Origin of the sequence: Mesorhizobium ciceri biovar biserrulae WSM1271 (assembly GCF_000185905.1) — a bacterium.
Lineage (GTDB): Bacteria > Pseudomonadota > Alphaproteobacteria > Rhizobiales > Rhizobiaceae > Mesorhizobium > Mesorhizobium ciceri.
This window is the reverse complement of the sequence record NC_014923.1, coordinates 1016667-1128595: the sequence shown is the minus strand read 5'-3', so window position 1 is coordinate 1128595 and position 111929 is coordinate 1016667. Positions and strand designations below refer to the sequence as shown.

Genomic DNA, 111929 nt, shown 5'->3' with positions numbered 1-111929 from the left:
ACGGCTTCGGCATGCCGCGCTACGACTGGACCGATGCCGAGCTGGTTGCCAGGATCGAGACCTGCCTGACCGACCCGGCGATGAAAGCCAAGCTGGCGAAGACATCGGCGCAGATGCACGCGCAGAATGGCCCGGAGAAGGCGGCAGGATTGCTGGAGGGGTTGCTGTGACCTCCTCCGCCCCACACCTCCACCAGGCCTCCACCCGAACCGACCTCGTCGACTGGGGCGTCCAACCTGACGCCCTGGACGGCGCTTCGCGCTCCACCGGCAGGCTCGTGCACAAAGGGCCAAACAACCAGCCGGAATCCGGCATTTGGGTCTGCACGCCAGGCCGCTGGCGCCTCAGTATCCCGCACGACGAATTGTGCCATTTCGTCGCCGGCCGCGCGACCTACCGGTCGGATGTCGGTGAGATGATAGAAGTCTCCACCGGCACCGTGGTCATGTTCCCTGCCGGCTGGAGAGGCGAATGCACCGTGCATGAGACGATGCGCAACGTCTACATGCTGGCGTGACCACGGAGCTTGATGACATGTCGACACCGCACTGGCCGAAGGCTTCGGCCGTGGAATTGGAAGACTGGGGCGCGGGCAGCAACACGCTCGCCGGTTCGCCGCGCGCTTCGGGCAAGGTCCTGGCGCAGAACCCGGACGGATCGAGCGAATGCGGCCTGTGGGCGTGCACGCCGGGCACGCGCAAGGTCACCTTTGGCGCCGACGAATTCTGCCACTTCCTGTCGGGACGCGGCAGCTATGTCCATGACGACGGCGAGGAGATCGCGGTCGAGGCCGACACGCTGGTATTCTTCCCCGCCGGCTGGACCGGCATCTCCATCATCACGCAAACGCTGACCAAGGCCTTCATGTGCCGCTGAGCACTCATTTCCAAGGAATCGATATGACAACCCCCATCATGAAATCCCCGCTTACCATTACCGACCTCGTCGACTGGGGCGTCATCCCGACCATGATCGAGGGCCAATCCCATACCTCGGGCAAGCTGCTGTACAAGGGGCCGGAAGGCCGCTCCGAATGCGGGCTTTGGGTCTGCACTCCGGGCAAATGGCACTGCCATGTCACCCGCGACGAGTTCTGCCACTTCCTCGAAGGGCGCTGCACCTATGTGCATGAATCCGGCGAGGTCATCGAGATCGAGCCGGATACGGCAGCGTTCTTCCCGCAGGACTGGAAGGGCGTCTGCACCGTCCATGAGACAATCAAGAAGGTCTACATGATCCGCTGAGCCTTCTCGATAATTCTGCCCTGCCGGACACCTGACGCGGCTTTCTGGGCTTCCGGTGCTCACGGACTAAATGTCCGCTGCGCTCCGGTTCTCGAAAGCCACGCCATCTGCCTCGGCAGGACGAATTCTCAAAAAGGCTCCATAAATGGAGAAGGACAAAATGGATTTCTCTCCTGACCGGCCAACCTTCTTCGTCAATCCGGACTACCGGTCGATGGCCGGCGCGGCAAAACCGGTGATCGATCCGGCGACGCTGGAAACCGTCGGCGCCATTGCCGCCGCCAGCGACGGCGAGATCGACGCTGTGCTCACGGCGGCAACCAGGGCGCAGGCCGCCTGGAAGAAGCTCGATGCCAAGAGCCGGGCCAAGCATCTGCATGCCGTCGCCAACGCCATCGAGGCGGCGGACTTCACGCGTTGCGCCGAGCTGATGGTGCGCGAGATGGGCAAACCCTACCCCGAAGCGATCGGCGAGATCGCCAATTGCGCGCCGATCTTCCGCTACTATGCCGAGATGGCGCGCGACGATGCCGGCAAGATCGCCGGCACGACGCAGGCCGGTTCGTTCCAGTATGCGCGCTACGAACCTTACGGCGTCTCCGTACACATCATGCCCTACAATTTCCCGATCCTGCTGATGTGCTGGACGGTCGCCGCATCGCTCGCCGCCGGCAATGCCTGCATCATCAAGCCGGCCGAGGCGACGACGCTCTCGACGCTGGACTATATGACCGTGTTCCGCTCGCTGCCAGAGGGGCTGGTCTCCTGCCTGCCCGGCGGAGCGGCCACAGCGCAGGCGCTGATCGCCTCCGACCGCACCCATGCCGTTGCCTTCACCGGCTCGGTCGCCGCAGGCAAGGCGGTGGCGGTGGCCTGCGCCGAACGCATGAAGCCGTGCGTCATCGAGGCCGGCGGCAGCGACCCGCTGATCATAAGCGAGCACGCGCCGCTCGAGATCGCGGCGGCCGGCAGCGTCACCGCCGCCTTCCACCTCACCGGCCAGGTCTGCACTTCGGCCGAGCGCTTCTTCGTCGTCGATTCCGTGCACGACCGCTTCGTCGCGCTGTTCGCCGAAAGGACGCGGGCGCTGCGCATCGGCAACGGCATGGACAAGACCGAGATCGGCCCGCTGGTCAGCGAAAGCGCGCGGACCAAAGTCATGCGCCTTGTCGACGATGCGATCGCTCATGGCGCCGTCGCAGTCACCGGCGGGCGTATCCCGCCTGCGTACAATGTCGGCTGGTTCTACGAACCGACGATCCTGACCGGCGTCACCCCTGATATGGCGATCGTGCGCGAAGAGTGTTTTGGACCCGTCGCCGCCATCTCCCGGGTCAGGGATTTCGACGAGGCGATCCGGCTTGCCAATGACAGCCCGTTCGGGCTCGGCGCTTCGGTGTTCACATCGGATCTGGCCGAAGCCCACGAGGCGGCGGAACGGCTCGAAGCCGGCATGGTCTGGGTCAACAACCCGCTGATCGACAATGACGCCCTGCCGTTCGGCGGCTGGAAGGCCTCCGGCCTCGGCCGCGAACTCGGACGCCAGGGCCTCGACGCTTTCCGCCGCTCCAAGATGGTGATCATTGACCACAAGCCTGCGATCCAGGACTGGTGGTACCCCTACCCCGACAGCTGGTTTCGCGAGACCGGCGGCCGCAAGCATGTCTGAGTGTTTCGAGCCTGGCTATCCCTGGACGCCAGCTCGGTGGCTATCCCTGGATAGCCAGCCCGACCATGAGCGGGAAAAGGCAATGCCGCCGAGTGAAACCCGGCGGCATTGCCTTTGACTGACCACTACCGTTTCGGCGGCGGTTCGTTACGGCGTCGTTTCCGTCTGCATCGCGGCAGCCGTCTGGTCGATCTTGCCGGCAAGGACGTCTTGAGCCCAGGACGTGACCGCAGCGTCGACGGGCTTGTTGGCCATATCCGCCAATGCCGCGTCGAGCGATGCATCATCGGTGCCGACCGCGGCCGCAGCAGCAGCAGCGTTGTCGGCAGCGACCTCGGCCTGCAGAGCAGCTATCTTCCCAGGCAGGGCCGCCTGATCTTCGGGCGACATCGCGGCAATCTGATCGGGTGTCAGGGACGTCAGCGCATCCAGCTTAGCCTGTGCTGCGTCGGCGGCGGCCTGAGCGACCTTGGCTTTGGCGGACTGCGTCACGAATGCCTGAAGGGCGGCGAATTTCTTGCTCTTCGAGTTCATATAGGCATTGATGTTGCGCTTCAGCGAGCTCACCCGGCCAAGCTTGGCGTGGATGTTCTTGCCTTTGGGCACGGACGAGACCTTGGTGGTCTTGTCGACCGTGGTGTCGTCCGCTTTGGCCACCTGGCCGGGGGCCGACGACGACTTGCCGTGCGAAGCGCCGCTCTTGCCATTGCCGCCGTTGCCATTGCTACCGCCGTTGCCGTGCCCGTTGCCTCCGGCATTGCCACCGCCACCGCCGTGCCCATTGCCGGCGAGCGCCGGAGATGCCAGGAGCGCCAATGCAGCAAGCGCCGCCAGCAGAGTTTTCCGGTTTGTCATGGTAATCTCCTCGGGAATCGTCGCCCTGGCCCGACCGCTAAGCGACCGTCCTATGAGGAATTGCTAATAGTGCAGAGTAAACTTTAGACAAATGCTGTCTCAATACGCGATCTGGCACCCGGCCAGAAACTTAACCGACTGATATCAAACACAAATTCACGCTCTTGGACGGCCATGGCACTGAAGTCCCATGCCGGCAGGACTATAGTCCTGCCGGCAAGCAGCGGCATGGGTGAAAGTCTTTGCGTGGTATATCGGACAAGCTTTGAAAACAGGGGAGTTGATAGCGAAAGCAAAAGGCTCAGCCGATACTTTCACCGCCGTCGATTACCAGCGCCTGGCCGGTCATGAAGGATGAACGGTCGGAGACAAGGAACAGGATCGCTTCGGCGATCTCATCGGCGCTGGCCCAGCGGCCCATCGGGATCTTGGTGCGGACATAGGTTTCGATCGCCCCGCGTCCGCCCATCTGGGCGATGAACGGTTCGTTGAACGGCGTGTCGACCCAGCCCGGACAGAGCGCGTTGATGCGGACATTATGACGGGCATAGTCGAGCGACATCTGCCGTGTCATCGCCACCACCGCATGTTTGGAGGTTGCGTAGGCGATCATCTCGCGGTCGTAGAACACGCCCGAATTGGAGGCGGTGTTGAGGATGACGCCGCCGCCTCGTGCGATCATCGATGGCATGACGATCCTGGCCGCCAGGAACTGCGCCCGCACATTGACCCGCCACGAGGCATCCATGCCGCCGACCTCCACTTCGGTCAGCGTGCCGCCGACCTGGATGCCGGCGTGATTGTGCAGGATGTCGATGCGCCCATGCCTGTCGAGCGTGCCGGCAATGAGCTGTTCGACCGCCGCATCATCAGCGACATCGGTCTTGATCGCCTCGGCCCGTCCACCCGCTGCCCGAATGTCCGAAGCCGTTGCTTCGCCGGCGGCCTGGTCCCTGTCGGCGATGACGACCACCGCGCCTTCCCTGCCCATGATCATGGCGCCGGCGCGCCCGATGCCGGAGCCGGCGCCTGTCACCACGGCGATGCGGTCTTTGAGGATCATGATGCGGCTTTCAGTTCGACGGCTTGCGCTGGCGCAACTGCCATTGGGCAAGCACCACGAGCAGCACGGAAGCGACGAGCACGATTGTCGCGATGGCGTTGATCTCCGGCGTCACGCCGCGCCGGATCGACGCGAAGACATAGATCGGCAGCGTCGTCTGCGCGCCGGCGACGAAGAAGGCGATGACGAAATCGTCGAAGGAGAAGGTGAAGGCGAGCAGGAAGCCGGCAACGACCGCCGGCATGATCTGCGGCAGCACGATCGAGCGGAACGTCGTCAACGGCGTCGCGTAGAGATCGCTCGACGCCTCGACCAGATTGCGGTCGAGGCTGCCGAGCCGCGTGCCGACGATCATCGTCACCAGCGCCATCGAGAACAGCCCGTGCGCCGCGATAATCGAACCGTAGCCGAGCGCCAGCCGCGGCGGCTGATCGTCCGGCCAGATCGAGGCGAGGAACGGATTGACGACGGTGAACAATTGGACGAGCGCGACCAGAGTCGAAATGCCGATGACGACGCCCGGAACGACGATCGCGGCGCCCAGAAGTGCGTCGAAGACCGCGCGGGTCCGCACGCCGACGCGCGCCAGGCCGAGTGCCGCCGCGGTGCCGCACAGCGCCGCCAGCAAGGCGCTGGTGGTGGCGATGAACAGGCTGTTCTTCAGCGCTTCGACCAGGAACGGGTTCGCCAGTGCCTTGCCGTACCATTGCACCGAAAAGCCGGTGAACTCGCTGGCATGGTGGCCGGCGTTGAAGGAGAACAGCACCACCAGCGCGATCGGCAGATAGAGGAAAGCGAACACGGCAATGACGAAAGCCCGCATCAGATCAGATCCACCCGGCGCGCGCCCGAAACCCGGGTCGAGATGCGGTTGGCGGCAATCAGCACCACCACCGAGACCAGCACCAGCGTGATGGCGATGGCCGATCCGAACGGCCAGTTGCGCGATTGCAGGAACAGGTCGACCAGCGCATTGCCGATGAAGAACACCTTGCCGCCGCCAAGCAGCGTCGGGATCAGATATTCGCCGAGCAGCAGGATCATGACCAGCGAGAAGCCGGTCATGACGCCCGGCAACGACAGTTTCAGGGTCACGCCCAGGAAAGTCGATAATGGCGTGGCGCCGAGATCGGCGGAGGCTTCCAGCAGCCTGCGGTCAAGCCGTTCGAGGCTGACATAGATCGGCAGGATCATCAGCGGCAGGTAGCCATAGACGATGCCGAGCAGCACCGCGCCCGGCGTGTTGATCAGCCTGACATCCTCGATGCCGACAAAGGCGAGCAGCGCCGGAATGCCGCGCCCGCCCAGAATGTACATCCAGGCATAGGTCCGCATCAGCAGGCTGGTCCAGAACGGAATGACGACCAGCGCCAGCAGGATCAGCCGCCAGCGCTGCGGCGCGCGCAAGGCGAGATAGTAGGCAACGGGATAAGCGACGAGCAGGCAGGCGAGCGCTCCCACCGGCGCCAGCACCATGGTGTTCCAGAAGGCGGTCGCCCGCGCCGGAAGATTGGCATATTGCGCCAGCGTAAAGGCGGCCTGATAGCCGCCTTCCGGTGCGCGTTCGCCGACGCTGAACACGGCGATGGCGATGAACGGCAGCACCAGGAACACCACCAGCCACGCGGTCGCCGGACCGAGCAGCATGGCGGTCAGAAAATTCCTGCGAAGACGGCTGCCGTGCATGGAAAGATTGCCCCGGTGCCGGCGGGCATAAACCCGCCGGTCAAATTATCTGAGTCGAATTTGAGGCCGCCTGGCTCAGGCCGACTTGAAGCGCGCCATCAGTTCGGCACGGCCGGGGTCGGTCAACGTTGCCGCCGCGCCGAATTCCAGCGGCGTCAACAGGTCGGCTGCCGGATAGAGGATCGGGTTGTCGAGCACCTCCTTGGGCAGCAGCTTGTTGACGCGCGCATCGGTCGACGGCGCACCATTGGCCAAATGCTCCTTCACCGCCACCTGCGGATTCATCAGGTAGTTGAGCAGCGCGCAACCGGCGGGCTTGTTCGGCGCGTCTTTCGGAATGGCATAGAAATCGGTCCAGATCTCGCCGCCTTCCTTGCCCAGCACATAGGCGATCTCGGGAATGTCGCGATGCAGCTGCGCGCCGTCATTCGTCCAGCACATGGTCATCCACGCGTCGCCGGCGCGCATCCCCGGCTGGTAGTCGGAGGAGACCGCGAACAGATGCGGCTTGACCTTCAGCAGCAGTTCCTCCGCCTTGGCCAGTTCGTCCTGCTTGAGCGAATTGAACGAGTAGCCGTAATATTTCAGCGCATTGCCGATCGTGGTCAGCTGGTAGTCATGCACCATGGTGCGGCTGTCGCCTTCGGCCATGGCGGTGTCCCAGAACTCCTTCCAGCTCGTCATCGGCTTGGTCAGCTTCTTGGTGTTGACGGCAAAGCCGGTGGTGCCCCAGTTCTTCGGCACGGCGTAGATCGTCCCATCGATCGTACCTTCCCCAGTGAAGCGCGGATCCTCTTGCGAGCCGTCGAAATTCGGCAGCTTCGCCATTTCCAGCGGCTCGATGATGCCGAGCTTCTTGTAGGTCGAGATCGTGTAATTGGTCGGCACGAACAGGCTCCAGCCCGAGGCGCCGGCCTGCAGCTTGGCCAGCATCTCCTCATTGGAGCCGAACACGTTGACCTCGACGGCGACGCCGGTGTCCTTCTTGAAGTTCTCGAAGGTCGCCGGGTCATGATAGTTCGGCCAGGTGGCGATCGACATGCGATCGCCAAGGCTTTCCGCGGCAAAGGCCGGTGTCGGCATGATGCCGATCTCGCGCGCCATCACCGCCGTGGCAATGCCAAGGCCAGTGAGGCCGAGGAAGTCGCGGCGGCCGATCGAGCCGCGCTTCAAACGCATCAGCTGGTCGACGAAATTCTCGGGGCTTATCGGCAGTCCGTCACGATATGATTTCGACATGTTTATCTACCCTCTGGTTGGCCCCGTTGTTCTTGGTCTCCGCAAACGCCAGCGGCGTTCCGGAGGCAAAGCCGATGGCGACGGGTTCACCCGGCTTGAAGAGATTGCCGTGACCGATCAGGTGATCGGCTTTGGCCAGCAGCGTTCCGATGCCCTTGACCTCGATCGCGTATTCCGCCGTCGAGCCCAGGAATATCCGGTTGCGGACGATGCCCTTGAATGGGCCGCTTGCCTGGGCGCCGAGACTGAGCGATTCAGGACGCAGGCTGACCGAAACGACCTCGCCCTGCTGCAAAGCGGTCCGTTTGCGCGCCGCAATGACGGTGCCGTCGGCAAGCGCCACCTCCACCAGATCGCCCGAATGCCCGGCGACAGTACCGCTCAAGAGATTGGTCTTGCCGACGAAATCGGCAACAAACAGGTCGGCCGGTTCGTCATAGATCTCGCTCGGCTGCCCGAGCTGGACGATGCGACCGCCATTCATGACGCAGACGAAATCGCTCATCGACAGCGCTTCCTCCTGGTCGTGCGTGACCAGCACGAAGGTGATGCCGATCTCGCGCTGCAGGTTCTGCAGCTCGATCTGCATGTCGGTGCGCAGCTTCTTGTCGAGCGCCGCCAGCGGCTCATCGAGCAAGAGCACCGCCGGCTTGTTGACCAGGGCGCGGGCAAGCGCCACACGCTGCTGCTGGCCGCCCGACAGTTCGTGGATCTTGCGGCGGCCATAGCCGGCGAGCCGCACCATTTCGAGCGCCTCGCCCGCCCTCGAGGCGATCTCGCGCGAAGACAGCCTTGGCCGCGCCTGGCGCAGCCCATAGGCGACATTGTCCTCGACATCGAGATGCGGAAACAGCGCGTATTGCTGGAACACCATGTTGACCGGCCGCCGGTAGGGCGGCGTGCCGGCCATGTCCTGGCCGCGAATGAACACCTGGCCTTCGCTCGGCTGTTCGAAGCCACCGATCATGCGCAGGCAGGTGGTCTTGCCGCAGCCGGAGGGACCGAGCAGCGCGACAAAGGCGGAGGGCGGGACAGCGAGATCGATGCCGCTGACCGCGGTCACCGCGCCATAGCGCTTGGTGACGCCGCGAAACTCGATGTCGGGCACTGCGGTCAAGGCTGATGGCTCCAGCAACAGGGCAATATCGGAACGCTACCAGAGCCAATGGCGGCTAGTATATACCTCTCAGGTGGTATATCTGGTCTATTTTCTCGTTTAAGGGGGTAGCATTGTCCCGCAGCGACGAATACGGCCGGCTCGCCACGCTCCTCGCGACGACGCGGGAGACCAGCGGCGATCTCTTTGGCCAGGCGCTGGTCGAGTGGCTGCGGCAGCACGTTAGATTCGACCACTGCGTGATCTTCGGCTATCGCGGCGCCTCGCGCCCGCCGCTGCTGTTCGAGACCTTCTCGCCCACCGAGAGCCATGTGTTCGTCGCGCTCTATCAGGAAGGGCCGTATCTGCTCGATCCGTTCCATCACGCTGCGGTCGAGCGCAAGGAAGGGTTCTGGCGCATGCGCGAGCTGGCGCCGGACCGTTTCTATGCCAGCGAGTATTTCCGCTCCTATTACAGCCAGACCAGGCTGGCCGAGGAAGTCGGCTTCTTCGTGCCGCTGCCGGGCAAGGATGCGCTGGTGTTGTCGCTGATGCGGCTGCGCGCTTCAGGCCCTTTCGGCACCGCCGATGCCAGATTGCTGCGCGACATGGCTCCCGCGGTGATCAGCTTCATCAGGTTGCGCTGGCCTGCTCTTCCGGCCGACGAAACGGCGGAAGCGAAGCAGGACGAGACGGCCGCTATGGTCAACGAGTTCGACCGCGCCCATATCTGGCAGAGCCTGTCGCTGACGCCGCGCGAAAAGCATGTCGTCGACCTGGTGTTGCAGGGGCATTCGACGGAGTCGATCGCCCGCGCCATGCGCATCGTGCCGGGAACCGTGAAGGTCCATCGCCGCAACATCTACCGCAAGCTCAAGATCAAGTCGCAGGCCGGCCTGTTCGCGCGCTTCGTCGAGATCATCGATGCACGGATCCGGTAGGCTCTCTAACCGCCGGCTTCCCAGGACCCGGTCTCGGCCATCCGCTTCAGCAACGGCGCCGGCTTGAACACATCCTTGCCCGTCCGTTGATGCCAGTATTCGAGCCGCTCGATGATCCTGGCCGGACCTTCAAGGCCAACCCAGAACATCGGTCCGCCCTTGCCGATGGGAAAGCCGTAGCCATTGACCCAGACGACATCGATGTCGGACGCACGGGCCGCTATGCCTTCCTCCAGGATCTTGGCGCCCTCGTTGATCAGGGGGTAAAGCGTGCGCTCTACGATTTCCTCCGCACTGATCGCACGCGGTGCGATACCGTTCTCGGCGGCCTTGTCGCGGATCAGCGCTTCAACCTCGGGATCCGGCACTGGCGTGCGCGCGCCAGCCTCATAGAGGTAAAAACCCCGGCCGGTCTTCTGGCCGAAACGTCCTTGTTCGCACAGCGTGTCGGCGATCACGGCTTTCTGGCCGCGTGCCTTGCGGTTGCGCCAGCCAATGTCGAGGCCGGCGAGATCGCCCATCTGGAACGGCCCCATCGGCCAGCCGAAATCGGTGAACACCTGGTCGATCTGGCTGGGCGTTGCGCCTTCCAGAAGAAGCGCTTCCGATTCCGAGCCCCGCGCGGCAAGCATGCGGTTGCCGACGAAGCCGTGGCAGACGCCGACCACGACGGCCACCTTGCCGATCCGCCTCGCCAGGTCGACTGATGTCGCCAGCGCATCGGGCGCGGTCTTCTCGGCGCGCACGATCTCCAAGAGCTTCATGACATTGGCCGGCGAAAAGAAATGCAGGCCGAGCACATCCTGCGGCCGCGAGGTCGAGCCGGCGATTTCGTTGATGTCGAGATAGGAGGTGTTGGTGGCGAGGATCGCGCCGGGCTTGGCCACGGCTTCGAGCTTGCCGAACACTTCCTTCTTGACCGCCATGTCCTCGAACACCGCCTCGACGATCAGGTCGCAATCGGCGAGATCGACATAGTCGGTGGAGCCCTTGAACTGGGCGAGCCGTTGCCGCTTGGCGTCCTCGCTGAGCGAACCGCGCGTGACGGACACCGAGTAGTTCCTGTCGATGGTCGCCAAGCCGCGTTGCAGGGCCTCGTGGCTGGTTTCCAGCAAAATCACGGAATAGCCGCCATTGGCGAAGGCCATGGCGATGCCGCCGCCCATCGTGCCGGCGCCGATGACGCCGACGCGAGCGATCCTGCGCTTGACGATGTCTTTTCCTGGAAGCTTTGCCGCCTCACGTTCGGCGAAGAACAGATGGCGCTGCGCCCGCGACTGGTCGCTGGCGACCAGCTTGACGAACAGCGCACGCTCCGCCGCCAGCGCCGCATCGAAGGGCAGCGTGACGGCATTGCGCACCGACTGCGCACAAGCGATCGGTGCCTCGAGCCCGCGCGCTTTCCTGGCAAGATCCGCAGCCTCGACGTCGAACGCCGCGAGGTCGGCCTGCTTGAGTCCTTCATTGCGATCACGCACCGGCGTGAAGGGACCACCCTTGCGGGCGATTTCCCCAGCGAAGTTCACGGCATGCGTGGTCAGATCGCCTTCGAAGACGGCATCGACGAGACCGGCGGCGTGCGCCTCGGTCGCGCCGATCGGCGCACCTGAGACGATCATCTTCAACGCCTTCACCGCGCCGACAAGGCGCGGCAGCCGTACCGTGCCACCGCCACCCGGCAGCAGGCCGAGTTTGACTTCCGGCAGGCCGAGCTTGGCGCCGGCATCGGCAACACGGAAATGGCAGCCCAGCGCCAGCTCCAGCCCGCCACCGAGCGCGGTGCCGTGGATGGCTGCGACCGTCGGCTTGGCGATGGTTTCCAGCGTCGCCACGATGGCGCGCAGTTCGGGCTGCTGCATCGGCTTGCCGAACTCGGTGATGTCGGCGCCGGCGACAAAGGTCCGGCCGGCGCATGCAATGACGATGGCGGCAACCGACGCATCGTCGCGCAATTCGACCAGCGCCTGCATCAGCGGTTCGCGGACATGGAAGCTCAGCGCGTTGACCGGCGGATTGTCGATGGTGACGACGGCAACGTCGCCGTCGCGGCTGACCTTCACAAAATCGGACACGCAAACCTCCCAGCATTATTCAGCGGCCGTGGCCACGCGAACGGGATTTACAGCGCCATAACGTCGAAGGGAACCGGATGTCGGCCTGGCACAATGATTACAGGCCTTGAAGGTGTCTGGGACGACGAAGGCGGAGGCTACCGCAGCGCCTTCTGCCCGCCCGCCGCCGTGATCACCCCGACAATGATCAGCCCCGTCAGCAGCAACCGCACCCCGGCGCTCACCCCAAACGTGTTGAGCATGGTCAAAAGCAGCACCAGGAACAAAGCCGCGCCCCAGACGCCGGGGACATTGGCCTTGCCGCCGGCGACCGACGTGCCGCCGATGACGACGACGGCGATCGAGGCCAGCAGGTATTCGTTGCCAATGTCGACATTGGCGCCGCGGAAATAGCCGGCGAGCAGCGCGCCGTCGATGCCGCCGAGCGCGCCCGACAGCGTGTAGGTGAGGAAGCGGATGCGGCCGACATTGACACCGGCCAGCCACGCCGCGCGAATGTTCTGGCCGATCGCCAGCACCGAGCGGCCATAGATCATACGCTGCAGCGCGATGGCCGCGCCGACGGTGAACAATACCGTGAGGATCGCCAGCACCGGAATGCCCAGCACCTGCCAGTTGGCGAAATCGGCGAAGCCCGGCGGCGGCTTGATCTGCAGCCCGCGGCCATAGCTGATGTCGATCGACTGGATGATGAAGCTGGCCGATAGCGTGGCGATGATCGGCGGGATGCGCAGCGCCCAGATCAGCAGGTAGTTGGCGGCGCCGATCGCCGCCCCGCAGGCAAGTGCCGCCAAAAGCCCGACCGCGATCATGGAATCGTTGCCGTCCATCACCTTCATCGCGACGGCGCTGGCAAGGCCGATATTGGCCGGCAGCGACAGGTCGACATTGCCTGGTCCCAGCGTGATGACGAACATCTGGCCGACGCCGACAATGACGGTGAATACCGCCAGCGAAAGGGCTGCCGTCACCATGCCACCCCCGCCATAACCGCCGGTGAAGGCGATCGTCGCCAGCCACACAAGCAAGGCGCCAATGAACGACCAGATCCAGGGTTTGGTAAGCAGCGATCTCACCGATGTCATCGCTCACCTCTCCTTGCGGCTGATCAGCACGCGCGCCGCCAGCACGATGATCAGGATGGCGCCGTTGGCGGCCACCTGCCAGTCCGGCGGGATGTGCATGAAGGTGAGCAGCGGCGAGGCGGCCAGCGCCAGCGTCAGCGCGCCGATCACCGCACCGATCGGCGACACCCGGCCGCCGACGAATTCGCCGCCGCCGAGGATGACGCCGGCGATCGCCAGCAACGTGTAGCCATTGCCGATATTGGCGTCGGCCGAGGTGGTGATACCGATCAGCGCCATGCCGGACAGCACGCCGAACAGGCCGGCGAGCGCAAACAGCACAATCTTGGTTCGGAGCAGCGACCAGCCGGCGCGACCGAGCGCCGCCGGATTGCCGCCCGAGCCGCGCAGGATCACGCCGTAGGAGGTGCGCATAAGGCCGAAATGGACGATGAGGCCGATCAGCAGCGCCGCAATGATCGGGAACGGCACAAAAGGCGGCTTGAACGCCATCAGCCCGAGCAGCCAGTCCGGCGCCTTGCCGCCCGGCTTGGGCAGCACGAGAATGGCCAGCCCCTGCCAGACGAAGCTCATGCCGAGCGTCACCACGATCGACGGCAAATTGCGCAGATGGATCAGCGCCCCGAGCAGCGCATAGATGCCGATCGAGCCGAGCAGGATGGCGACGCCGATCAGCGGAGCGTCCTTCAGCCAGGTCGCGGTGACGCAGCCGACGAAGCCGACGAAAGTGCCGATCGACAGGTCGAGCTCGTTTCCGGCAATGACGAACATCTGCGCGATCGTCGCCAGCGCGATCGGGATCGCCAGGTTGAGCATCAGGCTGAAGCCGAAATAGCTGATGGCGCGCGGGTTGAGCCAGGCGATGGCGAGCAGCACCAGCGCCAGCGACAGCGCCGGCAGCAGCCCGCGCAGCAGGCGCGCGCGGGCCAGCGCGCCACGCTCGGCGGAAGTCCTGGCAGCGGTGTCGAGGCTGGCGGCCGTCATCTCAGGCCGCATCGCCGAAGGAGGACTGGATGATCTTCTCTTCGGTCAACTCGTCGCGACGCAGATTGGCGACGATGCGGCCGTTCTTGAAGACATAGATGTGGTCGCAATTGTCGAGCTCTTCGGTTTCCGTGGTGTACCAGAGGAAGGTACGGCCTCGGGCAGCCTCCTCGCGCACGAGGTCGTAGACCTCCAGCTTGGTGCCGATGTCGACGCCGCGCATCGGGTCGTCCATCAGCACGATCTGTGCATCCGAGCCGAGCGCACGCGCAAACAGCGCCTTCTGCTGGTTGCCGCCCGATAGCGAGAAAATGTTGTTGTTCATGTCAGGCGTACGGATGCCGATCTTCTTCTGCCAAAATGCAGCAAGCTCGGCCTCGCGCTGCGGCGAGATCAGCAGCCCGCTGCGCAGCCGCGCCAGCGAGCGGATGCCGATGTTCTCAGCAATCGACCATTGCGGAAAGATGCCGTCCGACTGGCGGTCGCCGGCGACCAGCGCCACCGGTGCGGTCACCTCGATGCCGGCCCGGGCGCGCGATGCCCCGCTAAAGATCGCCAGCAGCAGGTCTGTCTGGCCATGTCCGGCCAGGCCGGCAAGGCCGATGATCTCGCCGGCGCAGGCGACGAGGTCGGTGCCGTCCTTCTGCGCGGCGGGCCGCGCCCGGACCCTCAGCGGACTGGCGGCGGGCTTGGCGGCAGCGATTTGCGCCGCGATCTTCTGGCGCGCTTCCGCGCCGCCCATCGCCGTCACCAGCCGGTTACGGTCGAAGGCGGTGGCGGCGTCGGCGACAACCACCTTGCCGTCGCGCATCACCACGATGCGGTCGGCGTTGCGCAGCACCTCGCCCAGCACATGCGAGATCAGGATGCAGCTTTTGCCGCCGGCGACGAAGCGGCGCACGAAGGCCAGCAACTGGCCCGCCGTATGCGCGTCGAGCGACGATGTCGGCTCGTCGAGGATGACGAGGTCGAGACGATCCTGCGTGACGGTGAAGGCGCGCGCCACTTCGACCATCTGGCGACGGCCGATCGACAGGTCGCCGACAATGTCCGACGCCGAGATGCTGTGGCCCGGAAAGATCTCGTCGAGCTTGGCGGCGATCAGCTCGGCCGCCTTGCGCCGCCAGCCGAAGCCACGCAGCGAAGCGTGGTTGATGCGTGTGTTCTCGGCGACATTGAGATTGGGGCACAGCGACAGCTCCTGGAAGACGCAGCGTATGCCGAGCTGCTGCGCGCGCGACACCGAGTAGTTGTCCTCGATGTCGCCATGCACGCCGATCTGCCCGCTGTCGGGCACCAGCGTGCCCGCCACCATGTGCATCAGCGTCGATTTGCCGGCGCCATTGTGGCCGACGAGCCCGACGCATTCGCCGGGTCCGACGTGAAAATCCACGCCACCCAGCGCGCGAACGGCGCCGAAATGCTTTTCGGCGCCGTTCAGTCTGATGATGTCAGCGTTACCCCTGGGCATGCTCAACGATACTCGCTTGGCGATACGGACGGCAACGCTTGGCCGACATTCACTTGATGTTGGCTTTGATGGCCGCGATCGCGTCTTCCTGCGTGTATTCGTGGCTGGCGACGCCGCCCTTGGGGATCTTTGGCAGCTCGGCCTCGAAATCGTCCTGCGTGAAGGCCAGATACGGCACCAGCAGGTCGTGCGGAATATCGGTGCGGCCGTCGAGCACCTGCTGCGCCACCCAGAAGGCGAGCGATGACACGCCGGGCGCGATCGACGCCGACCAGGTCTGGTAGCCGTCCTTGTCCTTCTGCTCCTTCCACCACTGCAACTCGTCCTGGCGGTTGCCCATGATGATGGTCGGGCGCGGCTTGCCAGCGGCGGCGAAGGCCTGTGCGGCGCCGTAACCGTCGCCGCCCTGATCGACGACGCCGACGATGTCGGGCAGCGACGGCAGGATGGTCGCCACCGCCTTCTGCGCCGTCGTCTGGTCCCAGTCGCCGGTCACCGAACCGACGATCTTGAACTCGGGATGGGCGGCGACGCCTTCGAGGATGCCGGCATGGATGGCATCATCGATCGAGGTGCCGGCAAGGCCGCGGATTTCAAGCAGATTGCCGCCCTTGGGCTGGAACTTGGCCATCTGCTCGACTTCCTGCTTGCCCATGTCCTTGAAGTCGACGACGACGCGGTAGGCGCAAGGTTCGGTCACGGTGCCGTCGAAGGAGACGACGGTGATGCCGGCATCGCAGGCCTGCTTGATGGCGCCGTTGAGCGCATCCGGCGAGGCAGCGTTGATGACGATCGCGTCATAGCCCTGCAGGATCAAGTTCTGCACCTGCGCCGCTTGCGTCGGCACCTCCTTGTCGGCGGTGGTGAAGATGTCGGCCGCGCCGACCACCTTGTCGGCGACCGCCTTCTTGGTGACGATGCCATAGCTGTCGAGCATCGCCTGTCGCCAGGAATTGCCGGCATAATTGTTGGAAAAAGCAATCTTCTTGCCACTGGTGTCGGCCAGCGCCGTGCCCGAAGCGAGCATTGCCGCCAGAGCGCCCAGAACGAACAGTTTCTTCATGTCGTTATCCTCCCAGATGTGTTGACTGCTGCATTCCCACCGGCTTTGACCCCGGCCTCACTCCCAACTCTGATTTGAGCACGGATTGTCGCGAGCTCAAAACAGTCTCAATCCCGGCACGCGCACCCTGAGCCGGTACAGCGACGTCGACGCGGTAATGTAGAGGCTTTGCAAATCGTCGTCGCCGAAGGTGAAATTCGCGCAATCTTCAGGCGTCCGGATGACGCCAAGAATGGTGCCCGACGCGTCGAAAATGTGGATGCCGCCGGGTCCGGTGCAGTAAAGATTGCCGCGGCTGTCGATCTTCATGCCGTCGGGCGCTCCCGGCCCCTCGCCCTCGGTTACTGCCCACACCGCGCCGCCATTGAGGTCGCCATTGGCTTCGACGCCGAACACCCTGATGTGCCCGCGTTCGGTGTCGTTGATGAACAGCCGCGACTCGTCCAGCGAAAAGCACAGCCCGTTCGGCTGCCCGAAATCGTCGGCCAGCAATGTCAGCCGGGCGCCGTCGCCATCGATGCGGTAGACGCCCTGGAACGGCAGCTCCTGCGGGCGTGGCACGCCATAGAACTCCCTCCGGCCATAGCCCGGATCGGTGAAGTAGATCGATCCGCCGGTGGCAACGACGATATCGTTCGGGCTGTTGAGCTGCTTGCCCTCATGATGCGTGGCAAGCACTGTTGCGCTGCCGTTGGGCTCGGCGCGGGTCACGCGGCTCGTTGCGTGCTCGCAGGTGACCAGCCGCCCCTGGCGGTCCAGCGTGTTGCCATTGGCCTTGTGGCTCGGCTCGCGGAACAGCTCGATCTCGCCCTCGGCACTGCGGCGATACATCCGGCTTTCCGGAATGTCGGAGAAGACCAGCCATTTCTCATAGGGATGCCAGACCGGCCCTTCGAGGAAGCCGAAGCCGCTCGCCAGCGTTTCGATCGGCGCATCGCCGACGACATCGTCGAAACCGGAATGGCGCGCACGCGCCGGCACCGACATCATCGGCTCCCGGCGCGAACAGCCGTGCTACTCCGCATGGTGACGAATGGCATGAGCGCTTCCCGATACAGTCTTCTTGTTGGGGCAGAGCGTAGGCGCGGTCCCGACGAGCCGATACGGGTCAAAGCGCACGGGCGACTGTGCATTTGCACAGTCGCCCGTGCCTATCGAGCGTAGAATACCGGCGACGTCAGATCAGGGCCGGCGAACACTTCGCAAAAGCGCGGTCAAGGTTGCGCTCGCGCACGCCACCGCCACGAGCACGACAACGCCGGCAGAGTTGGACTCCTGTTGTGTTCGAGCTGAGCCGTGCTGCGCGGGCAGAGGGCTGTGAACCAACCTCTTCAGATCGGACCGGCTGCCGTGCCGAACGGAATAGGCGCGCGTGAACTCGGCGCCGAGGAGGAAAATCTCCGACGAGTAGTAAACCCAGAGCAAAATCACGAGCAGTCCGCCGGCGGCGCCATACGACGACGCAATCGCGCTGGTGCCGATATACCAGCCTATAAGCGATTTTCCCAATGTGAACAGGGCCGCGGTTCCGACAGCGCCGATTGCCACATCGCGCCATTCCAGGGTTCGATCGGGCAAAACCTTGTAAATGGCGGCAAACATCACGGCGATAAGCGCAAACGAAACGACGCCGTTGATCCCGCTGAGTATGATCGTTCCAAACGGCAGATGGGCGTTGATGAAAGCGCCCAGTGCCGAAATCGCAGCGCTTGCGATGAGAGAGACCAGCAACAGGAACCCGAGTGCGGCCACCAACCCCAGACTGGCGGCCCGCGCCCTCACCAGACGCGACAGGGAATTGCCTTGCGGTTCGATCTTCCAGATTGTGTTCAACGACTGCTGCATTTCGCCGAAGACGCCAGACGCGGCCACCAGCAAAGTAACCAGCCCTATGATCGCGGCCCAGGTGCCGTACAGCCTGCCGGATGCACTTTCCAGCGCAGTCTTGAGGAGATCGGCGCTTTCCGGTCCCATCAGCCCTGATATCTGCGCGGACAAGGCCAATTGTGCGGCATCGTGGCCGAAGACGAGACCAGCAATCGCAACCACGATCAGCAAGATCGGCGCCAGCGAGGTGGCGGCATAAAAGGCCATCGCCGCACCATGGCTGAGCGCATTGTCGTCGATGAAACCGACGACGCTTTCGCGCACCAGGTGCCATGAATCTGCAAATGAGGGTCGCACTTCGGATCCGCAGGCGTTGAGTTGGCGTTCACTAGCAATGCGCCGGACCTTCCGATGTTCCGGCTTGTGGCCGCCGCTGTTTCAGTGCTCCGTCAGCCAGGCGTCGAGCCGGTCCTGTTCGCGGCGCAGTGCGTCGATGTTGATCAGGCCGCGCGCCATGGCGAGATAGATCGCCCGCGTCCGCGAGTTGAACACGGAAGCATCGCCGGTGCCGTCCTCCGCCGGCACGATGCCGAGCTTGTCGTAGCAGTGCTTGATGCGGCTCTGCGCACCACGGATCGACAGGCCGCGACGTGCCGCGATCGCCCGATCGGTCAGGCCGAGCGCGATATCGATCAGGCTTTCATATTCGCCGTCGGTGATGCCCTCGAACTTGTCCTGAACGCGATGCTGGATGCCGCGGATCTCGCGGTCGATGATGCAGTGGCCTTCGCGGAAAACCCCGCGCAGGGCGGACCGCATGCCTTCCTCCGTCGCCGATTTCAGCACATAGCCGTAGACAGAGCCGGGCGGGACGATGCGCGCCACGCCGCGCACATAGGCTTCGTCGGCGAAATTCGACCAGAACAGGATGTGCGTGCCGGCGCGGCGGTTCCAGATCGCCCTGGCAACTTCGATTCCCGTCGCCTTCGGCATCTGCAAATCGAGCACGACATGCAGTGGCTCGCGCTCAGTCGCCAGGTTGATGGCGTCCTCGCCGTCGCTCGCTTCGATCACCTCGACGTCACCGGGCCACAATTGCTCCACCGTGCGCCGCGCGAAGCTACGGTGCAGCCCGTCATTCTCGGCGATCATCACAAGCATCACATGGCCTCCGATACGGCGAGTTCGCCAGGCATTGTTGCAGCCGCCGCCAGTTCCCGTGATGGCTGGCGGTCGATCTCGACGACGACACGGGTGCCGCCGTTCTTGCGGCCGGCCTGGCCGATGCGCAGCCGCGCCCCGATAAGGGCTGCCCGCGTGTGCATATGGCCGATGCCGCCATACGCGGCCGGGTCAACGGCGCCGCAGCCCTGGCCGTCATCCGTCACGATCACCCGCAGCACGCTCGCGGTCGACGCCAGCAGCACGTCGATGCGGTGCGGCGCGGCATGGCGAACGGCATTGTTGATCGCTTCCTGCACGATCCGGTAGAGCGCGGTCCGCACTGGCTCCGACAGGCTGTCGGCGCCGCCGTCGCTGGTGTCGGCGATGCGCACGGCGATCGGCGGCTTGGCCCTGGCGACGCTGCGGTTGAGATGCGCCTCGACCGCATCGCGCAGGCCGAACAGTTCAAGCACGCTCGGCCGCATATCGTCGACGATGTGGCGCAGTTCCGTCAGGCAGCCGGCGACCTCCTTCTCGAGATCGGCAAGCTGTGCTGCCCGCGCCACGCCCTGGCCGCGAAGTGCCGAGAGCTGGCGCGCGATCCGGGCGAGATCGGCAAGCGTCTGGTCGTGCAGGTCCATGGCCATGCGCCGGCGTTCGCGCTCCATGCCTTCGGTCAATTGCGAGGCGCCGACGCGCAGCAGCTCGACGCGGTTTCGCGCCTCGCTCTCGGCCAGCATGGCGCGGCGCGCCTCCTCGGTCTGGATCAGTGCGAAGATGTAGGGCGCGATCAGGTCGGCGCATTGCTGCGCGACCGCGACATCGGCAAGCGTGTAGCAGTCGACCTCGTGCCGGCTGATGTTGAGCGCGCCGATGATGCCGCCGCGCGCCCTGAGCGGCACGACGATGCGGCTGCGCAGCCTGGCGGCGAAGATCGGACCATCGATAGCGGTGGCGAAATGGAACCGCTCGTCGCTCAGCGCGTCGTCGGCGAGCAGATAGGGGACTTCGCCCCACAGCACCGAGCGGATCGGGCTGACTTCGGTCGGCAGCGGATGCTGGGCAAGCTCGCTCCAGCTGGTGTGGAAGCCGGCTTCGTAACAGGCGTGCCGGCGCCCATCATGCGACAGCACCGCCAGATCCATGTGGTCGTGCGGGATGAGCGAGCCGATCTCGATGGCTGTCGCGCGGAACGCCGTGCCGGGATCGATATGGCCGGCAAGCGCCCGCGATATCGCCAGCAGCCGGTCGATCAGGACCAGGGACACTTCCGCCATTGCTTTCACGATCCTCCCGTGCCGGGAAATAGTGGACGCATGCCGCCGCCGCTGTCAACGACGGCGCCTTTGGTCATAGGAATTTTTTCTTGACTCGGTGAGCTCAGCTATGGTACATTTTCGTCCATGGTGCTGATTTGCGCCGGTGACCCGCCGCACTGGCGGGTTTTTCATTTGCTGCTCCGTCAGCGCAGACGAAAGCTCCGAAGAAACCCGTTAGCCCTAGTTCGTTGCCCTGCCGTCGGCCCGCCGATCAACTTGCGGTGCAATGATTGTAAAGGGTTCGCGTCATGGTCTAGGGAGGAGGCCAGGAGATCGAAACAGAATGCCAGTGACGCAAAACGTTGCTCCGGGCGCCCCGGGAATTCCGGCGCGCTGGACGTCAAGCGCCAAGAGCGGCGTCGGAACGTCGCTTTCGCCGGCCGGTCGGATCTGGTTCACGATCAGCCACGGCATCCTCAACGAAATCTACTATTCGCGCGTCGACAGTGCCTGCACCCGCGACCTCGGCCTGATCGTCACCGGCGCCGCCGGCTATTTCTCGGAAGAGAAGCGCGCTGCCACGCACAGCATCGAACCGTTCGAGGACGGCGTACCCGCCTACCGGCTGGTCAACACGGCGAACGACGGCGCCTGGCGGATCGAAAAGCGCATCCTCGCCGATCCGGCGCGCCCGGCGCTGCTGCAGGAAATCACCTTCACGGCGCTGAGGGGCGTCGCTGACGATTATCGCGTCTACGCGCTTCTGGCGCCGCATCTGGTCAATGCCGGCATGGGCAACACCGCCTGGGTCGGCGAACACGAGGGAAAGCCCGTGCTGTTCGCCTCGGGGCGCGGCTCCTGCCTGGCGCTGGTCTCGTCGCTGCCCTGGCGGACCGGTTCGGCCGGCTATGTCGGTTTTTCCGACGGTTGGCAGCAACTGCACAACACAGGTGAGCTCGATGCTGCATACCAGCGGGCCGAGGACGGCAATGTCGCGCTGACCGGCGAGATCGGCTTTTCCGCGGCCAGGAACAAGGCTTTGCTGGCGCTGGGATTTGGCGCGACGCCCGAGGAGGCTGCGGAACATGCTTTCGCCAGCCTGAAGCAGGGTTTTGAACCCGCGGCGAACTCCTACCTCCAGAACTGGCGCAACTGGCAAAAGGGCCTGCTGCCGCTCGACCGGCACGCGGTGCCCGGGATCAACTTCTATCGCGTCTCGACGGCGGTACTGGCGACGCACCGGTCGATCGCCACACCGGGCGCCGCGGTCGCCAGCCTGTCGATCCCGTGGGGCTTCGACAAGGGCGACGACGACCTCGGCGGCTACCATCTGGTCTGGCCGCGCGATCTGGTCGAGACGGCCGGCGGCTTTCTTGCTGCCGGCGACGCCGCCTCGGCGTTGCAAATCCTCGACTATCTCGGCTCCATCCAGCAGCCGGACGGCCACTGGCCGCAGAACGCCTGGCTCGACGGATCGGCCTATTGGCCCGGCATCCAGATGGACGAATGCGCCTTTCCGCTGCTGCTGGCCGAAGCTTTGCACCGCGCCGGCCATTTGCCGCACGCCAGGCTCGCAGTCTTTCTGCCGATGATCGAGCGCGCCGCCGGGTTCGTCCTGCGCAACGGGCCGGTCACCGGCGAGGACCGCTGGGAAGAGGATGCCGGCTACAGCCCGTTCACGCTCGCCGTCGAAATCGCCGCACTGCTTGCCGCAGCCGACCTGCTCGACGCCTGTGGCAAGCCGGACGCGGCGACCTATCTGCGCGAGACATCAGACGTCTGGAACGACCAGGTCGAGCGCTGGACCTACGTCACCGGCACGGCGATCTGCGGTCAAGTCGGCGTCGACGGCTACTATGTCCGCATCGCGCCGCCCGACAGCGCCTCGGCCGGTTCGCCGAAGGACGGCTATGTTCCGATCAAGAACCGGCCGCCCGGCGACACCGACCGGCCGGCCGAGCAAATCGTCAGTCCGGATGCGCTTGCACTTGTCCGCTTCGGTCTGCGGGCGGCCGACGACCCGCGCATGACAGACACGGTCAAGGTCATCGACGCGCAATTGCGCTGCGATCTGCCGCAAGGGCCGCTCTGGTATCGCTACAACGGCGACGGCTATGGCGAGCATGAAGATGGCGCACCTTTCGACGGCACCGGCCAGGGTCGCCCCTGGCCGCTGCTGGCCGGCGAACGCGCCCACTATGAGCTGGCGGCCGGGCGCAGGGAAAAGGCAGCCAGCCTGCTGGCGGCACTGGAAGGCTCGGCCGGACCGGGCGGCCTGTTGCCGGAGCAGGTCTGGGACGGCGCCGATATGCCGGAGCGCGAACTGCTGCACGGCCGCCCCTCGGGCAGCGCCATGCCGCTGGTCTGGGCGCATTCGGAGCATATCAAGCTGTTGCGCTCGCTGCGCGACAGCGCGGTCTTCGACATGCCGCCGCAAGGCGTCAAGCGCTATATCGAGGACAAGACCGTATCGCCGTTCCGGACATGGCGGTTCAACAACAAGATCCGCACGGTCCCGGTCGGCAAGACGTTGCGCGTCGAACTGTTGGCCCCGGCTACAGTCCACTGGAGCACCGACAACTGGGCGACCGCCCACGACAGCCAGACGGTGGAGAACGATTTCGGCATCCACCTTGCCGATCTGCCCGTGGCAAGCCTCCCCGAGGGAAGCACCCTGCTCTTCACTTTTTTCTGGCCCGGAACCGGCGATTGGGAGAATGTCGACTTCTCCGTCATCTCAGGCGACCAGGACAGCCAGCAGACCTTCCCTCGATAACCCCGCAAATCTCCTAGAAAACAGGGACGAAACCATGCAGATCGGAATGATGGGACTGGGCCGGATGGGCGCCAACATGGTCCGGCGCCTGATGCGCGACGGCCACGAATGCGTCGTCTACGACATCAACCCGGCCAGCGTCGCGGCCCTGGTGACCGACGGCGCGGCAGGGGCGGCCTCGATGGAAGAATTCATCGGCAAGCTGGCCAAGCCGCGCTGTGTGTGGCTGATGCTGCCGGCGGCGATCACCGGCAGGATCATCGACCAGGTGGCGGCCCTGATGGAGCCCGGCGACATCGTCATCGACGGCGGCAATTCCTATTATCACGACGCCGTCGACCAGGCCGCGAAACTGGCCGGCAAGGGCATCCATCTTGTCGATGTCGGCACCAGCGGCGGCGTCTGGGGCCTGGAGCGTGGCTACTGCCTGATGATCGGCGGTCCCGACGTGGCGGTGCAGCACCTCGATTCGATCTTCGCCACGCTGGCACCGGGCGCCGATGCCGGCTCCAATCCGTCCAGGGATGCCGGGACCGCGCCCTTCGGCTACCTGCATTGCGGACCGAGCGGCGCCGGCCACTTCGTCAAGATGGTGCACAACGGCATCGAGTATGGCGTCATGGCCGCCTATGCCGAAGGCATGAACATCCTGAAATCGGCCAATGCAGGCAAGCGGCAACGGACGGCGGACGCCGAGACCAGCCCGCTGGAAAACCCGCAATACTATCAGTTCGACATCGACCTTCCCCAGGTGGCCGAGGTCTGGCGGCATGGCAGCGTTATCGGCTCCTGGCTGCTCGACCTGACGGCCGGCGCCTTGAAAAGCGATCCGGGCCTGGTGAATTTCGGCGGCCGCGTTTCGGATTCCGGCGAAGGCCGCTGGACGCTGAAGGCGGCCATCGACACCGGCGTGCCGGCTCCGGTGCTGTCCTCGGCGCTGTTCGACCGCTTCTCCTCGCAGGGCGAATCCGAATTCGCCGACAAGCTGCTCTCCGCCATGCGCTATGCCTTTGGCGGCCATGTCGAGAAGCCGAAGGCCGGCAAGTGAGGACAGCGGGGGAGACACGCGCATGAGCCAGGAACGGTCCGACACGCTGGTGCTCTTCGGGGCCACCGGCGACCTCGCCCACAAGAAGATATTTCCAGCCCTTTACCAGATGGTCGCCAAGGGCACGCTTACCGAACCGGTGATCGGCGTCGCCTTCGATGCCTGGGACCTCAAGCAATTGCAGGCGCGCGCGCGTGACGGCATCGTCAATGCGCTCGGCAAGATCGACGAAAAAGCCTTCGCCAAATTTGCCTCGCTGCTGCGCTACGTCAGCGGCGACTACCGTGACGGAGCGACGTTCGAGAAACTGAAGAGCGCGCTCGGCACCGCACAGCGACCGCTGCATTACATGGCGGTGCCGCCGACCATGTTCGAGACCGTCGTCCAGGGGCTGGAGCAGTCGGGCACCGCGCATGGCGCGCGGCTGATGGTGGAAAAGCCCTTCGGTCACGATCTGCAATCGGCGCGCTGGCTGAACCGGGTCCTGCATCTGGTGTTCGACGAGCAGTCGATCTTCCGCATCGACCACTACCTGGGCAAGGAAGCGATCCAGAACCTGCTCTATTTCCGCTTCGCCAATTCCCTCCTCGAGCCGATCTGGAACCGCAATTACGTCGAGAGCGTGCAGATCACCATGGCCGAGGATTTCGGCGTCGAGGGACGTGGCCGCTTCTATGACGATGTCGGCTGCATCAGGGACGTCATCGAGAACCATCTGCTCAACATCCTGTTGCTGCTTGCCATGGAGCCGCCTGTCGGCCGCTCCGCCGACGATCTGATCGACGAGAAGGTGCAGGTGCTGCGCGCGATCAGGACGCTGACCAAAGACGATGTCGTGCGCGGCCAGTTCACCGGCTATCTCACTGAACCCGGCGTGGCGCCGAACTCGCCCGTCGAGACCTTCGCGGCGGTGCGTTTCTTCGTCGACACCTGGCGCTGGCAGGACGTGCCGTTTTTCATCCGCGCCGGCAAGAACATGCCGGTGCATGTCACCGAAGTGGTGGTGCGGCTGAAGCGGCCACCGCTCGATGTCTTCGATCCGATCAAGCCCGCCGACCAGAACTACGTCCGCTTCCGCATCGACCCACAGGTGGTGATCGCCATCGGAGCACAGCGCAAGGCGGCGGGCGACGACATGATCGGCGAGCAGGTCGAACTGACGGCGCTCGACGACTCGAAGGGCGACATGCCGCCCTATGAACGCTTGATAGGCGACGCCATGAACGGCAACGGCCAGCTGTTCACCCGCCAGGACGCCAGCGAACTGGCCTGGCGCATCGTCGGCCCGGTGCTTGGCGACACCACGCCGCCGCACCTCTACGAGCCGCTCACATGGGGACCGGCGGACGTCATGGCCGGGTTCGGGCCACCCAATGGCTGGATCGATCCGGTGAAGTGAGAGGAACCACGCGATGGCCAAGGCAGTGAAGCAACCAGCATCGGGCACCGAGACGCCAGATGCTGAAAAGATCGTGCTCACGATCGACATCGGCGGCTCGCACGTCAAGATCCTCACCAGCGCCGGCGGCGCGGAGCGCCGCGCCGATTCGGGGCCGGGGCTGACGCCGCAACAGATGATCGATACCGTGAAGAAGCTCGCCGAAGGCCTGTCCTACGACGTCGTCTCGATGGGCTATCCCGGTCCGGTCAACCACAACAGGCCGCTCGCCGACCCCGCCAATCTCGGCAAGGGCTGGGCTGGATTCGACTTTGCGGGCGCGTTCGGCAAACCGGTGAAAGTGGTCAATGACGCGCTGATGCAGGCCATCGGCAGCTACGAGGGCGGGCGCATGCTGTTCCTCGGGCTCGGCACCGGGCTCGGTGCGGCGATGATTGCCGACAACGTCGCCCAACCGATGGAACTCGCGCATCTGCCCTACAAGAAGGGCAAGAGCTTCGAGGATTATGTCGGCGAACGCGGCCTGGAAAAGCGCGGCAAGAAGAAATGGCGCAAATACGTCTTCGACGTCGTCGACCGGCTCCGTGCCGCCATGCAGCCTGACTATGTCGTCATTGGCGGCGGCAACGTCGACAAGCTCGATGAATTGCCCGCCGACTCCAGGCGCGGCGACAACACACGCGCCTTCGAAGGCGGGTTTCGTTTGTGGCGCGACAAAGCGCTGATAGTCTGATACTGTTATTGTTTAATATAGTTGTTCAAAATAACGTGTGACCTGCCATCAAGTCGTTGCAATACGCAGATTTGCCGACTAGGAATTCCGCGCTACAACAACGCCAATTCGTCCCGTGGACGCACGAAGGACGCCATAGCATTTTGATTTCGCGCATGATCCTTTCCGGAAGTCGAATCCGATTTTCAGGTCATTCGCTGTAGACGGAGAAATAGAGTGACCGACGATAGCAACAGTGCCCGTAAAGACATCGATCTGCTCGAGCTGACCGCCCACATCGTGTCCGCTTACGTCGAGAAGAACCGCTTGCCTGCCTCCGGCCTGGCCGACCTCATCGCCAGCGTCAGCGCGTCGATAAGCGGGCTCGGCAAGCCTGCGGTCCCGGTGGCTGCCCCACTGGTCCCGGCGGTCAATCCCAAGAAGTCGGTGACGCCCGATTTCATCATCTGCCTCGAAGACGGCAAGAAGTTCAAATCGCTGAAGCGTCACATCGGTGTGCATTTCGGCCTGACGCCGGACGCCTATCGCGCCAAATGGGGCTTGCCGTCGGACTATCCGATGGTCGCTCCCAACTACGCGGCCTCGCGTTCGCTGCTGGCGAAGTCGATCGGCCTCGGCCGCAAGGCCGCCCCCGTCAAGGCGCCCGCCAAGGGCAGGAAGGCCAAGGCCTCGGCCTGAACATTCAGTCCTGAGCCAACAGTTAGGACGACTGGAACAGAAGCCTGCCGGCGAATTCGCCTTGGCAGGCTTCCTATTTTTATGGCTTGGATAGGTGGACGGGTTCCTAGAGCAATTCCAGGAAAAGTGTGAAACGGTTTTCCGTCCGGAATGCGTAAAATCTAGGAGTTAGAGCGGGTCGCCGTTTCCGTGAAACGGTGAACTGCTCTCGGGGAGTGAGCCATGAACTACACCAGGATGGTGATCGAGAAAGAGGCACCGGAAGAATACGGCTACGATCGTATCCGCTTCAATCTTTCCGAAAGCTCGATCGCCGACCAGAAGCTCTCCGACATCGGCCTGTCGCTGCCCGATCTCACGCTTTTCTATGGCGAGCATCGCGGCGACAAGCAGTTGCGTGCACTGATATCGGCGCAGGATGCCGGCATTTCGCCGGATGATGTGCTGGTCACCGCCGGTGCCGCGGGCGCGCTGTTCATCATCTCGACCTCGCTTTTGTCGGCCAACGACCATCTCGTCGTCATCAGGCCCAACTACGCCACCAACATCGAAACCCCAAGGGCGATCGGCTGCGCCATCAGCTTTGTCGACCTGGCCTTCGAGGAAGGCTTCGCCATCGATGTCGAACGCGTCAAGGCCGCGATTCGGCCGGACACGAAGCTGATCAGCGTCACCTGCCCGCACAACCCGACCGGCACGATGATGAGCCGAGCCGAGCTCGATGCGCTGGTGGCGCTTGCCGAAAGCAGCAACTGCCGTCTGCTGGTCGACGAGACCTATCGCGACCTCTCCTACGGCAGGCGGCTGCCGACGGCTGCCTCGCTCAGCCCGAAGGCGATCAGCGTCTCGTCATTGTCCAAGGCCTTCGGCATTCCCGGCATCCGCATCGGCTGGCTGATCACCAGGGATGCGGTGCTTCAGGAAAAATTCCTCGCCGCCAAGGAGCAGATCGGCATCTGCGGCAGCGTCATCGACGAAGGCATTGCCCGCGGCATGCTCGAGCGCCGGGACGCCTTCCTGGCGACCCTGCTGCCCGAAATGGCCAAGCGCCGCGACATCGTCCAGGCCTGGATCGACCGCGAACCGCTGGTCGACTGGATCAGGCCCGAAGGCGGTGTCGTCGGCTTCCCGCGCCTCGATGTCGAACCCGGCTTCGACCTCGACCGGTTCTATGCGAACCTGCTGGAGAACCATGGAACCTATGTCGGACCCGGCCACTGGTTCGAGATGGAAAAACGCTTCTTCCGCGTCGGCTTCGGCTGGCCGACGGAAGCCGAATTGCGCGGCGGCCTCGACGCCATCTCCGTCGCGCTGCGGCAGTAACTTCCGCGTGCCGGCGATGGAGCAGGCTGAAAATTCCTTGATCCAGCACTGATTCTGACGCATATCCGCGGCGAACTGAGCTAAAAGTTCCGCCAGCCGGACCAGCGCCCATCGTGGAAGTGCCCCGCCAGCTGACGCCACTGCAATGGGGCCTCTTAAATCATGACCGCCGAACAGATATCACCGGACCAGCGCTATGCCGCGTTCCGCCACCGCTCCTTCCTGAGTTATTGGGCGGCGCGTTTCCTCACCACATTCGCCACCATGATCGTGTCCGTCGCGGTCGGCTGGCAGATGTACGATTTGACCCGCGACCCGCTCGATCTCGGCCTGGTCGGCATCGTCCAATTCCTGCCGTCGCTGCTTCTGGTGCTGGTCACCGGCGTCGTCGCCGACCGCTTCGGCCGCCGCCTGATCATGGCGCTGGCGGTCGTGGTGGAGGCGATGTGCGCGCTGGCGCTGCTGTTCCTGGCGCTGCGCGGCATCAGCGGGCCGCTGCCGATCTTCTGCGTGCTTGCCATGTTCGGCGTCGCCCGCGCCTTCTTCGGTCCGGCCTCCGCCTCATTGTTCGCCAATCTGGTGCCGCCTCAGGATTTCGCCAACGCCATCGCCTGGAATTCATCGGCCTGGCAGACGGCGACCATCGTCGGACCCGTCGCCGGCGGCCTGCTCTACGGCGTGTCGCCGGAAGCGGCCTACGGAACCGCCGCTGTCCTGATGCTTGTGTCCGGGCTGCTGATCTTCACCATCCCGAAGCCGTCGCAGCGCACCGAGTCGGACAAGCCGACGATGCAGCACCTGCTCGGCGGGTTCAGCTATATCTGGAGCGAGAAGATCGTGCTCGGCGCCATCTCGCTCGATCTGTTCGCCGTGCTCCTGTCCGGCGCCTCGGCGCTGCTGCCGGTCTATGCGCGCGACATCCTCCAGCTCGGCCCGTGGGGCCTCGGCCTGCTGCGCTCGGCGCCCAGCATCGGCGCCATTTGCGTCGCCATCTGGCTGGCCGGGCATCCACTTCGCAACCACGCGGGCATGATCATGCTGGCCGCCGCAGCCTCGTTCGGCGCCTTCACCGTGGTTTTCGGCCTGTCGACCATCACCTGGCTGTCGATCGTGGCATTGGTCTTCCTTGGCGCCACCGATATGTTCAGCGTCTACATCAGGGAGACGCTGATCCAGCTGTGGACGCCCGACGAGGTGCGCGGCCGCGTCAACGCCGTCAACCAGGTCTTTGTCGGCGCCTCCAACGAGGTCGGCGAATTCCGCGCCGGCACGATGGCCGCGCTGATCGGCACGGTGCCGGCCGTGGTGATCGGCGGCATCGGCGCCATCGCCGTCGCGGGCCTGTGGGTGGTGCTGTTCCCGCAACTGCGCAAGGTGCGCCACCTCAACGGGCGCAACTGATCTTCCCACGGTTGACAGCCGACATGCCTAGCCCATGCCACAGGAGCTCTCATGATCACTTGCTACCTGAAATACGTCATCGACCCCTACAAGCTTACCGAGTTCGAAGATTATGGTCGCCGCTGGATAGCTCTGGTCAACCGCCTCGGCGGAAACCATCACGGCTATTTCCTTCCGAGCGAGGGGGCGAGCAACATCGCCTATGCCATGTTCAGCTTCCCGAGCCTTGCCGACTACGAGGACTATCGCAAACGGATGGCTGCCGACCCGGAATGCCAGGACGTGTTCGAAATGGAAAAACGCAATCGCAGCATTCTCAGCTACGAGCGCAGCTTCCTGCGGCCGGTGCTCGAACCTTAATGCATGTCGCCCAAAAGTGGCCCCGGTTTTGGGAGAACGACATGCATGAAGACAAAGACCTAAAGCGGGTCGCCTGAAATCCGTTCAGACGACGGTTTAGCTATCTGCTCGGCTTGCCGAAGATCATCCGCAAAAACTCGTCCAGCCAGCGCTTGAGATGCATGTCCCAGATCAGCCGGCCACCGAGATGATCGCGGCCGGGCTGGGCACCGGGCAATTCGAAGCGATGCGCGCCGCGCACCACCCAGCGCTGCATCATCACCCTGGTCAGTTCGCCATGGAACTGGATGCCCCAGGCATTGTCGCCGTAGCGGAAGGCCTGGTTGGGATAGGTTTCGGCCGTCGCCAGCAGCGTCGCGTCCCTGGGCAGCGAAAAACCCTCGCGGTGGAACTGGTAGACCATCTCCGGCCAGTGCATGAGTTGCTTGCCGGCTTCGGTCGCCTTCAGGGGATACCAGCCAACCTCGACCAGCCCTTCACCATGACCCTCGACCTTGCCGCCGAGACAGTTGACCAGCATCTGCGCGCCGAGACAGATGCCGAGACATGGCCGGTTCTCCCTCAGCGGTATTTCCAGCCAGTTGGTCTCGCGACGAACGAACTCGTCGTCGTCATTGGCGCTCATCGGGCCGCCGAACACCACCGTGCCGGCGTGGTCGTCCAGTGTTTCGGGCAAGGCGTCGCCAAGCGGCGGCCGGCGGATGTCGAGATCGAAACCTTCTTCCAGCAGCATATGGCCGACACGTCCCGGGCTCGAACTCTCCTGATGCAGCACGATCAGGATCTTTGGCTTCGAACTCGTCTGGCGTGGCATGGGAAGGCGAAGATCCTATTCGTCGCTCGATGTTCCGGTGGCGCCGGGCGCGTGCGCCGCCGCCTTGCGGCGCGCCTCGACGCGATCGTGGCGTTCGACGCCGATCAGCTCGGCGACGCGCCAGACGGTGTTGTCCTCGAGCTCGTGCAACTCGCCGTCGGCATAGACGATTTCCCACATCAGGCCGATGAAGGCCTTGCGCGCATCGGCATCGAGATGGCGCTTCAGGACGCTGGTGAAGGCATAGAGATCGATCGCCTCATTGTCGGCCCGCTCGCCGGCAGCGGCCAACGCTTCGAGTTCGGCGCCGCTGATCGAGTAGCTCTCGGCCAGCACCGCCTTGAACCGCTCCCACTCGACATCCTGGCGCACGCCATCGGCGTTCATCACATGGTAGAGCAGCGCCGAGGCGGCGACACGCGGATCGTCCGTGCTGGCATGCGTGCCGGCACCGGCCGGCAAATCCCTGAGAAACGACAGAACGCGTTCAAACATAGATCCATACCCCAACGGCCTGACGGCCTGCCCAACTCAAAACAACCGAAACCGGCGCGGCGATTTCTCCGCTTCCTCGTCCGGATCGACGCCGGGATCGTCCGGCAGCCGCGCAAGCTCCTCGGCCGGCTCGACGCCTTCTGCATCGCTCGGCACCGCGGCGAATGCCGCTGCCGTGATCGGCCTGACATGATCTTCTTCGCGACTTTCAGCTTGCTTGCCCGCCGACGTCTCGCCACCGGCGTCGTCGATCACTTCGATCGGCCTTTTTTCGCTCGTCGGCTTTGCCAATGCTTCAATAACCGGTGCCGCACCCGCTGGCGCGTCATCATGGCTGTCGATCAACTGGCCAAGCCGCTCCATCGGCGCGCGCCACTCGAAGGCGTCGAGCCGGCCGGTGATCGGCGATACCGGAGCCCAGCGTTCCGATACCACGCCGTCTGCGACCCAGGCCGGATCGCGCGGCGCCCGCACCGCCCTGGACAGCAGCTGCCGAACTTTGCCCTGATCGCCGGTCTCGGCCTCCTCGATGTCGGCGAGCAGCAGATAGGCGCCCTCGCGACGGTCCATCCGGATCGCCGCCTCGGCCTCGCGGCGGGCGGTCGCGAAATCCTGCGCGTCGAGCGCGGCGCGCGCCACCGTCATCGACGATTCGGCGTGGTTCTTCTTCATCTCCTGCAGCTTCTTCGCCCGGTTGAGGCGGTCGAGCACCGCGTCGCCCGGCCTTGCATGGGTATAGAGCTCGGCGATCTCCGGATGCGGCTCGGCCTTCCACGCCGCCTCGAGTATCTTCGAGCCCTTGCGCACATCGTTCTGCTTGAACAGTGCGGCCGCAGCGGCCACGGCGGCGGGCGCAAAGTCGGGCCTAAGCTTGTTGGCCTCGATCGCGGCCGTCCTGGCGGCGGCGGGATCGCTGTCGGCAAGCGCCTGCGCCTTGGCGGTCAGCAGCACGGCGCGGCGGCGGTTGGCGGCATCGCGTTCGATCTGCCGTGTCGCTTTCTGCGCGTCGACCAGTTTCAGGGCGCCGTCCCAGTCGCCGCGCGCGGTCAGCTCTTCCAGCGTCGATTCCGCCGCCCAGGCCAGTTGCGGCGCCACAGCGGCGGCGCGGCCGGCATAATGCCTGGCGGCGTTGCGGTCGCCGAGCCGTTCGGCTTCCAGATAAAGCCCGCGCAAACCCAGCAGCCGCATTTCGGGATCGTCGAGCATGCTCTCGAATTTCTGCCGCGCGCCTTCATGATCGCCTTCGAGCAGCGATGCCTGCGCTTCGAGCAGGTGGATCAGCGGCTCCTGGTCGGAACGGATCAGCTTGGCGGCTTCCTTGGTCTTCTTGCGGGCCAGCGCGCCATCACCGGCGCCGGCGGCAATCATGCCGGTCGACAGCGCCTGATAGCCACGATCGCGGCGGCGGACACGGAAATAGCGCGAGATGGTGTAGGGGCTGTTCCACAGCGCCTTGAGCAGCCACCACAGGATCATCACCGCAGCGACCACGGCAACGACAGCCACCGCCGCCACCATCAGACTGACCTGGTATTGATAGCCGTTGAAAGTGACGACCATGTCGCCCGGCCGGTCGGCCAGCCAGGCAAAGCCCAGCCCGAGCGCGAAAACGACGATGAGGAAGGCGAGCAGGCGGATCATTGTGTTGCCCTCATGCCTTCATCGCGCCCGAGATCAGCGCATCGACCTGGGTTTCGACCTCGATGCGCGCCTTCAGCTTGCCGGCAAAGTCGGCGCCCGCGGCCTTGGCGGCCTCGGGCAGCGTTTCATACTCGCTGAGTGCCTTGGCGTAGTCGCCCTGGTTGACCGCCGCCTCCATGCGCGCGACGGTTTCCGGTGCGCCGGCGCCTTCGACGGCGCCGATCGGCCTGACCTTGACCAGCGATTGCGCGCTCGACAGAAGGCTCTGAACGAAGCCGGCATTCTCATCGACAGGCGTCGCGGCCGTGACCATGGCATTGGCGGCGGCATCAGCCTGCGATGCGATCTCGGCGCGGGTTGGAACGCCCTTTTCGGCATAGGGGCGCAGTGCCGCAAGCTGCGGCGCATCAGGCGAAATCGCGGCGAGGGTTTCGAGTTCGGCCGAAAACGGCCCGCCACGCTCAAGCGCCGCCTTCAAGGCCGACGCCGCGATGGCAAGCGCGATCTTCGGCTGTCCGGCCGCCGCCTCGACCTTGCCGGACAGCTGCGACACAGACTGCTCCAGCGCTTTCAGCCGGCCATCCTGCGCGGTCACCGCCTCGCCGGCCGACTTCACCTGCGCGTCGAGGCCTGCCAGTTTTTCGGTGAGCGGACCAAGATCGACCGGCGCCGAGCTGCCCGCCTTGCCGAGGGCGGCGACCGCCGTCTCGATCTGCGCGACCTTGTCGCCCAGTGCGGTGACGCCGGCCGCGCCGCCTGCTCCACCTTTCTCGACAGCCGATTTCAGCGCCGCGACATCAGCCTTGACCTGCTCCAGGCCCGAGGACAGCCCGACCATCTTCGCCGCTGCATCGCCGTTGCCGCCGGCGTCCTTCAAGCCGGCGATTTCGGTCTTCAGCGAGGCGATGTCGCCATTGACGCCATCGAGCGAGACGCTGGCGCCGGAGCCCGGCGCGCCGAGCAGGCCGGCAAATTGCAGCCCTCCGGCGCCGACCAGCGCGATGACGCCGCCGATGATGCCGGCGGCGATGCCGTTGAGGCCGCCACGCTTTTCAGGGGCTGGCGCCATTTTCTCGTCCCGTGTCTCGGCTTTTGCCTTGTTGCCGTCGGTCTGCGCTGCCGACGCGTCGTCGAAACTGTAGTCGAAGGTTTTGGCGCGGTTGGGCGGCGCATCCGAACCGGGATAAGGCAGCTCTGGCTCGGCGGCTTTGGCTCCGCCATCCGCCGGCGCTTGCCCTTCCGCACCTGCGGCGCCATCGGCATGTTCCCACGGCTCGAGATCGGTCTGGTCGGCATGAACCGGCTCTTCGGGAACCTCGGGCTGCGAAGCGTTCGCTGCTTCCTCGGCCTTCGCCTCGTCTGTCTGCGCCTCCTGCGTGGCGGCGTCCTCGTCGGCGATGCGTGAGACGGCGCCCGGCTCGAGATCGATGGTCACCGGCTCGCGGCGGCTTTTCGAGTGTCGCATCTTCGGCGTCTTGACCATGCCTGGGCTCCGCACATTCGCTTCGTCTCAACGCCTGGCGGCGCATGATGGTTCAGAAAGGGTCTAGCACATCACCAAGCGGTGAAAAGGGGCGGTGTGATGACGCGGCTCAGCGCGGCGCCTGCAAAAGCGCCAGCAATGCCTCCTCGTCAGGTTGCGCGGCAATGCGGATCCTTTCGCCGGTGGCATCGTCGAAGGCTGCGGCGATGCGAGCGGAAAGCGCAAAAACCCATGTTTTTTCGAAGAGACCGCGCAGAGCGGGCCGTCTTGCCAACATCTGCATCGCCGCCGCCGCCTTGGCTGAATAGAGCAATACCGCGTCGGCAGGTTGCCCCGACAGGCGTTTGAGGATGACTTCGTCCGGATAACCTACTGTCAGCGTGTCATAGGTCTCGACGGCGTCGACCCGAACGCCCGCCGTCCCGAGCCTCTGTTCGAACGCCGGAAAACGCACGCGCCCACACAGGTAGACAATCGTCTTTCCAGAAAAATCGGCGGCGAGAACGTCGGCCAGCGCCTCTGCATCGCCCGGGCCTTCACTGACCGACAAAAACCCCGCTTTGCGGGCAGCTTCCGCAGTCCGCCTACCGACGGCATGACAAGGCAAGGCGGCGAGCGTCCCGATGATTTCTTCCGGCGCATGGCGCATGGCATTGGCGCTTGTGACGGCCACCGCGACGGCATCGTCCGGGATCAGTCCGGCAGCGGCGGGCAACGCCTTTGTTTCGGTCAGGGGCAAAAGAACCGGCTGGAAACCTGCCTCCTCCAGCCGATGCGCTGTGCGCGAAGCACCCGGTTCCGGCCTGGTCACCAGGACGCGAAGCATTTCAGAGCCAGCCGTCGAAGAACTTTTCGCCGGCCCTGGCGCGCACGCTCCGGGCCGCTTCGCCGCCGATGCGGGCGGCGTCTTGCGCCGATCCCTGCAGTTCGACCGTGTGTGACTGTGTGCCGTCGGGCGAGATGATCAGCCCGGCAAAAGACAGTTTTCCGGCCTCGATCGCGGCATAGCCGGCGATCGGCGTGCGGCAGGAGCCATCGAGCGCCGCCAGGAAGGCACGCTCGCAGGCCAGCGCCTGGCCGGTCGGCACATCATGGACGGCTGCCAGCATCTTTTCGACATCGCGGTCGCCGATACGGGTTTCGATGCCGATCGCGCCTTGCCCCGGCGCCGGCGGGAAGACATCGAGCGGTATCAGGTCGGTGACGACATGCTCGAGCCCAAGCCGCTTCAGCCCGGCATAGGCCAGGATCGTGCCGGCGGCGACGCCTTCCTCGAGCTTGCGCAGCCGCGTCTGCACATTGCCGCGGAACATCACCACGTCGAGATCCGGCCGCATCCGGCGGATCAGCGCTTGCCGCCGCAGCGACGACGAGCCGACTTTCGCCCCGCGCGGCAGTTCGGCGATCGCCTTCGCCACCTTGCCGACAAAGGCGTCGCGTGCGTCCTCGCGCGGCAGGAAGGCCGACAGTTCGAGGCCGTCGGGCAGTTGCGTCGGCATGTCCTTCGACGAATGCACGGCGATGTCGATCCGGCCGGCCAGCAGCGCCTCCTCGATCTCCTTGGTGAACAGGCCCTTGCCGCCGGCTTCCGACAGCGGCCGGTCCTGGATGCGGTCGCCGCTGGTCGAGATGACGACCACCTCGAACGCCTCCGCCGGCATGCCATGCGCGGCCATCAGCCGCGCCTGCGTTTCATGCGCCTGCGCCAGCGCCAGCGGGCTGCCGCGTGTTCCGATTCTCAAGATTGTTTGCATGGCGCGCAGTCCGTGATAACCCCCCGGCAAGCGAGGCTTTTCCGGGGTTCTCCTAACGGGGAAAGCCCCATGATACAATCTTTAGGGACAGCGACGAATTGATCCGCGTGCTGGGCATAGAGACGAGTTGTGACGAGACCGCCGCCAGCGTGGTGGCCATCGACGGCGACGCCGCGCCAAAAATCCTGTCCAACATCGTGCTCAGCCAGATCGAGGAACATGCCGCTTTCGGCGGTGTCGTGCCGGAAATCGCCGCGCGCGCCCATGTCGAGGCGCTGGACGGCATCATCGAGGCGGCGCTTGCCGATTCGGGCACGGCGCTAGCCGATATCGACGCGATTGCCGCCACCGCCGGCCCCGGCCTGGTCGGCGGGCTGATCGTCGGGCTGATGACCGCCAAGGCAATCGCCGCGGCGGCGAACAAGCCGCTGATCGCCATCAACCACCTCGAAGGCCATGCGCTGACCGCAAGGCTGACCGACGGGCTCGACTTTCCCTATCTCTTGCTGCTGGTCTCCGGCGGCCATACGCAAATCGTCGCCGTGCGGGGTGTCGGCGACTACCAGCGCTGGGCAACGACCATCGACGACGCGCTCGGCGAAGCCTTCGACAAGACGGCCAAGATGCTCGGCCTGCCCTATCCCGGCGGACCGAATGTCGAAAAGGCGGCACAGGCCGGCAACGCCTCGCGCTTTGCCTTTCCGCGTCCGATGAAGGGCTCGGCCCAGCCCGACTTCTCCTTCTCCGGCCTCAAGACCGCCGTGCGCCAGGCGGCGAGCGCCATTGCGCCGCTGAGCGACCAGGACGTCGCCGACATCTGCGCCTCGTTCCAGGCAGCCGTAGCCGATGCTCTGGCCGACCGCGTTTCTCGCGCGCTGACGCGCTTTCGCGAGACATTTCCCGGCACTAGGAACCCAGCCCTCGTCGTTGCCGGTGGTGTCGCCGCCAACCGCACGATCAAGGCCATGCTGGAGCGGCTCTGCGCCGAGACCGGCTTCACCTTCATTGCGCCGCCACTGAAACTTTGCACCGACAATGCGGCGATGATCGCCTGGGCCGGTATCGAGCGGCTGCGCGAGGGCATGGCGCAAGAGAACGGCTTCGATTTCGTGCCGCGCTCGCGCTGGCCGCTGGACAGCATCTCGGCGCCGATGGTCGGCTCCGGCCGGCGCGGAGCCAAGGCATGAAAGAGGTGGCAATGAGCGGCAAAGACACCGCGCCAAGCGGCTGGCGCGTTGCCGTGCTCGGCGGCGGCGCCTGGGGCACTGCCTTGGCCTTGGCCATGCTGCGCGCCGGCCATTTCGTCCGCCTTTACGCGCGCGATCCGGAGACCGTCGCCGCGATCGACCGCGGCGAAAATCCACGCTACCTGCCGGGCATTACGCTCCAGCCCGGCATCGTGGCGACGAGCAACATCCAGGCCACGCTCGACGGTGCCGATTGCGTGCTGGCGGTGACGCCGGCGCAGTCGCTGCGGGCGACGCTGGCGGCCGCGAAGGACCATATGCCGGCCGGTATCCCGCTGGTTCTGTGCGCCAAGGGCATCGAAAGCGAGACTGGCGCGTTGCTATCGGCGATTGTCGAAGAAATCCTGCCGCTCAATCCGGTTGCCGTTTTGTCGGGCCCGAGCTTCGCCACCGACGTCGCCCGCGGCCTGCCGACGGCCGTTGTGGTCGCCGCCCGCGACGAGGCATTGGCCGCCGATCTCGCCGCCCGCTTTTCCGCCGAAAACCTGCGCTGCTATTCGAACGACGACCTGATCGGCGTCGAGATCGGCGGCGCCTTGAAGAACGTCTTTGCCATTGCCGCAGGTGCCGTCACCGGGGCGGGTCTCGGCGCCAGCGCCCAGGCCGCCATGGTGACGCGCGGCTTTGTCGAATTGCGCCGCATCGGCGCTGCCTTCGGCGCCAGGCCCGAAACGCTGATGGGGCTTTCCGGCCTTGGCGACCTGCTGCTGACCTGCTCGTCCACCCAGTCGCGCAATTTCGCCTATGGGTTGGCGCTCGGGCAAGGCAAGCCACTTGCCGGATTGCCGCTGGCAGAAGGCGTGCCGACGGCGGCGATCGCAGCCCGCATTGCGACCGAGCGCAACATCGACGCGCCGATCATTGCCGCCGTCGCCGCCATACTGGATGGCACCATCACCGTCCGGCAGGCCGTGACGGCGTTGATGACCCGGCCGCTGAAGACCGAAACCAACGATTGATCCCCACGACTTTGAACGATCAGGAGAAAAAATGCTGTTTGCTGTGATTTGCAAGGACAAGCCCGGAAGCCTGCAGGTGCGCCTCGACACGCGGCCCGAGCATGTTGCCTTTCTCGAGGGGTTGAACGGCGACAAGAAGCTGGCATTCGCCGGTCCGTTCCTTGACACTGAAGGCAAGTCCAATGGCAGCCTCGTGGTCGTCGAAGCGCCCGACCTGGCTGGCGCCCAGGCTCTGTCGGCCGCCGACCCCTACGCCAAGGCCGGGCTGTTCGAAAGCGTCGAAATCCGCCCGTGGAACTGGACGTTCAACAAGCCGGCGGCTAGTTAAATCCCGGTCGCCAGCGCGACTCCAAGGAGGAGAAAGACATGAACTACTGGCTGTTCAAATCCGAGCCATTCAAGTTCTCCTTCGAGATGCTGAAGGCCAAGGGCAAGGCCGGCACGCAATGGGACGGCGTGCGCAACTACGCGGCGCGCAACAACATGAAGGCGATGCAGATCGGCGATCTCGGCTTCTTCTACCATTCCAACGAGGGGCTGAACATCGTCGGCATCGCTGAAGTCTGCGCGCTTGCCCATCCCGACACCACGTCGGACGATCCGCGCTGGGAATGCGTCGACATCCGCGCCGTAAGGGATGTACCGAACCCGCCGACGCTGGAACAGGTGAAGGCCAATCCGAAGCTTGCCGACATGGCGCTGGTGCGGCTCGGACGGCTTTCCGTGCAGCCGGTGACGCCGGCCGAATGGAAGGAAGTCTGCCGCATGGGCGGCTTGACGCCGGCTCCGTGACGGCGCTCACGCCCAACAGTGCCAAACAGTTCATTCTCGACAACACGGCGCTGATGGCGCCGCCGCACGTGCCGGAGATCCTGCTTCATCTTGCCGACGAAGCGCATGACCTGTGGCAGCGGACCGAGGAAGAGCTGGTCGAAATCGGCCTGCCGCCGCCCTTCTGGGCTTTCGCCTGGGCCGGCGGCCAGGGCCTTGCCCGCTATGTCCTGGACAATTCCGGCACGGTGCGGGGCAAGCACGTGCTCGACTTCGCTTCCGGCTCCGGCCTTGTCGCCATCGCCGCTGCCAAGGCCGGTGCCGCCAAGGTGATCGCCTCCGACATCGACCCGTTCTGCGCCACCGCGATCCGGCTCAACAGCGAGATCAACGGTATCGGGACCGAATTCCTCGGCACGGATTGCATCGGCACCGATGCAGGTTGGGACGTGGTCCTGGCCGGTGATGTTTTCTATGACAAATCTTTCGCTGACCGGCTGGTGCCATGGTTCGCAACGCTGAAGGCGCGCGGCGCCGAAATCCTTGTCGGCGATCCCGGCCGGTCGTATCTGCCGAAGACAGGGCTGGAGCCGCTTGCGGTCTATGAAGTGGCCGTCACGCGGGCGCTGGAGGATGCGCTGGTCAAGCGCACGACCGTCTGGCGGTTCGCTTGACGCGATCGCCGAACAGGCGTTCCATAACATCCAGATCAGAGGGGCGAGCTCATGGATTTTTCAGCAGTGAACTGGCTGGCGGTGGTCGCTGCCGCAATCGTGGCGTGGCTGTTCGGCGCCGCCTGGTACATGAGCCTGAGCAAGGCGTGGCTGAAGGCCGCCAAGCTCGATCCGGCGACGATGAAGAAGTCGCCGCTGCCCTTCGTCGTCAGCTTCATCGCCGAACTGGTCATGGCCACCATAATGGCGCTGGTCGTCGGCGCGATAACCGGCGGCGAGCCGACATGGCTCGCCGGACTTGTCTTCGGCTTCGTGCTCTGGCTGGGTTTCGTCGCCACGACGCTCTCGGTCAACCATCGCTACGAGAATTTCGGCTGGGACCTGACCCTCATCGACGGCGGCCACTGGCTCGGCGTGCTGCTGATCATCGGCGCCGTGATCGGCTGGTTCGGCGCGGTGGCAAGCTGAGTCAAGAAGGGAGTAGGGCAGTACGGCAGTAGGGGAATAGGGGGCAGACGGCACCGACGCCTATCCCTACTGCCCTACTGCCCTACTGCCCTACTGCCCTACTGCCCTACTGCCCTTTATCCGTGGTCCGCGTCTTGGCGACTTCCTCTAGCATCCATTCGCGAAAGGCGACGATGCGTGGATCGTCGGCGGTATTTTCGGGATAGACCAGGAAATAGGCGAACTCGGGCGCCACGCGCAGGCCGAGTTCGAAAGGCTGCACCAGCCTGCCCTGGGAAAGGTCGTTCGCCACCATGGCGAAATCGGCGAGCGCAACGGCATTGCCGTCGAGCGCTGCCTGGACGGCATCCGTGGAATTTCCGAACACGACTGTCCGGCTGTCGTCGAAATCATTGATGCCGGCCGCCGCCATCCACATCCGCCAGTTCGGCCACGTCACGCCTTGCCGCGACCATTCGATATGCGCAAGCGTATGGTTGAAAAGATCGCGCGGCTCGCGCAGCGGCGGACCGGACGTCAAAAGGCTCGGGCTGCACACCGGAATGAGGATGTTGTCGAACAGCCGGTGGGTGCGAAGGCCCGGATATTTGCCGGCGCCAAAACGGATGCCGACATCGATGTCGTCAAGTTCGAAATCCCGCACTTCATAGGCGATGTCGAATCGCAATTCGATATCGGGGTGACGCTTGCGAAAATCGTCGACGCGTCGCATCAGCCATTTTGACGCGAACTGCGCGTCGAGCGTTACCTTCAAGAGAGCGGTGCCGCGCGTCAGCTTTTGCGCCCGCGAAACAGCCCGGCCAAGCAGGTCGAGCGCGTCCGCCGAGGCGTCGAACAGCACCGTTCCCGCCTCGGTGAGCCGGATGGTGCGGCTGGTGCGCGTGAACAGCACCAGCCCGAGCTGATCCTCGATTTCCTTGATCTGATGGCTGACGGCGGCCGGTGTCAGCCCAAGCTCGTCGGCGGCACGGGTGAAATTGAGGTGCCGGGCCGCCGCCTCCAGCGTCCTCAAGGCACGAGTCCCAGGCAGAAGACGAGCCATCCTATCCTCAAAGAAAACTTGATGATCGAGAGAAAACTACTCGTTTCCTACAGAGATTTCAATCTGGCATGATCTGTCCATCGAAACATCATCAAGCCGGATTTGATATTCGGGGAGAACGGAGCACACCATGTCCATCATCGTTTTGAATTCGTCCGCACATCGTCCGAACTGGCTGGCCGAAACCCTCGACTGGTTGCGTCACGCCCGGGTCGCGATACGCCTCCCCCGCCGCGATACTGCCTACCAGAACGTCGAGGATCTCTCCGACCGCCAACTGCGCGATATCGGCGGCGCGCGCCGTGATGTCGCTCGCGCAATGGACAAGGAGCTTGGCCGGCTGGGCCTGCTCGACATCGGCTGGCAGAGACCTGGCCGTAGGGGAATAGGGGAATAGGGGAATAGGGGAATAGGGGAATAGGAAAAACTAAGGCCGCGCCCGAGCTTGTCCCTACTCCCCTACTCCCCTACTCCCCTACTCCCCTACTCCCCTACTATCTTACCACCCTCACCACCGTCCGGTCCGACAGCAGCGGCAGCAGCCGCGCCATGGTTTGCGCCGTGACAGCCACACAGCCTTGCGTCGGCGTGAAGCCGGGGCGCGCCAGATGGAAGAAGATGGCGCTGCCGCGTCCGCGCCGGCGCGGCGACAGGTTCCAGTCGAGCACCAGGCAGGCGTCGTAGAGCCTGTCGTCGCGCCGCATGCGTTCGTGGCTGGCGCCATAGGGAATCCTGACCGGCCTGTTGTAGTTGCGGTCGTCAGGCACTTCGCACCAGCCCAGATCGGGCCCGATCGGCGTCATCGCCAGCCGGGTCCTGCGGCCGCTGGAGAACTGATCCCCCCGGAAATACCCCGACAGGATCCGCATCGCGGCCAGCGGCGTGGCGCCATCGCCTTCGCGCTTGTGGGCCGAGATGCCACCGCGCCCCAGCGCACAGGCAAACACCGTTTTCCCGGCCTGCAGCAGGCCCTGGCTTGGATGCCCAGGCCTCGCCCGCACGGTCAGCACACGCAGCCCTTTTCGCAAAATTGCGCCGGCTGCATTGCGATCGTGTTTTTTCTTGTATGATCGTGCCACGGAACAAATCACTGTGAACGGCTGTTACGCCGGTCAGCTTCCGCATAAACAGGCAGCGGTCAACTGAATTTTCTTTTCAAAACAACGGATTGATCCATGACTTCACGCACCATACTGATCGTCGACGACGATGACGACCTGCGCGGCACGCTGGTCGAGCAATTATCCCTTTACGAGGAATTCGACGTGCTGCAGGAATCGACTGCGGCAAAAGGTGTCGCCGCAGCGCGCGGCGGCCTCATCGATCTGCTCATCATGGATGTCGGGCTGCCCGACATGGATGGCCGCGAAGCGGTGAAGATCCTGCGCAAGGGCGGCTACAAGGCGCCCATCATCATGCTGACCGGTCACGACACCGATTCGGATACGATTCTTGGTCTCGAGGCCGGCGCCAACGACTATGTGACGAAGCCGTTCCGCTTCGCCGTGCTGCTGGCGCGCATTCGGGCGCAGTTGCGCCAGCATGAGCAGAGCGAGGATGCCACCTTCTCGGTCGGGCCCTATACTTTCAAGCCCAGCCAGAAACTGCTGCTCGACCCGCGCGGCGGCAAGGTGCGGCTGACGGAGAAGGAGGCCTCGATCATCAAATATCTCTATCGCGCCGACCAGAAGGTAGTGACGCGCGACGTGCTGCTCGAGGAGGTGTGGGGCTACAATTCCGGCGTCACCACGCACACGCTGGAAACCCATGTCTACCGGCTGCGCCAGAAGATCGAGCGCGATCCTTCCAATGCGGAAATTCTTGTGACAGAAAGCGGCGGCTACAAGCTGGTTCCTTAAACATTTTCATTATCCAATGAGCGGCCGGGCGGGGCCGCTTTCGGGTACGATCCAGTTGGAGGGTGGTTTGGATCGAACTCGCAGAGGAGGAGTCGGACTGTCGGTTCGGGGACATAGCTAGATGGCGCTGGATGACGACATCCGCGTTCTGTCCGCCGTGAGGCTCTTCGAGGGCTTCACGCAGGAACAACTGCGCCTGCTCGCCTTTGGCGCCGAGAACACCAGGCTGATTGCCAACCACAAGCTTTATCGCGAGGACGACGAGGCCGATTCCGCCTATATCGTTGTCAGCGGGCGCATCGTGCTCTACCGGGAGCAGAATGGTGAACGCATCCCGATTGGCACGGCAGACCCCGGCACGATCCTGAGCGAACTGGCATTGATCGCCGACACCAACCGGTTGACCAGCGCCTCGGCCGAGATCGATTCGGAAGTGATGCGCCTCAGCCGCAAGATGTTCCGCCGCATCCTGGAGGAATATCCCGAGATCGCGGTCAAGCTGCACCAGCGCATCTCGGAGGAATTTCAGGCGATGATCCGCCGCATCGAGGAACTGGCGCCGCGCTTCTCCGGCTAAACCTAGCGTACCCACGAAGCTGCTGGCTTCGCAGCCGAAGGGAGAAGTGTTTTCAACGACAGCGATGAACTGGTCGTGGCGCACTGCGGCCGTCCGGACGCCCGGATCCAGCGGCAAGGCTCCGTTGACAGGCAAGAGGTGAAATCCTAAAGCACCTCGAAGGCGGCCGGCGCAGCAGGCGCCATCACCACCAGGCTCCTGGGGGGAGCGAGCCATGCCATCAGGGCGGTACGAGACCATTATCTTGTATTCCCGCAATGACGCGTTCGGCGACGGACTGATCCGGATTCCGGCATTGCGCGCCGCCAGAACGGCATTCCCCGATAGTTTCATCGTCTACGGAACCACCCGGTCGTCGTCCCTTGAACATAGCCTCAATCGCCATGCCGGCCATTTGGTCGATGCGATCAATGTGCGGACGCCCCTGGCGCGCCTGATCGCCGGTCACAGCAAGGGCAAGGGGCGATTGGCCGTTGTCGATTTCCGCATCTCGGCGCGTTGGCTGCTTCAAGCCTCGGCATCACTGCTCGGCCGCGGCATTGCCTATGAGGCAAACTTTCCGGCTTTCGCCCTTTCCTGGCGCCTGGGTCACAGGCCTGAAGCACGACCCGGGCACAATGCCTGGCGCTACCATCGCCTCATCGAACGCCTTGCCGGCAAGCGGCTGCCTTTCGATCATCGGCTGGAGCCTAGCCCGGCCGCACGAGCGGCGGCCAGGAGCCTTGCGGACGGCAAGCATGCTCCCTTGATCATTATCGCGGCGCATGGCAGCGCCAGCAAGCGCATGTCGGCGGATCAGGTTGCCGCAATCGCCGACAGCCTGATCGCCGACGGGGCGAACCTTCTCTATGTGAAAACCCCCGGCGACGGTCCCGATATGGCGGAGCTGGCTCAGCGCGTGCCGAAGCTGCGGCTTGTCGATTCCGCCGCGATCGGAGGTGTCGATATCGGTGACATCTTGCTGGCGCTCGGCGAGTTTGCCGATCTTTACATCGGCGCCGAAGGCGGTACCGCACATCTCATGGCAACGGTGATGACGCCGATGGTTATCCTCAATGGCGGCGCCAACATGGCCCGTTGGAGGCCGCTTTCGAACTGCGTGGACGTGATCGCGACCCGCCATGCCAGCCCGACCGGCCTGGTCGCCGATGTCCCGGCGCCGACAATCATCGAAGCGGCGCAACGGATGCTGGCGACGCGCCGCCGCGACCATCCTCATCTGCCGGATCTCGCAGGCCTGTCAGCGCAGCAATTTCGCGACAACGACATGCATGACGACTTGAAGCGCGCCGTTTGAGTTCGAATTCATTTGGTCGCGCTTCGAAGCGTGCTGGGATTCAGGTCGGGCATTTACAGGCCGGCCTCCCCTGAACATCGGCGCCATGGTACAATGGTTCGGTGGAGCGAAGCGCTGCAACCGTTCGATGCTGACCACCGGCACAATGCAGGCGGAGTTCTCGGCGCGGCAGAGCTGGCAGCCATCGTACTGGATTAGGCATAGGTCAGCACTTCTTGATCTTTGATTCCAATGGAGTTCCTCTCAGTCCTCAATGAGAATAGCTAATGCCAGAGAACAGCGCGCCGAACACAAAGCATGGCGGCGAATGGATAATAGCCTGGCGTTTGGTCGTGGTGGCGGCGGCGGCGATTAACGTTGCGATGCTCTTGGCCGCGCTGTCCGTCGCGCAAATTCGTGGTCTGGACGCGTGGATCTTTTATCGAGATCCGTCTGCAGCCGCCGGAGTCGGTTTCTATACGGGGTGGATTTCGTCCCTGGGTGCTTCGCTATGGATCGGCTCCGGCGCCGCGACCCTGTTTGCTGGCCTGCTCACGCGCCGATGGGATTGCACGTTTCTCGGCGGCCTTACCCTCCTCTTGGGCCTCGATGACCTGTTGTTGATCCATGAGGACGTGCTGCCCATTGTTAGGATACCAGAGATCGTTCCGATGATTGCCTACGCCGGCGCCGGGTTGTTCTGGTTCTTTCGGCTGCGACGAAAAACATTCGACGGCACGATCATCTTTGTGGCCGCAGGCTTCCTGCTGGCGATGTCAGCATCGATCGACCAGCTCGGAGAGCTGTTTCCTACCCCCGGTTCTGCGGCCGCCATCGCCGAGGACGTCGTCAAAGAGCTTGGCATCTTCCTTTGGGCGGCAGGTGCCGTTGGGTACGCGGCGATGGTGACACGATTGGGCCGTCCGTGGGTGGATCCAGCCGGTCCCAACTCTACAGACTGACTGCCGCACGCGGGCATTTTCGACCAGACTAGTCCAGATCGAACCGCGCGATGACAGGCACATGGTCCGACGGGCGCTCCCAGCCGCGCGCCAGACGCAGGATCTCGTAGCCGGAAAAGCTGGGCACAAGGTTCGGCGACGACCAGACGTGGTCGAGGCGGCGGCCGCGATTGGACAGCTCCCAATCCTGCGCGCGATAGCTCCACCAGGTGTAGAGCTTCTGCTCATCCGGCACGTTGAGCCGCATCAGGTCGACCCAGTTGCCGGCGCGACGCATCGCCTCGAAATTTTCCGTCTCGACCGGCGTGTGGCTGACCACGTTGAGCAATTGCTTGTGCGACCAGACGTCATGTTCGAGCGGGGCGATGTTGAGGTCGCCGACGAGCACCGAGCCGGACACCTCGTCATGTTCTGCCCGGATGGCATTCATCTCGGCAACGAAATCGAGCTTGTGCTTGAACTTCCTGTTGATGACGGGATCCGGTTCGTCGCCGCCCGCCGGGACGTAGAAATTATGCAGCAGGATCGCCTTGCCGCCGGCCCGCACCGTCACCGAGAGGTGCCGGCTGTCCTCGATTTCGCAAAAGCGTCGCTTTTCGACCAATTCGATCGGCCGCCGCGCCACGGTTGCTACGCCGTGGTAGCCCTTCTGGCCATGGAAGGCGATGTGCTCGTAGCCGAGCTTGCGGAAAGCCTTCTCGGGGAACAGTTCGTCGGGAACCTTGGTTTCCTGCAGGCACAGCACGTCGGGCGCATGCTCGACGAGCAGGCGCTCGACGATCGGCATGCGAAGGCGAACGGAGTTGATGTTCCAGGTGGCGATGGAGAAGGGCATTTGGCAATCCAGAACAGCGTGCAACCGGCCAGAACCAATGGGTCCAGGCGGGGAAGACGCCTTTTGACGGAGTCGGTCCGGGAAATTGCCAGCCGCAAGCCGCAAAGACAAGCCGGGCAACGCTCGACGAGGCGCGGCCCGGTGCTTTCCACAGCTATTGAAGCGTTTGAAGCTAGCGCGCCTTGTTGGTGTTGAGCTCGCGGTTCGCCGTGTAGTCGATGGCGAAAGTATCCGGCGCGAAGCTGACGCCTTCCTTGGTGTTGAAGATCATCACCGTCGTATCCTTGCCCTGCGCGTCGGTGATCGTCCACTGCCGCAAGTCGAAGGTTTTCGGATCGAACATCATGGTGATCTTCGAATTGCCGAACACCGATTTGTCGGCGAGCTGGATGGTTGTGAGGTCGTCCTCCTGCTTGACGCTTTTGACGCGGTCGCCGGAGAGGTCGATCCTGTTGTCGAGCAGCAGCTTCAAGGGTGTCTTCGACAGCGGATAGAGATCGGACGTGTTGAGCCTCTTGTTCAGGATGACCACCGACTGGCCGTCTGAAATCACCCGGAAGTTCGAAGAGCCGTCGTAGTTGAAGCGGATCTTGCCTGGCCGTTCGAGGAAGAACTTGCCGCCGGTCTGCTCGCCCTTGGGGCCGAACTGCACGAATTCGCCGCTCATCGATTTGACCGAGGAAAAGTGGTCGGCGATCTTCTGCGCAGCGGCCGGCACAGCCGCCTGCGCCGAGGCCAGCAGCTGGAAGCCGGGCACCGCGTTGAAGGCTGCCGCCCCTGCAAACGCCAGGCCGAGGCCCAGCAACTGACGCCGGGAGGGAGCAAATGTGCTGAGCTCTGAAAGATCGTTTTTCATGTCGGTCACTCTCGTCTGATTCCTGAGTTGTTCTGTGCTTGGACCCCCAGTTGGGCTGAAATTTGGCGGGTCGGGCGTCCCTCCGTCGCTTCAACGCCTTGAAAGGTTCAAGGTTGCCGGACCGGGATGTCGCAAGGGTCAGGCTTTCTGGTCAGAACTTGTCCTCTTCGGTCGGCACCAGGATCTCGCGCTTGCCGGCATGGTTGGCCGGGCCGACGATACCTTCCTTCTCCATCTTCTCGATGATCGAGGCAGCGCGGTTATAGCCGATGCCCAGCCGGCGCTGGATATAGCTGGTCGAGGCCTTGCCATCGCGCAGCACCACGGAGACCGCCTGATCGTAAGGATCGTCGGAATCCTCGAAATTGCTGTTGCCGCCACCGCCGCTCGCTCCACCCTTGCCTGACGGCTCGTCGTCATCCTCGCCATCATCCTCGGTGATGGCGTCGAGATACTCCGGCACGCCCTGCAGCTTCAGATGCGCGACGATCTTCTCGACCTCTTCATCGGCGACGAACGGGCCGTGCACGCGCTGGATACGGCCGCCGCCGGCCATGTAGAGCATGTCGCCCATGCCGAGCAGCTGCTCGGCGCCCTGCTCGCCCAGAATGGTGCGGCTGTCGATCTTCGACGTCACCTGGAAGGAGATGCGGGTCGGGAAATTGGCCTTGATGGTGCCGGTGATGACGTCGACCGACGGCCGCTGCGTTGCCATGATGACATGGATGCCGGCGGCGCGCGCCATCTGAGCCAGGCGCTGCACGGCACCTTCGATGTCCTTGCCGGCGACCATCATCAGGTCGGCCATCTCGTCGATGATGACGACGATATAGGGCATCGGCTCGAGATCGAGGTTCTCGGTCTCGTAGATCGCCTCGCCGGTCTGGCGGTCGAAGCCGGTCTGAACGGTGCGCGAGATCTTCTCACCCTTCTTGTCCGCCTGGCTGACGCGGGCGTTGAAGCCGTCGATGTTGCGCACGCCGACCTTGGACATCTTGCGGTAGCGGTCCTCCATCTCGCGCACGGTCCATTTCAGCGCCACCACCGCCTTCTTCGGATCGGTGACGACGGGCGTCAGCAGATGCGGGATGCCGTCATAGACCGAGAGTTCCAGCATCTTCGGATCGATCATGATCAGCCGGCAATCCTGCGGCGTCAGCCGGTAGAGCAGCGACAGGATCATGGTGTTGATGGCGACCGACTTGCCCGAGCCGGTGGTGCCGGCGACCAGCACGTGCGGCATCTTGGCGATGTCGACGATGACCGCCTCGCCATTGATGGTCTTGCCCAGCGCCAGTGCCAGCTTGGCCTTCGTCGTCTCGAAATCGCGGCTGGCCAGGATCTCCCTGAGATAGACGGTTTCGCGCTTGGCGTTCGGCAGTTCGATGCCGATGGCGTTGCGGCCGGGCACCACCGCGACGCGGCAGGCGATGGCGCTCATCGAGCGGGCGATGTCGTCGGACAGGCCGATGACGCGCGACGATTTGATGCCGGGCGCCGGTTCGAGCTCATAGAGCGTGACGACCGGACCCGGACGGACGGCGATGATCTCGCCCTTGACGCCGAAATCCTCCAGCACGCCTTCGAGCAGGCGAGCATTCTGTTCCAGCGCGTCCTTGGACAGGCTGGCGTCGCGCACCACGTTCTTCGGCTCGGAGAGGAAGTGCAGCGACGGCATTTCAAATTTTTCAGAGCCGATCAGCGATGTCTGCGCCTCGCGCTGCACACGGGCGCCTGGCACGGGGCGCGCCGCCGGCGCCTCGACGCGCGTGGCGGCATCGGAACGGAACGGCTGTACCTTGGCGGTCGGCGCGCCGCGGCGTTGCACGACAGGCTCATCGTCGAAATCGGCATCCTCGCCCGCATTGTCGAAGCGGTCGTCGAAGATATCGGCATCGTCGGGGTCGAGCGAGGCGCTGCGGTCATTGACCATGGCGGCGAAGAATTCCGGCTCGACGCGGGCGCGGCCATCCTGGCTCATCCGCTGCTCGGCGAACTCGGCCGATTCGACCCGTTCGGCGGCGCGGCGCCAGGCGGTGGAGCGCTGCTCCATCTCCGGCTCGTACTCGTCCCGCTCTTGCCTGCGGCGCACGGCGCGGCGGTGCATCCACGCGCGCAGCGACAGCCACCAATGGGTGATGGCGCCGAGCGCCAGGATGCCCTCGTCGCCTTCGTCCTCGTCATTGTCGAACAAAAGGTCGTCCTCGCGCGGATCGACGGCGGGCTCGTCCTCCATCACCGCAAAGCCGTTCTTGCGTCCGATCAGCGCCGAGCCATGGGCAAAGAGCCACAGTGCGGGCGCCGAAAGCAGGATGGCGATGATGCTGGCGATCAGCCCGGTCGGATAGCCGCCGATGACGACACCGGGGATCTTCAGCACCATGTCGCCGAACACGCCGCCGAGGCCGGTGGGCAGCGGCCAGGTCTTGGGCGGCACCACGCAGCCGACCATCGCCGCGGCCAGCAGCGCGAAGCCGAACCAGGACAACCCGCGCTTGGGCAGCCTGTCGACGCCGCGCGCGGAAAACAGCAGGAAGCCCCAGATGACCGTCGGAACCAGGGCGGCGACGGCGGCGAGGCCGAAGAACTGCATGGCGAGGTCGGAGAACACGGCACCCGCATAGCCCATGGCGTTGGTGACGGTGTTGTTCGTCGCGTGGGAAAAACTCGGATCGGCGACATTCCAGGTGGCAAGGCTGGCAACGCCAAAGGCGGCCAGCGCGAACAGGCCGACGCCAACCAGCCGCCCGACCTGACGCCGCGCGAACGCCTGGATGCCGTGCCCCGTATCGGCCAGCGCGAGCGGTGCTGAAGCCCCTGAACGCATGCTCTTCCCCGTCTGTCGTGGACTCGCCGGGTGCGTGGCGCACTCCGGCAGATTCGGGTCTCAGACTATCGGTGGGAAGGTTAAGGGCGCATTAACTATAAGAGGTTGAGACGCTCAAACCTCATTACCGCCGGTTGAGCCGTATGAGGCAATGATGGACGACGGACCGATGGAGCTCCATCGAATGAAACAATGGCGGGCTGCCGGCCCGCCATTGGTCGTCTGAACGGAGATCGGGTCTCGGCCCGATCGCGGCAAATCAGTTGGCGCCGCCGAGCGCCTGCACATTGGCGCAGAATTCCGCATGCGGCTTGCTCATCGCCGCATCCTGGCATTCCTTCTTCATCGCTTCCTGCTTTTCCATCGGCATGGCCATGAAAGCTGTCTTGAAGTCCGCCATCGGCTTCATGGTTTTCATGCCGGAATCCGTGAAGAACGGCGCCATGTTGTCGGGCTCGTCCAGAGCACCGGCAAATGCCACGCCGCCGATCATGGAAAGAGCAAGCGCTCCGAGACAGATGTTCTTGAGGTTCATGAGATGGTTTCCTTCCCTGTTGTTTGGCACGAGCGTCAGAACGACGATCGTCCCCACGGTTCGGAACCAGAGCGGTCGTTGTTTCCTCAAAAAACATGATCACGCGAACGTGATTGCGTGAAGCCGGGCATTGCCGGAATGGCTTGCCAAAAAAAGAGGCCCGGATGCGATCCGGGCCTCAATGCGTGAACTCCTTTCGGGAGCGTCACGACGGGATCTTTCAAAGCAATTCCAGGAGAACTGTGCAGCGCTTTCCATTCGGAATTGCGTGGAGATATGGGGCCGGCGGGAGGAGGGTTCCGCCGGCCCCTTGGCTAAGCTGGCCTTACGGCACCACTTCGCCATGCTGGGAGATGTCGAGGCCTTCGACCTCTTCCTGGGTCGTCGGGCGCAGGCCGACAAGCGCCTTGACGATGTAGAGGAGCACGAAGGTGGCAATGCCGGTCCACACGATGGTGACGGCAACGCCGTAGATCTGCTTGCCGAGCGAAGCACCTGCGCCGAGGCTGTTGATCGCCGGGTCGGCGAGCACGCCGGTGAGCAGAGCGCCGACCACACCGCCGACGCCATGCACGCCGAAGGCGTCGAGCGAGTCGTCATAGCCGAACATGTGCTTGACCTTGACCGCCGAGAGGTAGCAGACGACGCCTGCGACGATGCCGACGATGAAGGCACCGGTCGGGTTGACGAAGCCGGAAGCCGGCGTCACTGCGACCAGGCCGGCAACCGCACCCGAGATGATGCCGAGCACGGAAGGCTTCTTGGCGACGATCCATTCGGCGAACATCCAGGCCAGTGCCGCCGCCGCGGTGGCAACCTGGGTGTTGAGCATGGCAGCGCCGGCAAGACCGTCGGCTGCCAGTTCCGAACCGGCGTTGAAGCCGAACCAGCCAACCCACAGCAGCGAAGCGCCGATCACCGAATAGACCAGGTTATGCGGCGCCATGTTGGTGGTGCCATAGCCTTCGCGCTTGCCGAGAACCAGCGCACAGACCAGACCGGCGACACCGGCATTGATGTGAACGACCGTACCGCCGGCAAAGTCGAGCACGCCCGCCGATCCGAGGAAGCCGCCACCCCAGACCCAATGCGCGATCGGCACGTAGACGACCAGCAGCCACAACGCCATGAAGATCAGCAGCGCCGAGAACTTCATGCGTTCGGCGAAGGCGCCGGCAATGAGCGCCGGCGTGATGATGGCGAACGTCATCTGGAACATCGAGAACACGAATTCAGGAATGTTGGCGACGCCCGGCAGCCACAGCGAGGCCGTGGTGATGCCGTGATGGAAGAACTTCGAGGTGCCGCCGATATAGCTGTTCACGCCGCCGCCGTCCGAGAAGGCCAGCGAATAGCCGAACATGAACCACAGCACCGTCACCAGGCAGGTGATGGCGAAGCTCTGCATGACGGTGGCGAGCACGTTCTTCTTGCGCACCATGCCGCCGTAGAACAGCGCAAGGCCCGGAATGGTCATCATCAGCACCAGCGCCGTCGAGGTCAGCATCCAGGCGGTGTTGCCGGTGTCGAGCACCGGGGTCGGGGCAGCAGCCGGCGCGGCCGCGGCTGCGGCCGGTGCCGCTTCCTGTGCGAAGGCGGCGACCGTGCCCAATGCTGCGAGAGCAAGCGAACCCAAAAGGGCAGCTCGTCCCGTCGTCTTCAAGGTGGAAGGAATATTCATTGAACTCTCCATTGGAATACGTGATCGCCGCTCAGAGCGCGTCGGTGTCTGTTTCGCCGGTGCGGATGCGCACCGCCTGATCGATGCCGAAAACGAAGATCTTGCCGTCGCCGATCTGGCCGGTCTTGGCGGCTGCGGTGATGGCTTCGACGGCCTTGTCGACCATGTCGGCACTGACCGCGACTTCGATCTTGATCTTCGGCAGGAAGCTGACCGCGTATTCCGCCCCGCGATAGATCTCCGTATGCCCTTTCTGACGCCCGTAGCCTTTGACTTCGGTGACGGTCAGGCCCTGGATGCCGACGGCGGTGAGCGCTTCGCGTACCTCGTCGAGCTTGAACGGCTTGATGATTGCCATCACGATTTTCATAAGGTTTCACCCTTTGCTGTTGCGGTCCCCCGCGTTTGTACACCTTCACCGATCCCAAAGAGCCGGAGAGTGCCCACAAGGATTCAAGCTCCGTGCCAAGTGCCGAAGCAGGGTGTTAACCCACTGTAAACAAAGAGATTAGGGGGTGCACCGACGCAACCTGCCCACAGCTGCGGCGATACGCCTGCTTAAAAATTAGGCAAATTTTGAAAAATGCCTACTCTGCAGGCGATCGCTTGAGCCGGATCAGCCCTTCCTGCGCAACCGAGGCAATCAGCGTACCGTCGCGGGCAAACAGCGAGCCGCGTGTAAAGCCGCGCGAGCCCTGCGTCGACGGGCTGTCCTGCGTGTAGAGCATCCAGTCGTCGAGCGCATGGCTGCGGTGGAACCACATGGCGTGGTCGAGGCTCGCCGCCTGGATATCGCGATCGAAAATGGCGCGGCCATGCGCGAAGGTCGATGTGTCGAGCAGCGTCATGTCGGAGAGATAGGCGAGCACCGCTGCCTGGATGGCGCGGTCCGCCGGCACCGGACCGGTGGTGCGGATCCAGATGTTCTGCTTTGGCTCCAGCTTTTCGCGGCTGGTGTAATGCTTCAGCATCACCGGCTTCATCTCGATCGGCCGGTCGCGCTCCCAGTAGCGTTTGATGCCATCGGGCACCGCCTCGCCGAATTTGCCCAGCAATTCGCGTTGCGACAGCAATGTGTCCGGCCCCGGAACGTCCTGCGGCATCGGCACCTGGTGCTCCAGGCCGACCTCATCCTGCTGGAACGAGGCTTCGAGCGAAAAGATCGCCTGGCCGTGCTGGACCGCCACCACGCGCCGCGTGGTGAAGGAGCCGCCGTCGCGAATGCGGTCGACCTCGTAGACGATCGGCACCTTGGTGTCGCCGGGCCGCATGAAATAGCCGTGCAGCGAATGCACGTACCGATCGGGATCCACTGTCCGCTGCGCCGCCACCAGCGCCTGGGCGATGGTCTGGCCGCCGAACACGCGCTGCCAGTCGAGCAGCGGGCTGCGACCACGATACAGATTGTGTTCCAGCTTCTCGAGGTCGAGAATGCCGAGAAGCTCGTCCATGGCTGCCGTCATATTTCGCGCCCTCGCCGCAGAAGTGTTATGGCGGTTTCCGACAGGACGGACAGGCAGTCAAGGGCGCAAGACCCGGCCGGCGCAGGAGCGAAGATGATGGAACGCAAGGCGGACACGAAAAACAGATCCGGGCTCGATGTCCTGGTCGCCGGCGCCGGCTATGTCGGCCTGGCCGCCGCCGTATCGCTGAAACAGGCGCGACCGGGCCTCGCCATCGCTCTCGTCGATGCGGCACCTGCTGGCGCCTGGCAAAGGGATGGCCGCGCCTCGGCCATTGCCGCTGCCGCCTGCCGCATGCTCGACCAGCTCGGCGTGTGGGCCGAGATCGCACCCCAGGCGCAGGCGATCACTGAGATGATCATCACCGATTCGCGCACCGCCGATCCGGTGCGTCCGGTCTTCCTGACCTTCGGCGGCGAAGTGGCGCCGGGCGAGCCCTTTGCGCATATGGTCGCCAACAAGGTGCTGAACGGCGCCTTGCGGGCCAGCGCCGAAAAGCTCGGCATCGATATCATCGAAGGCGTCGCGGTGCAGGGTTTCGAGACCAACGGCAGTGGCATCACCGTGCACCTTGCCGACGGTGCGACGCTGAAGGCGCGGCTGCTGGTCGCCGCCGACGGCGTCAACTCCAAGCTGCGCGACATGGCCGGCATCAAGACGGTGAAGTGGGAGTATGGCCAGTCCGGCATCGTCTGCACGGTAGCGCATGAACGCCCGCACAACGGCCGCGCCGAAGAGCATTTCCTGCCGGCGGGACCCTTCGCCACGCTGCCGCTCAAGCCTGGCGAGGACGGCACCAACCGCTCGTCGATCGTCTGGGTCGAACGTGCGGAAGATGCAGAGAAGCTGGTGACAGGCGACGATCTCGTCTTCGAGCACGAACTCGAACAGCGTTTCGGCCTGAAGCTTGGCGAAATCCGCGTCGCCGACAAGCCGCGCGCCTGGCCACTCGGCTTGACCATTGCGCGTGCCTTCATAGCACCCCGCATCGCGCTCGCGGGTGACGCCGCCCACGGCATCCACCCTATCGCCGGCCAGGGCCTCAATCTCGGCTTCAAGGATGTCGCGGCTTTGGCTGAGGTGATCGTCGAGGCCGACCGGCTCGGCCAGGACATCGGCGCGCTCGACGTCCTCGAACGCTACCAGCAATGGCGCCGCTTCGACACGGTGCAGATGGGCATCACCACGGACGCGCTGAACCGGCTGTTTTCCAACGATATCGGCCCGCTGCGAACCGTCCGCGACATCGGCCTCGGCCTTGTCGAACGCATGCCGCGCCTGAAGGACTTTTTTATACGGCAGGCGTCGGGGTTGTCCGCCAGCACGCCGCGATTGTTGAAGGGCGAGGCGATCTGAGCGCTATCGCTCAGTTGACCTCGAAACCCAGCTTCTGCCGCAGCCGCAATATCCTCTGGTCGGATATTTCGAGGCGTTTTTCCCCGCCCTGGGCGGCGCGGTTGACCATCTGCAGCAGATCGTTTCGCTCGGCGACATCGAGGCGTTCGCGCAGGAACGGCGCCAGCTTGTCGATGACGACGGTGGTGTCGTCGACCTGCGCCGCCGCCCATTTGGCGTAGATCACCGCCTCGTCGGTCTTCTTCTTGTCGGCGATCTCGGAAATCACCGCGCGGATGACAGCCTCGCGCTGCGGCAGGATGGGCCCATCCTCGGAGACGATTGATGTGATCAGCGTAGCCGCCGCTACGACCGGATCATCGATCGCCGTCAGAGGCGACAGAGCCGCCTGCTTGCGCAGCTTCTTGCGACGGATGTTGCCCTGCACGCGCCCGACAACGTCCGCAACCTCGCGAGCCGCGTCGTTCATCGCCTTCATCCGGTACCACCAGAACGCCGCCGCTCCCAACACACCAAGTGCGGCAATCAGGAAAGGCATGTCGAAATCCCCCAAGAATTCCGGCGACGATAGGAGAACTCTTGCATTGCTTCAACACGCAAAGCTTGCGCACGAAATGAACAAGGACGATCGTTCAATCGAACGCCTTGGTTTCCGCGTGGCTGTAGCACATGGCGGGGGCTATGACCCCGGCACATCGTAGATCGCCCGCACCTCGATGGTGCCGATTTCGGCCAGCGGGATCTCGCCGGCGATCTCCAGCGCCTGGTCGAGATTGTCGGCCTCGATCATGACGAAGCCAAGCAACTGCTCCTTGGTTTCGGCGAACGGGCCGTCGGTGATCAGCCGCTTGCCCTGGCGTCGCCGCACCGTCTTCGACGTTTTCACCGATTGCAGCGCCTGCGCGACGATCAGCACCCCACGATGATCCAATGACCGGTCATGAGCCATCGAATCGGCATCGAGCTTGGCCAGACGCTCCGGCGTCATGGCATGGAGGTCGTTTTCCTCGCCATAGACCAGACAGACATATTTCATTTCCAGCTCCCTTGCTGTGACGAACCATAGGCGATCACGGTATCGGTTGAGTTCTTGCCGGCAGCGACATGGTCGAGAAGGCTGACCGCAACGCCGATGATTGCAACTGCCGCAAGCAGCCGGCCGAAGCCGGAGGGCGGCACATGCAGCGGGTCGCTTTTCCCTGGATCGGCCGTTCGGCAGGTGCTTGTCCAATGGGCAGAAAACAGATTGTTCATGCGAACCTCCATCCGCCACGAGAATCCGTGGCCGCCCGCAGGACGGTCGGGGCCGATGCAAGTCGACATTCTTGCACGTACATTTTTCAAAAAAATTCGGTGCGGCTCGCCGGTGCTGCATGCGCGCGCAAACAGCGCGGTGGCCTTCCCTCGCGCCCGCGCTATAGTTGGGAGGAACGCCGCCTGGCCGGCGCCACCGCTGTAATAAGGAGGAATTCATGGACCGCACCGCAAACGCCGTCTGGAAAGGCAATCTGAAAGAGGGCACGGGCACGCTCGACACCCAGAGCGGAACCCTGAAGGGCACGCCCTATTCGTTCAAAGCGCGCTTCGAGGACGAGAGCGGCAAATCCGGCACCAACCCTGAAGAGCTGATCGCGGCGGCGCACGCCGGCTGCTTTGCCATGCAGTTTTCGCATTTCCTGGCCGAGAACGGCACGCCGGCCACCGAACTCGACGCCAAGGCCGTGGTGACGCTGGTTCCCGGCACCGGGATCACCGGAAGCGCCCTCACAGTGGTCGGCAAGGTCCCGGGCATCGACGCGGCGAAGTTCAAGGAATTGGCCGAAAAGGCCAAGGCCGGCTGCCCGGTCTCGAAGGCGCTCGGCGCCATAAACGTATCGCTCGACGCCAAGCTCGGCTGAAGGCCCGAACGGCAAATTCATCCAGAAACCGCTGGCCCTTGGGCCGGCGTTTTCGTTTGCGGTCAGCCCTTCAACGCGGCCGCCCGCACATCCGATGGCGTCGCGCCGTAGCGCCGCCGGAACGCCCGGTTGAAATAGGAGAGGTCGTTGAAGCCTGCCTCGAAGGCGATCGCCGTGATGCTGCGTCCGGCATGACGAGGATTGCTGAGCATCCGATGCGCGCGCAACAGGCGCTGGCACAGCATGAAATCCGACAGCGACGTGCCTTCGCTCTCGAACAGTTTTCTGATGTAGCGGGCCGAAAGGCGGTGACGGCGGGCGATGTCTTCGGCCGACAGGTCGCCGCCATGGGCTGTTATTTCGGCCTTGATGGCACGCAGCCGCGCCACGCGCACGCCTCGGCCCCGGGCGATTTCTGCCGCGTCTCGGGTGGCACCCATGGCCAGAGCGACGAGATCGAAAATATGCGTCGTCGCCAGATGCCAGGCCTCCGGGGTCAGCACGTCGCCGGCATCCTGGATCGACCTGACATAGTCGAGCAGCAGCCGCATCGCCCCGCCGGAGGTTGGCAGCGGCTGCATCAGCGCCGGGGCCGGGTCGCCGATCAGCGGTGACAGTGCCTTGAGCGAGAAGCTCATATTGACGAAGCGAAGACCGCCTGGCTGGATGACATTGAGGCCGACCTCCTCGCCGCTCATCATCAGCGCCTGGCCGTTGCCGACCGGCTCCTCGCGGCCGCGATGCTTCATCACGCTTGCGCCATCGAGGGCGACCAGGAGGACGAGATCGTCGCTGTCGATCAGCGACGTCGAATGATGGACGCGGAATTCCGAACACGTGCCCGTGGCGATGCCGAGGCCAGGCAACGCGCGCACCTGCATATCGACATGCGTCGGGCCGAGTGGATCGAGATCGACCTTGAGCACCGTGCGGCCATAGACCTCGCGCATGACCTCGACGCGATCCCGCTCCGGAAGCGCGTCCGTCATCAGTCGGAACGAGGCGGTTGGCCCCATCGTCGCCGTCACCGGCATCCCCCATGCCTCAGGTCAATTGGAAGCGGCGTGATATGCGCCGCGCCTCCGAAAACGTCAATACAGGGCCGTTTGGGCCGTTTTTAGGGCCGCTGCGTCCAAGCTGCCCGCTTTTGCCGGACCTAGTTTGCAGCGCGTTTCCGATCAGGAAGCGCATCGCAAACAGCCACAAGGGGGTTCGATGTATCATTTGCAATTGTTCAGGACACTGTCGGGGCTCGCCTCGGCAGGCTTCAATCCACGCGTCTATCTGTTGTCCATCGCTCTCGGCGGAACCGTCGCCGACCATCGCGATCCGAAGCGGCCGTGTGGGGAGCGTCGGCCATGAGCGTCCGGCATACAGTCCTGGCGGCACCGGTCCTGTGCCTCGGCCTATCGGGCTGCGTCGGCATCAACCCGGTTTCTGCGGTCGTCGGCATGGCCGGCATGGCGGCGGCCAACTCCGCCGGCATGGCGCAATCGAGCGTCATCAGCCCGCAGGAGCAGGCGAAGTACGCCTCGATGTCCTGTGCGGATCTGCGGCAATTGATGGCAGGTTACGAAGAGGCGAAGAATCATGGGCCGTCGGTCAAGAAATACGGCGGCATGGCGCCGGCCGGCAAGACGGCGATCGTCAACAATGTCATCGGCACGCGGCTTGTCTATCTCCGGCAGCTTGTTGCGAGCAAAGGATGTTGAGGGCCTCGTCACACCACGCCTGCCGGGCGGCACTTGTCGGGCTTGCCGGCTGGCTGGCCTTCAGCGCCGGCGGCGCTTACGGCCAGGGCAAGGGACCGACGACACGCTCGCGCCTCGGTGCGATGCCGGCAGCGCTTGTCGGCAAGTGGGGTTTTGCAGTTGCCAGCGGCAATTATTGCGACACATTCAGCAACTGCGATCCAGGCAGCGGCGGCAGCGTCACCTTTACCTTCGGGGCTGACGGGCGCACCTATTACGCGCTGTTCCAATCGTCTCTGGTCGACGGCTGCGGTCAGGTCCGGTCGCTGACCCTGAAAACCGGTAAGGCCTCCGTGCGCGGTTCGACCCTGGTTTTCACGCCGACGGCAGGAACCTACAAATCCGTCAATGGTTGCCGGCCCGACCTCACGGGCCTCTGGAAATTCAAGCCCGGTGACCTGAAGCCGGTCTCCTTGCGTTGGCAACTGGACGGCAACCAGTTGCGGCTGATCGACCCCGACGGCGAAGCGAGCGGCGTTTACTCGAGGAGGTGAGCCTAGCGCTCGCCGGTCAGCGCGTCGATGCGGGCGCGTAACATTGCAATCTCCTCCTCGAGGGCGCTGACGCGCTCCTCGAGGCCGGAGGCAGATGAAGCAGCCGACGCAGCCTGCATGGCGATGGGGGCGATCTGCGGAGTCCCGCTCAGCAGATGGACGTAACGCTCCTCGCGCTGGCCCGGTCCGCGTGGGATTTCCTGGATGAGTGGCGGTCGGCGGCCGATCAGCATGTCGAGCTCGGCGCGCAGATCTTCGATCGACGAAAACCGTGCCATGCGCTCGGTGCGCGCCGACAATTCATGGGCCGTCTGCGGCCCGCGCAGCAACAGCAAGCCGATCAAGGCGGTCTGCGGTGTGGTCAGCGAGAAGCGCTGCGCCATCTGGTGCTCGTAGCGCTCGACACGCGAACCGAACATCTGCCGCACCAGCCCCTTTTGTTCGAGCAGCTTCAGCCCCCGGTGCACCTCGCTCTGCTCCAGCGCCATCACCGGCTCGCGCGCCGTCTTCTGGTTGGCGGCAGCCAGTGCCGCGTTGAGCGTCAGCGGATAGACATCCGGCGTCAGCTCCTTCTTCTCGATCAGGCAGCCAAGAATGCGAGCTTCCACAGGGGAAAGGATGGGAAGGTCATCGCTCATTGGATTACTCTCGCCGGCAACCAACCAACCGCCTAAACCCTTCTCTCCACCATCATCTTCTTGATCTCCGCGATCGCCTTGGCCGGGTTGAGGCCTTTGGGGCAGGTCTGCGCGCAGTTCATGATGGTGTGGCAGCGATAGAGCCGGAACGGGTCTTCGAGATTGTCGAGCCGCTCGCCGGTGGCCTCGTCGCGGCTATCGATCAGCCAGCGATAGGCCTGCAGAAGCGTTGCCGGGCCGAGATAGCGGTCGCCGTTCCACCAATAGCTCGGGCACGAGGTCGAGCAGCAGGCGCACAATATGCATTCATAGAGCCCGTCGAGCTTCTCGCGGTCCTCATGGCTCTGCAGCCACTCCTTGGCCGGCTCCGGCGACACCGTCTTCAGCCAGGGCTGGATCGACGCGTGCTGGGCGTAGAAATTGGTGAGGTCGGGCACTAGATCCTTGACCACCTGCATATGCGGCAGCGGGTAGACTTTTACCGCGCCCGAAATGTCGTCGCAGCCCTTGGTGCAGGCGAGCGTGTTGGAACCGTCGATGTTCATGGCGCAGGAGCCGCAAATGCCTTCGCGGCAGGAACGCCGCAAGGTCAGCGTCGGGTCGATCTTGTTCTTGATCCACAGCAGCGCGTCGAGCACCATCGGCCCGCAATCGTCCATGTCGACGAAATAGGTGTCGATGCGCGGGTTCTCGTCGTCGTCCGGCGACCAGCGATAGATGCGGTATTCCCGCAGATTGGTGGCGCCCTCCGGCTTCGGCCAGGTCTTGCCCGGCTTGATCTGCGAATTCTTGGGGAGCGTGAGTTCAACCATGTTCGATCCTCAATACACTCTGGCCTTGGGCGCGATCTTGGCGAGGCTGATGCCGCCGCCCTTTTCAGCCAGCTGCGGCTCGGTGTGCACCGGCCGGTAGGAGAGGGCCACCTTGCCGTCTTCGCTCAGCCTGGCCAGCGTATGCTTGCGCCAGACCGCGTCGTCGCGCGCCGAAAAGTCCTCGCGTGCGTGCGCGCCACGGCTCTCCTTGCGCGCCTCGGCGCTGTAGACCGTGGTGATGGCATTGGCCATCAGGTTTTCGAGCTCCAGCGTTTCGACCAGATCGGAGTTCCAGATCATCGAGCGGTCGGACACTTTGATGTCCTTCAACTCGCCCCAGATCTGCGAAATGCGCTTACAGCCATTTTCGAGCGACTCCTGCGTGCGGAATACGGCCGCGTCTTCCTGCATCGCCTTCTGCATCTTTTCACGCAGCACCGCCGTCGGCGTCGAGCCGTTGGCGTGGCGCAGCCGGTCGAAGCGGTCCATGATCTTTTCGACCGAGGCTTCGTTGGGCGAAGGGATCGCCGACTTGCGGTCGATGACCTGGCCGGCGCGGATCGCCGCCGCGCGGCCGAACACCACAAGATCGATCAACGAATTCGAACCGAGCCTGTTGGCGCCGTGCACGGAGGCGCAGCCGGCTTCGCCGACAGCCATCAATCCGGGCGACACCTGGTCTGGATTGAGCGCCGTCGGATTGAGCACCTCGCCCCAGTAATTGGTCGGCACGCCGCCCATATTGTAGTGGACCGTGGGCAGCACCGGGATCGGCTCCTTGGTCAGGTCGACACCGGCAAAGATCTTGGCCGATTCCGAAATCCCTGGCAGCCGCTCATGCAGGACGGCGGGATCGAGATGGTCGAGATGCAGGAAGATGTGGTCCTTGTTCTTGCCGACGCCGCGGCCTTCGCGGATCTCCAGCGTCATGCAGCGCGAGACGACGTCGCGCGAGGCAAGGTCCTTGGCTGACGGCGCATAGCGCTCCATGAAGCGCTCGCCCTCGGAATTGACGAGATAGCCGCCCTCGCCGCGCGCACCCTCGGTGATCAGGCAGCCGGCGCCATAGATGCCGGTCGGGTGGAATTGCACGAACTCCATGTCCTGCAGCGGAAAGCCGGCACGCGCGGCCATGCCGCCGCCGTCGCCGGTGCAGGTGTGCGCCGAGGTGGCCGAGAAATAGGCGCGGCCATAGCCGCCGGTCGCCAGCACCACCATCTTGGCCGAGAAGCGGTGGATGGTGCCGTCATCCAGGTTCCAGGCGACGACACCGGTGCAGGTGCCGTCCGGCTCCATGATCAGGTCGAGCGCGAAATACTCGATGAAGAACTGCGCATTGTTCTTCAGCGACTGGCCGTAAAGCGTATGCAGGATGGCATGCCCGGTGCGGTCGGCGGCGGCACAGGTGCGCTGCACGGGGGGACCTTCGCCATAGTTCATCATGTGGCCGCCGAACGGCCGCTGGTAGATCTTGCCCTCTTCGGTGCGCGAAAACGGCACGCCGTAATGTTCGAGCTCGTAGACCGCGGCCGGCGCCTCGCGCACCAGATATTCCATGGCGTCGACATCGCCCAGCCAGTCCGAGCCCTTGACGGTGTCGTACATGTGCCATTGCCAGGAATCGGGACCCATGTTGGACAGCGAGGCGGCAATGCCGCCTTGCGCCGCCACCGTGTGCGAGCGGGTCGGGAACACCTTGCTGATGCAGGCGGTGCGCAGCCCCTGTTCGGCCATGCCGAGCGTGGCGCGCAGGCCGGCGCCGCCGGCGCCAACGACCACCACGTCGAACTTGTGGTCGACAAAGGTATAGCCTGCCGTGTTGGCTTGTTTCGCGTCCTTGGCCAACTCAGCCTCCGAATGCCAGCTTGAGCAGGGCGAAGATCGAGGCGACGCCGACCGCTATGGTGAAAAATGTATTGAGCGCGATCAGCGCCAGCTTCATGCCTTCGCCATGCACGTAATCCTCGATGATCACCTGCATGCCGATCCGCATATGGGTGAGACCGGAGATGAGCACCAGGGCCATCACCAGCGCCACGAACGGGTTGGCAAGGGCTGCCCGCACATGCTCGTGGTCGGCGCCGTTGAGCGCGATCAGGAAACCGACGAAGAACAGGATCAGCGGGATGTTGGCGATCGCGGTCAGGCGCTGGCGCCAGAAATGCCCGGTGCCCTCGCGGGCGGAGCCAAGGCCGCGGACCCTCGCCAGCGGCGTGCGCATGTCGGTGTTTTTGCCGCTCATGATCAAGCTCCCCGCGCCATGGTGCCGGCGATCCAGATCAGCAGCGTGAGCAGGATCGAGCCGGCCAGCGTCGCCCAGGCGATCTTCGAGGCGGTATGCTTTTCCAGGCCCGCGCCGGTGTCCCAGATGAGGTGCCGTACGCCGCCCAGCATATGATGCATCAGCGCCCAGGTGTAGCCGAACAGGATGATCCGGCCGAGCCAGGTGCCGAAGGCCCAATTGGCCCAATCGAAGGTCGCCTGCGAGCTTGCCGCCGCCATCAGCCACAGGGCGACCAGCAGCGTGCCGAAATACAGCGCGCCGCCGGTGATGCGGTGAATGATCGACATCGTCATGGTGATCGGCGGCCGGTACACGGTGAGGTGCGGCGAAATCGGCCGTTCACGTCTGGCAAATTCGCGGGTGGCTGGTGATTTGCTCATGGCTCCCCCAGTTCGGCGTCTCTCTGGAGCCTCAGGTGGAAATGCGGCATTGCCGCTTCCGGTTGCGACTTCGGACAGCCGGTTTCTAATGCTCTTTTTGCACCGCGTCAAAGCCAGAAAACCGTTTCGAAAACGTAATTTAGTCTGACTAAAAGGCGGGCTTTGGCTTCAATCGATTAGGCCGGGAAGGCCTGAAGCCGGCTCGATATCGCTGCAGTGCAACATATCTGGCCCCAGAGCCCAGCGGTGGTGAGACTGGCGTCAGCGTTTGCAGGTCTGCGGCGTCGATCCCTTCTTCATCACCAGCGCCTCGCGCCCGTCGATCACGATTGCGTCATGCGTGGCCGCCTGGTAGCGGCTGCTCTGGTTGGCAGGCGACGCCGCAAACTCCTCGGTCGCGCCGTCGGACCCGACCACACGCAACGACGTGCCTAGATTTTGGATGGAAATCATACCGTTGTTGCCGCATCTATAGGTGGCCGTGCCTATGCCTGGTCGCGGCGCGGTAAGGTCGGTGATGATCTTGGTTGCAGCTGCCGGAGGCACCGCGGCTGCGACGGACTGCTGGGCCGGCGCAGGTGAGACGACGACGGTATTGGCTGTCTTCGGCGCGCTGTCTTGCGGCACACAGGCAGCGACGACACCGAGCAACGGGAAAACGGACACCCAAATCGGCCGGCGTAGCGCCATATGCTGTCCTCCCGCGCGGCAAGCGGCCACGATGCTTTGTCCAGATCAATATCGTCCCGACGCCAAGGCGGACGCCGCTGCGATGGTGCGGCCAAGCATGGCCGAATGATGGCCACCGGGTTTTCCATCCAGTCGGATATTAACGGATATTAACCATGTTTACCGAGACATCGCCGCCAAACGCGCCGGCCTCTTAACAAAGGTTAAGAAACCGTTAATTTCTGATTCGAGGAGGCTTTCCCTCAAGACACGGAGGACGCCATGCGTTCGAATTCGGGCAAATCGCGCCTTGCGGCGCTCATCGTGGCAGCCTCGGTCGCCGGCCTTGCAGCGCCAGCGCTTGCCGGCGCACGGCATCAGGATCGCGTGTACGCCGATTCCTTCGGCAACCTCGTCGTCGACAGCGCCGCCGGCTACAAGCGCATCATCGTCGGCCAAGGCAGGCTGGCCAAGCAGCTCTCCGACTACACCAGCGCCGGCCAGCCCAAGGTGATCTACGAGAACGAAGCCGACGAAATCGGCGGTTATAGCGATTGCTACCGGCCGCCGGTGCTGGTGAAGGGCCGCTCCTATATGTACGGCCTCTCCGACGGCGAGATGCCCGAACTCAGCCCCTGCCGTTAGCTTCCGTTCCGGCTGACGACCAGTTGCCGGCAGGCCCGACGGAGACGCGCACGCAATCGCGCCCGGCATTCTTCGCCTGATAGAGCGCCTGGTCGGCCCGCCGCATCAGATCGGCAAAGTCTTCGCTCGCATGGAGTTCGGCGACGCCGAAGCTCGCGGTGCAGCGGTTGTCAGCCGGCAGTCCGTCTATGGGCAGCGCGCCGAAGGCGCTGCGCGTCCCCTCGGCGAACAGCCGCGCCGCGGCAAGGTTGGTTCCCGGCAGGATGATGGCGAACTCCTCGCCGCCAATGCGGCCGGCAACGTGATGCGCGGCGGCGGCTTCACGCAGGAAGCCTGCAAAAGTCTCGATCACCCGGTCGCCGGACGCATGGCCGAAGCTGTCGTTGACGCTCTTGAAATGATCGAGATCGGCTATGACCAGCGCGACCGGCACGCCTTGCCGCAGGGCGCCAAGCACCGCCAGTTCGGCATGGCGGGTGAAGCCGCCGCGATTGAGCAGGCGCGAAAGCGTGTCCGTCTCCGACTTCGACGTCACTTCGGCAAGCACGTCGCGAACCAGGATGGCCAGCATCAGCAGCGCCAGCGCCAGCGCAAAGACAGTGCCGAGCGATTGCGACACCAGCGCGTAGTTGCTTTGCAGATAGGCTTGCGGATTGGCGCCCCAGCCGCCGAGCGCATGGGCGATGAATGGCTTGGAGGCAAACTGCAGGCCGCTCGCCGCCAGCACGGCCATCAATATGCGATCGAGACGGTCAAGCTTTTGCCTCGATGACCAGACGATGGCCAGCCCGATGAACTGCATGACCGCATAGGGAAGCTGGTAGGCCATGATGCGGATCAGCGACTGGCGGGGCAGGTCCTGTACGAAATACACAGCTATGGTGGTGGCCAACAGGAAAAACAGCATCGCCTTCCAGGGCGGCGCCACGCCGTATTTGCGGGCAAGCCCGCCATTGAACGCAATGGTGGCGGCAAGGAAGACCGCGAAGGCGGCAACGACCGGGAGCCGCGCGTCGGCAAAAGCGGGAATGGAGAATTCGATGGCCGAATAGGCCATGCCCAGCAGATAGCCAAATGCCAGCCAGCGCGCCGGCGCCCGGCCGACATCGTGGAAGGCGACCGCCATGAAGCAGGCCGCCAGCAGGCCGGCAACCGACAGATTGATCAACAGGATGAAGTTGGCGCCGCTCATGTTCTCCCGCACCCGCGCCGACAGCTAATCATCGACGGGCGAAGAAGACGTTAACGTCCTGGCCGGGCAGGATTCAGCCGGTCTTGAGCGGCTCCGGCAGGAACGCCGTTTCCGGTCGCTCATAGGACAGGCGTACACTGTCTCGGCCGTTCTTCTTGGCCTTGTAGAGCGCATCGTCGGCACGGCGCATCAGCGGCTCCAGCGCCTCGTCACCGCTGCGGGCCGCCACGCCGAAGCTTGCCGTCACCTTCGTTCCCTGGGGAAGCCCGTCGACATGGCCGGCCGAATAGACCGTGCGCACCGCTTCGGCGAACAGCCGTGCCGCGGCAAGATCGCTGAGTGGCAGCAGCACCGCGAATTCCTCGCCGCCGATACGCCCGGCAACACCGCGCGCGCCGGCCGCCGACCGAAGCTTGGCGGCGAAATCGGCAATCACGCGATCGCCCGCCCCATGCCCATGCACATCGTTGAGCGCCTTGAAATGGTCGAGGTCGGCCAGCACCAGCGCGACCGGGAACCGCGCCGAGGCGCAGTGCCGCAAGAGCAGCATGCCGCGCTCCTCGAAGCCACGCCGGTTGAGCAGGCCCGACAGAGGGTCGGTAAAGGTCTCGGTCTTCAACGCCTTCAACACGTCGAGTGCCGCGGCGGAAAACAGGCACAGCGCGATAAGCAGCGACAGCAGCGCGTGCGACAGCAGCGCCGTCGTCCAGTAGGACGAGCCATAGAACCCGTCATAGCTCGTGAAGGGCCCGTGCTCGATGACGACGACAAGGGTGCGCACGAAGAAATTGACGCCCGACAGCAGCGACAGCACGAACAGGATTTTCTCGGTCGGGCCGCTGTTGCGCACCGGGCGCAGTTCGGCGGCAACCAGAAGGCTGATACCGCCGAAAGCGAAATTCATCGCCAGGATGCGCCAGGTGAGATCCGGCGCGACGAACAGGAACCAGCAGAACGACGCCAGTCCCCCGCAGGCCAGCGCGCCGATCCCCACATAGGGCACCTTGCGGCCATAGCGGTGGACGATGGCGCCGGCCAGGCAGCAGCCGGCGATGCTGAAGCAGATGTTCGACACCAGCTTGGTCAGCGGCATGCCGATCGGCAAGGTGAAATACTGGAGCAGGAAGCCGATCGCCGAGAGACTGTAGCTGAGCGCCAGCACGGCCAGATAGGGGCGGTGGCGCTGATAGGACCATAGCACGAGGAATGCCGCGCCGAGCGCCAGCGCGATCGTCGGGTTGAGCAGCGCTATGAGCAGACCCGTGTCCAAACGACTATGACTTCCCCTCGCTTACGTCGGGGAAGAGCTTAGAGGGCAAGCCCAAACAAGCGGTTAAGCCTCGCCGCAAGCAGGAGCGCCATCTCAAAATAATGTCAGGGAACCGCCGTCTCCGGTCAGCGTTCCTTCGTTCACAATCTGGAGCGACCGATGGCCGACACAATCACACTGACCGACCACGATGCGATCCGCTCGTGGGCTGCCGGGCGCGCCGGCTTTCCCGCAATCGTCGACATCTCGCCCGAAGCGGGGACGCAGCCCATGTTGAGGCTGGTCTTCGGCCAGCACGCCTATCAGGATCAGGACCAGCCTGAACGGCCGCTCAATGCGGGGGGCTATGAACTCGTCGAATGGGACGAATGGTTCAAGCTCTTCGAGGAACAACAGCTTGCGCTTGTGGTCGCGGCCGAACAGCCCGGACGCCGCGAGGAGTTCCACGAACTCGTCCGCCGCGACGGGAAGCGTTGACCCGAGCCGGGTGCGGCTCGGGTCCGTTCAAGTCCGGACTACTTCCACTCGCGGATGTCGACGAAGTGGCCGGCGATCGCCGCCGCGGCCGCCATCGCCGGCGACACCAGATGGGTGCGGCCCTTGAAGCCTTGCCGGCCCTCGAAATTGCGGTTCGAAGTCGAGGCGCAGCGTTCATGCGGCTTCAGCCGGTCGTCGTTCATGGCCAGGCACATCGAGCAGCCCGGCTCGCGCCAATCGAAACCGGCGGCGACAAAGATCTTGTCGAGGCCTTCGGCTTCCGCCTGTTCCTTGACCAGGCCGGAGCCCGGCACGATCATCGCATCGACATGCGGGCTGACCGTCTTGCCTTCGACCACCTTGGCGACGGCGCGCAGATCCTCGATGCGGCCATTGGTGCAGGAACCGATGAAGACGCGGTCGAGCGTGATGTCGGTGATCCTGGTGCCCGGCGTCAGACCCATATAGTCGAGCGCGCGCTGCTTGGAGGTGCGCTTGTTCTCATCGGTGATGTCGTCCGGGTTCGGCACGATGCCTTGCACCGACACGACGTCCTCGGGCGAGGAGCCCCAGGAGACGATCGGCGGCAGCTTGGCCGCGTCGAGCACGATCACCTTGTCGAAATGCGCGCCCTCGTCGGACTGTAGCGTCTTCCAGTATTCGAGTGCCGCATCCCAGGCCGCGCCCTTCGGCGCGCGCGGCTTGTCCTTGACATAGGCGAAGGTCGTCTCGTCCGCGGCGATCAGGCCGGCGCGCGCGCCGCCTTCGATCGACATGTTGCAGATCGTCATGCGGCCCTCCATCGACAGCGCACGGATCGCCTCGCCGGCATATTCGATGACATAGCCGGTGCCACCGGCAGTGCCGATCTCGCCGATGATGGCCAGGATGATGTCCTTGGCGGTGACACCTTCCGGCAATTGGCCGTCGACACGCACCAGCATGTTCTTGGCCTTGCGCTGGATCAGCGTCTGCGTCGCCAGAACATGCTCGACCTCGGATGTGCCGATGCCATGCGCCAGCGCGCCGAAAGCGCCGTGCGTCGAGGTGTGGCTGTCGCCGCAGACGATGGTCATGCCGGGCAGTGTAAAGCCCTGCTCCGGACCGATGATGTGGACGATGCCCTGGCGGATATCGTTCTCGGAATAATATTCGACGCCGAAATCCTTGGCGTTCTTGGCCAGCGCCTCGACCTGGATGCGGCTTTCCTCGTTCTTGATGCCGAACTTGCGCTCGGGCGAAGTCGAGACATTGTGATCGACCACGGCCAGCGTCTTTTCCGGATGCCGGACTTTACGGCCGGTCATGCGCAGGCCTTCGAAGGCCTGCGGACTGGTCACTTCATGGACCAGGTGGCGGTCGATGTAGAGCAGGCAGGTGCCGTCTTCCTGGCGATCGACGACATGGTCGTCGAAAATCTTGTCGTAGAGGGTGCGCGGTGCGCTCATGTGCGTAAATCCGTCGATATGAGAATGGGAAAGAGCAGGTGCCGGACCTCCGGCCCGGCGAAACGACCCCGATGGGTCGGCCTAGGGTAGTCGGCTGGTCAGCGCCCCGGACACGCGCGCGGAGAAGCGCGACGGCAGGCGTTTTCTGTCCTGCAGCACGAACCCCTTGTAGGCCGGATCGCCAAAAAGCTCTTCCATGGCGTGGCTCATATCAATGTTTTGGGTTTTCGGCAATTGGAAGCTGCCTTCGCAGAACTCGGGTTCCTCGTCCTCACTTCCACACCTTCAGGGGGAGAGGAAGGGAGCCGACCTTACTTAAGCTAGCGCCTTCCTCTACCCCGTCGATCGGGGGAGAGGAAGGAAGCCAAGATCGGAGAACGCGCCGCTCAGATCACTTCAAACACAAACGTCTTCACCAGCGCATCCGGCTCGGCGATCGCATAGCAGCGGAACCACGGGCTTTCCTCGACCGGCCGCCATTTCCCAGTCTGCTCCAACTCATCGAACACCGCCTGGAAGCCGCCGCTCTCGAACACCCGGTCGCGCACGGTGAAGATCGCATGGCCGCCCTTGCGGGTGATGCGCACCAGTTCGTGCAGGCCTGTCGCCGGCGCATGGCTGATGGTGAACACGCCTGTCGAGAAGAAGGCGCGGAAAAACCCGTCCGGCCACGGCAGCGGACCGCCCAGCATTGCCTGCTTCAGTTCGCTGTAGGCATTGCGGCTGCCGGCGATCTTCAGCATATCGTCCGAGAGGTCGAGCCCCGCAATGTCGCGGTAGCCGAGCGCATTCAGCGACGGTCCCGACAGGCCGGTGCCGCAGCCGGCATCGAGCAAGGGGCCATCGCCCGCCGGCACATGGCGCGCCACCCAGGCGGTGATCAGGAAAGGCAGGAGGTAGCCGAGCGAGGCGGTCTCGCTGTCATAGGTCGCGGCCCATGCGGCATAGGCCTCTTCAAGCGCTTCCGGCGTGTCGGCCGTATAGACGGAATCCAGCGCCGCATTGGCTTTGTCGACGATCATGGGGACCTCCTCAACGGGAATGCTCGGGGATCGTAGCGCTGCCTTGGCCGAAAGACTATTCCTCGTGCTGGCGGCGCAGCCGCCGTTCCAGCGCCCTGAGCGCCAGCGACAGGCCGACGGTCAGGATGAGGTAGATGTAGGCTGTTATCGAATAGGTCTCGAAGAAGCGAAAGGAGCCGGCGGCGTAGACCTTGCCCATCTGCGTGATGTCGGCAACGCCGAGCACCGAGACCAGCGAGGAATCCTTGACCAGGGCGACGAAATCATTGCCGAGGGGCGGCAGGATGGTGCGGATCGCCTGTGGAAACACGATCAGCCGGAAGCGCTGCGCGCGGGTCAGCCCGAGCGCCTTCGCCGCTTCGATCTGGCCCTTCTCCACCGCCTGGATGCCGGCCCGGAAAACCTCCGAGATGAAAGCCGAATAGCCGATGGTCAGCGCCATGATGGCGCGCCACAACAGCGACACGTCGCGCACCAAAAGCTCGCCGAACAGGCCGGCGCTTTGCAGCGGCGCGGTCAGCGCGTTCCAGGCCGCGACGAAGGCCGGCGCGCCGGCAAAGGCGATCCAGAACAACAGCACCAGGATCGGCACGCCGCGGATGATCTCGACATAGAAGCGCGCGATCTGGCGCAGCCAGCGCGAACCCGACATTCCCATCAGCGCAATGCCGAGACCGATGGCCGACGCCAGCACGAAGGCGACCACGGTGACGAAGATGGTGACGCCGATGCCCTTGGCGACCGTGGCGAACACCTGGGCATAGAGATTGCTGGTGGCGACGAAGACGGCCACCGCGATCGCGAGAGTTACGGCCACGACAAGCCACCAGGGGAAGTCGGCTTTGGAGGAAGAGGCGGGAGGCATCAAAAGGATTGCGCCAAGGCACCCCCCTTTGGCCTGCCGGCAATCTCCCCCTCAAGGGGGGAGATTGGCAGCTTCGTCGACGGCACTCTTTTTACAACTTTGGTGATTGGCGAAAGCGGAAAAAACGGCCAATCTCCCCCCTTGAGGGGGAGATGCCCGGCAGGGCAGAGGGGGGCGTTCAAGCGCGAAGTCAGTGCGAAATCACTGCCCCATCTTGTAATCAAGAAACCACTTCTTGTTCAGCGCATCGAACGTCCCGTCCGCCTTCAACGCCGCAATCGCCGCATTGACCGGCTTCACCAGGTCGGAACCCTTCGGGAAGATGAAGCCGAAATCCTCGGTGCCGAGCGGCCCGCCGATCAGCTTCAGTTTGCCCTCGGAGGCGTCGACATAGCCCTTGCCGGCGGTGCCGTCGGTCAAGACGACGTCAACGTCGCCGGATTTCAGAGCCTGCACCGTGGCGCCGAAGGTCTCGAACAGCTTGATGCGCGGGTTCTGCTCATTGCCGTCGAGCACGCTGTAGACGGCGGTGTAGAAGGGCGTGGTACCGGCCTGCGCGCCGATCAGCCCATCCTTGAAGGCGCCGAAGGTCTTGGCGTCGGTGAAACGGCTTTCATCGCCGCGCACCAGCATGAACTGTTCCGAGCGCATATAGGGGTCGGAGAAATCGACCTTCTCCTTGCGGTCGTCCTTGATGGTGATGCCGGTCATGCCGATGTTGTACTGGTTGTCGGAAACCGCCTGGATCATCGCGTCCCAGGATGTGTTCTGGTACTCGACGGCGAAATTCAGCCGCTTGGCGATCTCGTTCATCGCATCATATTCCCAGCCGATCTGCTTGCCGGTCTTGGCATCGATGAACTGCAGCGGCGGATAGGCGTTTTCGGTCACAACCACCACCTTTTTGCCGCCGAGGTCGGGCAGCGCCTGCGCAAAGGCGGCAACGGGTACCAGGACGAGGGCAAGCAGGCCTGCCAGCAGCAGTTTCGATTTGGTCATGACACACTCCCCGGAAATTGACGGACCCGGGCACGGCCGGGCTTGCAGGAAAATCCGGCGCCGACTTTAGCTTTCCGCAAGCGTCATGCAAGACGGTCCGCTGCGTCAGCGCGCGCTAAAAAGGGATTCCGATGCCTTCATTTCCGGGATTCAGGAATGAACGGTGTCGCGGCAGCGATCAGCTCCGCTTCACGATGCCGGCATCCGCCTTGCGCAAGCCGGAGACGAACCGCGTCAGCGTGCGGTGCAGGGATTTCAACTCGTCGGCATCCAGCGGCAGGTTGCAAAGCATCGCCGCCGGCACGCTTTTGGCCTGCTCACGCAACGCTTGTCCCTTCGCTGTCGGCTCGACCAGAACCCGGCGCTCGTCGGCGGGGTCGCGCCGGCGTGTGACCAGGCCACCGGCCTCCAGCCGCTTGAGCAGCGGCGTCAGCGTCGCCGAATCCAGCCCGAGCGCTTCGCCAAGCTCGCCGACCGTGCTTGGAGCCCGTTCCCAGAGCGCCAACATGGCCAGATATTGCGGATAGGTCAGGCCGAGCGGATCGAGCAGCGGGCGGTAGAGCTTCGTCATCAGCCCGCTTGCCGAATAGAGCGCGAAGCAGAGCTGTTGGTCGAGCCGCGGAACGTGAAACGTCCCGGTGGCCTCCGCCGGGACGTCCCTGGTGCTCTTTGTCGTCTTTTCCGTCATGCCGCCTTTACCGAAAGCGCTACGTCGACATTGCCCCTGATGGCGTTGGAATAGGGGCAGATCTTGTGCGCCTCCGATACAAGCGCTTCCGCCGCCGCCTGATCAAGGCCTTTCGTTTCCGCCGCGAGCGCGACGCCGAGCTTAAAGCCTTCGCCATCGGGAAGCAGGCTGACGGTGGAGGTTACCCCGGCATCCGTCAGCGACAGCTTCTGTTTGCGCGCGACAAAGCGGATGGCGCTTTCGAAGCAGGCGGCATAGCCGATAGCGAACAGTTGCTCGGGATTGGTGGCGCCCCCCGGCCCGCCGAGTTCCTTGGGCATTGCCAGATCGACCTTGAGCAGACCGTCGCTGGTCTCGCCATGGCCGGCGCGGCCGCCGGTGACGTGAGCCTGTGTGGTGTAGAGTGCCATATCAAATCTCCAATTATTTGTGCACGATTATTTAGTGCACAAGGTAATGCGCCGTCAACAGCCGGATCCTGTGTCTGGCGCTGAAAGCGTTCACAGTCTGGTGAAACGAAAAAAGGCGGCCGAAGCCGCCTTTTTGAATGAGTTCCGAAAATCTTATTCGGCAGGGGTCGCTTCTGCGGCGGCCTTGGCTGCTGCTTCGGCCTCGGCGGCGGCCTTCTTCTCGGCGGCGTCCTGGGCGGCCTTCTCGACGGCCAGGGCCTCGGCTGCTGCCACCTTCTCGGCCTCGATGCGGGCCTTCTCGGCGTTCAGCGCATCGCGCTCCTCATCGTTCAGCTTGCGGGCGCGCACGCCGGTGTTTTCAGAAATACGGGCCGATTTGCCGCGACGATCGCGCAGGTAGTAGAGCTTGGCGCGACGCACCTTGCCGCGGCGAACGATCTCGACGCCTTCAACCATCGGCGAGTAGACCGGGAACACGCGCTCGACACCTTCGCCGTAGGAAATCTTGCGAACCGTGAAGTTCTCCTGGAAGCCGGCGCCGGCGCGGGCGATGACGACGCCCTCATAGGCCTGGACGCGGGTGCGGGTGCCTTCGGTCACGCGGACCTGGACGCGCACGGTGTCGCCAGGCTGGAATTCGGGAAGCTTGCGCTTGGCTTCGATCTTGGCGGCCTGTTCGGCCTCGAGCTGACGGAGAATATCCATCTCAAAAGTCCACTTCTTGTTCTTCCGACAGTCAGAGCGTCCGACACTCGCCTTGCAGTTCCATTGACCGCTTGGCTATGCCTTTTGTCTCCAAGACATTTGTCTTTGAAACATCAGGCAGGGGCGACTACACCGTCATTGTTGACGGGTCCGGCAGATTCTTTCTGGCCGGTACGGGCGGGCACATACAGCTATTTCGCCGCTTTGTCACGCCTTGGGCGCGCATTTTCTGCTCGCATGGCACCATCGTAATCCTGCCGTGCCGGGTTGCGCCGGTCGTTCAGGCTTTCTAAAGCCTGAAATAACACAGCTTTGAGCGGCCGCAATTCATGTCTGTCTTCGATGCCATCCTGCTGTTTCTAGCGGGCTTTCTGTCAGGCGCCGCCAATGCGGTCGCCGGTGGCGGCACCTTCATCACCTTCGGCGCCATGACGTTGGTCGGCCTGCCGCCGATTGTTGCCAACGCCACCTCCTCGGTGACGCAATTTCCAGGCTACATCACTTCGACCCTCGCCTACTCGGCCGATATCAGGCATTTCTGGCGCAGCGCGCTGCGGCTGTGCCTGATATCGGCCGTCGGCGCACTGGCCGGCGCGCTGATCCTTTTGGCGCTCGACAATCCGTCGTTTCGCGCTCTGGTGCCGTGGCTGCTGCTAGCCGCGACGGCCCTGTTCGCCGCCGGCCCCTGGCTGAAACCAGTGCCGAAGCCCGGCCATGAAGCGGCGGTGGGCTCGCTCGCCGGCTCGCTCGCGCAGTTTCTCACCGCCATCTATGGCGGCTTCTTCGGCGCCGGCATGGGCGTGATGATGCTGGCGACGCTCGGCCTGACGCAAGCCGGCGACTATCACCGGCTGAACGCGTTGAAGAACATGCTGGCCATGGTCATCGCCGCTGTCGCGATCGTCGTCTTCGTCTCGGGCGGCGTCGTCGCCTGGCCGCAGGCGATCATCATGATCCCGGGCGGCGCGCTCGGCGGCTATGCCGGCGTCTGGATCGCCAAGCGGGTGCCGCAAAACGCGGTGCGCGGCTTCGTCGTCGCCGTCGGCCTGTTTTTGGCCTTCTATTATTTTGCCAAGGGCTGAGCAGCGGCAAGCAGGTCCGGACGCCTCTCGGCTGTCAGTCTTTCTGACTCCGCCCGCCGCCAGGCGGCGATCTTCTTGTGATTGCCGGAAATCAGGACCTCGGGAATGTCACGGCCTTCGAACTCCTGCGGCCGCGTATAGTGCGGATGTTCGAGCAGGCCGTTTTCAAAACTCTCTTCCTCGCCCGACATCGCGTTGCCCATGACCCCGGGCAGCAGCCGCACCACCGCGTCGAGCAGCACAAGGGCGGCCGGCTCACCACCCGAGAGAATGAAATCGCCGATCGAGACTTCCTCCAATCCCCGCGCGTCGATCACCCGCTGGTCGACGCCTTCGAAGCGGCCGCACAGGATGACGGCGCCCGGCCCAGCGGCCAGCTCGCGCACACGCGCCTGGGTCAGCGGCTTGCCGCGCGGGCTCATCAGCAGCCGGGGCCGCGCATCGCCTTCCGGCGAAGCATGGTCGATGGCTTTCGCCAGCACGTCGGCGCGCATCACCATGCCGGCGCCGCCGCCGGCGGGCGTGTCGTCGACGGTGCGGTGGCGGTCGGTGGCGAAGTCGCGGATCTGGATCGTCTCCAGCGACCACGTCCCGGCCTCGAGCGCCCGGCCGGCCAACGACAGGCCGAGCGCGCCGGGAAACATCTCGGGGTAAAGCGTCAGCACCGAAGCGGAAAAACTCACCGGTTGCCCCCGGCATCGCTCGGTCCGCGCGGCCTGCCCTTCGGATCGAAGTCTTCCTCACGCGGACCACCGCCATCCTCGTCATCGACCAGCCCGGCTGCCGCCGGATCGACACGAACAAAACCCTCGGCGATCGACACTTGCGGTACGGCAGCCTGTGTGAACGGGATCAGCACGCCCTTGCGCCCGCCCAGCGTCACGTCGAGAATGTCGCCGCCGCCGAAATTGTGCACCGCGACCACCTTGCCAAGCACGGCACCCGTGTCGTCGCGGACTTCGAGGCCGACGAGGTCGGCATGGTAGAATTCGTCTTCCTCGCCATCGTCCGGCAGCATCGAACGGTCGACGAACAGCTCCGTGCCGGCCAGCGCCTCGGCCGCATTGCGGTCGGCAATGCCCTTGAAACGGACCACGACGACGGTGTTGGCGGGCCTGATGTCGACGATCTGGAAGGCGCGCCCGTCCCTGGCGTAGAGCGGCCCGTAATCGGCCAGCGCCAGCGGCTCGCCGGTGAAGGTCTTCACCCGCAATTCGCCCTTGATGCCATGGGCGGCGCCGATCACGGCCATCTGGACAGGGTTCTGGAGCTTGCTCATGGCGAAATATCCTTTGGCCTGCTCTAGCCCCACGCGGCTGTCATTTCAATGACGGGCTATTCACCGCTTCCTAACCCGAATATCGGAAAATGCCGCCATGCAGGAATTCCTCATCCCGGCCAAACCCGATCTCCAGGCGGCACGCGAAAGCTGGCTGAAGATGCTGGCGCGAGAACGTCGGCTGTCGCCCGAGACGGTGGAAGCCTATGAGCGCGACACGCGTCAGTTCCTGCATTTCCTCACCGGCCATTGCGGCGGCTCGCCCGGCATTTCGGACATCGCCGATCTGCGCCCGGCGGATTTGCGCGGCTTCCTTGCCGCCCGCCGCAATGGCGGCGCCGGCGCCCGCACGCTGGGCCGGGGTCTCGCCGGCATCCGCTCGCTGCTGCGTTTCCTCGAGCGGCGCGGCCTCGCCAATGCGGCCGGTGCGGCGGCACTGCGCGCGCCGCGCCAGCCCAAATCGCTGCCCAAGCCGCTGACGGCGAGCGATGCCAAGCATATCGTTTCCATCGAAGGCCAACTGGCGGAGGAACCCTGGATCGCAGCCCGCAACGCCGCCGTGCTGACGCTGCTCTACGGCTCTGGCCTGCGCATTTCCGAGGCGCTCGGCCTGGCCGGCGCCGATCTGGCGTCGGCGGCCGACACGGTGCTGCGCGTTGCCGGCAAGGGCGGCAAGACGCGCCTGGTGCCGGTGCTGCCGGTGGCGCTCAGGGCGATCGCCGAATATCGCCGGCTCTGCCCCTACCATCTCGACCCCAAGGGCCTGTTGTTTCGCGGCGCCCGCGGCGGCCCGCTCAACCCGGCCATCGTCCAGCGCGACATGGCCAAGCTGCGCTCGGCGCTCAACCTGCCCGATACCGCGACGCCGCATGCACTGCGCCATTCCTTCGCCACGCATCTGCTCGGCCGCGGCGGTGATTTGCGCACCATCCAGGAACTGCTCGGCCACGCCAGCCTGTCGACGACGCAAATCTACACCGGCGTCGACACCGCGAGGCTGCTCGAGATTTATGAGCAGGCGCATCCCAGGGCGTGAACGCCAGTAACGTTCACCATTTGGCCGAAAGCCTCCTCAACGTCGTCATCCCTGGGCGAAGCAGGAGCGAAGCTCCGTCGCGGAAACCCTGGGATGACGAAGAAATGGGCGTTTCCGCTAATCGTTGAAGCATGAGCCCCATCGACGTCAGTTGAGCGCGATAGCCAGTCCAAGACAATTTCTCAGCACAGGTTAACCGTTTTGCCGCTTTTCAGTCCTAGAAGAGGCTCATGAAACGCGTCATAGCCGTCGCCGACCGTGCTGCTTCCGTCTCGCTGAAGCTGCTCGTCGCGCTCAATGTTCTGTTCTTCCTGTCGTTCCTCGCCGTGCTGCTGTTCGCGGCCGGCAAGGCGCATGCCGAAGTCCCGACCTGCACCGGTGCCGACATGCTGTCGGCCCTGCAGAAGAACGATCCGGCGAGCTACCGCAAGATCGAAGCGGAAGCCGCCGCGACGCCGAACGGCAAGGGCCTGTTATGGAAGCTGGAAAAGCCCGGCGAGAAGCCGTCCTTCCTGTTCGGCACCATGCATATGACCGACCCGCGCGTCACCACGCTGCCTCCCGAAGCGCAGAAAGCCTATGACGCCGCCGGCACCATCATCATCGAAACCACGGACGTGCTCGACAAGCAGAAGATGATGGTCGCGATGCTCAAAGAGCCGGACCTGATGATGTTCACTGATTCGACGACGCTGGCGTCGCTGCTGTCGCCCGACGATGCGGCGGCCATGAACGCCGCGCTCGACGCACGCGGCATTCCTCCGGCAACGGTTGCCAAGATGAAGCCGTGGATGCTCTCGGCCATGATGGCACTGCCGGCCTGCGAGCTGGCCCGCCAGTCAGGCGGCGCCCCGGTGCTCGATGTCAGACTGGCGCAAGGTGCGAAGGCTTCCGGCAAGCCGGTGGAAGGATTGGAGACGGCTGAAGGCCAACTGCGCGCCATGGCCTCGCTGCCGCTGGCGTTTCACATGAAGGGCCTCGTCGACACGCTGAAGCTCGGCGACAAGGTCAACGACATCAACGAAACCATGATCGTGCTCTACCAGCGTGGCGACACCGGCATGTTCTGGCCGCTGTTTCGTGCGGCCATGCCAGACCAACAGGACGACCCCGCGGGCTATGCGGCGTTCGAGGAAACCATGATCACCAGCCGCAACAAGGTGATGGTCGAGCATGCCGAACCGATCCTTGCCAAAGGCAATGTCTTCATGGCGGTCGGCGCCCTCCACCTCCCCGGCCCCGAAGGCCTGGTCGAGGATTTCCGCAAGGCCGGTTACACCGTCACGCCTGTCGGACTTTAGTGACTTCAGCTTACTTCGCCAGGATCTGGGCCAGCATCGCCGGAACGACCATCCGGTGAAACGGCATGATGATCGCGAGATAGGCGCGCCCGAGCCAATTGTGCGTCTCGACGATCGTCGTCGCGGCCACCTCTTGCCGGCCGCTGCCAAGATCCCTGACTTCGACCAGAACACGGAAATCGAGATGCCGGTCGTCGAGGCCAAGCACAACCTTGCCGGGAAACTGGCTGATGAGCGGAAATATCCCGATCCGGCCCGACGGCAACACCGCAGTTTCCAGGCCCGTCTTCAGCCGGAACGGCCTGACGGCAAGATTGCGCAGCGCCATGAGCCTGCCGACCCAGGGCGGCGTTCGCCCCAGAGCGCGTTCGGCCGCGCCGAATGCGGTTAAGGAAAGGCCTTCAGTGACCAGCACATAGCGGTCTGCGAACTGGGCTCTGGCGAGAGCATCGCAGTGATTCGGGACAAGCTGAGCTGACGGATTCGTCACGGCAAAACCCTCTGATTCGACCTTAACAGACGCAAACTTGGCGCGCTGCGTGGCGAAACGACGCCACTCCGGCTGCGGAAGGGCAGGATTGTCCTTGTTTTTGGCGTTTTCCAACCCTAGCGTGAAACCAGTTCAATGATTGCGCGTTGTATGGTGTTGATTGATATTTTTCATCCACGGAGGACACTTTTATGGCGAACACACCGAATCCAAACGACCCGTTCAATTCGTCCACCAACGCACCAAGGCCAAGTGGCGGCGGCGGTGGTAGCGGTTGGCTGATTGCACTGGTCGTCGTTATTCTGGCGGTTGTCGCGTATTATGTTTTCGGAAGAAGTGGTGAGCACCCGGCACCCGCCGAGCCGCCGGCGGCCAGCACACCGGCCCCAGCGCCTGCACCGGCGGAACCGATGAAGCCGGCTGAACCTGCGCCCGCGCCTGCTCCGGCACCTGCAGAACCGGCGCCTGCCCCGGCACCCGCGCCCGCACCGGCTCCTGCGCCGGCACCAGCCCCTGCGCCGGCACCTGCACCGGCCCAGTGATTGGCTCGATATCAGTTACGAACGGCCCGCTGAAAAGCGGGCCGTTTTGTTTTGTAGGGGCCGCCAGAAAGGCCTTTCCAGAAACTCGCTCCGGTGAGTCAGCTGGTGTGGTTTTCGAGAACCGGAGCGCAGCGGACATTTGGGTCCGTGAGCAGCGCATGACCCCGAAGATCAGTCCGATTTTCGGAGAGGATCATGCGCCAATCAAAAAGGGTCACAGCATCCTTTGAGCGTCCAGGAGGGACGCGCGGCGCTGTGAAAGCGGAGAAAACCTCGCCAGATGGCCGACGGAGTAGAGTTTATGAAAGGGCTTTAGATGTGGATCGGCTTGAAGAACGTCGCCAGCGCCGCCTCCTTGATCGCCTCCGACATCGTCGGATGCGCATGGCAGGTGCGGGCGAGATCCTCCGACGAACCGCCGAACTCCATCAGCACCGCCGCCTCGTGGATCATCTCGCCGGCGCCGAAGCCGACGATATGGACGCCGAGCACGCGGTCGCTTTGCTTGTCGGCGAGGATCTTCACAAAACCGTCCGTGTGCAGCATGGCGCGCGCCCGGCCATTGGCGCTGAACGGGAATTTTCCGACCTTGTAGTCGATGCCGGCCTTCTTCAACTCTTCCTCGGTCTTGCCGACCGAGGCGATTTCCGGGCTGGTGTAGACGACGCTCGGAATGACGTCATAGTTCACGTGGCCGGCCTGGCCGGCAATGGTTTCCGCTACCGCCACGCCCTCGTCCTCGGCCTTGTGCGCCAGCATCGGCCCGGCGATGACATCGCCGATGGCATAGATGCCCGGGACATTGGTCTTGAGATGGCCATCGGTCTTGACCCGGCCGCGCTCGTCGACCTCGACGCCGGCTTCCCCGAGCCCGAGACTGTCGGCATAGGCGCGGCGGCCGGTGGCGATCAGCACGGCATCGGCCTCGATGGTCTCGGCGGCGCCGCCCTTGACCGGCTCGAAGGTGACGGTCGCACCCTTCTTGGCCTTGGCGACGCCGGTGACCTTGGCGCTGAGCTTGAACTCGAAGCCCTGTTTGCCCAGCAACCGCTGGAATTGCTTGGAGACCTCGCCGTCCATGCCGCCCAGGATGGTGTCGAGGAATTCGACCACGGTGACCTTGGCGCCGAGCCGCGCCCACACCGAGCCGAGCTCGAGCCCGATGACACCGCCGCCGACCACCACCAGATGGCCGGGAACCTTATCCAGCGACAGCGCGCCGGTCGACGACACGATCATCTTCTCGTCGATGTCGACCTTGACGCCGGGAATGCCGGCGACATCCGAGCCGGTGGCGATGACGATGTTCTTCGTCTCGATCTCCTCGACCTTGCCGTCCTCGGAGGTGACCGACACTTTACCGGCGGCGAGCACCTTGCCGGTGCCGCGGAAACTATCGATCTTGTTCTTCTTGAACAGGAAGGCGACGCCGTTGACGTTCGACGACACCGTCGCATCCTTGTGCGCCATCATCTTCTTCAGGTTCAATTTCGGCGCCGATATCTCGACGCCGAGCGTGTCGAAGGAGTGGCCGGCCTCGGCGAACATCTCGGAGGCATGGAGCAGCGCCTTGGACGGGATGCAGCCGATGTTCAGGCAAGTGCCGCCGAAGGTCGCGTTCTTCTCGACCACCGCAACCCTGAGCCCGAGCTGCGCCGCCTTGATGGCGCAGACATAGCCGCCGGGTCCCGATCCGATGATAACGACGTCATAAGCCATGATACTGTCCTTCTGTTTTGAGCATGATGCCGAAAAGTGTGACGCGGTTTTCGGATAACATCATGCTCGATCTGCTTGAGAGCGCTCAGCGGCCGCCGCTTACATTCAGGATCGCGCCCGTCGTATAGGACGCGGCGTCGGAGAGAAGATAGAGAACCGCGCCCGCGACTTCATCCACTGTACCGGCTCTTTTCATCGGCAGCAGATCGCGGAACCGCTCCACCCGGTCCGGCTGCCCGCCGGAGGCGTGGATGTCCGTGTCGATGATGCCCGGCCGCACCGCATTGACGCGGATGCCTTCTAGCGCCACCTCACGGGCGAGCCCGACGGTGAAGGTGTCGATGGCGCCCTTGGAGGCGGCATAATCGACATATTCGCCCGGCGAGCCCAATGTCGCCGCGGCCGACGAGATGTTGACGATGGATCCGCCCGACCCGCCATGACGGGTCGACATGCGCTTCACCGCCTCGCGGGCGCAGAGGAACGAGCCGACGACATTGATGCGCATCATGCGCTCCAGCCGCGAAACATCCATCTCGTCGACGCGCGCCTTGACGTCGACGATGCCGGCATTGTTGACGAAGGCATCGAGCCGTCCATAGGCGCGGTCGACGGCCTCGAACATGGCCACGATATCGGACTCCTTGCCGACATCGCCCTTGACCGCGAAAGCCTCTCCGCCGGCGGCCTCGATCTCGGCGACCAGCGCCTTGGCGGCCTCCTGGTTCGAAGCGTAGTTGACCGCGACCCGGTAGCCGGCCTTCGATCCGAGCCGGCAGATCGCGGCGCCGATGCCGCGGCTGCCGCCGGTGACCAGCAGCACCTTTTGCGTCCCGCTCATTCCTGGCATCCCTTCAAGGCAAACACATCCCACGGCACTTTCGAAAATCCGCTGCCGCCATAGGCGCTGGATTGGCGCAACGCCGGCCCGAGGTCCGGCAGGATCAGCGTCTTCGGCGCTTCGACGCCTTCAGCCGGCAGCAGTCCGATGTTGCCCTTTTCATCCGCCGTGTAGATGACGCCGTGCCAGGGCGTGCAGGCGGCAAGCTCCTCGCCGGTGACGTCGCCCTCGGGGCATTTGTGCATCAGCGCGCCGTTCGGCCGCGATACGCCTTCATTCCACATGACGATGCCGTTGAGCACCACATCATTGTCGAGAATCATGCGGAAGGTGTTGGTGACGGTCGCCGAGGTGCCGGTCGGCGTGAAGTCGATCTCGCTGCCGCTCTGGGCGTCGCCATAGACAGCGAGTTCTATCGGGCAGGCGGCATGGGCGCCGGCAGCGGCCAGCACCATGCCGGCCGCGATCGATGCGATCGAAAGCACCTTGGAAAGGCTAAGGGAACGGGTCGTCATTCTGCCGCGCAGATCCCTTCCTCCGGCACACATTCCAACAGCCGGATCAGCACCAGACCTCAGAGATCAAGCACCAGCCGTTCCGGATCCTCCAGGCTTTCCTTGACGCGCACCAGGAACGTCACCGCTTCCTTGCCGTCGACGATGCGATGATCGTAGCTGAGCGCCAGGTACATCATCGGCCGGATGACGATCTGGCCGCCGACCACGACAGGCCGGTCCTGGATCTTGTGCATGCCGAGAATGCCCGACTGCGGCGCGTTGAGGATCGGGGTCGACATCAGCGACCCGTAAACGCCGCCGTTCGAAATCGTAAACGTGCCGCCCTGCATGTCGGCGACCGACAGCTTTCCGTCACGCGCGGCGATACCCAGCCGGCCGATGTCCTTCTCGATCTCGGCGATCGACATCTGGTCGGCATCGCGCACCACCGGCACGACGAGGCCCTTTTCAGTGCCGACGGCGACGCCGATATGGGCATAGTTCTTGAAGATGATATCGGTGCCGTCGATCTCGGCATTGACCGAGGGGATTTCCTTCAACGCGTGCGTGACGGCCTTGGTGAAGAAGCCCATGAAGCCGAGCTTCACGCCGTGCTTCTTCTCGAACACATCCTTGTATTTGGTGCGCAGCGCCATCACCGCTGACATGTCGACCTCGTTGAAGGTGGTCAGCATGGCTGCGGTCGACTGCGCTTCCTTGAGGCGGCGCGCGATGGTCTGGCGCAATTTGGTCATGCGCACGCGCTCCTCGCGCGATGCATCGTCGCCCGAGGACGGCGCCCGCACGGCAACCGGTGCCGGTGCTGCTTTCGGCGTCTCGGCCGGCTGCGACGGCGCGCCCTTGGAGATGGCGTCGAGCACGTCACCTTTCAGCACCTGGCCGCGCTTTCCCGAACCGGAGATCTGGTCGACCGAGAGATTGCTTTCGGCGATCAGTTTCGCCGCGGCCGGTGCCGGTGGCATGGTGCGCGGCTCGACCGGGCCGGCATCGCCGGCGATCTTGGCGGTCTCGGCCGCGGCCTGCTTGCCGGTCGATGCCGCATCCGGCGACGAGGCCTGCGACACCGCTTGCGGCTTCGTGGCGGGAGCCGCGCCGCCTGCCGAAATCGACCCCAGCAGCGCGCCGACACCGACCGTCTCGCCTTCCTTGACGGTGATCTCACCCAGCGTGCCGGCGGCGGCGGCAGGCACCTCCACCGTCACCTTGTCGGTCTCGAGCTCGACCAGCGGTTCATCGGCGGCGATTGTATCGCCAACCTTCTTGAACCATTTGCCGACGGTCGCTTCAGTGACGGATTCGCCGAGAGTGGGAACGCGGATTTCGGTAGCCATTGTGCCTGTCCGTTTTCTTTCGGTTCTGTTGTTCGCCCAGATCTTCTCTATTCACCAAGCGCGTCTTCGAGCAAGGCGGCGAGCTGGGCGAGATGCTTCGACATCAGTCCGGTCGCCGGCGAGGCGGCGGCCGGACGGCCGGTGTAGCGCACCCGCTGATGCTTGGCGTCGATATGCGCCAGCACCCATTCCAGATACGGGTCGATGAACGACCAGGCGCCCATGTTCTTGGGCTCCTCCTGGCACCACACCATCTCGGCATTGCGGAACCGCGACAGTTCGGTGATCAGCGCCTTGGCCGGGAACGGGTAAAGCTGTTCGACGCGCAGCAGATAGATGTCGTTGATGCCGCGCTTCTCGCGCTCCTCATAGAGGTCGTAATAGACCTTGCCCGAACACAGCACGACGCGGCGGATCTTGGAATCCTTGACCAGCTTGATCGCTTGTCCGGAAAGCAGCTGCGCATCGTCCCACAGCAACCGGTGGAACGAGCTTTCGCCCGAAATTTCCGGCAGCGTCGACACCGCCCGCTTGTGGCGCAGCAGCGACTTCGGCGTCATCAGAATCAGCGGCTTGCGGAAGTCGCGCTTCAGCTGCCGGCGCAATATGTGGAAGTAGTTGGCCGGCGTGGTGCAGTTGGCGACTTGCATGTTGTCTTCGGCGCAAAGCTGCAGGAAGCGTTCGAGCCGGGCCGAGGAATGTTCCGGACCCTGGCCTTCATAGCCATGCGGCAACAGGCAGACGAGGCCCGACATTCTGAGCCACTTGCGTTCGCCTGACGAGATGAACTGGTCGAACACCACCTGGGCGCCGTTGGCGAAGTCGCCGAACTGCGCTTCCCACAAGGTCAGCGCCTTGGGCTCGGCCAGGCTATAGCCGTATTCGAAGCCCAGAACCGCCTCTTCCGACAGCATCGAGTTGATGACTTCATAGCCGGCCTGAGCCGCCGACAGATTGTTGAGCGGGATGTAGCGGGTCTCGTCGCGCTGGTCGTAGAGCACGGAATGGCGCTGCGAGAAGGTGCCGCGTTCGGAATCCTGCCCCGACAGGCGGATCGGATTGCCGTCGAGCAGGATGGCGCCGAAGGCCAGCGCCTCGGCCGTCGACCAGTCGATGCCTTCGCCGGACTCGATCGCCTGGCGGCGGTTTTCGAGGAAGCGGATGATCGTCTTGTGCGCCTCGAAGTCCTTCGGCACCTCGGTCAGCTTCCTGCCGATTTCCTTCAGCGTCTTGACCGGCACGGCGGTCTTGCCGCGCCGCTGTTCGTCCTGGTTGTCGGCGGTGCGCAGGCCCGACCAGGCGCCGTCGAGCCAGTCAGCCTTGTTGGGCTTGTAGTGCTGGCCGACTTCCCATTCGGATTCCAGATGCGCCCGCCAGTCGGCTTTCAACTGGTCGAGCTCGGCCTGGGTGAGGTGACCCTCGGCGATCAGCCGGTCGCCATAGATCTGCACAGTCGTCTTGTGGTTGCGGATGTTGCGGTACATGATCGGCTGGGTGAAGGCCGGTTCGTCGCCCTCATTGTGGCCGAAGCGGCGATAGCAGAACATATCGACCACAACAGGCTTGAAAAACTTCATGCGAAACTCGATCGCCACCTTGGTGGCGTGCACCACGGCTTCCGGGTCGTCGCCATTGACGTGGAAGATCGGTGCTTCGATCATCTTGGCGACGTCGGACGGATAGGGCGAGGAGCGCGAAAAGCGCGGGTTGGTGGTGAAACCAATCTGGTTGTTGATGATGAAATGCAGCGTGCCGGCGACGCGGTGGCCGCGCAGGCCGGACAGGCCGAGGATCTCGGCGATCACGCCCTGACCGGCGAAGGCGGCATCGCCATGCAGCAAGAGCGGCAGCACCTTGGCGCGCTCTTCCAGCGGCACGATTTCCTCGCGGCTGCGGCCGAACAGATAATCCTGCTTGGCGCGCGCCTTGCCCATCACCACCGGATCGACGATTTCCAGATGCGAGGGGTTGGCGGTCAAGGACAGATGCACCTTGTTGCCGTCGAATTCGCGGTCCGACGAGGCGCCTAGATGGTACTTGACGTCGCCCGAGCCTTCGACCTCATCGGGTGCCGCAGAGCCGCCCTTGAACTCATGGAAGATGGCGCGGTGGGGCTTGGCCATTACCTGGGAGAGCACGTTCAGCCGGCCGCGATGCGCCATGCCGAGCACGATTTCCTTCATGCCGAGCTGGCCGCCGCGCTTGACGATCTGCTCCAGCGCCGGGATCAGCGCCTCACTGCCATCGAGGCCGAAGCGCTTGGTGCCCTTGTACTTGACGTCGATGAACTGCTCGAAGCCTTCAGCCTCGACCAGCTTCTGCAGGATCGCCTTCTTGCCGGCGGCGGTGAAGGTGATCTCCTTGTCGGCACCCTCGATGCGCGCCTGGATCCAGGCCTTTTCCTCAGGGTCGGAAATATGCATGAACTCGACGCCGAGCGTGGAGCAATAGGTGCGGGTCAGGATTTCCAGCATCTGCCGGATGCTGCCGAATTCAAGCCCCAGCACATTGTCGAGGAAGATCGGCCGGTCGTAATCGGCTTCGGTGAAGCCGTAGTTTTCCGGCGACAGCTCGTTGTAGTCCTCGAGCGGCTTGGCGATGCCGAGCGGATCGAGATTGGCGTGCAGATGGCCGCGCATGCGGTAGGCGCGGATCATCATGATGGCGCGCACCGAATCGCGCGTCGCCTGGTGCACGTCGGCGTCGGAGAGGACGACGCCGTTGGTGACCGCCTTGTCCTTGACCTTCTTTTCGATCGTCTTCTCGACGATGCCCCAATTGCCGTCGAGCGCCGACACCAGTTCGCCATTGGCCTGCAGCGGCCAGGAGGGCTTGGCCCAGGAGGCGCCCTTGGCGTTCCTGCGCACATCGCCGGCATCGTCCTTCAGCCCGGCGAAGAACTCCTGCCATTCGGGATTGACCGAGGCTGGATCGTCCTCATAGGCGGCATAAAGCGCGTCGATGTAATCGGCATTGCCGCCATAGAGGAAAGAGGTGAGAGAAAATTGGTCGTTGGCCTGATCTTGTCTTGCCATTTTTGTCCGCGGAGCCCGGCTCCGTCTCCTGTTTTTGGAGGGGAGTAGGGGAATAAGGGAACAGGGGAGTAGCGCTTTTTGCCGCTGCTATTTTCCCTACTGCCCTACTCCCTTACTCCCCTATTCCCTTACCCTTTGATCGCTTCGACCAAGGTCGTGCCCAGCCTTGCCGGCGACGGCGAAACTTTTATTCCGGCCGATTCCATTGCCGCGATCTTGTCTTCGGCGCCGCCCTTGCCGCCGGAGATGACCGCGCCGGCGTGGCCCATGGTGCGGCCGGCCGGCGCCGTGCGCCCGGCGATGAAGCCGGCCATCGGCTTCTTGCGGCCACGCTTGGCTTCGTCCTTGAGGAACTGCGCGGCGTCTTCCTCGGCCGAACCGCCGATCTCGCCGATCATGATGATCGACTTGGTCTCCTCGTCGGCGAGGAACATCTCGAGCATGTCGATGAACTCGGTGCCTTTGACGGGGTCGCCGCCAATGCCGACGGCGGTGGTCTGGCCGAGGCCGACATTGGTGGTCTGGAACACTGCCTCATAGGTAAGCGTTCCCGACCGCGAAACAACGCCGACCGAGCCCTTGCGGAAGATGTTTCCGGGCATGATGCCGATCTTGCATTCGTTGGGCGTCAGCACGCCCGGGCAGTTCGGGCCGATCAGCCGCGAGGTCGAACGGTCGAGCCTGGCCTTGACCCTGATCATGTCCATCACCGGTATGCCTTCGGTGATGCAGATGATCAGCGGGATCTCGGCCTCGATCGCCTCGAGGATGGCCTCGGCGGCACCCGCCGGCGGCACATAGACGACCGAAGCGTTGGCACCGGTCTTTTCCTTGCCCTCGGCGACGGTGGCGAAGATCGGCAGGCTCTCGCCCTTCGCGCCGGTCCACGTCTCGCCACCCTTCTTGGGATGGATGCCGCCGACCATTTTCGTGCCGTGATAGGCCAGCGCCTGCTCGGTGTGGAACGTGCCGGTCTTGCCGGTCAGGCCCTGCACCAGCACCTTGGTATTCTTGTCGACGAGGATGGACATGGGAGCCCTTTTCTAAAAACCGTTGATCGAGGGAAACATGGTCAGAGCCGCTTCAAGTCGGCGACAGTGAGGTCGCTCTTGGCGTTGCCGGTGTTGAGCGTCGTTGCCGGCTCGAACATCAGCACCACGGGCTCAACGGTGAGCGAGCGCGGCCGGTGCTCGACGCCGCGCGGCACGACGATGAAATCGCCCTCGCCGAGTTCGACCGGGCCGTCGCGGAAATCGATGGCAATACGCCCACGCAGCACGAGGAAGGCTTCGTCCTCATTGTCATGCGCGTGCCAATCGAAGACCTCGCCGAACTTGGCGACCTTCGCCTGGCTGTCGTTGACGTCGCCGGCGATATGCGGATCGAAGACCTTCTTGATCTTTTGATCCGCAGCCTCGACCAGGTTTATCTTATGCGGAGGCACCAGATCAGCCCTTCACCGCCGCCACGATCTTCTTGGCTGCATCGTCGAGATCGTCGGCAGACACCACGTTGAGGCCGCTGTCGTTGATGATCTTCTTGCCGAGCTCGGCATTGGTGCCTTCCAGGCGCACCACCAGCGGCACTTCCAGGCCGACTTCCTTGACCGCGGCAATGACGCCCTCGGCAATGATGTCGCACTTCATGATGCCGCCGAAGATGTTGATCAGGATGCCTTTGACCGCAGGATCCCTGGTGATGATCTTGAACGCTGCCGTCACCTTCTCCTTCGAAGCGCCACCGCCGACATCGAGGAAGTTGGCGGGCTCGGCGCCATAGAGCTTGATGATGTCCATCGTTGCCATGGCGAGGCCGGCGCCGTTGACCATGCAACCGATATTGCCGTCGAGCGCCACATAGGCGAGGTCGTATTTCGACGCCTCGATTTCCTTCTCGTCCTCTTCCGTGGTGTCGCGCAGCTCAAGCACGTCGGGGTGGCGGAACAGCGCGTTGTTGTCGAACGACACTTTCGCGTCGAGCACGCGCAGCCGGCCGTTCTTCATGACGATCAGCGGATTGACCTCGAGCAGGCTCATGTCCTTGTCGACGAAGGCCTTGTAGAGGATCGGGAACAGCGTATCGCCGTCCTTGGCCGCATCGCCGTCGAGCTTGAGCGCGCCGTTGAGCGCCTTCAGGTCGGCCGATGTGACGCCTTTTTCCGGATCGATGGCGACGGTGATGATCTTTTCGGGCGTGTCATGGGCAACCGCTTCGATGTCCATGCCGCCTTCGGTCGAGACGACGAACGCAATGCGGCCGACCGAACGGTCGACCAGGATCGACAGATAGAGCTCGCGTTCGATGTCGGCGCCGTCTTCGATATAGAGGCGGTTGACCTGCTTGCCGGCCGGGCCGGTCTGCTTGGTCACCAGAGTGTTGCCCAGCATCTCGTTGGCGTTGGCGACGACATCGGCCACCGATTTCGCCAGCCGCACGCCGCCCTTGGCGTCCGGGCCGAGCTCGGTGAATTTGCCCTTGCCGCGGCCGCCGGCATGGATCTGGCTCTTCACCACATAGAGCGGGCCCGGCAGCGCCTTGGCGGCGGCTTCCGCTTCGCTCGCCTTGAACACCGGCACGCCTTCGGCCACCGGCGCGCCGAACGACTTCAGCAGTGCCTTGCCCTGATACTCATGGATGTTCATCTGTATGGTCTCCGGATCGACTGGGGGTTCACTTACTGGAGATTCATTTGGAGGCGAGTTGCGGCGCGATCTTGACGCAGGCCTCGGTCAGGCCCTGCACCGTCGCCACGGAGGAGTCGAACATCTTCTGCTCGCTCTTGTTGAGCTCGATCTCGATGATGCGCTCGACGCCGCCGGCGCCGATGACCACGGGAACGCCGACATAGGTATTCTTGACGCCATACTGGCCGGAGAGATACGCCGCGCAGGGCAGCACGCGCTTCTTGTCCTTGAGATAGGCTTCGGCCATCGAGATCGCCGAAGCGGCCGGCGCGTAATAGGCCGAGCCGGTCTTGAGCAGGCCGACGATCTCGGCGCCGCCGTCGCGGGTGCGCTGCACGATCTGGTCGAGCTTCTCCTTCGAGGTCCAGCCCATCTTGATGAGGTCGGGCAGCGGAATGCCCGATACCGTCGAGTAGCGGATCATCGGCACCATGGAATCGCCGTGGCCGCCGAGCACGAAGGCGGTGACGTCCTCGACCGAGACCTTGAATTCCTCGGCCAGGAAATAGCGGAAGCGCGCGCTGTCGAGCACGCCGGCCATGCCGACGACGTGGCTGTTGGGCAGGCCTGAGAATTTCTGCAGCGCCCAGACCATGGCGTCGAGCGGGTTTGTAATGCAGATGACGAAAGCCTTCGGCGCATACTTCTTCAGCCCGGCGCCGACCTGCTCCATGACCTTGAGGTTGATGCCCAAAAGGTCGTCGCGGCTCATGCCGGGCTTGCGCGGCACGCCGGCGGTGACGATGCAGACGTCGGCGCCTTCGATGCCGGCATAGTCGTTGATGCCGGTGAGCCTGGAGTCGAAGCCATCGACCGGCGACGACTGCGCGATATCGAGCCCCTTGCCCTGCGGGATACCTTCGGCAATATCGAACAGCACCACGTCGCCGAGGTCCTTGAGGCCGATCATGTGAGCGAGCGTGCCGCCGATCATGCCAGAGCCGATAAGCGCTATCTTGTTGCGTGCCATGTGAGGATGTTTTCCCTTTGTCGGTGACGACGTCTCAAATCTCTGGTGACTTGATGGTGGCGTCGAAGAAGAGGCCGGAATGCTGCGGGGAACCGCGAATTTTCGCCGCACCCAATAGCCCCGGCACGGAAAAAATTCAAACGATTATTTTGGCGTCAGTGTTTTCAATCGGTTAGATCATTTGGGATTTACGTAAACGTCAGAGTTTGTAAGCCGACTTGGGAGGAAATAACCGACGAAGATGGAAATCGTAAGGCTGGATGCGGGTAATGACGCCCTTGTGATGCGGGTGGCCGAGGAGGTTCGGGTTGTAGACGTTGGCATGACAGAGGGGGGCAAAGGATCGCTACCGACGCATTCCCTGGAAATTCAGGCCTGCGCCTGCTGTGCCTCTGGCGCCGGCTTCCCTTTCTGCCGCTCCGCCCAATCCTCCAGCCAGTCGCGACTTTGCATCTCGATCAGCCGCGATGCGGTGCGCTCGAACTCGAAGACCTCCACGCCGCGCTTGGCGGCATAAAGCGCTTGCGGCGGCGCTTCGGCGCTCACCACCAGCCGCACATGATGGTCGTAGAGCGTGTCGATCAGAAGGATGAAGCGTTTGGCCTCGTTGCGCTTGCCTTCGCCGAGCACCGGGACGTGGTCGATGAAAATGGTTGAGAAGCGCCCGGCGATCGCCAGGAAATCGCGCGCGCCAAGCGGCTTTTCGCAGAGATCGGCGAAGGAGAACCGCGCCGCATCGCCTGCCGCACGCGGCACGATCACCTGCCGCCCTTTGAGGGCAATCGATGTCTCGGCGGTCGGCGCGTTGCGCGTCATGGCTTGCCAGGCCTCGTCGAGTAGCTGGTCCGCCGCCGCATCGGCCGGCGTGACATAGACCGGTGTCCGGGCGAGCTTTTCCAGCCGGTAGTCCTTGTCGGCATCGAGCGCCAGCACCTGTGTGTGCCGCTCCAGTATGCCGATGAAGGGCAGGAAAAGCTGACGGTTCAGCCCGTCGCTGTAGAGGTTTTCCGGCGCCACATTCGAGGTGGCGACCAGCACCACACCGCTGGCAAACAGCGCCGAAAACAACCTGGACAGGATCATCGCGTCGGCGATGTCGGTGACCGAGAACTCGTCGAAGCACAGCACCCAGGCTTGCTCGGCAAGGGCCTTGGCCACCGGCGGGATCGGGTCGTCCTGCTTGACATCGCCGTTCTTGCGCGCCTGCCGGTGCTTCTGGATACGGTCCTGCACGTCCGCCATGAAGTCGTTGAAGTGGACGCGGCGCTTGCGCCGCACCGGCAGCAACTCGAAGAACATATCCATCAGCATGGTCTTGCCGCGACCGACGCCGCCATGGATGTAAAGGCCTTTGACGGCCTCATGCGTCTCGCGCTTGCGGGCGAACAGCCAGCCCAGCGCGCTCGACTTATGCGCCAGCCGCTTGGCCGAGATCTCATCGGTCAGCCGGTCGAGCGCCGCAACGATCCGTTCCTGCGCCGGATCGCGGTCGATCGTACCGGTTTCCACCAGATGCTCGTAGCGCTGCCTGACGGTCGCATGGGTCTGGAGGCCGTCACGCAGATGCATCGGTCACGTCATTTGTTTATGCATGTCGCTGTCCCGAAATCGGGGTCACTTCTGCGCGACACGCATTCGGAGGACTAAAGCGGTCGTGTCTGAACGGATTCAGACGACCCGCTTTAGATCTTTGTTTTCCCAAAACCGCGGCCACTTTTGGGCGACATGCATTAGCCTACCTTGTAAGCGAAATCGGCTGGCCGTTGGAAGTCTGGCCGTCGAATTTCGAGCCGCCCGAGGAATAGAGCCGCGCCAGCGCACCGCCACTCTCGTCATAGAGCGTCAGCTGCTTGCCGGCGACGTTCCACGACTTGACGCCGTCCATCGGCGCCGGGCAATGCAGCGGCCCAGCGCGGAAGCCGGCGCCGAATTTGGTCTGCGGTGTCGCCACCTTGCAGCTCTGGCCCGCAACGCTGGCGTTCCAGACACCGGCGACGCTGGCGGCAGTCACGTCCGAAGCGCCGGCCGGCGCCGAACCATCCGAAGGCAGCGCGGCGACCTGCGTGTTCGCAGGAGCGGTCGGGAATTGAGACGGGTCGGTGGTGCCGGGCGATGCCGGCGGCGGCAGTTGGTTCGCCGTCACCTTGCCGGCGGGCGCGGCCTCCAGCGGTGCCGGCTGCTGGTCATCCATCGAGGAGAAACGCGAGGTCGAACAGCCGCTCGCAACGAGCGCCGCCAGCGATACGGCCACCAGACCGGTTTTCGAAAAAGTCATTCCAACCTCCGTCGGATCCGGCTGGGGGGAAGCCGTCCGCACAATCTCACCCCCACCAAGATGGAGAAGGTGGCGAAATTTCAACCCGATATGGTTAAAATACAGTTTGCAGCAAGAATTGTTGCAAATTTATCGCAATCGCGGCGGCTGACCGCTTGTCGCGCGTCGCCTGGGGATCCGGTCAAAGCAGTGCAGCGCCGACATTCGACGGTTGGACGCTTGCGCGAGCCGCCTTAGCGCCTATGTCTGGAAAACGAAACACCTGCCGGAGCCGCAAAATTGGCCGCGAGAAAGACAGCCGCCAATCGCTATTATAGCGGCCCGCCCAGCGACCATTTCGACGGCGCATTGTTCTTCAATCCCGACGGCCAGCCACCCGGCCGTTTCGCCGACCTGCTGAAATGGCAGTTGAATGGCCAGCGCTCGAAATGGCCGGCGAGCGATGCAAGCCCCTTTCCGCAGGCGAAACCGACGGCTCGGGTCGAGGGCGCCGCGCTGAAAGTGACCATGGTTGGCCATTCCACCTTGCTGGTCCAGACGGCCGGTCTGAACATCCTTACCGATCCGGTGTGGTCGCTGCGCGCCTCGCCGCTTTCCTTCGCCGGACCAAAACGCATCAATGCGCCAGGCATCGCCTTTGCCGACCTGCCGCCGATCGACCTCGTGCTGGTCAGCCACAACCACTACGACCATCTCGACCTCGCCACGTTGAGGCGGCTGAAGGCCGGCCACGACCCGCTGGTGCTCACTCCGCTCGGCAACGACGCCATCATCGAAGCCGCCGTGCCCGGCATGCGGCTGTCGGCGCATGACTGGGGCGACAGGGTCGAGATCGGCGACGGCGCCGCCATTCATGTCGAGCCGGTGCATCACTGGTCGGCGCGTGGCGCCCGCGACCGGCGCATGGCGCTCTGGGCCGGCTTTGTCGTCGAAACGCGTGACGGCAAGCTCTATTTCGCCGGCGACACCGGCTTCCACGATGGCATCAACTACCGGCGGATGGCCGAGAAACATGGCGGTTTCCGCTTCGCCATCCTGCCGATCGGCGCTTATGAGCCGCGCTGGTTCATGGCGCCGCAGCACCAGAACCCCTGGGAAGCGGTGCAAGGCATGACGCTGTGCAACGCCGCCCATGCCGCCGGCTGTCACTGGGGCACCTTCCAGCTCACCGACGAGCCGATCGACGAGCCGGCGCGCAAATTGACCGAGGCGCTTGACGATCGAGGCATCCCACGCGAGCGCTTTCGCGCCTTGCGGCCGGGCGAGGTCTGGGATGTGCCGGAGCACATAGCGCCCTGATCCGCATCGGTTCGACGGAACCCCAGCGCTGCAACCGCGTTTTCATGTGGTTGAAATATTTGCCGGTTTGCGAGGCATTGTCATGCTCAAATGGATTATCATTCTCCTGATCGTCGCCGCGGCGGCGAGCTTGCTCGGCATGCCGGCACTGGCAGGTGCCGCGGCCACCGGTGCGCGTATCCTTATCGGCATCGTTCTGATCATCTTCCTGCTGGTGGTGCTGGGCATTTTCGCCGTCACGTAAGTCCGGCGCTTTCGCCGAGACCAAGCGGCTGCGCACTGGTAATTCCTGCCCGTTTCCGCCATATAGCGCCAAACGGACACGGAATTTTTCGGAGCAATGGCCAGCACTGCCCCTTTCGCCAAGATGAACGGCATCGGCAACGAGATCATCGTTGCCGATATGCGTGGCCGTGCCGATCGGGTGACGGCGGCGGCGGCGGTTGCGCTGAACGCCGATGCCGCGACCAGCTTCGACCAGATCATGGCGATCCATGACGCCAGGACGTCTGGCACCGCCTTTTTCATCGACATCCTGAATTCCGATGGAACCGGTGCGCAGGCCTGCGGCAATGGCATGCGCTGCGTCGTCCAGGCGCTCGCCGCCGAGACCGGCCAGAAGATCTTCACCTTCGAGACCGTGGCGGGCATCCTCAATGCGCGCGAACACGCCGACGGTTCGATCTCGGTCGACATGGGCACGCCGCGCTTCGGCTGGCAGGATATCCCGCTGGCCGAGGAATTCCGCGACACCCGCATGATCGAGCTGCAGATCGGCCCGATCGACGCTCCCGTGCTGCATTCACCCTCGGTCGTTTCGATGGGCAACCCGCACGCGATCTTCTGGGTCGACAACGACGTCTGGTCCTACGAGCTCGACCGCTTCGGTCCGCTGCTCGAGAACCACCCGATGTTCCCCGAGCGCGCCAACATAACCATCGCTCAGGTTACTTCGCCCGAAACCATGATCATCCGCACCTGGGAACGCGGCGCCGGCCTGACCAAGGCCTGCGGTTCGGCCTCCTGCGCGGCCGTGGTGGCCGCGGCCCGCACCAACCGGACCGGCCGCAGCGTCAGTCTGTTGACGCCAGGCGGCGGCACGCTGCATGTCGAATGGCGCGACGATGACCACGTGGTCCTGACCGGCGCCGCCGAATGGGAATTTTCCGGCAACTTCGACCCGTCGATCGGGACATGGGCCCGCGACACTGAAAGCGCGGCCTGATGTCCGCTCTGCCCAAGAGCCCGGCGTCCCCGGGGATCGATGTCGTCACCTTCGGCTGCCGGCTCAACACCTATGAATCGCAGGTGATGCGGCGCGAGGCTGAAAGTGCGGGCCTCGGCGCGTTGGAAGGTGGCGCCGTGATCTTCAACACCTGCGCCGTGACAGGCGAAGCAGTGCGCCAGGCCAAGCAGGCGATCCGCAAGGCGCGCCGCGACAACCCGCGAGCCCGCATCATCGTCACCGGCTGCGCCGCGCAGACCGAGCCTGAAAAATTCGCCGCCATGGACGAGGTCGATCTCGTGCTTGGCAATGAAGAGAAGCTGAACGCGAATTCCTACCGCGCGCTGCCGGATTTCGGCGTCAACGACACCGAGAAGGCGCGCGTCAACGATATCTTTTCCGTGCGCGAGACCGCAGGCCACATGGTCGACGCCATCGAGGGCCGCGCACGCGCCTTCGTCCAGGTGCAGAACGGCTGCGACCACCGCTGCACCTTCTGCATCATTCCCTACGGCCGCGGCAATTCGCGCTCGGTGCCGATGGGCGCCGTGGTCGAGCAGGTCAAGCGGCTCGCCGGCAACGGCTATGCCGAGATCGTTCTGACCGGCGTCGACATGACTTCATTCGGCGCCGACCTGCCGGGCGCGCCGAAGCTCGGCAAACTGGTGAAGACCATCCTGAAACAGGTGCCCGATGTTAAGCGCCTGCGGCTGTCGTCGATCGATTCGATCGAGGCCGACGACGATTTGCTCGACGCCATCGCCACCGAGCCCCGGTTGATGCCGCATCTGCATCTGTCGCTGCAGTCGGGCGACGACATGATCCTGAAGCGCATGAAGCGAAGGCATCTGCGCGATCAGTCGATCCGCTTCTGCGAGGATGTGCGCAAACTGCGCCCCGGTATCGTCTTTGGCGCCGACATCATCGCCGGCTTCCCGACCGAGACCGACGAAATGTTCGAGAACTCGGAGAAAATTGTCGAGGAGTGTGGCCTGACCCATCTCCACGTCTTCCCCTTCAGCCCACGCGAAGGCACGCCTGCCGCGCGCATGCCGCAGCTCCGCCGCGAGGTGGTCAAGCAGCGCGCCGCCCGGCTGCGCGCCGCCGGTGAAGTTGCCTATGTCAGGCATCTGTCGTTGCTCACCGGTACGCGTCAGTCGATCCTGATCGAGCGAGACGGCCTTGGCCGCACCGAGGGTTTTACGCTTGCCGCACTCGGCACGGGCGCACCGGGTGAGATCGTCGAGGCCGATATATCGGGCCACGATGGTACCAGGCTGATCGCGGCGCCGCTTGCCGCCCGCGCCGCCTGAGAAACGCAAAGCATGGCTGGTTTTTTCAAGAAGATATTTTCGTTCGGCAAGAAAGAGGTGGTCGAGGAACGGATCGACGAGACCGCCCCGCTACCGCCGATCAAATGGGAAGCACTCGATGCGCTGAAGCCGGCGGCCGAACAGGTCGTCCCGGAGTTCTTGAAGCGCGATGAGCCGCGGCCCGAGGCAGAAACGACGCCGACGGTCGAGCCGGAGGTAATTCCTGCGCCGGAACCGGCGCCTGTCGAGGAACCGGTGCCCGCGCCGGAGCCGACCATCCCGCCAGCACCGGAGCCGACTGTTCCCTCCGAGCCGGAACCTCTGCCGGAGCCCGCGCCGAAAGAAGAACCGGCGCCCGCGCCAGAGACTCCAGAGCCGCCGGCGCCCGAGGAAGTTCCGCTCACCCCTGCGACTCCCGAACCCACGCCCGAACGGCAGCCGCAAGAAGTCCCAGCGCCGGCGCCGGCCGAACCGGAGATCGTCCCGTCACGCCCGGAAAAGCGGCCGGAGCCGGCACCAGTCGAAGTGCCGACGCCGGCCGAGGTTCCGGCAGAAACACCAGCGCCGATCGAGGTGCCCACACCGGCGCCGTCCCCTCTTCAGCCGTCTTCAGAGGCCGGCGCCGCTCCTCATCCGCCTGCCGGCACCTTCTCCCCGTATAGCGACGGGGAGAAGGAAGAAGTTTCAGCGCCGACGCCCGAAGCACCCGCCGCCGAAATCGCACCTCCCATTCGCCAGCCTGCGCCGATCGAATCGCAGCCGGTCATTGCGGAAATTGCGCCCGAGCCGCAGCCTCTTCCACCACCCGCGCCGGAGCCGAAAGCCGCCCCCGGCAAGGTGACCGTCACCAAGAAGGTCGAGCAGAAGGCCGAGCCGCAAAAAGCGCCGGAGCCGGCACCGAGGCGCTCTTGGTTCCAGCGCATGAAGGACGGGCTTGCCCGCTCGTCCAAGGAACTGACCGGCAACATTGCCGGCGTCTTCACCAAGCGCAAGCTGGACGAAGAGACTTTGCAGGACCTGGAGGATGTGCTGATCCGCGCCGATCTCGGCATGGAGACCGCCTTGCGCGTTACCGACGCGCTGGCCGCCAGCCGCTACGGCAAGGACGTTTCCGACACCGAGGTCCGCGCCATCATGGCGGCCGAGGTGGAAAAAGTGCTGACCCATGTCGCCATGCCGCTGGAGCTCGACCTCTCGCACAAGCCGCATGTCATCCTGGTGGTTGGCGTCAACGGCACCGGCAAGACCACCACCATCGGCAAGCTCGCCGCCAAGCTGACCGATGGCGGCCTGTCGGTCATGCTCGCCGCCGGCGACACGTTCCGCGCGGCAGCCATCGAGCAGCTGAAGATCTGGGGCGAGCGGACGAAATCGCCGGTCATCGCCTCCAAGCTCGGCGCCGATGCCGCCGGCCTTGCCTATGATGCATTCGAGCGGGCGAAAGAGGCCGGCTCCGACGTGCTGATCATCGACACCGCCGGCCGTCTGCAGAACAAGACCGAACTGATGGCCGAGCTCGAAAAGATCGTCCGCGTGCTCGGCAAGCTCGATCCGGAAGCGCCGCACACCGTGCTGCAGACGGTCGACGCCACCACCGGCCAGAACGCGCTCAACCAGGTCGAGATCTTCCGCAATGTCGCCGGCGTCAACGGCCTGGTGATGACCAAGCTGGACGGCACGGCGCGCGGCGGTATTCTGGTGGCGATCGCGGCAAAGCACAAATTGCCGGTCTATTTCATCGGCGTCGGCGAACAGGTCGACGACCTCGAACCTTTCTCAGCAAGCGAATTCGCCAGGGCGATCGCTGGAGTAGCTTAACAAGCATGTCCCAAAAAGGTGCAGACTTTTTGGATCAGATCATGCGCAAGAAAGAGATTCCATGAACCCACCCATTCTCGAACGCGATCCGTCGGACCCGCAGAAGCAGAAGAAGGAAGGCGTCAATCCGCTGCTCAAGCTGGTGCTGGAGCTGGGTCCGTTGATGGTGTTCTTCTTCGCCAATGCGCGCAGCGGATGGCTGGTGCAGAAATTCCCTGTTCTGGCCGAGTTCGGCGGGCCGATCTTCGTCGCCACCGGCCTGTTCATGGCCGCCACGGCAATCGCGCTGATCGCCTCGTGGCTGCTCACCCGCACCTTGCCGATCATGCCGATGGTGTCGGGCGTCGTCGTCTTCATTTTCGGCGCGCTGACGCTCTATCTGCAGGACGACATCTTCATCAAGATGAAGCCGACCATCGTCAACACGCTGTTCGGCGGGGTGCTGCTCGGCGGCCTGTATTTCGGCAAGTCGCTGCTTGGCTATGTCTTCGATTCAGCCTTCAGCCTCGACGCTGAAGGCTGGCGCAAGCTGACCTTCCGCTGGGGCCTGTTCTTCCTGTTCCTGGCCATCGTCAATGAGGTGGTGTGGCGCAATTTTTCCACCGACGCCTGGGTTACTTTCAAGGTCTGGGGCATCATGCCGATCACGCTTCTGTTCACCTTCAGCCAGATGCCGCTGATCCTGCGCCATTCGCTGGACGACAAGACCGGCAAAGAAGAGAAGGCCGGGAAATAGAGCCTGCAAATAAGGGGAAAGGGCCATGGAATTCGTCACCACGCGCGACCAGTTGAGGACGATCTACAAGACGCCACGACCGACCGACGGTTCTATCCGAAAGGAGCTGAAAAAACTTGACGGCCATTGCCGCTCCTTCATCGGCAAGAGCCCATTCGTGCTGATTGGCTCGTCCGACGGTGCCGGCAATGCCGACGTGACGCCGAAGGGCGACAAACCGGGCTTTGCCACCGTTCTGGACGACACCACCATCGCCATTCCCGACCGGCCCGGCAACAACCGGCTCGACACGCTGGAAAACATCCTCGTCAATCCCCCGGTCGGGCTGCTCTTCCTCATCCCCGGCATGAACGAGACGCTGCGCGTCAACGGCGATGCCCGCATCACCGTCGACGCAAATTTGCGCGAACGGCTCGCCGTCGACGGCAGGGAGCCGCAAAGCGTTGTCGTGGTCAGCGTCAAGGCGGCCTACATGCACTGCGCAAAAGCCTTCATGCGCTCGGATTTGTGGAAGCCGGAAACCTGGTACGACCGCGCGACGCTGCCGACGCTCGGCCAGATCATGCGCGATCAGCTGGCGGTTGCCGATTCCGCCGAGGCGACCGACCGCTGGCTCGACGAGGAATACAAGAAGACGATGTGGTAGTTTTTGCGGACGCGATTCGCGTCTGGACCGATTCCATACCTTGCTGAACATCCTTGCCATTTCCGGCAGCCTGCGCGCGGCCTCCACAAATTCGGCGCTGATCGCCGCACTGGCGCGCGAAGCGCCGTCCGGCTGCCGCGTCACCGTCCATGACGGGCTTGGCCGTTTGCCGATCTTCAATCCCGACGATGAAGGCGAGCGGACGCCGCTCGAAGCCTCCAAGCTGATCCATGCCGTCAGTCGAGCCGACGGCCTGATCGTCTCCTGTCCGGAATATGCCCATGGCGTGCCGGGCGGGCTGAAGAACGCGCTCGACTGGCTGGTCTCGCGCGATGCCGCCGTCGCCAAGCCCGCCATGCTGGTACACGCCTCGCCGCGCTCGCTGTTCGCCCGCGCCGCATTGGCCGAGATCATGCGCACCATGTCGTTCGCGCTTTACGACGATGTGCTGGAGATCGCCCTGCTCGGCAGGAAGCCGCCGGAGGTGGCGGGCATCCTGGCGGCGCCGGCGAACCGGCAGGCGATGCATGATGCACTGAATGCCTTCGCGGAGTTTATCCGCTCGCGTTGAGCGGCGGCCTCTCTTCCTTCTCCCCTTGTGGGTCTGAAGGACGGGGCGAGACCCGTTGCTCGCCCCAGGGTGGTGGCCTCGCGAAGCGAGGTCGGATGAGGGATGTTCCAGCTTGGCACCGACGGCAATCCGTCACCCACCCCTCAACCGTCTCGGCGCTGCGCGCCGATCCACCTCCCACAACAAGGGGGAGAAGGAAAGATCGCGCACTACCCCTTTCGCAGCGTCTCCACATCGGTCTTCCCCACGTACCAATCGCGGGCGTTGACCTCTTCAAAAACCACCCAGACATCGTCGTTGCTCAGCCCGGTGGCGTCCATGATGGCCGCGGTGACCTTCTTGGCGATATCCGCCTTTTTGCCCGCCGGATCGGCGGCGATCACTTCCTTGACGATGCGGATGTTGACGAATGGCATTTCTTGTCCTCCCGGGGATGTTCGTGCTCACGACCCGCTTCGATGAAACCGTCGAACGGTCGCCAGTGTTCAACTCTCAGTATGTCTTGGCGCCGTTGACCATCAGCCGCACCATGTAGAGCGACGTGGTGCCGGCGATGTAGAGGCAATTCAGCTTGTTGCCGCCGAACACGCAATTGGCGGTGACTTCCGGCACCTTGACCTTGCCGATCAGCGTGCCGTCCGGATCGTAGCAATGGATGCCATCGGCGGCACTGGTCCAGATGCGGCCGTCCTCGTCGAGCCTGAAGCCGTCGAACAGGCCGGCGGTGCAGTCGGCGAAGACTTTTTCGCCGGAGACTTTCTTGCCGCCCTTGCCGACATTGAACACCCGCATATGCGCCGGATTCTGCGCGCCATGCGTGCGGCCGGTATCGACGACATAAAGCTTGCTCTCGTCCAGCGAGAAGGCGAGGCCGTTAGGCCTGACCATGTCGGTGATGACGGCTTCGACCTCGCCGGTGCCGGGATCGACCCGGTAGACGTGGCAGGCGCCGATTTCGCTCTCAGCCCTGTCGCCCTCATAATCCGTATCGATGCCGTAGCTTGGATCGGTGAACCAGATGGAACCGTCGGATTTCACCACCGCGTCGTTGGGCGAATTCAGCCGCTTGCCTTTCCATTTGGCCGCGATCGTGGTGACCGAGCCGTCGAACTCGGTGCGGCTGACGCGGCGGCCCGAATGCTCGCAGGTGATCAGCCGGCCCTGCCGGTCGACGGTGTTGCCGTTCGAGTTGCCGGACGGCTGCCGGAAGACGCTGACATTGCCGTCGGTCTCGTCATAACGCAGCATGCGATTGTTGGGGATGTCGGACCAGACGACATAGCGGCCGGCGGCGAACCAGGCCGGCCCCTCCGCCCACTGGCATCCGGTGAATAGCTTCTCGACCTGCGCGTTGCCGTTGAACAGGCGCGCGAAGCGCGGATCGAGAATTTCATAATAGTCTGCGGCCGCCATGCTTTCCTCCCGGCATCAATGAGAGGGATCAAGCCAGCCGGAGGGACAGAAGGCAATGTGGGTACGCACAGTGTCCCACAAAAGATCGCTTGCCGGCTCTGCGCATGACGTTAGCGCCGCATTAACCGGCTATGCGTCCAGCGCAATGGTGCATTGCAACATCTTCTTTTTGCAATGCACCATTACTATGTCATGCTTCGTATCGATCAAGGGAGGAAGAAACCGCCGCCGAAATGCGGCGCCAAAAAGGAACCTTGCTATGATCCTCGACAGTCTCATGACCCGCGCTCGCAACAGCATTGCCAAGCGCAAGCACTACAACCGCCTTGTCGCCGAAATCGACAGCTTTTCCAGCCGCGATCTGGCCGACATGCGCGCCGACCGCTCGGAAATGCTCTACCAGATCCACAAGCAGATCTACGGCTGATCTCAAGCCCGATAAGACGCGCCGCCAAGGTGCGTTGAGATTCAGGTCAGGCCGAGTCGAAAACGGTGGTTTCCGAGAACCGGAGCGGAGCGTACTTTTGGTACGCGAGCACCGGACGCGCAGGAAGCCGCTGTTTGCAGGCCGGCATCACCTGAATATCAACGCGCCGCCAGTGCCTTGTCGATCTGCGGCAACAGCAACGCCTGCACCGTCTCGGGCGTCAGCGGGCCGACATGTTTGTAGGCGATCTTGCCGTCCTTGCCGATGACGAAGGTTTCCGGCACGCCGTAGACGCCCCAGTCGATCGCCGCGCGGCCCGCTTCGTCGACCCCTATCGCCTGGAACGGATTGCCGAGATCGCCGAGGAACCGGCGTGCGTTTTCGGGCCGGTCCTTGTAGTTCAGCGCTGCCATGGTGAAACGCTTATCCTGCGACAACGCCAGAAGCACCGGGTGCTCTTCGCGGCATGGCGCGCACCACGACGCGAAGACGTTGACCAATGTGACCTTGCCGGCGAAGGTTTTCGAATCGAGCCCCGGCAGGTTTGAGCCCTCCAGCGCCGGCAGGCTGGTTTGCGGCGCAGGCAGGCCGATCAGGGCCGACGGCACTTCCGAAGCATCGCGCCCCGACAGCAGCTGCGACAGGAACAGTCCGGCCAGGCCGAGGAAGATCAGCAGCGGCAGAAGCACGAACAGGCGACGACTGGGCGGCGGCGTTTCCGTTTCGGTGCTCATGGCTTGGCGACCTTGTCGGAGCGACGCCTCACGCCGGACGCCTCCAGTTCGGCAAGCTCACGCTTGCGCGCCCGCTGGTCGAGCAGGATCCAGCCGATCAATCCGGCGAGCACCACGGCAGTGATGCCATAGGCGGCGGTCACGTAGAGTGCATGCGCACTCATGCGGCAGGCCCCGCTGAGGTGGGGCCTTCCAAGCCGATCATGTCGCCCAGTCTAGACATGCTTTTCCTTAGCCTCGCTCCGTCGGCTTCGCAATCCGCAGTCATACGCCGCGTCAATCCGTGCCATGGCGCAGCGCCAGCGCCGCCGAGACCGGACCCAGCACGCCAAGAAACAGGGTCAGCGCGGCAAGAATGAGGAAGGGCTGCAGAAACGGGTCGGGATTGGCGGTCGCCCCATAGCTTGCCGAAACGCCGAAGATCAGCACCGGGATGGTCAGTGGCAGCACCAGCACCGAGATCAGCAGCCCGCCACGCGGCAGCGCCACCGCCACCGCCGCACCGGCGGCGCCGATGAACGTGATGGCCGGCGTGCCGACCAGCAGCGTCAGCGCCGTGGCGCCGATGCCGAGCGGCTCCATGTTCATGAACAGGCCGAGCAAGGGAGCCGCAATGACCAGCGGCAGCACGCTGCCCGCCCAATGCGCCAGGCATTTCACCAGCACTGTCAGAGCCAGCATCTGGCGATCGTTGCCGAGCACCAGGAGATCGAGCGAACCGTCCTCGCGATCGGCCTGGAACAACCGGTCGAGCCCGAGCAGGCAGGACAACAGCGCACCGATCCACAGGATGGCCGGTCCGATGCGGGCCAGCAGCTTCAGGTCCGGCCCGACCCCGAACGGGATGGTGACGATGACGGCGAGGAAGAAGATGACCCCGGTCAGCGCTCCGCCGCCGGCACGGATGTTGAGGCGGATGTCGCGCAGGAAGAGCGCTAGCATGGTTTGAGATGCTTTCGCCCAGACACCATCAACCGGCTTCCCCCATCCTCAACTCCATCCCCTCGATCCCGAGCGGCAGATGCGTCGCCGCGACAATCATCCCGCCATCCGCGCAATGCCTCGCCATCAACCCCGCAAACCGCGCCTCCGCCGCCTTGTCCAGCCCCGCCGTCGGCTCGTCCAGCAGCCACAATGGCCGGTGGCTGACCAAAAGCCTGGCGATCGCCGCGCGGCGCCGCTGCCCGGTCGATAGATAGCCGAACGGCAGGTGGCCGATGCCGCCGAGCCCGACCGTTTCCAGCGCCTCTTCGACGCCGAGCTGTCCGTCGCCATTGAAGTCTCGCCAAAAGCGCAAATTCTCCGCCACGCTGAGCGCCGGCTTCATTGCGTTCTGGTGGCCGAGATAGTGACAGGCCGAGGCGACAGACGGAAACGCTTCGCCCCCGTCTTCAACCTTCATGACGCCCTCAATCCTCACGCTGCCTTCCGCCGCCGGCAGCAGCCCGGCGATGATCCGCAGCAAGGTCGACTTGCCCGATCCGTTCGGCCCGGTGACGATAAGCGCCTGACACTGCTCCAAGGCAAAGCCGATGCCGGAAAACACCGCGTCGCCGCCTCGCTCGCCGCCCAGATTTTCGGCGATCAGCCGCATTCCTCGCCTGCCCTGAAACCATGTGTCGCGGCCGCTGCCGCATCGCACAAAATTGCTTTCCAACTGTCTAGAACTATTCCAGAAAATTCTCTATATGCGGTGCATCCGTGCCAGCGGTCGGCACGGGAACAGAATTAGCGCCGAACCAGCGCACGCGCCGCCTTGAACGGCTCGGGTTGCTTGGGAACGGACAGCGGAAATGGCCGTACCCGCACCTTTGCGCGTGATTGCATGCCATCGGCGTCCGTTCCCTTTCAGGCTGAACAGACAAGGATCGCACGTGTCAAAATCCCTCGACAGTTTCAATTGCCGCCGCACGCTGACCGCAGGCGGCGCTGAATATGCCTATTTCGATCTCATCGAGGCCGAAAAGAACGGCCTTACCGGCATCTCGCAACTGCCCTATTCGATGAAGGTGCTGCTGGAAAACCTGCTGCGCAACGAAGACGGCCGCTCCGTCACCAAGGAATCGATCCAGGCGGTGGCCGGCTGGCTAACCGATAAGGGCACCGCCGGCGTCGAGATCGCCTATCGCCCGGCCCGCGTGCTGATGCAGGATTTCACCGGCGTTCCGGCCGTGGTCGACCTTGCCGCAATGCGCGACGCCATGGCTTCGCTCGGCGGCGATCCGCAGAAGATCAACCCGCTGGTGCCGGTCGACCTCGTCATCGACCATTCCGTCATCGTCGACGAATTCGGCACGCCGATGGCCTTCGCCCGCAATGTCGAGCTGGAATATGAGCGCAACGAAGAGCGCTACAAATTCCTGAAATGGGGCCAGCAGGCGTTCCGCAACTTCCGCGTCGTGCCGCCCGGCACCGGCATCTGCCATCAGGTCAACCTCGAATATCTCGGCCAGGTGGTGTGGACCAACACCGAGGACGGCGAAACCACAGCCTATCCCGACACCTGCGTCGGCACCGATTCGCACACCACCATGATCAACGGCCTGGGCGTGCTCGGCTGGGGCGTCGGCGGCATCGAGGCCGAGGCGGCCATGCTCGGCCAGCCGGTCTCCATGCTGCTGCCGGAAGTCATCGGCTTCCGTCTCACCGGCAAGCTGAAAGAGGGCGTCACCGCCACCGACCTCGTGCTCACCGTCACGCAGATGCTGCGCAAGAAGGGGGTCGTCGGCAAGTTCGTCGAGTTCTTCGGCCCGGGCCTCTCCAACATGACGCTGGCCGACCGCGCCACCATCGGCAACATGGCCCCCGAATATGGCGCCACCTGCGGCTTCTTCCCGGTCGACTCGGAAACCATCCGCTATCTCACAATGTCCGGCCGCAGCGAGGACCGCATCGCGCTGGTCGAGGCCTATGCCAAGGCGCAGGGCCTGTGGCGCGAAACCGGCTCGGCCGACCCTGTCTTCACTGATCTGCTCGAGCTCGAACTTGGTTCCGTCGTGCCGTCGATGGCCGGCCCCAAGCGGCCTGAAGGCCGCGTCGCCCTGGAAGGCATTCCGGAAGGCTTCGCCAAGGCGATGGAGACCGAATACAAGAAGGCGGCCGAAATCTCCAAGCGCTATGCCGTCGAAGGCACCGACCATGATCTCGGTCACGGCGATGTCGTCATTGCCGCCATCACCTCCTGCACCAACACCTCGAACCCGAGCGTGCTGATCGGCGCCGGTCTTTTGGCCCGCAATGCCAACCGGCTCGGTTTGAAGCAGAAGCCGTGGGTGAAGACCTCGCTGGCTCCCGGCAGCCAGGTGGTCGCCGAATATCTGGAGAAATCCGGCCTGCAGAAGGAGCTCGACCAGATCGGCTTCAACCTGGTCGGCTTCGGCTGCACCACCTGTATCGGCAATTCCGGCCCGCTGCCGGCGCCGATCTCCAAAACCATCAACGACAAGGGCCTGATCGCCGCCGCGGTCCTGTCCGGCAATCGCAACTTCGAAGGCCGTGTCTCGCCTGACGTGCAGGCCAACTATCTGGCCTCGCCGCCGCTGGTCGTCGCGCATGCGCTGGCCGGAACTGTCACCAAGGACCTCACGACAGAGCCGCTCGGCGAGGACAAGAACGGCGAGCCGGTCTACCTCAAGGACATCTGGCCGAGCTCGGCCGAAATCCAGGAGTTCATCGAGAAGAACGTCACCCGCGAGCTGTTCGCCCGCAAATATGCCGACGTCTTCAAGGGCGACGAGTACTGGCAGAACGTCAAGGCGCCGGAAGGCCAGACCTATGCCTGGGACGACAACTCGACCTATGTGCAGAACCCGCCCTATTTCGCCGGCATGACATCAGGTTTCGGCAAGATCGGCGACATCAAGGGCGCCCGCGTGCTCGGCCTGTTCGGCGACAAGATCACCACCGATCACATCTCGCCGGCGGGTTCGATCAAGGCGGCCTCACCGGCCGGCAAATACCTCACCGACCACGGCGTCGGCGTCGCCGACTTCAACCAGTACGGCACACGGCGCGGCAATCACGAGGTGATGATGCGCGGCACCTTCGCCAACATCCGCATCCGCAACCACATGCTGGGCGAGAACGGCCGCGAGGGCGGCTACACCATCCACTACCCGTCGAAGGAAGAGGAATCGATCTACGACGCGGCGATGGAGTACAAAAGGGAAGGCGTGCCGCTGGTCGTCTTCGCCGGCGTCGAATACGGCAACGGCTCGTCGCGCGACTGGGCGGCCAAGGGAACCAATCTGCTCGGTGTCCGCGCGGTCATCGCCCAGTCCTTCGAGCGCATCCATCGCTCGAACCTGGTCGGCATGGGCGTTATCCCCTTCGTCTTCGAGGAAGGCACCTCATGGGCATCGCTCAACCTCAAGGGAGACGAGCTGGTCGAGATCGACGGACTGAGCACCATCAAGCCGCGCCAGACGATGATCGCCAAAATCACCTATGGCGACGGCACGGTGAAGAACGTGCCGATCATCTGCCGCATCGATACGCTGGATGAGCTCGACTACTTCAAGAACGGCGGCATCCTGCAATACGTGCTGCGCGATTTGGCAGCTTAGTAAGGGAGTAGGGGAGTAAGGGAGTAGGGAAGGGAATACCTATTCCCCTATTCCCCTATTCCCCTATTCCCCTATTCCCCTATTCCCTTACTTTCGGCTTCCCGAACCGCGCCGCGGCGGCCAACAACACAGCCAGCATCAGCCCGTTGAGGATGTGCCAGAGGAAGTGCGTGCCGAGCGGGAAACCGCCGCAGACCAGCGGGTCGATCATCCGGCAGACGACGGACACCACGAAGATCGCCGACCCGGCCAGATTGTACCAGCCGGCGCGATTGCCGCTGGCGGCCACCAGCGCGCCGAAGAAGGCGAGCGCCAGGAACGGCGGCAGATAGCCCGTCGTGCCGTTCGACGCCTGGCGCAGCCAGTCCGGCACGGCAACGGTTATCGCCCCGGCAATCACATAGAAGGCGATGAAGATGGCGATGGCTTTGCCCCATCGCATGCCGAGGAAGCGACGCAGATTGAACAGCGTGTAGGCCAGCGTGAAGCCGGCGATCGGCAGCACGTCGGCCCAGACCGTGCCCTTGGTGGCAAAAGTATGGAAGATCGTCGAGCCGATGCCGATCGCCACCACCCACCAGGCCAGCACCTCGGCGAAGGCGCCGGTGCCCAGCCTTCGCACCTCGCGCACGCCCCACAGGCCGGCGGCGATGAAGGCGAAGTTGGTCAGGGCGTTGACCGGTTCGGACCAGAATTCCGGGCCGGTCCGCTCGCAATAGAGGTCGACCGGCGCCAAAAACGTTTGCCACATCGCGATTGCCGCCCGAATCGGTTTCTATCCTGAAGCGCAGATCCTTCCTATTGCGCGGTTGCGGTCGGCTGCAACGGCAAAATTTCACCGCAACGTGACTTCCCGTTGACTTCCGGTTCTGCCACATATTTCAGCAATCAAGATAAAGCCGGCATCACCGGCGGGAATCGGAATGGCCATGGCCTCGCGAAAATCATTGTGGCTGGCAGCTCTTGCGCTGGCCTTCTCGGCGTCTGCCGGCGCCGGGCATGCCGGCGAATCCGATCGCGCCCAGACCGACCGGGTCCAGATCGAAAAGCCATTGGGCGTGGTCGAGCTGTTCACCAGCCAGGGCTGCAGTTCCTGCCCGCCGGCCGATACTCTGTTCTCCGAACTTGCCGCCAAGGAAGACATCGTCGCGCTCGCCTATCACGTCGACTACTGGGACTATCTCGGCTGGCAGGACACGCTCGGCCGCAAGGAGAACACCGAGCGGCAATACGACTATATGCGCGCCTTCGGCAGCCGCTCCGTCTATACGCCGCAGGCCGTCATCAATGGCCGCGTCCATGTCAACGGCGCCAACCGCGGCGAGGTCGATGGTGCGCTCGCCCGCATGGCCAAGAGCGGCGAAGGCATGCGCGTCGCCGTCAAGGTCAGCCGCACCAGCGATCGCGTGATGATCGACGCCGGCGATGCCGGCAACGGCCCCAGCGACGCCCATGTCGTCATCGTCTATTTCGACCCGCCGCAGACGGTCAAAGTCGGCGAGGGCGAAAATACCGGCCGCAAGATGACCTACTGGAACGCCGTCACCGGCATCCAGACCGCCGGCATGTGGCATGGCAAGGCACAGCGCTACGAACTGCCGATGAGCGAGATTGCCAAAAAGGGCGGCTGCGCCGTGCTGCTGCAGTCGGTCGGCAAGGACGGCATGCCCGGTCCCATTCTCGGCGCCGCATTCATCCACAAGCCTTGAGATAGAGCGCTCAAACCCCTGCCGCGGTAGCGCGAAGGTTCACCTATCACCAGCCAATAAAAAACCGACGTCAGCTTGCTTCTGACGCCGGTCATTTAGGTTTTGGGATCGTCGCTCCCGGTTCTTCCGAGGAAGAGCCGAGGTTGGTTCGATCCGACGCAGACCCGTGGGCGGGGGGCTTGGGGTTTACGAGCCGGTGCCGGACCGAACCGTCTCAGGCAACGCCGGTAAATTCGTCGGACATTGGGGCATGAGCGCGGATAAAAAAAGGCAGAAATGTGGCGGAACATCACCAATTCCAACACGGCGTTTCATAAAAGTGACTGGACGTGACGGAAACGGCGCGGCGCGGGGCTCGGTTCGCCGGGCCTTGCAATTCAGTCGCGAACACGCCAACTTTGGTTGGCAAAGATTCATTTTGAAGGATCGAGGCATGACCGATGACAGTGGCGGGACGGGGGATGGGGACGCATCCGCAATAATCCCGCTGCACGAGGCGCGACGCGAACGTCTCGATCAGCCGGTGCGGTTCGACCGACGCGAGCTGGACCAGATCCTCAGGCTCTACGGACGCATGGTCGCCGCCAATGAATGGCGCGACTACGCCATCGATCATCTCGCCGACCGCGCTGTCTTTTCCGTCTTCCGCCGCACCAGCGAAGTGCCGCTGTTCCAGATCGTCAAGGATCCGAAACTGGCCCGCAAGCAGGGCGCCTTTGCCGTCATCGCCGCCGGCGGCCGCATCTTGAAACGCGGCCAGGAACTCGGCCGCGTGCTTGGTGTGTTCGACAGCAAGTTGAAGCTGGTCGAAGCCTGAGCAGGGAATTAGAGCAGGGGAATTGAAGAAATGGAGAATTGATGAGTTGAGAAAAGGCCTCGGCGTCATCTGTTGCCGCCGCTTTTTTTATTCTTCAGTTCTTCAATTCCGCAATTCTCCAGTTCCTTCTTCAGTCCCCTCTAAGGCGAAACTTCCGCTCTGGAAGCGAACTCGGATCGGGCGGCGTCGAGGCACCGCCATTCAGGGACAGCTGCATGAACACCGTGTCCAGCCAGCGGCCGTGCTTGTAGCCGGAACCTTCAAGGCGGCCCGAATGGCGAAAGCCGAGCTTTTCGTGCAGCCGCACCGAGGCGCTGTCGGGACGGCCATCGCCGATCACCGCGATGATCTGGCGAAAGCCCGCCGTCGTCACCGCCTCGATCAGGCTTTGCATCAGCTTGAGCCCGACGCCCTGGCCCTTGGCCTCGGGCGCGACATAGACCGAATCCTCGACAATGAAGCGATAGGCCGGGCGTGGCCGGAAGGCACCGGCATAGGCGTAGCCGAGAACCGCGCCGTCCTTCTCCGCCACCAGGTAGGGAAAGCCGCCGGCCATCAGGCTGTCGAATCGAACACCCATCTCCGCGCGGCTCGGCGGCTCCAACTCATAGCTCGCCGTGCCTTTGGCGACCGCGTCGGCGTAGATGCCCGTGATGCTGTCGAGGTCGGCCGCTGTCGCCGGTCGAATCGTAATAGTGCTCATAATTTATGCGTGCCATTTCTCTGCTCGCGATAACAGCAAAGCCCGGCACAAAAGAAAAGGGCGGCCGTTGGGCCGCCCTTTTGGAACTCGATGGTCCAGCATGCTGAACTAGCGACGGTCGCCCATGAACTGCAACAGGAACATGAACAGGTTGATGAAGTCGAGATAGAGCGTCAGCGCGCCCATGATCGC

The 111929-nt window shown here is 63.9% G+C and carries 117 protein-coding genes and 1 pseudogene (2 of these 118 cut by a window edge); 46 read left to right on the top strand and 72 right to left on the bottom strand.

The features are described 5' to 3' along the window. The 5 genes from MESCI_RS05390 to MESCI_RS05370 form a co-directional block, all read left to right on the top strand. On the top strand, positions 1-170 hold the 3' end of the coding sequence (locus tag MESCI_RS05390) for a glycosyltransferase (RefSeq protein WP_013528942.1). The gene continues 1105 nt to the left of window position 1, outside the view; 170 of the gene's 1275 nt are visible here — the last part of the coding sequence; its start codon lies off the left edge, out of view; it ends in the stop codon at positions 168-170. Then, on the top strand, positions 167-517 hold the full coding sequence (locus tag MESCI_RS05385) for a cupin domain-containing protein (RefSeq protein WP_013528941.1): 351 nt from the start codon (positions 167-169) through the stop codon (positions 515-517). Before MESCI_RS05390 ends, MESCI_RS05385 begins: the two co-directional genes overlap by 4 nt. Positions 518-534: 17 nt before the next feature. Then, positions 535-876, top strand: coding sequence for a cupin domain-containing protein (locus tag MESCI_RS05380; RefSeq protein WP_013528940.1), 342 nt, complete (start codon positions 535-537; stop codon positions 874-876). A 23-nt stretch (positions 877-899) separates the two neighbouring features. Next, positions 900-1244: a cupin domain-containing protein gene (locus MESCI_RS05375; protein ID WP_013528939.1), complete on the top strand. Its 345-nt coding sequence runs from the start codon at positions 900-902 to the stop codon at positions 1242-1244. 160 nt (positions 1245-1404) lie between these two features. Next, positions 1405-2913, top strand: coding sequence for an aldehyde dehydrogenase family protein (locus MESCI_RS05370; RefSeq protein ID WP_013528938.1), 1509 nt, complete (start codon positions 1405-1407; stop codon positions 2911-2913). A 147-nt stretch (positions 2914-3060) separates the two neighbouring features. On the opposite strand, the gene MESCI_RS05365 is transcribed toward MESCI_RS05370, so the two are convergent. The 6 genes from MESCI_RS05365 to MESCI_RS05340 all read right to left on the bottom strand — a co-directional run bounded on the left by MESCI_RS05365 (position 3061) and on the right by MESCI_RS05340 (position 8873). Continuing rightward, entirely contained in the window at positions 3061-3768 is a 708-nt protein-coding gene (locus tag MESCI_RS05365) for a hypothetical protein (RefSeq protein WP_013528937.1), read from the bottom strand. Positions 3769-4069: 301 nt separating this feature from the next. Next, complete coding sequence (locus MESCI_RS05360; protein ID WP_013528936.1) at positions 4070-4831, bottom strand: SDR family NAD(P)-dependent oxidoreductase; 762 nt, start codon at positions 4829-4831, stop codon at positions 4070-4072. Positions 4832-4841: 10 nt separating this feature from the next. Continuing rightward, positions 4842-5654: an ABC transporter permease gene (locus MESCI_RS05355; protein WP_013528935.1), complete on the bottom strand. Its 813-nt coding sequence runs from the start codon at positions 5652-5654 to the stop codon at positions 4842-4844. After that, the gene (locus MESCI_RS05350) at positions 5654-6517 is read right to left on the bottom strand and encodes an ABC transporter permease (RefSeq protein WP_013528934.1); all 864 of its coding nucleotides are present in this window, start codon (positions 6515-6517) and stop codon (positions 5654-5656) included. The genes MESCI_RS05355 and MESCI_RS05350 overlap by 1 nt, the downstream gene beginning before the upstream one ends. A 75-nt stretch (positions 6518-6592) precedes the next feature. Further along, a complete protein-coding gene (locus MESCI_RS05345; protein WP_013528933.1) occupies positions 6593-7756 on the bottom strand; it encodes an ABC transporter substrate-binding protein in 1164 nt (387 codons plus the stop codon). Then, positions 7737-8873: an ABC transporter ATP-binding protein gene (locus tag MESCI_RS05340; protein WP_013528932.1), complete on the bottom strand. Its 1137-nt coding sequence runs from the start codon at positions 8871-8873 to the stop codon at positions 7737-7739. Before MESCI_RS05340 ends, MESCI_RS05345 begins: the two co-directional genes overlap by 20 nt. Positions 8874-8986: 113 nt before the next feature. Between MESCI_RS05340 and MESCI_RS05335 the strand changes: the two genes are divergently transcribed. Then, positions 8987-9793 carry a helix-turn-helix transcriptional regulator gene (locus MESCI_RS05335; RefSeq protein WP_013528931.1) on the top strand — a complete coding sequence of 269 codons (807 nt, stop codon included), beginning with the start codon at positions 8987-8989 and terminating at the stop codon, positions 9791-9793. Positions 9794-9798: 5 nt separating this feature from the next. On the opposite strand, the gene MESCI_RS05330 is transcribed toward MESCI_RS05335, so the two are convergent. From MESCI_RS05330 to MESCI_RS05290, 9 genes are all read right to left on the bottom strand, one after another. Then, positions 9799-11865, bottom strand: a complete 2067-nt coding sequence (locus MESCI_RS05330; protein WP_013528930.1) for a 3-hydroxyacyl-CoA dehydrogenase NAD-binding domain-containing protein — start codon at positions 11863-11865, stop codon at positions 9799-9801. Positions 11866-12002: 137 nt separating this feature from the next. Then, a complete protein-coding gene (locus MESCI_RS05325; RefSeq protein ID WP_013528929.1) occupies positions 12003-12950 on the bottom strand; it encodes an ABC transporter permease in 948 nt (315 codons plus the stop codon). A 3-nt stretch (positions 12951-12953) separates the two neighbouring features. Then, positions 12954-13934, bottom strand: coding sequence for an ABC transporter permease (locus tag MESCI_RS05320; RefSeq protein WP_164919854.1), 981 nt, complete (start codon positions 13932-13934; stop codon positions 12954-12956). A 1-nt stretch (position 13935) separates the two neighbouring features. Then, complete coding sequence (locus MESCI_RS05315) at positions 13936-15405, bottom strand: sugar ABC transporter ATP-binding protein (RefSeq protein ID WP_013528927.1); 1470 nt, start codon at positions 15403-15405, stop codon at positions 13936-13938. Between the two features lie 49 nt (positions 15406-15454). Continuing rightward, the gene (locus MESCI_RS05310; protein ID WP_013528926.1) at positions 15455-16468 is read right to left on the bottom strand and encodes an ABC transporter substrate-binding protein; all 1014 of its coding nucleotides are present in this window, start codon (positions 16466-16468) and stop codon (positions 15455-15457) included. Between the two features lie 96 nt (positions 16469-16564). Then, complete coding sequence (locus tag MESCI_RS05305) at positions 16565-17458, bottom strand: SMP-30/gluconolactonase/LRE family protein (protein WP_245268591.1); 894 nt, start codon at positions 17456-17458, stop codon at positions 16565-16567. Positions 17459-17650: 192 nt separating this feature from the next. Continuing rightward, entirely contained in the window at positions 17651-18619 is a 969-nt protein-coding gene (locus MESCI_RS05300) for a YihY/virulence factor BrkB family protein (RefSeq protein ID WP_245268590.1), read from the bottom strand. A 114-nt stretch (positions 18620-18733) separates the two neighbouring features. Beyond that, positions 18734-19456 (bottom strand): response regulator transcription factor, encoded by a 723-nt coding sequence (locus tag MESCI_RS05295; RefSeq protein ID WP_013528923.1) that lies wholly within the window; start codon positions 19454-19456, stop codon positions 18734-18736. After that, on the bottom strand, positions 19456-20736 hold the full coding sequence (locus MESCI_RS05290) for a sensor histidine kinase (RefSeq protein ID WP_013528922.1): 1281 nt from the start codon (positions 20734-20736) through the stop codon (positions 19456-19458). The genes MESCI_RS05295 and MESCI_RS05290 overlap by 1 nt, the downstream gene beginning before the upstream one ends. Positions 20737-21061: 325 nt before the next feature. On the opposite strand from MESCI_RS05290, the gene MESCI_RS05285 reads away from it, so the two are divergent. The 8 genes from MESCI_RS05285 to MESCI_RS05250 all read left to right on the top strand — a co-directional run bounded on the left by MESCI_RS05285 (position 21062) and on the right by MESCI_RS05250 (position 30436). Further along, complete coding sequence (locus MESCI_RS05285; protein ID WP_013528921.1) at positions 21062-23494, top strand: glucan 1,4-alpha-glucosidase; 2433 nt, start codon at positions 21062-21064, stop codon at positions 23492-23494. Between the two features lie 34 nt (positions 23495-23528). After that, a complete protein-coding gene (gnd, locus tag MESCI_RS05280) occupies positions 23529-24542 on the top strand; it encodes a phosphogluconate dehydrogenase (NAD(+)-dependent, decarboxylating) (RefSeq protein WP_013528920.1) in 1014 nt (337 codons plus the stop codon). 22 nt (positions 24543-24564) lie between these two features. Next, positions 24565-25941 carry a glucose-6-phosphate dehydrogenase gene (zwf, locus tag MESCI_RS05275; protein WP_013528919.1) on the top strand — a complete coding sequence of 459 codons (1377 nt, stop codon included), beginning with the start codon at positions 24565-24567 and terminating at the stop codon, positions 25939-25941. A 13-nt stretch (positions 25942-25954) separates the two neighbouring features. Beyond that, entirely contained in the window at positions 25955-26674 is a 720-nt protein-coding gene (locus MESCI_RS05270; RefSeq protein ID WP_013528918.1) for an ROK family protein, read from the top strand. Between the two features lie 216 nt (positions 26675-26890). Then, positions 26891-27352 (top strand): Ros/MucR family transcriptional regulator, encoded by a 462-nt coding sequence (locus tag MESCI_RS05265; protein ID WP_013528917.1) that lies wholly within the window; start codon positions 26891-26893, stop codon positions 27350-27352. A 222-nt stretch (positions 27353-27574) separates the two neighbouring features. Further along, positions 27575-28675 carry a pyridoxal phosphate-dependent aminotransferase gene (locus MESCI_RS05260; RefSeq protein ID WP_013528916.1) on the top strand — a complete coding sequence of 367 codons (1101 nt, stop codon included), beginning with the start codon at positions 27575-27577 and terminating at the stop codon, positions 28673-28675. 162 nt (positions 28676-28837) lie between these two features. Next, a complete protein-coding gene (locus MESCI_RS05255) occupies positions 28838-30076 on the top strand; it encodes an MFS transporter (RefSeq protein ID WP_013528915.1) in 1239 nt (412 codons plus the stop codon). Between the two features lie 51 nt (positions 30077-30127). Then, complete coding sequence (locus MESCI_RS05250) at positions 30128-30436, top strand: NIPSNAP family protein (RefSeq protein ID WP_013528914.1); 309 nt, start codon at positions 30128-30130, stop codon at positions 30434-30436. 100 nt (positions 30437-30536) lie between these two features. Here MESCI_RS05250 and MESCI_RS05245 read toward each other — a convergent pair whose 3' ends face one another. The 6 genes from MESCI_RS05245 to hemC form a co-directional block, all read right to left on the bottom strand. After that, positions 30537-31250: a glutamine amidotransferase gene (locus MESCI_RS05245; protein WP_013528913.1), complete on the bottom strand. Its 714-nt coding sequence runs from the start codon at positions 31248-31250 to the stop codon at positions 30537-30539. Between the two features lie 15 nt (positions 31251-31265). Beyond that, the gene (locus MESCI_RS05240) at positions 31266-31745 is read right to left on the bottom strand and encodes a tellurite resistance TerB family protein (protein ID WP_013528912.1); all 480 of its coding nucleotides are present in this window, start codon (positions 31743-31745) and stop codon (positions 31266-31268) included. 36 nt (positions 31746-31781) lie between these two features. Next, positions 31782-33386, bottom strand: coding sequence for a heme biosynthesis protein HemY (locus MESCI_RS05235; protein WP_013528911.1), 1605 nt, complete (start codon positions 33384-33386; stop codon positions 31782-31784). A gap of 10 nt (positions 33387-33396) precedes the next feature. After that, positions 33397-34869, bottom strand: a complete 1473-nt coding sequence (locus MESCI_RS05230; RefSeq protein ID WP_013528910.1) for a COG4223 family protein — start codon at positions 34867-34869, stop codon at positions 33397-33399. Between the two features lie 109 nt (positions 34870-34978). After that, positions 34979-35695, bottom strand: a complete 717-nt coding sequence (locus tag MESCI_RS05225; RefSeq protein ID WP_013528909.1) for a uroporphyrinogen-III synthase — start codon at positions 35693-35695, stop codon at positions 34979-34981. 1 nt (position 35696) lies between these two features. After that, positions 35697-36623 carry a hydroxymethylbilane synthase gene (hemC, locus tag MESCI_RS05220; protein ID WP_013528908.1) on the bottom strand — a complete coding sequence of 309 codons (927 nt, stop codon included), beginning with the start codon at positions 36621-36623 and terminating at the stop codon, positions 35697-35699. 101 nt (positions 36624-36724) lie between these two features. Between hemC and tsaD the strand changes: the two genes are divergently transcribed. Genes tsaD through MESCI_RS05190 form a run of 6 tightly spaced genes read left to right on the top strand, consistent with a single transcriptional unit; the run spans position 36725 to position 40742 of the window. Next, entirely contained in the window at positions 36725-37810 is a 1086-nt protein-coding gene (tsaD, locus tag MESCI_RS05215) for a tRNA (adenosine(37)-N6)-threonylcarbamoyltransferase complex transferase subunit TsaD (protein ID WP_174299077.1), read from the top strand. After that, on the top strand, positions 37807-38829 hold the full coding sequence (locus MESCI_RS05210) for an NAD(P)H-dependent glycerol-3-phosphate dehydrogenase (protein ID WP_013528906.1): 1023 nt from the start codon (positions 37807-37809) through the stop codon (positions 38827-38829). Before tsaD ends, MESCI_RS05210 begins: the two co-directional genes overlap by 4 nt. A 31-nt stretch (positions 38830-38860) precedes the next feature. Beyond that, a complete protein-coding gene (locus MESCI_RS05205; RefSeq protein WP_013528905.1) occupies positions 38861-39157 on the top strand; it encodes a YciI-like protein in 297 nt (98 codons plus the stop codon). Between the two features lie 38 nt (positions 39158-39195). Further along, positions 39196-39621 carry an EVE domain-containing protein gene (locus MESCI_RS05200; protein ID WP_013528904.1) on the top strand — a complete coding sequence of 142 codons (426 nt, stop codon included), beginning with the start codon at positions 39196-39198 and terminating at the stop codon, positions 39619-39621. Continuing rightward, positions 39576-40274: a class I SAM-dependent methyltransferase gene (locus MESCI_RS05195; protein WP_174299057.1), complete on the top strand. Its 699-nt coding sequence runs from the start codon at positions 39576-39578 to the stop codon at positions 40272-40274. Before MESCI_RS05200 ends, MESCI_RS05195 begins: the two co-directional genes overlap by 46 nt. A 51-nt stretch (positions 40275-40325) precedes the next feature. Beyond that, complete coding sequence (locus tag MESCI_RS05190; protein ID WP_013528902.1) at positions 40326-40742, top strand: DUF1761 domain-containing protein; 417 nt, start codon at positions 40326-40328, stop codon at positions 40740-40742. A 106-nt stretch (positions 40743-40848) separates the two neighbouring features. On the opposite strand, the gene gcvA is transcribed toward MESCI_RS05190, so the two are convergent. Continuing rightward, positions 40849-41784, bottom strand: coding sequence for a transcriptional regulator GcvA (gene gcvA / locus MESCI_RS05185; protein WP_013528901.1), 936 nt, complete (start codon positions 41782-41784; stop codon positions 40849-40851). A 130-nt stretch (positions 41785-41914) separates the two neighbouring features. On the opposite strand from gcvA, the gene MESCI_RS05180 reads away from it, so the two are divergent. Then, positions 41915-42181, top strand: coding sequence for a hypothetical protein (locus tag MESCI_RS05180; RefSeq protein WP_013528900.1), 267 nt, complete (start codon positions 41915-41917; stop codon positions 42179-42181). A gap of 97 nt (positions 42182-42278) precedes the next feature. Here the strand turns inward: MESCI_RS05180 and MESCI_RS05175 are convergent, their stop codons facing one another. After that, complete coding sequence (locus tag MESCI_RS05175; protein ID WP_174299076.1) at positions 42279-42815, bottom strand: L,D-transpeptidase family protein; 537 nt, start codon at positions 42813-42815, stop codon at positions 42279-42281. Between the two features lie 144 nt (positions 42816-42959). Here MESCI_RS05175 and MESCI_RS05170 point away from each other — a divergent pair, with 144 nt between their 5' ends. The 4 genes from MESCI_RS05170 to MESCI_RS05155 all read left to right on the top strand — a co-directional run bounded on the left by MESCI_RS05170 (position 42960) and on the right by MESCI_RS05155 (position 46458). Beyond that, on the top strand, positions 42960-43643 hold the full coding sequence (locus MESCI_RS05170; RefSeq protein WP_013528898.1) for a response regulator transcription factor: 684 nt from the start codon (positions 42960-42962) through the stop codon (positions 43641-43643). A 121-nt stretch (positions 43644-43764) separates the two neighbouring features. Beyond that, positions 43765-44220 (top strand): Crp/Fnr family transcriptional regulator, encoded by a 456-nt coding sequence (locus MESCI_RS05165; protein ID WP_013528897.1) that lies wholly within the window; start codon positions 43765-43767, stop codon positions 44218-44220. A gap of 214 nt (positions 44221-44434) precedes the next feature. Continuing rightward, positions 44435-45517, top strand: a complete 1083-nt coding sequence (locus MESCI_RS05160; protein ID WP_013528896.1) for a glycosyltransferase family 9 protein — start codon at positions 44435-44437, stop codon at positions 45515-45517. A gap of 266 nt (positions 45518-45783) precedes the next feature. Further along, the gene (locus MESCI_RS05155) at positions 45784-46458 is read left to right on the top strand and encodes a hypothetical protein (RefSeq protein ID WP_013528895.1); all 675 of its coding nucleotides are present in this window, start codon (positions 45784-45786) and stop codon (positions 46456-46458) included. 28 nt (positions 46459-46486) lie between these two features. Here MESCI_RS05155 and MESCI_RS05150 read toward each other — a convergent pair whose 3' ends face one another. From MESCI_RS05150 to tesB, 7 genes are all read right to left on the bottom strand, one after another. Beyond that, positions 46487-47293 carry an exodeoxyribonuclease III gene (locus tag MESCI_RS05150; protein ID WP_013528894.1) on the bottom strand — a complete coding sequence of 269 codons (807 nt, stop codon included), beginning with the start codon at positions 47291-47293 and terminating at the stop codon, positions 46487-46489. Positions 47294-47465: 172 nt separating this feature from the next. Continuing rightward, the gene (locus MESCI_RS05145) at positions 47466-48149 is read right to left on the bottom strand and encodes an outer-membrane lipoprotein carrier protein LolA (protein WP_013528893.1); all 684 of its coding nucleotides are present in this window, start codon (positions 48147-48149) and stop codon (positions 47466-47468) included. A 151-nt stretch (positions 48150-48300) separates the two neighbouring features. Next, entirely contained in the window at positions 48301-50976 is a 2676-nt protein-coding gene (locus MESCI_RS05140; protein ID WP_013528892.1) for a DNA translocase FtsK, read from the bottom strand. A 259-nt stretch (positions 50977-51235) separates the two neighbouring features. Beyond that, complete coding sequence (locus MESCI_RS05135; protein ID WP_013528891.1) at positions 51236-51511, bottom strand: hypothetical protein; 276 nt, start codon at positions 51509-51511, stop codon at positions 51236-51238. A gap of 325 nt (positions 51512-51836) precedes the next feature. Further along, positions 51837-53192, bottom strand: coding sequence for an ammonium transporter (locus tag MESCI_RS05130; RefSeq protein ID WP_013528890.1), 1356 nt, complete (start codon positions 53190-53192; stop codon positions 51837-51839). Between the two features lie 31 nt (positions 53193-53223). Continuing rightward, the gene (locus MESCI_RS05125; protein ID WP_013528889.1) at positions 53224-53562 is read right to left on the bottom strand and encodes a P-II family nitrogen regulator; all 339 of its coding nucleotides are present in this window, start codon (positions 53560-53562) and stop codon (positions 53224-53226) included. A gap of 217 nt (positions 53563-53779) precedes the next feature. Next, positions 53780-54655 carry an acyl-CoA thioesterase II gene (gene tesB, locus MESCI_RS05120; protein ID WP_013528888.1) on the bottom strand — a complete coding sequence of 292 codons (876 nt, stop codon included), beginning with the start codon at positions 54653-54655 and terminating at the stop codon, positions 53780-53782. Positions 54656-54751: 96 nt separating this feature from the next. Here tesB and MESCI_RS05115 point away from each other — a divergent pair, with 96 nt between their 5' ends. Continuing rightward, positions 54752-56011, top strand: a complete 1260-nt coding sequence (locus tag MESCI_RS05115; RefSeq protein ID WP_164920002.1) for a ubiquinone biosynthesis hydroxylase — start codon at positions 54752-54754, stop codon at positions 56009-56011. A gap of 10 nt (positions 56012-56021) precedes the next feature. Here the strand turns inward: MESCI_RS05115 and MESCI_RS05110 are convergent, their stop codons facing one another. From MESCI_RS05110 to MESCI_RS05100, 3 genes are all read right to left on the bottom strand, one after another. Continuing rightward, the gene (locus MESCI_RS05110) at positions 56022-56549 is read right to left on the bottom strand and encodes a hypothetical protein (RefSeq protein WP_013528886.1); all 528 of its coding nucleotides are present in this window, start codon (positions 56547-56549) and stop codon (positions 56022-56024) included. Between the two features lie 141 nt (positions 56550-56690). Then, complete coding sequence (locus tag MESCI_RS05105; protein ID WP_013528885.1) at positions 56691-57047, bottom strand: YciI family protein; 357 nt, start codon at positions 57045-57047, stop codon at positions 56691-56693. Further along, entirely contained in the window at positions 57044-57265 is a 222-nt protein-coding gene (locus MESCI_RS05100; RefSeq protein WP_013528884.1) for a hypothetical protein, read from the bottom strand. Before MESCI_RS05100 ends, MESCI_RS05105 begins: the two co-directional genes overlap by 4 nt. A 218-nt stretch (positions 57266-57483) precedes the next feature. On the opposite strand from MESCI_RS05100, the gene MESCI_RS05095 reads away from it, so the two are divergent. Then, positions 57484-57909 carry an OsmC family protein gene (locus tag MESCI_RS05095; RefSeq protein ID WP_013528883.1) on the top strand — a complete coding sequence of 142 codons (426 nt, stop codon included), beginning with the start codon at positions 57484-57486 and terminating at the stop codon, positions 57907-57909. Between the two features lie 62 nt (positions 57910-57971). On the opposite strand, the gene MESCI_RS05090 is transcribed toward MESCI_RS05095, so the two are convergent. Beyond that, complete coding sequence (locus MESCI_RS05090) at positions 57972-58943, bottom strand: helix-turn-helix transcriptional regulator (protein ID WP_013528882.1); 972 nt, start codon at positions 58941-58943, stop codon at positions 57972-57974. 324 nt (positions 58944-59267) lie between these two features. On the opposite strand from MESCI_RS05090, the gene MESCI_RS05085 reads away from it, so the two are divergent. After that, on the top strand, positions 59268-59621 hold the full coding sequence (locus MESCI_RS05085; RefSeq protein WP_013528880.1) for a hypothetical protein: 354 nt from the start codon (positions 59268-59270) through the stop codon (positions 59619-59621). After that, the gene (locus MESCI_RS05080) at positions 59615-60154 is read left to right on the top strand and encodes an META domain-containing protein (protein WP_013528879.1); all 540 of its coding nucleotides are present in this window, start codon (positions 59615-59617) and stop codon (positions 60152-60154) included. Before MESCI_RS05085 ends, MESCI_RS05080 begins: the two co-directional genes overlap by 7 nt. Before the next feature lie 2 nt (positions 60155-60156). Here the strand turns inward: MESCI_RS05080 and MESCI_RS05075 are convergent, their stop codons facing one another. The 6 genes from MESCI_RS05075 to MESCI_RS05050 all read right to left on the bottom strand — a co-directional run bounded on the left by MESCI_RS05075 (position 60157) and on the right by MESCI_RS05050 (position 64958). Further along, positions 60157-60792: a YceH family protein gene (locus MESCI_RS05075; RefSeq protein WP_024504993.1), complete on the bottom strand. Its 636-nt coding sequence runs from the start codon at positions 60790-60792 to the stop codon at positions 60157-60159. A gap of 32 nt (positions 60793-60824) precedes the next feature. Beyond that, positions 60825-61604 (bottom strand): succinate dehydrogenase iron-sulfur subunit, encoded by a 780-nt coding sequence (locus MESCI_RS05070; RefSeq protein ID WP_013528877.1) that lies wholly within the window; start codon positions 61602-61604, stop codon positions 60825-60827. A 9-nt stretch (positions 61605-61613) separates the two neighbouring features. Continuing rightward, entirely contained in the window at positions 61614-63449 is a 1836-nt protein-coding gene (sdhA, locus tag MESCI_RS05065) for a succinate dehydrogenase flavoprotein subunit (RefSeq protein ID WP_013528876.1), read from the bottom strand. Between the two features lies 1 nt (position 63450). Beyond that, positions 63451-63846 (bottom strand): succinate dehydrogenase, hydrophobic membrane anchor protein, encoded by a 396-nt coding sequence (sdhD, locus tag MESCI_RS05060; RefSeq protein WP_013528875.1) that lies wholly within the window; start codon positions 63844-63846, stop codon positions 63451-63453. 2 nt (positions 63847-63848) lie between these two features. After that, the gene (gene sdhC, locus MESCI_RS05055; RefSeq protein ID WP_013528874.1) at positions 63849-64268 is read right to left on the bottom strand and encodes a succinate dehydrogenase, cytochrome b556 subunit; all 420 of its coding nucleotides are present in this window, start codon (positions 64266-64268) and stop codon (positions 63849-63851) included. A 261-nt stretch (positions 64269-64529) separates the two neighbouring features. Then, positions 64530-64958, bottom strand: a complete 429-nt coding sequence (locus MESCI_RS05050) for a hypothetical protein (RefSeq protein WP_013528873.1) — start codon at positions 64956-64958, stop codon at positions 64530-64532. Positions 64959-65219: 261 nt separating this feature from the next. On the opposite strand from MESCI_RS05050, the gene MESCI_RS05045 reads away from it, so the two are divergent. Next, complete coding sequence (locus MESCI_RS05045; RefSeq protein WP_013528872.1) at positions 65220-65582, top strand: hypothetical protein; 363 nt, start codon at positions 65220-65222, stop codon at positions 65580-65582. On the opposite strand, the gene MESCI_RS05040 is transcribed toward MESCI_RS05045, so the two are convergent. Both MESCI_RS05040 and MESCI_RS05035 read right to left on the bottom strand, forming a co-directional pair. Then, positions 65566-66774 (bottom strand): GGDEF domain-containing protein, encoded by a 1209-nt coding sequence (locus tag MESCI_RS05040; RefSeq protein ID WP_013528871.1) that lies wholly within the window; start codon positions 66772-66774, stop codon positions 65566-65568. The two genes, MESCI_RS05045 and MESCI_RS05040, sit on opposite strands and share 17 nt — an antisense overlap. A 73-nt stretch (positions 66775-66847) precedes the next feature. Further along, a complete protein-coding gene (locus MESCI_RS05035; RefSeq protein ID WP_013528870.1) occupies positions 66848-68044 on the bottom strand; it encodes a GGDEF domain-containing protein in 1197 nt (398 codons plus the stop codon). Between the two features lie 159 nt (positions 68045-68203). Between MESCI_RS05035 and MESCI_RS05030 the strand changes: the two genes are divergently transcribed. Beyond that, entirely contained in the window at positions 68204-68521 is a 318-nt protein-coding gene (locus tag MESCI_RS05030; protein WP_013528869.1) for a hypothetical protein, read from the top strand. A 38-nt stretch (positions 68522-68559) separates the two neighbouring features. On the opposite strand, the gene leuC is transcribed toward MESCI_RS05030, so the two are convergent. The 7 genes from leuC to rplS all read right to left on the bottom strand — a co-directional run bounded on the left by leuC (position 68560) and on the right by rplS (position 74658). Continuing rightward, positions 68560-69969 (bottom strand): 3-isopropylmalate dehydratase large subunit, encoded by a 1410-nt coding sequence (gene leuC, locus MESCI_RS05025; RefSeq protein ID WP_013528868.1) that lies wholly within the window; start codon positions 69967-69969, stop codon positions 68560-68562. A 386-nt stretch (positions 69970-70355) separates the two neighbouring features. After that, positions 70356-70991, bottom strand: coding sequence for a class I SAM-dependent DNA methyltransferase (locus tag MESCI_RS05020; protein WP_013528866.1), 636 nt, complete (start codon positions 70989-70991; stop codon positions 70356-70358). 55 nt (positions 70992-71046) lie between these two features. Further along, on the bottom strand, positions 71047-71856 hold the full coding sequence (locus MESCI_RS05015; RefSeq protein ID WP_013528865.1) for an amino acid ABC transporter permease: 810 nt from the start codon (positions 71854-71856) through the stop codon (positions 71047-71049). A gap of 201 nt (positions 71857-72057) precedes the next feature. Further along, on the bottom strand, positions 72058-72855 hold the full coding sequence (locus MESCI_RS05010) for a transporter substrate-binding domain-containing protein (RefSeq protein WP_013528864.1): 798 nt from the start codon (positions 72853-72855) through the stop codon (positions 72058-72060). 178 nt (positions 72856-73033) lie between these two features. Then, positions 73034-73543, bottom strand: a complete 510-nt coding sequence (locus MESCI_RS05005; protein ID WP_013528863.1) for a MarR family winged helix-turn-helix transcriptional regulator — start codon at positions 73541-73543, stop codon at positions 73034-73036. Continuing rightward, positions 73540-73953: an organic hydroperoxide resistance protein gene (locus MESCI_RS05000; RefSeq protein ID WP_013528862.1), complete on the bottom strand. Its 414-nt coding sequence runs from the start codon at positions 73951-73953 to the stop codon at positions 73540-73542. The genes MESCI_RS05005 and MESCI_RS05000 overlap by 4 nt, the downstream gene beginning before the upstream one ends. 153 nt (positions 73954-74106) lie before the next feature. Further along, entirely contained in the window at positions 74107-74658 is a 552-nt protein-coding gene (gene rplS / locus MESCI_RS04995; RefSeq protein ID WP_013528861.1) for a 50S ribosomal protein L19, read from the bottom strand. A gap of 329 nt (positions 74659-74987) precedes the next feature. Here rplS and MESCI_RS04990 point away from each other — a divergent pair, with 329 nt between their 5' ends. Further along, complete coding sequence (locus tag MESCI_RS04990; protein WP_013528860.1) at positions 74988-75740, top strand: sulfite exporter TauE/SafE family protein; 753 nt, start codon at positions 74988-74990, stop codon at positions 75738-75740. Here MESCI_RS04990 and trmD read toward each other — a convergent pair. Both trmD and rimM read right to left on the bottom strand, forming a co-directional pair. Further along, on the bottom strand, positions 75722-76423 hold the full coding sequence (gene trmD / locus MESCI_RS04985; RefSeq protein WP_013528859.1) for a tRNA (guanosine(37)-N1)-methyltransferase TrmD: 702 nt from the start codon (positions 76421-76423) through the stop codon (positions 75722-75724). The two genes, MESCI_RS04990 and trmD, sit on opposite strands and share 19 nt — an antisense overlap. Further along, entirely contained in the window at positions 76420-77019 is a 600-nt protein-coding gene (rimM, locus tag MESCI_RS04980) for a ribosome maturation factor RimM (RefSeq protein WP_013528858.1), read from the bottom strand. The genes trmD and rimM overlap by 4 nt, the downstream gene beginning before the upstream one ends. A gap of 97 nt (positions 77020-77116) precedes the next feature. On the opposite strand from rimM, the gene MESCI_RS04975 reads away from it, so the two are divergent. Together MESCI_RS04975 and MESCI_RS04970 are read left to right on the top strand one after the other, a co-directional pair. Then, the gene (locus tag MESCI_RS04975) at positions 77117-78055 is read left to right on the top strand and encodes a tyrosine recombinase XerC (protein WP_013528857.1); all 939 of its coding nucleotides are present in this window, start codon (positions 77117-77119) and stop codon (positions 78053-78055) included. Positions 78056-78285: 230 nt separating this feature from the next. Next, the gene (locus tag MESCI_RS04970) at positions 78286-79356 is read left to right on the top strand and encodes a TraB/GumN family protein (protein WP_013528856.1); all 1071 of its coding nucleotides are present in this window, start codon (positions 78286-78288) and stop codon (positions 79354-79356) included. A 10-nt stretch (positions 79357-79366) separates the two neighbouring features. Here MESCI_RS04970 and MESCI_RS04965 read toward each other — a convergent pair whose 3' ends face one another. The 12 genes and pseudogenes from MESCI_RS04965 to MESCI_RS04905 all read right to left on the bottom strand — a co-directional run bounded on the left by MESCI_RS04965 (position 79367) and on the right by MESCI_RS04905 (position 93761). Beyond that, entirely contained in the window at positions 79367-79960 is a 594-nt protein-coding gene (locus MESCI_RS04965) for a DUF2867 domain-containing protein (protein ID WP_013528855.1), read from the bottom strand. 740 nt (positions 79961-80700) lie between these two features. Beyond that, positions 80701-82116, bottom strand: a pseudogene (gene lpdA / locus MESCI_RS04955) (dihydrolipoyl dehydrogenase); the annotation flags it as partial. 76 nt (positions 82117-82192) lie between these two features. Then, positions 82193-82948 carry an SDR family oxidoreductase gene (locus MESCI_RS04950; protein ID WP_013528853.1) on the bottom strand — a complete coding sequence of 252 codons (756 nt, stop codon included), beginning with the start codon at positions 82946-82948 and terminating at the stop codon, positions 82193-82195. Continuing rightward, positions 82945-83463, bottom strand: coding sequence for a hypothetical protein (locus MESCI_RS04945; RefSeq protein WP_013528852.1), 519 nt, complete (start codon positions 83461-83463; stop codon positions 82945-82947). Before MESCI_RS04945 ends, MESCI_RS04950 begins: the two co-directional genes overlap by 4 nt. Positions 83464-83522: 59 nt before the next feature. Then, positions 83523-84797, bottom strand: coding sequence for a 2-oxoglutarate dehydrogenase complex dihydrolipoyllysine-residue succinyltransferase (gene odhB / locus MESCI_RS04940; RefSeq protein ID WP_013528851.1), 1275 nt, complete (start codon positions 84795-84797; stop codon positions 83523-83525). A gap of 47 nt (positions 84798-84844) precedes the next feature. Beyond that, positions 84845-87832 (bottom strand): 2-oxoglutarate dehydrogenase E1 component, encoded by a 2988-nt coding sequence (locus tag MESCI_RS04935; RefSeq protein WP_013528850.1) that lies wholly within the window; start codon positions 87830-87832, stop codon positions 84845-84847. A 128-nt stretch (positions 87833-87960) separates the two neighbouring features. Beyond that, a complete protein-coding gene (gene sucD / locus MESCI_RS04930) occupies positions 87961-88863 on the bottom strand; it encodes a succinate--CoA ligase subunit alpha (RefSeq protein WP_013528849.1) in 903 nt (300 codons plus the stop codon). 41 nt (positions 88864-88904) lie between these two features. Further along, positions 88905-89276 (bottom strand): cupin domain-containing protein, encoded by a 372-nt coding sequence (locus MESCI_RS04925; RefSeq protein WP_013528848.1) that lies wholly within the window; start codon positions 89274-89276, stop codon positions 88905-88907. Between the two features lie 4 nt (positions 89277-89280). Continuing rightward, on the bottom strand, positions 89281-90474 hold the full coding sequence (sucC, locus tag MESCI_RS04920) for an ADP-forming succinate--CoA ligase subunit beta (protein WP_013528847.1): 1194 nt from the start codon (positions 90472-90474) through the stop codon (positions 89281-89283). A 43-nt stretch (positions 90475-90517) separates the two neighbouring features. Further along, positions 90518-91486, bottom strand: a complete 969-nt coding sequence (gene mdh / locus MESCI_RS04915) for a malate dehydrogenase (RefSeq protein WP_013528846.1) — start codon at positions 91484-91486, stop codon at positions 90518-90520. A 369-nt stretch (positions 91487-91855) separates the two neighbouring features. Continuing rightward, entirely contained in the window at positions 91856-93055 is a 1200-nt protein-coding gene (gene zapE / locus MESCI_RS04910; RefSeq protein WP_013528845.1) for a cell division protein ZapE, read from the bottom strand. 166 nt (positions 93056-93221) lie between these two features. Next, complete coding sequence (locus MESCI_RS04905; protein ID WP_013528844.1) at positions 93222-93761, bottom strand: protease inhibitor Inh/omp19 family protein; 540 nt, start codon at positions 93759-93761, stop codon at positions 93222-93224. Positions 93762-94040: 279 nt separating this feature from the next. Between MESCI_RS04905 and MESCI_RS04900 the strand changes: the two genes are divergently transcribed. The 8 genes from MESCI_RS04900 (at position 94041) to MESCI_RS04865 (ending at position 101369) form a co-directional block, all read left to right on the top strand. Further along, positions 94041-95060: an MBL fold metallo-hydrolase gene (locus MESCI_RS04900; protein ID WP_013528843.1), complete on the top strand. Its 1020-nt coding sequence runs from the start codon at positions 94041-94043 to the stop codon at positions 95058-95060. Positions 95061-95142: 82 nt separating this feature from the next. Beyond that, positions 95143-95304 (top strand): DUF1328 family protein, encoded by a 162-nt coding sequence (locus MESCI_RS04895; protein ID WP_013528842.1) that lies wholly within the window; start codon positions 95143-95145, stop codon positions 95302-95304. Between the two features lie 96 nt (positions 95305-95400). After that, the gene (gene dapF / locus MESCI_RS04890; protein WP_013528841.1) at positions 95401-96285 is read left to right on the top strand and encodes a diaminopimelate epimerase; all 885 of its coding nucleotides are present in this window, start codon (positions 95401-95403) and stop codon (positions 96283-96285) included. Beyond that, positions 96285-97598 carry a tRNA (N(6)-L-threonylcarbamoyladenosine(37)-C(2))-methylthiotransferase MtaB gene (gene mtaB / locus MESCI_RS04885; RefSeq protein ID WP_013528840.1) on the top strand — a complete coding sequence of 438 codons (1314 nt, stop codon included), beginning with the start codon at positions 96285-96287 and terminating at the stop codon, positions 97596-97598. The genes dapF and mtaB overlap by 1 nt, the downstream gene beginning before the upstream one ends. Before the next feature lie 12 nt (positions 97599-97610). Then, entirely contained in the window at positions 97611-99416 is a 1806-nt protein-coding gene (ftsY, locus tag MESCI_RS04880) for a signal recognition particle-docking protein FtsY (RefSeq protein WP_013528839.1), read from the top strand. A 61-nt stretch (positions 99417-99477) separates the two neighbouring features. Further along, the gene (locus MESCI_RS04875) at positions 99478-100152 is read left to right on the top strand and encodes a septation protein A (RefSeq protein WP_013528838.1); all 675 of its coding nucleotides are present in this window, start codon (positions 99478-99480) and stop codon (positions 100150-100152) included. A gap of 25 nt (positions 100153-100177) precedes the next feature. Then, complete coding sequence (locus MESCI_RS04870; RefSeq protein ID WP_013528837.1) at positions 100178-100798, top strand: pyridoxamine 5'-phosphate oxidase family protein; 621 nt, start codon at positions 100178-100180, stop codon at positions 100796-100798. A 40-nt stretch (positions 100799-100838) separates the two neighbouring features. After that, entirely contained in the window at positions 100839-101369 is a 531-nt protein-coding gene (locus tag MESCI_RS04865) for an NADPH-dependent FMN reductase (protein ID WP_013528836.1), read from the top strand. Positions 101370-101578: 209 nt separating this feature from the next. On the opposite strand, the gene MESCI_RS04860 is transcribed toward MESCI_RS04865, so the two are convergent. Then, positions 101579-101785, bottom strand: coding sequence for a tautomerase family protein (locus MESCI_RS04860; protein WP_013528835.1), 207 nt, complete (start codon positions 101783-101785; stop codon positions 101579-101581). 76 nt (positions 101786-101861) lie between these two features. Further along, positions 101862-102782, bottom strand: coding sequence for an SMP-30/gluconolactonase/LRE family protein (locus MESCI_RS04855; protein WP_013528834.1), 921 nt, complete (start codon positions 102780-102782; stop codon positions 101862-101864). 259 nt (positions 102783-103041) lie between these two features. Here MESCI_RS04855 and MESCI_RS32220 point away from each other — a divergent pair, with 259 nt between their 5' ends. Then, positions 103042-103209, top strand: a complete 168-nt coding sequence (locus MESCI_RS32220; protein WP_013528833.1) for a hypothetical protein — start codon at positions 103042-103044, stop codon at positions 103207-103209. Positions 103210-103367: 158 nt separating this feature from the next. Here the strand turns inward: MESCI_RS32220 and MESCI_RS04850 are convergent, their stop codons facing one another. From MESCI_RS04850 to ccmA, 4 genes are all read right to left on the bottom strand, one after another. Beyond that, positions 103368-103943, bottom strand: a complete 576-nt coding sequence (locus MESCI_RS04850; RefSeq protein ID WP_013528832.1) for a DsbE family thiol:disulfide interchange protein — start codon at positions 103941-103943, stop codon at positions 103368-103370. Further along, complete coding sequence (gene ccmD, locus MESCI_RS04845) at positions 103940-104107, bottom strand: heme exporter protein CcmD (RefSeq protein WP_013528831.1); 168 nt, start codon at positions 104105-104107, stop codon at positions 103940-103942. Before ccmD ends, MESCI_RS04850 begins: the two co-directional genes overlap by 4 nt. A gap of 112 nt (positions 104108-104219) precedes the next feature. Next, a complete protein-coding gene (gene ccmB / locus MESCI_RS04840) occupies positions 104220-104885 on the bottom strand; it encodes a heme exporter protein CcmB (RefSeq protein WP_013528830.1) in 666 nt (221 codons plus the stop codon). Positions 104886-104913: 28 nt separating this feature from the next. Continuing rightward, positions 104914-105537 (bottom strand): heme ABC exporter ATP-binding protein CcmA, encoded by a 624-nt coding sequence (gene ccmA / locus MESCI_RS04835; protein ID WP_013528829.1) that lies wholly within the window; start codon positions 105535-105537, stop codon positions 104914-104916. Positions 105538-105817: 280 nt separating this feature from the next. Between ccmA and acnA the strand changes: the two genes are divergently transcribed. After that, positions 105818-108508 (top strand): aconitate hydratase AcnA, encoded by a 2691-nt coding sequence (gene acnA / locus MESCI_RS04830; RefSeq protein ID WP_013528828.1) that lies wholly within the window; start codon positions 105818-105820, stop codon positions 108506-108508. Between the two features lie 79 nt (positions 108509-108587). Here the strand turns inward: acnA and MESCI_RS04825 are convergent, their stop codons facing one another. Next, positions 108588-109259, bottom strand: a complete 672-nt coding sequence (locus MESCI_RS04825; RefSeq protein WP_013528827.1) for a ceramidase domain-containing protein — start codon at positions 109257-109259, stop codon at positions 108588-108590. Positions 109260-109431: 172 nt separating this feature from the next. Here MESCI_RS04825 and MESCI_RS04820 point away from each other — a divergent pair, with 172 nt between their 5' ends. Then, the gene (locus MESCI_RS04820; RefSeq protein ID WP_013528826.1) at positions 109432-110217 is read left to right on the top strand and encodes a DUF1223 domain-containing protein; all 786 of its coding nucleotides are present in this window, start codon (positions 109432-109434) and stop codon (positions 110215-110217) included. A gap of 433 nt (positions 110218-110650) precedes the next feature. Beyond that, positions 110651-111034 carry a DUF2794 domain-containing protein gene (locus tag MESCI_RS04815; protein WP_013528825.1) on the top strand — a complete coding sequence of 128 codons (384 nt, stop codon included), beginning with the start codon at positions 110651-110653 and terminating at the stop codon, positions 111032-111034. Positions 111035-111164: 130 nt separating this feature from the next. Here the strand turns inward: MESCI_RS04815 and MESCI_RS04810 are convergent, their stop codons facing one another. Beyond that, positions 111165-111737, bottom strand: a complete 573-nt coding sequence (locus MESCI_RS04810; RefSeq protein WP_013528824.1) for a GNAT family N-acetyltransferase — start codon at positions 111735-111737, stop codon at positions 111165-111167. A gap of 108 nt (positions 111738-111845) precedes the next feature. Next, on the bottom strand, positions 111846-111929 hold the 3' portion of the coding sequence (locus MESCI_RS04805; RefSeq protein WP_013528823.1) for a Bax inhibitor-1/YccA family protein. The gene runs 696 nt beyond the window's last position; 84 of the gene's 780 nt are visible here — the last part of the coding sequence; its start codon lies beyond the right edge, outside the window — the gene reads right to left on this strand; its stop codon occupies positions 111846-111848.

Bases quoted from the DNA above. Each gene is read 5' to 3' on its own strand.
- zapE (WP_013528845.1), bottom strand. From the start codon at position 93,055: ATGCATCTGCGTGACGGCCTCCAGACCCATGCGACCGTCAGGCAGCGC.
- MESCI_RS05305 (WP_245268591.1), bottom strand. From the start codon at position 17,458: ATGATGTCGGTGCCGGCGCGTGCGCGCCATTCCGGTTTCGACGATGTC.
- MESCI_RS05285 (WP_013528921.1), top strand. From the start codon at position 21,062: ATGCCAGTGACGCAAAACGTTGCTCCGGGCGCCCCGGGAATTCCGGCG.
- mtaB (WP_013528840.1), top strand. From the start codon at position 96,285: ATGTCCGCTCTGCCCAAGAGCCCGGCGTCCCCGGGGATCGATGTCGTC.
- MESCI_RS04935 (WP_013528850.1), bottom strand. From the start codon at position 87,832: ATGGCAAGACAAGATCAGGCCAACGACCAATTTTCTCTCACCTCTTTC.
- odhB (WP_013528851.1), bottom strand. From the start codon at position 84,797: ATGGCTACCGAAATCCGCGTTCCCACTCTCGGCGAATCCGTCACTGAA.
- MESCI_RS04850 (WP_013528832.1), bottom strand. From the start codon at position 103,943: ATGAGCACCGAAACGGAAACGCCGCCGCCCAGTCGTCGCCTGTTCGTG.
- MESCI_RS05225 (WP_013528909.1), bottom strand. From the start codon at position 35,695: ATGCTTCGCGTCCTGGTGACCAGGCCGGAACCGGGTGCTTCGCGCACA.
- MESCI_RS04970 (WP_013528856.1), top strand. From the start codon at position 78,286: ATGAAACGCGTCATAGCCGTCGCCGACCGTGCTGCTTCCGTCTCGCTG.
- MESCI_RS32220 (WP_013528833.1), top strand. From the start codon at position 103,042: ATGATCCTCGACAGTCTCATGACCCGCGCTCGCAACAGCATTGCCAAG.
- ccmA (WP_013528829.1), bottom strand. From the start codon at position 105,537: ATGCGGCTGATCGCCGAAAATCTGGGCGGCGAGCGAGGCGGCGACGCG.
- MESCI_RS05195 (WP_174299057.1), top strand. From the start codon at position 39,576: ATGGAAGGAAGTCTGCCGCATGGGCGGCTTGACGCCGGCTCCGTGACG.
- MESCI_RS05230 (WP_013528910.1), bottom strand. From the start codon at position 34,869: ATGGTCAAGACGCCGAAGATGCGACACTCGAAAAGCCGCCGCGAGCCG.
- MESCI_RS05315 (WP_013528927.1), bottom strand. From the start codon at position 15,405: ATGCCCAGGGGTAACGCTGACATCATCAGACTGAACGGCGCCGAAAAG.
- MESCI_RS05090 (WP_013528882.1), bottom strand. From the start codon at position 58,943: ATGCCGGTGACGGCGACGATGGGGCCAACCGCCTCGTTCCGACTGATG.
- dapF (WP_013528841.1), top strand. From the start codon at position 95,401: ATGGCCAGCACTGCCCCTTTCGCCAAGATGAACGGCATCGGCAACGAG.
- MESCI_RS04990 (WP_013528860.1), top strand. From the start codon at position 74,988: ATGTCTGTCTTCGATGCCATCCTGCTGTTTCTAGCGGGCTTTCTGTCA.
- MESCI_RS05135 (WP_013528891.1), bottom strand. From the start codon at position 51,511: ATGAACCTCAAGAACATCTGTCTCGGAGCGCTTGCTCTTTCCATGATC.
- MESCI_RS05045 (WP_013528872.1), top strand. From the start codon at position 65,220: ATGCGTTCGAATTCGGGCAAATCGCGCCTTGCGGCGCTCATCGTGGCA.
- MESCI_RS05180 (WP_013528900.1), top strand. From the start codon at position 41,915: ATGTCCATCATCGTTTTGAATTCGTCCGCACATCGTCCGAACTGGCTG.
- MESCI_RS05210 (WP_013528906.1), top strand. From the start codon at position 37,807: ATGAAAGAGGTGGCAATGAGCGGCAAAGACACCGCGCCAAGCGGCTGG.
- MESCI_RS05250 (WP_013528914.1), top strand. From the start codon at position 30,128: ATGATCACTTGCTACCTGAAATACGTCATCGACCCCTACAAGCTTACC.
- MESCI_RS05050 (WP_013528873.1), bottom strand. From the start codon at position 64,958: ATGGCGCTACGCCGGCCGATTTGGGTGTCCGTTTTCCCGTTGCTCGGT.
- MESCI_RS05290 (WP_013528922.1), bottom strand. From the start codon at position 20,736: ATGGCGGAAGTGTCCCTGGTCCTGATCGACCGGCTGCTGGCGATATCG.
- MESCI_RS05295 (WP_013528923.1), bottom strand. From the start codon at position 19,456: ATGCTTGTGATGATCGCCGAGAATGACGGGCTGCACCGTAGCTTCGCG.
- MESCI_RS05030 (WP_013528869.1), top strand. From the start codon at position 68,204: ATGGCCGACACAATCACACTGACCGACCACGATGCGATCCGCTCGTGG.
- MESCI_RS05360 (WP_013528936.1), bottom strand. From the start codon at position 4,831: ATGATCCTCAAAGACCGCATCGCCGTGGTGACAGGCGCCGGCTCCGGC.
- MESCI_RS04875 (WP_013528838.1), top strand. From the start codon at position 99,478: ATGAACCCACCCATTCTCGAACGCGATCCGTCGGACCCGCAGAAGCAG.
- MESCI_RS05130 (WP_013528890.1), bottom strand. From the start codon at position 53,192: ATGAATATTCCTTCCACCTTGAAGACGACGGGACGAGCTGCCCTTTTG.
- MESCI_RS05115 (WP_164920002.1), top strand. From the start codon at position 54,752: ATGGAACGCAAGGCGGACACGAAAAACAGATCCGGGCTCGATGTCCTG.
- MESCI_RS05365 (WP_013528937.1), bottom strand. From the start codon at position 3,768: ATGACAAACCGGAAAACTCTGCTGGCGGCGCTTGCTGCATTGGCGCTC.
- MESCI_RS04950 (WP_013528853.1), bottom strand. From the start codon at position 82,948: ATGAGCGGGACGCAAAAGGTGCTGCTGGTCACCGGCGGCAGCCGCGGC.
- MESCI_RS05325 (WP_013528929.1), bottom strand. From the start codon at position 12,950: ATGACATCGGTGAGATCGCTGCTTACCAAACCCTGGATCTGGTCGTTC.
- MESCI_RS05240 (WP_013528912.1), bottom strand. From the start codon at position 31,745: ATGTTTGAACGCGTTCTGTCGTTTCTCAGGGATTTGCCGGCCGGTGCC.
- MESCI_RS04815 (WP_013528825.1), top strand. From the start codon at position 110,651: ATGACCGATGACAGTGGCGGGACGGGGGATGGGGACGCATCCGCAATA.
- ftsY (WP_013528839.1), top strand. From the start codon at position 97,611: ATGGCTGGTTTTTTCAAGAAGATATTTTCGTTCGGCAAGAAAGAGGTG.
- MESCI_RS05070 (WP_013528877.1), bottom strand. From the start codon at position 61,604: ATGGTTGAACTCACGCTCCCCAAGAATTCGCAGATCAAGCCGGGCAAG.
- MESCI_RS05005 (WP_013528863.1), bottom strand. From the start codon at position 73,543: ATGACGGAAAAGACGACAAAGAGCACCAGGGACGTCCCGGCGGAGGCC.
- MESCI_RS05085 (WP_013528880.1), top strand. From the start codon at position 59,268: ATGAGCGTCCGGCATACAGTCCTGGCGGCACCGGTCCTGTGCCTCGGC.
- MESCI_RS04975 (WP_013528857.1), top strand. From the start codon at position 77,117: ATGCAGGAATTCCTCATCCCGGCCAAACCCGATCTCCAGGCGGCACGC.
- sucD (WP_013528849.1), bottom strand. From the start codon at position 88,863: ATGTCCATCCTCGTCGACAAGAATACCAAGGTGCTGGTGCAGGGCCTG.
- leuC (WP_013528868.1), bottom strand. From the start codon at position 69,969: ATGAGCGCACCGCGCACCCTCTACGACAAGATTTTCGACGACCATGTC.
- sdhD (WP_013528875.1), bottom strand. From the start codon at position 63,846: ATGAGCGGCAAAAACACCGACATGCGCACGCCGCTGGCGAGGGTCCGC.
- zwf (WP_013528919.1), top strand. From the start codon at position 24,565: ATGAGCCAGGAACGGTCCGACACGCTGGTGCTCTTCGGGGCCACCGGC.
- MESCI_RS05105 (WP_013528885.1), bottom strand. From the start codon at position 57,047: ATGAAATATGTCTGTCTGGTCTATGGCGAGGAAAACGACCTCCATGCC.
- ccmB (WP_013528830.1), bottom strand. From the start codon at position 104,885: ATGCTAGCGCTCTTCCTGCGCGACATCCGCCTCAACATCCGTGCCGGC.
- MESCI_RS05190 (WP_013528902.1), top strand. From the start codon at position 40,326: ATGGATTTTTCAGCAGTGAACTGGCTGGCGGTGGTCGCTGCCGCAATC.
- mdh (WP_013528846.1), bottom strand. From the start codon at position 91,486: ATGGCACGCAACAAGATAGCGCTTATCGGCTCTGGCATGATCGGCGGC.
- MESCI_RS05375 (WP_013528939.1), top strand. From the start codon at position 900: ATGACAACCCCCATCATGAAATCCCCGCTTACCATTACCGACCTCGTC.
- MESCI_RS05125 (WP_013528889.1), bottom strand. From the start codon at position 53,562: ATGAAAATCGTGATGGCAATCATCAAGCCGTTCAAGCTCGACGAGGTA.
- MESCI_RS05020 (WP_013528866.1), bottom strand. From the start codon at position 70,991: ATGATCGTCGACAAAGCCAATGCGGCGCTGGATTCCGTCTATACGGCC.
- MESCI_RS05100 (WP_013528884.1), bottom strand. From the start codon at position 57,265: ATGAACAATCTGTTTTCTGCCCATTGGACAAGCACCTGCCGAACGGCC.
- MESCI_RS05010 (WP_013528864.1), bottom strand. From the start codon at position 72,855: ATGACCAAATCGAAACTGCTGCTGGCAGGCCTGCTTGCCCTCGTCCTG.
- MESCI_RS05000 (WP_013528862.1), bottom strand. From the start codon at position 73,953: ATGGCACTCTACACCACACAGGCTCACGTCACCGGCGGCCGCGCCGGC.
- MESCI_RS05075 (WP_024504993.1), bottom strand. From the start codon at position 60,792: ATGAGCGATGACCTTCCCATCCTTTCCCCTGTGGAAGCTCGCATTCTT.
- MESCI_RS05320 (WP_164919854.1), bottom strand. From the start codon at position 13,934: ATGACGGCCGCCAGCCTCGACACCGCTGCCAGGACTTCCGCCGAGCGT.
- MESCI_RS05110 (WP_013528886.1), bottom strand. From the start codon at position 56,549: ATGCCTTTCCTGATTGCCGCACTTGGTGTGTTGGGAGCGGCGGCGTTC.
- MESCI_RS05270 (WP_013528918.1), top strand. From the start codon at position 25,955: ATGGCCAAGGCAGTGAAGCAACCAGCATCGGGCACCGAGACGCCAGAT.
- MESCI_RS04860 (WP_013528835.1), bottom strand. From the start codon at position 101,785: ATGCCATTCGTCAACATCCGCATCGTCAAGGAAGTGATCGCCGCCGAT.
- MESCI_RS04820 (WP_013528826.1), top strand. From the start codon at position 109,432: ATGGCCATGGCCTCGCGAAAATCATTGTGGCTGGCAGCTCTTGCGCTG.
- MESCI_RS05170 (WP_013528898.1), top strand. From the start codon at position 42,960: ATGACTTCACGCACCATACTGATCGTCGACGACGATGACGACCTGCGC.
- rplS (WP_013528861.1), bottom strand. From the start codon at position 74,658: ATGGATATTCTCCGTCAGCTCGAGGCCGAACAGGCCGCCAAGATCGAA.
- MESCI_RS04855 (WP_013528834.1), bottom strand. From the start codon at position 102,782: ATGGCGGCCGCAGACTATTATGAAATTCTCGATCCGCGCTTCGCGCGC.
- MESCI_RS05160 (WP_013528896.1), top strand. From the start codon at position 44,435: ATGCCATCAGGGCGGTACGAGACCATTATCTTGTATTCCCGCAATGAC.
- ccmD (WP_013528831.1), bottom strand. From the start codon at position 104,107: ATGAGTGCGCATGCACTCTACGTGACCGCCGCCTATGGCATCACTGCC.
- MESCI_RS04870 (WP_013528837.1), top strand. From the start codon at position 100,178: ATGGAATTCGTCACCACGCGCGACCAGTTGAGGACGATCTACAAGACG.
- MESCI_RS04810 (WP_013528824.1), bottom strand. From the start codon at position 111,737: ATGAGCACTATTACGATTCGACCGGCGACAGCGGCCGACCTCGACAGC.
- MESCI_RS05015 (WP_013528865.1), bottom strand. From the start codon at position 71,856: ATGCCTCCCGCCTCTTCCTCCAAAGCCGACTTCCCCTGGTGGCTTGTC.
- MESCI_RS05145 (WP_013528893.1), bottom strand. From the start codon at position 48,149: ATGAAAAACGATCTTTCAGAGCTCAGCACATTTGCTCCCTCCCGGCGT.
- MESCI_RS04905 (WP_013528844.1), bottom strand. From the start codon at position 93,761: ATGACTTTTTCGAAAACCGGTCTGGTGGCCGTATCGCTGGCGGCGCTC.
- MESCI_RS05140 (WP_013528892.1), bottom strand. From the start codon at position 50,976: ATGCGTTCAGGGGCTTCAGCACCGCTCGCGCTGGCCGATACGGGGCAC.
- MESCI_RS05155 (WP_013528895.1), top strand. From the start codon at position 45,784: ATGCCAGAGAACAGCGCGCCGAACACAAAGCATGGCGGCGAATGGATA.
- MESCI_RS05165 (WP_013528897.1), top strand. From the start codon at position 43,765: ATGGCGCTGGATGACGACATCCGCGTTCTGTCCGCCGTGAGGCTCTTC.
- rimM (WP_013528858.1), bottom strand. From the start codon at position 77,019: ATGAGCAAGCTCCAGAACCCTGTCCAGATGGCCGTGATCGGCGCCGCC.
- MESCI_RS04825 (WP_013528827.1), bottom strand. From the start codon at position 109,259: ATGTGGCAAACGTTTTTGGCGCCGGTCGACCTCTATTGCGAGCGGACC.
- MESCI_RS04895 (WP_013528842.1), top strand. From the start codon at position 95,143: ATGCTCAAATGGATTATCATTCTCCTGATCGTCGCCGCGGCGGCGAGC.
- MESCI_RS05255 (WP_013528915.1), top strand. From the start codon at position 28,838: ATGACCGCCGAACAGATATCACCGGACCAGCGCTATGCCGCGTTCCGC.
- MESCI_RS05235 (WP_013528911.1), bottom strand. From the start codon at position 33,386: ATGATCCGCCTGCTCGCCTTCCTCATCGTCGTTTTCGCGCTCGGGCTG.
- MESCI_RS05200 (WP_013528904.1), top strand. From the start codon at position 39,196: ATGAACTACTGGCTGTTCAAATCCGAGCCATTCAAGTTCTCCTTCGAG.
- MESCI_RS05355 (WP_013528935.1), bottom strand. From the start codon at position 5,654: ATGCGGGCTTTCGTCATTGCCGTGTTCGCTTTCCTCTATCTGCCGATC.
- MESCI_RS05345 (WP_013528933.1), bottom strand. From the start codon at position 7,756: ATGTCGAAATCATATCGTGACGGACTGCCGATAAGCCCCGAGAATTTC.
- MESCI_RS05260 (WP_013528916.1), top strand. From the start codon at position 27,575: ATGAACTACACCAGGATGGTGATCGAGAAAGAGGCACCGGAAGAATAC.
- sdhC (WP_013528874.1), bottom strand. From the start codon at position 64,268: ATGAGCAAATCACCAGCCACCCGCGAATTTGCCAGACGTGAACGGCCG.
- MESCI_RS05205 (WP_013528905.1), top strand. From the start codon at position 38,861: ATGCTGTTTGCTGTGATTTGCAAGGACAAGCCCGGAAGCCTGCAGGTG.
- hemC (WP_013528908.1), bottom strand. From the start codon at position 36,623: ATGCAAACAATCTTGAGAATCGGAACACGCGGCAGCCCGCTGGCGCTG.
- MESCI_RS05095 (WP_013528883.1), top strand. From the start codon at position 57,484: ATGGACCGCACCGCAAACGCCGTCTGGAAAGGCAATCTGAAAGAGGGC.
- MESCI_RS05080 (WP_013528879.1), top strand. From the start codon at position 59,615: ATGTTGAGGGCCTCGTCACACCACGCCTGCCGGGCGGCACTTGTCGGG.
- MESCI_RS05040 (WP_013528871.1), bottom strand. From the start codon at position 66,774: ATGAGCGGCGCCAACTTCATCCTGTTGATCAATCTGTCGGTTGCCGGC.
- gcvA (WP_013528901.1), bottom strand. From the start codon at position 41,784: ATGGCTCGTCTTCTGCCTGGGACTCGTGCCTTGAGGACGCTGGAGGCG.
- MESCI_RS05310 (WP_013528926.1), bottom strand. From the start codon at position 16,468: ATGAAGAAACTGTTCGTTCTGGGCGCTCTGGCGGCAATGCTCGCTTCG.
- MESCI_RS05150 (WP_013528894.1), bottom strand. From the start codon at position 47,293: ATGCCCTTCTCCATCGCCACCTGGAACATCAACTCCGTTCGCCTTCGC.
- MESCI_RS04945 (WP_013528852.1), bottom strand. From the start codon at position 83,463: ATGACGACCCGTTCCCTTAGCCTTTCCAAGGTGCTTTCGATCGCATCG.
- sucC (WP_013528847.1), bottom strand. From the start codon at position 90,474: ATGAACATCCATGAGTATCAGGGCAAGGCACTGCTGAAGTCGTTCGGC.
- gnd (WP_013528920.1), top strand. From the start codon at position 23,529: ATGCAGATCGGAATGATGGGACTGGGCCGGATGGGCGCCAACATGGTC.
- MESCI_RS05370 (WP_013528938.1), top strand. From the start codon at position 1,405: ATGGATTTCTCTCCTGACCGGCCAACCTTCTTCGTCAATCCGGACTAC.
- tesB (WP_013528888.1), bottom strand. From the start codon at position 54,655: ATGACGGCAGCCATGGACGAGCTTCTCGGCATTCTCGACCTCGAGAAG.
- MESCI_RS05350 (WP_013528934.1), bottom strand. From the start codon at position 6,517: ATGCACGGCAGCCGTCTTCGCAGGAATTTTCTGACCGCCATGCTGCTC.
- MESCI_RS05245 (WP_013528913.1), bottom strand. From the start codon at position 31,250: ATGCCACGCCAGACGAGTTCGAAGCCAAAGATCCTGATCGTGCTGCAT.
- MESCI_RS05380 (WP_013528940.1), top strand. From the start codon at position 535: ATGTCGACACCGCACTGGCCGAAGGCTTCGGCCGTGGAATTGGAAGAC.